Below are 111,476 nucleotides of genomic sequence, written 5' to 3'. Positions count from 1 at the left end.
GTGGCCAGCACAACCACGCCTTCGGCTTCTTCGCCGAAACCCAATTCGTCGCGCACCGCCGGGTTCAGCCGGGCAATTCTGAGGTCGGTCAACAGATCACGCGCGCCCAAAGTGACCTCGTCACGCGGCGGCAGGTCCGGCGGGGCGATCATGTCGACAGGGGCCGCCCTCACCTCGCCATTCTGGACAAAGCTGACCTCAGCCGTGGCGCCAATCCCGCGCACCGCCATGCGGAAAATCATTTCGGGTGGCGTATTCACCGGCTGGCCATCCACCGCAACGATCACATCCCCCACGCCCAGCCCGGCGGCGGCAAAGGGGCTGGCGTCATGCATATCCGCAATCACCACCCCACCGGGCAGATCCAGGCCCAGGCTCTCGGCCAGATCGGCGTCTACCCCCTGGCCGCTGAGCCCCGCCCAGGGGCGCTGAAACCGCGCATGTCCCTGACGCGCCTGTTCCACAAATTGCTGCACAAGCGAGGCCGGAATGGCAAAACCAATGCCGTTTGATCCCCCCGACCGGGTCAGAATCGAGGTATTGATACCAATCAACCGCCCCTGAACATCAATCAAGGCACCGCCGGAATTGCCGGGATTGATTGGCGCATCGGTCTGAATGAAATAGCCGCGCATGTTGCCGGTGGCCATGCCGGACCGCGCCAGACCCGAAACAATGCCGGACGACACCGTCTGGCCCACCCCAAAGGGATTGCCGATGGCCAGCACCAATTCGCCGACCTCGACCGTATCACTGTCGCGAAAATCCAGATGCGGCATCTCGTCCCCGCCATCCAGTTGCAGAATGGCCAGATCGCTTTGCTCATCCGACAGCAGAACCGAGGCGCTGAATTCCCGCCGGTCGTTCAGCACAACACGAATATCCGTCGCCTGCCCCACCACATGGTAGTTTGACACCACAATCCCATCCGCCGACAGGATCACCCCGGAGCCCAGCGAATTTTGCACGCGGGGCCGGGTATTGCCGAAGTCGCGGAAAAGCTGGCCAAAGAACGGATCATCGGCAAAGGGCCTGCGCTGGCTTTCGACCACGCGTCTGGCATAGATGTTGACGACGGCGGGCGCGGCCTCGCGGACCAGCGGCGCAAAGCTGAGCGAGATTTCAGATTGATTTTGCGGCACCCGCGTCTCGGCCTGCGCCGACATCGCGAGCGACACAAAAGACAGGCAAATCAGGAACAAACGGAACATCGAACCCCTCCGAGATTGGAGTTCAGATATGTCCCTATCGTCCCGCTATTGCAAGGGAGGCGGGCTGTTGGCCGGGCGGCCATACCCCGGACGCCCCGTTGCGCTTTGGGCGACATCAAAATTCCAGATCACTGCGAAATTGGTGATCAACGTTCCCAGGAACGAATATGCCAACTGGGACGGGCTGAGCACAAAGGCCGAAGCCAGAAAGACAAAGGCATCCACCGAAAGCTGGAACCAGCCGGCCTTGAACCCGGTTTTTTGTTCCAAAATGATCCCGAGGATCGTCATCCCCCCGGCTGACGCATTGTGGCGGAACACCGCGACCAGACCGATCCCGCTGCTCGCGCCGCCAAGAAGGGCCGCCAGCGGCGCATCCAGCCGCTCAAACAGGACAAACCGGCCAAACACATCGGACACGACCGACACCCCGACAACCACAATGATGGTGCGCAGGGCAAAAACAGGGCCGCGTTTCACCCAGGCAAGCACCAGAAACGGCACACCGATCAGGAAAAACAGCGGGCCAAAATCCAGCGGCAACAGATAGGACAGCAAAAGGGCAATTCCGGCGGTCTGGCCGGTGACCAAACCCGCGGATTTCAGGAACAGAACCCCGAGGCTGATCATCACGATCCCAAAGGCAAGCCCCTGAATATCAAAGGCAGACAAGCGAAATTTCATGACAATCTCCGGCGTGGGTGGGCCACCCCTAGAAACCAGCAACACACCAGAATGGCAAAGAAAAACCCCCGCTCGGATGAGCAGGGGTTTCGGATGGTCAAAACTTGGTCGGTTTTAGTCTTCGGCGGCCTCAAGCTCGGCAAGGCGGGCCTTGTCGGCGGCGCCTTTGGCGTCGACATCACGGTCGACCAGCTCGATGATGGCCATCGGCGCCATGTCACCATAACGGAAACCGGCTTTCAGTACGCGGGTGTAGCCGCCGTTACGTTCAGCGTAACGCGGGCCAAGCACGTCGAACAATTTTGCGACGTCTTTGTCTTCTTTCAGCTGGGCTGCGGCCTGACGACGGGCGTGCAGATCGCCACGTTTGCCAAGAGTGATCAGCTTTTCCACCGCGCGCTTCAGCTCTTTGGCTTTCGGCAGGGTGGTTTTGATTTGTTCATGCTCGATGAGCGATCCCGACATGTTCGAGATCAGCGCTTTGCGGTGCTCATGGGTGCGGTTGAGGCGGCGATAGCCTTTTGCGTGACGCATGTGGTCTTTCCTTCTTTATGCTTTGTCCGGCGACCCATGCGGCGGGCCACTCTCCTTGGGGCGGGATGCCCATTCTTGCGACCGGGCTTTGCCCGGAAATACGAAGGGGCCAAACGGCCCCAACTTTGCCAATTGAATCGTTGTCCAATCGGATGCCGGTCTTTAGCTGAAAGCGGGTGCCGCGACAAGCCCCGGAACGGGCCTCAGATCGCCTTTTGGTTCACCCTTTTCGACAGATCCGCCGCGCTTTCGACCCGTTCGCTGTAGCGGTCGGTCAAATGGTCCTTCAGATCGCGGGTCAGCAGGGTGAATTTCACCAATTCCTCCATCACATCCACGATTCGCCGGTAATAGGCCGATGGTTTCATCCGACCCGCATCGTCAAATTCCAGAAACGCCTTGGCCACAGAACTTTGATTCGGGATTGTTAGACAGCGCATCCAGCGCCCCAACACCCGCATCTGGTTCACCGCATTAAAGCTTTGCGAGCCGCCAGAGACCTGCATCACCGCCAGCGTCTTGCCCTGGGTTGGGCGGACCGCGCCGATGGACAGGGGAATCCAGTCGATCTGGGTTTTCATGATCCCGGACATCGACCCATGGCGTTCCGGCGAACACCAGACCATGCCCTCGGACCAGGCCACCAGATCGCGCAGTTCCTGCACCTTGGGGTGGCTGGCGTCGGCATCATCCGGCAGCGGCAGGCCAGAGGGGTCGAACACCCGCGTCTCACAGCCCAGTTTCTTCAGGATGCGGGCCGCTTCTTCGTTCACGAGACGTGAATAGGACCGGTCCCGCAGAGACCCATGCAGCAAAAGGATTCGCGCCGCATGGGACGACCGCAGCGGGTTGCCCAATTCATCGGCGTTTGGCTGTTGCACCTGGGTGTCATCCAGATTCGGGGTGGTGGGATCGTCAGACAACGCGCTCTCCTGCTTCATTCAAAATCATGTCACCGTCTTCCTTGAACAGCGGCCCGGCAGGCCAATCCGCGATCAGATCCAACACCGCTTCGGACGGGCGACAAAGCTTCACACCCAACGGCGTGCAGACAATCGGGCGGTTCACCAGAATCGGATGTTCGACCATGGCATCCAAAAGCGCATCATCTGACACCGCGGGATCGGTCAGACCAAGTTCCTCGGCCGGGGATCGTCTGACCCGCAGTGCTTCGCGCGGGGTGATGCCGGCAGCCGCGAACAGGCCCAGCAATTGAGGGCGTGTCCAGCCGGTTTCAAGATAGAGATTGACCACCGGATCAAGGCCCGCCTTGGTCAATATGGCCAGGACATTGCGCGATGTGCCGCAATCCGGGTTGTGGTGGATCAAAACGCTCATACCGTCATCCCTGTGTCCGATTGGTGCAGAACACCCTGCACTGACGGCGGATTAGCGGGATTCGACGGGCGCGGCAATCCTATTTCACGAAATCATGAAGTAACATCTTTGGAACGCGGTACGACAACGAAAAAGGGCAGCGCTTGCGCCCTGCCCTTTCCGTTCAATGTCAAAGACGATCAAAATGCGTCTTCGAATTTCTTCGCCAGATCTTCGATGTTGTCTGGCGGCCAATCCTCGACATCCATGCCAAGGTGCAGGCCCATGCCGGACAGCACTTCCTTGATCTCGTTCAACGACTTGCGGCCAAAGTTCGGCGTGCGCAGCATCTCTGCTTCGGTCTTCTGAATCAGATCGCCAATATACACGATATTGTCGTTCTTCAGGCAGTTTGCAGACCGGACAGAAAGCTCCAGCTCGTCCACTTTCTTCAGCAGCAGCGGGTTGAATTCCAGACCATCATCATCATCCTGACGCGATGCCGATTCCGGCTCGTCGAAGTTGACGAAGATCGACAGTTGATCCTGAAGAATACGCGCAGCATATGCCACGGCATCTTCTGGTGTGACCGAACCGTCGGTTTCGATTTTCAACGTCAGCTTGTCATAGTCGAGAACCTGACCTTCGCGGGTCGGTTGCACGTCATACGACACTTTCTTGACCGGCGAATAGATCGCATCAATCGGGATCAATCCGATGGGCGCATCTTCCGGCTTGTTCTTGTCAGCCGCAACATAGCCTTTGCCGGTGTTGACGGTCAGTTCCATGTAGACATCCGCGCCCTCGTCGAGGTGGCAGATCACATGATCCTTGTTCAGCACTTCGATGCCGGCGCTGTCGGAAATGTCACCGGCGGTGACAACACCCGGACCCTTGGCATTGATCGACAGGCGCTTCGGCCCTTCGACTTCCATGCGCAGGGCAACCCCCTTGAGGTTCAGCACAACATCTGTCACGTCTTCACGTACGCCAGCCACGCTGGAGAATTCATGCAGAACGTTGTCGATCTGTACGGATGTGATCGCGGCACCCTGAAGCGACGACATCAGCACACGGCGCAGCGCATTGCCGAGCGTGAGACCAAAGCCGCGTTCCAAGGGTTCGGCCACGGCGGTGGCCTGACGTGCAGGATCGTTGCCGGGTTTGACGTCCAACTGTGTTGGCTTGATCAATTCGGCCCAGTTCTTGTGGATCATGCGTCCCTCCATTCCTGCTCTTACCCCATGTCCAAAGGCAAAAGCGCCCGAGGTTACCATTTGACAGCATGAGGCCGCACCCGAAGGCCCGGCCCCAAACCAGTATTCTCAGATTAGACGCGGCGACGCTTCGGCGGGCGGCAGCCATTGTGGGCCATCGGGGTCACATCACGGATCGAAGTGATGTTGAAACCGATCGCAGCCAGGGCGCGCAGGGCCGACTCACGACCCGAACCGGGGCCTTGAACTTCGACTTCCAGCGTCTTCATGCCGTGATCTGCGGCTTTTTTGCCCGCATCTTCAGCAGCCATCTGTGCGGCATAAGGGGTCGATTTACGCGACCCTTTGAAACCCATGGTGCCGGCGGACGACCATGCGATTGCATTGCCTTGTACGTCGGAAATCAGGATTTTGGTGTTGTTGAAAGAAGAGTTCACATGCGCAACGCCAGTTGCGATGTTCTTGGAAACCTTCTTCTTCGTTGCGCGACGAGTATCACGTGCCATTGGATCAGGCCTCCCTTACTTCTTCTTGCCAGCGATTGCTTTCGCCGGGCCTTTGCGCGTGCGCGCATTGGTATGGGTCCGCTGACCGCGAACAGGGAGGTTGCGACGGTGGCGCAGGCCACGGTAGCAGCCAAGGTCCATCAGACGCTTGATGTTCATTTGCACTTCGCGGCGCAGGTCACCTTCGACGCTATAGTTGGCGTCGATGTGTTCGCGCACGGCAAGCACTTCGGCATCGGACAGCTCGTTCACACGACGCGATTCGTCGATGTTCACGGATTTGCAGATTTCGCGGGCCGAGGTGTGGCCAATTCCGGTAATATAAGTCAGGGCGATCGGGACCCGTTTGTGGGTCGGGATGTTAACGCCGGCGATACGTGCCAAGTGTCATCTTCCTTTTGCGTTGCGGTTCCGTGGTTCCAGAACCTTTTTTCACAACGTAAGCCCGAGGCAATATGCGCCCGGGCCGCCGCTGATTTCGAGGTGATAGCATTCCCAAATGGGAATCACTCGCCTAAGGCGAGATAGGGGTAACTATGAGCCTGCGGGCGCATCGTCAACCCCCTGTCAAGAGTTTTCTAAAACGCGGACCCATTGTCGGTAAATCAGGGCCGGTGCCGGTCCGGGAATCGGAGTCAAAAACGATCAACCCAGCTGAATTCCCATTTCGTGGCGGACCTCAGCCGGTGACCCCATGCCGTCGATCGGACGCAGTTTACCCTTGGCATAGTAATAGCCAATCAGCGGCGATGTTTGCTTGTAATATGCCATCAACCGCGTGCGCAGGCTCTCTTCGTTGTCATCGGCGCGGCGCTTCTGATCGGTGCTGCCGCAATTGCTGCATTTGCCATCGGCGGGCCAAGGTTTGGTCTGGTCATTATAGACCTCGCCACAGGCACCACAGGTCGAACGCGCAGTGATCCGCGCCACCAGCGCCTCGTCATCGACCCGCATTTCGATCACGGCATTCAGCGATTTGCCATGTTTGGCCAGCAAAGCCTCCAGCGCGTCGGCCTGGGCCAGCGTCCGGGGGAAACCGTCAAAGATGAAGCCGCAATTGGCATCTTTCTCCAGTTTCTCTTCAATCAGACCGATCACGATCTCATCGGTCACCAGTTCACCGCGCGCCATGACCTCTGCCACGCGTTTGCCCATAGTCGTGCCACTGTCCTTGGCTTCGCGCAGCATGTCGCCAGTCGAAAGCTGAACCATACCGCGTTCCTGAACAAGAATGCGCGCTTGTGTACCTTTGCCCGCGCCGGGGGGGCCAAGAAGAATGATGTTCATGGGGTGTTATCTCCGGACAGGGCTGCGCTTCTTGCGCGACTTGCTTTTACCACGCAGCTGCGACTTCTGAATCAGACCTTCGTATTGATGGGCCAGAAGATGGCTTTGCGCCTGCTGGATCGTGTCCATGGTGACCGACACCACAATCAGAACCGAGGTGCCGCCGAAATAGAACGGGATCGCAAACTGACCGCGCAGAATTTCGGGCAACAGACAGACCGCCGCCAGATAGGCCGACCCGAGCACAAGCACGCGATTGACAACATATTCCAGGTATTCCGCCGTTTTCGGACCGGGGCGAATGCCGGGCACAAATCCGTTCTGATTCTTCAGGTTGTCCGCCACGTCATCGGGTTTGAACGAGACGTTGAAGGTGTAGAAATAGGCAAAGAACACGATCATGAAGGCGAAGAACGCCAGATAGAGCGGCTGGCCAGGGCCGAAATAGGCTAGGATCGTCGACATGATCGGGCTGGTCTGATTGCCGCTGAATGTGGCGATTGTGGTCGGCAGCAACAGCAGCGACGAAGCAAAGATCGCCGGGATCACGCCGGCCGGGTTCACCTTGACCGGCAGGTGGCTCTGCTGGGCTTCGGAAATTTTCATGCCCTGCTGACGGCGCGGATACTGGATCGTGATCTTGCGCAGCGCGCGCTCCATAAAGACCACGAACATAATCACCACGATCACCATCACCATGACCCCGACAATCACCGCCGGGCTGATGGCCCCGCTGCGGCCAGAGGCAAAGAATTGTGCCAATGCGGCCGGAACTTCGGCGATGATGCCAACAAAGATGATCAACGAGATGCCGTTGCCAAGACCACGTGCCGTGATCTGTTCACCAATCCACATCAGGAACATGGTGCCACCGACCAGGGTGATCACTGTCGCGGCGCGGAAATACCAACCCGGATCAGTGACCAGATCCCCGGCCTCAAGCGAAACCGCAAGGCCATAGGCCTGGAATGTCGCGAGGAACACGGTGCCGTAGCGGGTCCATTGGTTGATTTTCTTGCGGCCCTGCTCGCCCTCTTTTTTCAATTGTTCCAGCGCAGGCACCATCGAGGTCAGCAGCTGTACAATGATCGAGGCCGAGATATAGGGCATGATACCCAGAGCAAAGATCCCCATCCGGCCCAAAGCGCCGCCGGTGAACATCGACACCATGCCGCCGATCCCCTGGCCCGCCTGTTCCATGAACTCGCGCAGCGCCGCACCATCAATTCCGGGCACCGGAATAAAGGTGCCAAGACGATAGACGATCAGAAGACCGAGGGTGAAGAGGATGCGGTTACGCAGGTCGGTCGCCTTGCCAAGCGCCGCCCAGCTGGTGTTGGCCGCCATCTGCTCTACTGCTGATACCATGGCTTTAGTGTCTCGCTCTATGAAAACGCCGCCCTGACCGTTTTCCGGCGGGCGGCGTTTGGAAAACTGTAAGCTATGTAAGGGGCGAACGCGCCCCCCACAACCCGCTTATTCGGCTGCTGCTGCAGCTGTGACCGTCAAAGAGCCGCCAGCCTTTGCAACCGCATCAATTGCGGCCTTCGAGGCACCGGTGACCGAAATGGTCGCTTTGGTGGTCAATTCACCTTTGGCCAGCACACGCACGCCGTCCAATTTGCGGCGCAGCGCGCCCGAAGCGACCAGGCTGTCTTCGGTGATCGATGCGGCGTCAAGCTTGCCTGCATCAACAAATTTCTGGATCAGGCCAAGGTTGATAACAGCGTATGCCTTGCGGTTCGGCTTGTTGAAGCCACGCTTTGGCAGACGTTGGTACAGCGGCATCTGACCGCCTTCGTAGCCCTTGATCGCCACACCCGAACGGGATTTCTGACCTTTGATACCACGACCGGCAGTTTTGCCCATCCCGGAACCCGGACCACGGCCAACACGCTTGCGGCGTTTTGTTGCACCGGGATTGTCGTGAAGTTCATTCAGTTTCATATCGCTTCTCCTTGCCGGATGCTGCCCCGAAGCGAATTTGGCAGACCACGGCGTTTTTTGTTTACATGAGTCGTGACCTCATTGGGTCACCGGGCGCGTATAACGGCGCAAGCGGCGCCACGCAAGTGGTGCCGCGCTATCGTCGCATTTATGCCAACCCAAGCATCGGCTTGGTCAGCAAGATATCAGGCTTTGCCGCCGGTTTGACGCAGATAGTCAGTCCAGCAAGGCACCGGCTCTGCACGCAGGGCACGGGCAACACGGGCGGCGATCGATTTCAGAAATGTCATTGTTTTCATTCCAAGAGTGAGTGTCTGTGGCTGTCGTATACCCAGCCAGCGCCAACCACTAACGACAGTTTGACATACCCGATCTGCACAAAATGCAATCACCTTGCTGAAAGCACTGGCAGTTTGCAAACGCCGCCCAGGGCGCAATCAACCCGGCCGCAAAAATGCAAAAAAAACGCGCCGTTCCCGGCGCGTTCTGAAATGCTCAATGTGTGTTCGGACTGATGTCAGCCCGTTCAACGATCACCGCGGCAGAGGCTTACAGACCTGCTTGGTCCAAGGCGATTGCCTTGATGTCGCTGCGGCCGATGCCGATATCGGCCAGCTCGCGATTGGTCAGCGACGACAGTTCTGCATAAGTGTCAGCATAGACCTTCTGCTTGCGGGCGGCCGTTTGGATGCCTGCGAAGAAGTCATAAACCTTGGATGCAAAGCCAAAGCCGTCGTTTGTTGTTGCTGTGTTTTGGACAAATGCCATTTTCGTGTTCCTTTGGATGTGCCGTTCCCGATGGACCGGCCGCGCGCGTGGCGCATCAATGATGTTCGTGGGAGTGGGCTGGCCCTTACTGGCCGCTGCGCCGGATGCTTATGCTCCGCTCTACAGCCCCGCCCTTCCCCGATGTTTGGCTCAGAGCGCGCTTTCTGCGTGCTTCTTGGCAATTGCGCGAATGTTGCTGCGTGCTACGCCGATGTCGGCCAGTTCGCGGTCATTCAGATTTGCCAGCTCTGAGTATGTCTGCGCAAAGATCGCCCGACGGGCGCGCGCAGTTTTGAATGCTGTAACCAGCTTGGAAACGCTGGAATTCGGGCCGAAGCCGATGGAAGTGTTTGACAGTGCATGTGCCATGTTGTGCGTCCTTTCGAAGGTTCAGGGCCTATTCCCTGATGTTTGTTTGGTTTCACGTCCTCCGTGCCAAACAGATAGGCCGAGACGGCAGCGCTAACAACGCACGTTACAGACAACCCGCCATGCATTTTCTGCAATGCAGCATAAGGGCGTGCAAATTGACGATAAGGTACTGAAAATACTATAAATTTCAAACAACCAAGGATGTTTTCGTCGGGTCAGGCGCCCTGAAAACACGCCCAAACCACAACATGCCGCGACGTCATTTCGGACAGAATGCAGTCCATAAACGCGAAAACGCCCCCCGAAATCTCGGAGGGCGTTGTATTTTCACCGGTGCAACCTTGTAAAAAGGCTTAGCCGCGTTCTTCGATGATTTCGACCAGATGCGAGATCTTGCTGACCATGCCGCGGATCGAGGGGGTATCCTCAAGCTCGCGGGTTTTGTGCATCTTGTTCAGGCCCAGGCCGATCAGCGTCTTGCGCTGGATTTCCGGGCGACGGATCGGCGAACCGATCTGTTTCACGACGATGGTTTTTGCCATGTGCTTCAGGCCTCCTCAGCGACTTGGGTCGATTCTGCCGGGGCGTCTTCACGCTTGGGCAGGATGTCGGCCACTTTCTTGCCGCGACGCTGGGCCACCATACGGGGGCTCGATTCGCGGGTCAGCGCGTTCAGCGTGGCACGGATCATGTTATAGGGGTTCTGCGAACCGGTCGATTTTGCGACCACGTCCTGAACACCCAACATTTCGAACACGGCCCGCATCGGACCACCGGCGATGATACCAGTACCCTGGGGGGCGGTCCGCATGACAACCTTGCCGGCGCCATGACGACCTTCGATGTCGTGGTGCAGCGTGCGACCTTCGCGCAGCGGCACGCGGATCATCTGGCGCTTGGCTTGTTCGGTGGCTTTGCGAATGGCCTCGGGGACCTCTTTCGCTTTACCTTTGCCGAAACCAACGCGGCCTTTTTGGTCACCAACAACCACAAGAGCGGCAAAGCCGAAGCGCTTACCACCTTTTACGGTTTTGGAAACCCGGTTGATCGCGACCAGACGGTCTGCGAATTCCGGTGTCTCATCGCGATCGCGACGGCCCCGGCCTCTGTTTTCACGTTCTGCCATGTGGCAAATCCTTTATGTCTGGCGCGGCAATCGCGCCGGGTCTTTTCAATCGCAGTGGCCCCGGATCTCTCCGAGGCCCCCGATCATCGAGGAGCGCGAGTGACGCGCCCCCACATCTTAGAACTTCAGGCCACCTTCACGCGCAGCATCGGCCAGAGCCTTGATGCCACCGTGAAACAGGAAACCACCACGGTCGAAGTAACATTCTTCGACACCGGCTGCCTTGGCGCGCTCTGCGATAACAGTGCCCACTTTCGACGCGGCTTCCGCGTTGTTCTTGCCCAGAACGCCCAGATCCTTTTCGAGCGAGGACGCGGAGGCAAGTGTCTTGCCCTGCACGTCGTCGATCAGCTGGACCGAGATGTTCTTGTTCGAGCGATGGACCGACAGACGCACGCGCCCACGGTTCATCTTGCGGAGTTTGTTCCGGACGCGCAGACGGCGTTTGAGGAACAGTTGTCTTTTGCTGTTTGCCATTGCCTTCGTCCTTACTTCTTCTTGCCTTCCTTCTGGAAGATATATTCGCCTTTGTAGCGGATGCCTTTGCCTTTATAGGGCTCGGGCTTGCGCCATGCGCGAATGTTCGCCGCGACCTGACCGACTTCTTGAATGTCGTGACCTTCGATCACGATTTCAGTCGGCTTCGGAACAGTCACGGTGATACCTTCCGGAATTTGGAAATCAACGTCGTGGGACAGACCAAGGTTCAGTTTCAGAACCTTGCCCTGCAGCTGTGCACGATAACCAACACCTTGGATTTCAAGTTCTTTCTTGAAAGTGTTGGACACACCATGCACCAGGTTCGCCACAACGGTGCGGCTCATGCCCCATTGTTGACGGGCACGTTTGGACTTGCCGCGCGGTTCGACCTTGACGGTGCCATCTGCGATGGTCAGCGTCACGTCGTCGGTTGCGGTAAAGCTTTTGGTGCCTTTTGGGCCTTTGACCTCAATGGTCTGACCCGACATGGATGCCGTTACGCCATCAGGAAGAGCGACAGGCTGTTTGCCGATACGAGACATATCTCAAACCTCCTTAGAATACGGTGCAAAGCACTTCGCCGCCAATATTGGCAGTGCGTGCATTTGCATCCGACATGACACCCTTTGAAGTGGAGACGATGGAAACACCAAGGCCCTGACGGACCGTGGGGATTTCGTCCACACCCATGTACACGCGACGGCCCGGCTTCGACACCCGCTGCAATTCGCGGATGACGGGGGTTCCGTCAAAGTACTTCAGGCTGATTTCGATCGCGGGGTGACCGCGTTCGTCAGTGGTTTTCTCGTAGCCACGAATGTAACCTTCATCCGCAAGCACATCGAGCACCCAGGCCCGCAGCTTCGACGCCGGGGTCGACACAGTCGACTTGCCGCGCATCTGGGCGTTGCGGATACGAGTGAGCATATCGCCGATAGGATCGTTCATCTATATACCCTCCCTTACCAGCTCGATTTCACGACGCCGGGAAGCAGGCCTTTGGAGCCCAGTTCACGCAGCGCGATACGGCTGATGCGCAACTTGCGGTAGTACGCGTGCGGACGACCGGTCAGCTGGCAGCGGTTGTGCAAACGGGTTGCCGACGAGTTGCGCGGCAATTTCGCCAGTTTCAGACGCGCTTTGAAGCGCTCTTCCATCGGCTTGGATTCGTCGTTTGCGATTTCTTTGAGTTCGGCGCGTTTGGTGGCGTATTGTGCCACCAGCTTCTGGCGCTTCTTCTCACGTTCGATCATTGCTTTCTTAGCCATGTCTTTATCCTCTCGCCCGCGTCACGAATTGAAGGGCATGTTGAATGCTTTCAACAGCGCCTTGGCTTCCGCATCAGTTGCCGCGGTGGTGGCGATCACGATGTCCAGGCCCCAGGCCTCGTCCACCTTGTCGAAGTCGATCTCGGGGAACACGATATGTTCCTTGATACCCAGGGCATAGTTGCCACGGCCATCAAACGACTTGCCCGAAATGCCGCGGAAGTCGCGGATACGGGGCATAGCGACAGTGATCAAACGGTCGAGGAAGTCATACATGCGCGCGCCGCGCAGGGTCGCCTTGGCGCCCATTGGCATGCCTTCGCGAACGCGGAAACCCGCGATCGAGTTCTTGGCAATGGTGACAACCGCGTGTTGACCGGCAATTGCTGTCAGATCGGCCTGGGCCGATTTGGCTTTCTTGCTGTCTTTCACGGCGGCGCGACCGCAGCCAATGTTCAGAACAATCTTGTCCAGACGCGGGATCTGCATCTCGTTCTTGTACGAGAATTCTTCTTTCAGAGCACCACGGATGGTGTCGTCATAAAGCGAACGCAGACGCGGGGTATAAGTTGCAGCATCAAGCATCAATCACGTCCCCCGTGGTCTTGGCAAAACGAACCTTCTTGTCACCTTCCATGCGGAAACCGACGCGGGTTGCTTTGCCATTGGCATCCAGAAGCGCCAGGTTCGACAGGTCGATCGGCATTGCCTGGGGGGTACGACCGCCCTGGCTTGTCTGGGATTGTTTCTGGTGGCGGATGGCGACATTGACGCCTTCCACAATTGCTTTGCCTGCGGCGGGATTGACCGAGGAAATCGAACCCTCTTTGCCTTTATCCTTGCCGGCCAGCACGACGACCTTGTCGCCCTTTTTCAACTTGGCAGCCATCTTACAGCACCTCCGGGGCGAGCGAGATGATTTTCATGAAGCTTTTGGCGCGCAGTTCACGAACAACCGGCCCGAAGATACGGGTGCCGACGGGTTCGTTGTTGTTATTCAGGATAACAGCTGCGTTGCGATCAAAGCGGATCGCTGTGCCGTCTTCACGACGGACTTCTTTGGCGGTGCGCACGACGACGGCCTTGCGGACGTCACCTTTCTTTACGCGACCACGCGGGATGGCTTCCTTTACCGAGACGACAATGATGTCGCCAACAGAAGCGTATTTACGCTTGGAACCACCCAGAACCTTGATGCACTGCACCCGGCGAGCGCCGGAGTTGTCAGCGACATCCAGATTGGTCTGCATCTGGATCATGGGGTTTCTCCTGACCTTTGGGGGGCTTTATTGCCTGTTCCCCAGGGTTTCGATCAAACCAAAAGGCCTGGGGGCGCTTACGCCTCCAGAACCTCCCAGCGTTTCGTCTTCGACTTCGGGGCACATTCGATGATTCGAACTGTGTCGCCGACCTTGAAGGCGTTCTTTTCATCGTGCGCCCGGTACTTCTTGGACTTACGAATGGTTTTCCGCAGAACCGGGTGCTTGAAACGGCGTTCCACCGACACGGTTACGGTTTGGGCGTTGGCATCGCTGGTCACGGTGCCAGAAAGGATACGTTTGGGCATTTTCTGGCTCCTTATTCAGCTGCTGCTGCGGCTTTTTGGTTCAAAATGGTCTTCACGCGCGCCACGTCACGCTTAACAGTGCGCATGCGGGCTGTGTTTTCCATCGACCCGGTCGCTTGCTGGAAGCGCAGGTTGAACGATTCTTTTTTCAGATTGGCCAGATCTTCACGAAGCTGATCCGGCGTCTTTTCACGCAATTCGTTGGCTTTCATCGCCTTTTTTCCTTCTTCAACATCAACGGAGGGCCCCGCGAGGGGTCACCCTTTGTCCGCTGGAGTGCTTGGATGAAGGGGCCGTATAGGCGTGAAACCACATCTTGGCAAGGTGTTTTCCCGTTCCACCGGGAATACTCGTGATTGCCCATTATCCAGCGCGGGTTTAAACCAGCCCCATGGCCAATATCCGCTCTCTCTTTGTGACCCGCCTTTACCGTGCTCCGCTGTCGGAGCATAGCCCGATCCTTAACGCCGCAGAGTTGGAGAACTCCTGCCTTGTGATTGCCGAAGATGACGAGGCCGGCCAGGATTGGTGTGAGGATAACGATTATCCCGGCTATACTTCTTATGCCTCGTTGACCGACCTGCCCTGGCGGTTTCCGATCTTTGCCGATCTGGTGAAATCGCTGGATGCCCATGTCGCGGCCTTTGCCGAGGATCTTGAATTTGACCTCGACGGGCGGGCGCTGAAGCTTGAAGATATCTGGATCAACATCCTGCCAGAGGGAGGATTTCATTCGTCACATATTCACCCGCATTCGGTGATCAGCGGCACCACCTATGTTGCGATGCCCGACGGGGCCTCGGCGTTGAAATTGGAAGATCCGCGATCGGAACGGATGATGGCCGCCCCGGCACGCCGCAAGGACGCGCGCGAAGATCTGCGCACCTTTATATACGAGGCCCCCAAAGTCGGCGATGTCCTGCTGTGGGAAAGCTTCCTGCGCCATGAGGTGCCGATGAACGCCTCGGAAGACAACCGGATCAGTGTCAGTTTTAACTACGGCTGGAGCTGACCTTCAAAATTTTGGCAAAATGTGCTATCTAAGGCGCCCCGAGTGAGTCCGAACCCAACGCGAGGAAACACCAATGGACGCCATCCAGACCAGTGACTATGCCAGCCGACTGATTGCCGCCCACGGCGACAGCGCGATTATCGAAGTCTCCGCCAAGATGCGGGAATGCGAGGCCGCGGGCAATGAGGCCGAGGCCGCCGATTGGGGGCGTGTGCGCGACACGATCCACCGCATGCGTGGCCCGCGCCAGAAGTGACCGCCGCCCACTGACCTGTTGCCCCCTGCCCCGCCGGACGCCAGACGACTTTGGCGGGCAGCTATGGGGGACGGCCTTGGGGGAATGCGCAACTTTGCAATTGGACCTCTTGCCAGCGCGGGGCCGCGCGGCTAGGCCTTCGCCATGCGCATCATACGAGACTTTCAATTCATCGAGCCACAGGATCGCGGCACCAGCGTCGCCATCGGCAATTTCGACGGTGTCCATCGCGGGCACCTGTCTGTCATTGATCTGGCGCGACGTGCCGACGCACCGCTGGGGATTTTGACGTTTGAACCGCATCCACGCGAATTCTTTGCCCCCGATGCCCCGCCCTTCCGCTTGATGTCACCCGAAGCACGGGTGGGCCGGTTGGAAAAGCTGGGCGTGGAAAAGCTTTATGAGTTGAATTTCAACCATGCTTTGGCCGGTCTGTCGCCGGAAGAATTCTGCGCCCGCGTGATCCGCGACGGTCTGGGCTTGACCCATGTGGTGGTGGGGGCCGATTTCTGTTTCGGCAAGGGCCGCGCCGGCAATGCCGCCGATCTGGTTCGATTTGGCGAACAGATGGGGTTTGATGTCACCATCGCCCCGCTGTTGCAGGAAGGCACGGATCAGATCTCCTCGACCGCCATTCGCCAGGCATTGGCCGAGGGCAAGCCAGAGGCGGCCGCCGAAATGCTGGGCCATTGGCATCGCATTGCCGGGCCGGTCGTCGGGGGCGAACAACGCGGCCGCACCTTGGGATTTCCGACGGCGAACATGGGGTTGGCCGGGCTGCATCTTCCGGCGTTTGGCGTTTACGCGGTCTTGGTGGACGTCAAGGACGGCCCCCACAAAGGCAGCTATCACGGCGCGGCCTCGCTTGGGGTGCGGCCACAATTCAACGGTCAGATGCCCAACCTCGAAACCTTCTTGTTCGACTTTTCCGGCGACCTTTATGGCGCGCATCTGTCGATTGGTCTGGTGGCCTATCTGCGCCCCGAAGCGACATTTGACAGCCTTGAGGCCTTTATTGCCCAGATGGAGGATGATTGCGCCCGCGCCCGTGACATCCTGACAGCCCTATGAGCGATCCAATCAACCGCAGCGGCCTGAGCCCGCGTTTCTGGGAAAAGAAACCGCTGAAAAAGATGACCCCCCAGGAATGGGAGGCGCTGTGCGACGGCTGTGGCAAATGCTGCCTGAACAAGCTTGAGGACGAGGACACCGGCGAAGTCGAGTTGACCAATGTCGCCTGCCGTCTGTTTGACGATGGCACATGCCGCTGTTCGCAATATGAGATCCGCCACCAATTTGTCCCCGAATGCATCGTGATGACGCCGGACAATATCGACACCCACGCCTATTGGATGCCGCGCACCTGCGCCTATCGCCTGTTGTGGCAGGGCAAATCCCTGCCCGAGTGGCACCCGCTGAACACCGGCACCGCCGACAGCGTTCATGATGCCGGCGTGTCGATGCGCGGCCGCACGGTGCCGGAATTCGAAATCGACGAAGACGATTGGGAAGATCACATCATCGAGGAACCGCTCTGATGTTCTTTGCCTCCGACAATTCCGGCCCGGCCCATCCGCGCGTGATGGCGGCATTGGCGCAGGCCAATCAGGGCCACGCCGCGCCCTATGGCAATGACGATCTTTCCGACCGGGCCGCTGACGCCGTGCGTACCCTATTCGAAGCGCCCGATGCCGCGGTCTATCTTGTGGCCACCGGCACCGCCGCCAATGCGCTGGCCCTGGCCTGCCTTGCGCGGCCCTGGGACACCATATTCTGTACCGCCGCCGCGCATGTGCAGGTCGACGAATGCAATGCGCCAGAGTTCTATTCCGGCGGGGCGAAGCTGTCTTTGGTCGGGACCGAGGACCGCATGTTGCCCGCCGCCCTGACCGAGGCCATGACCCGCCACAACAGCGGCGATCTTCACATGGCGCAATGTGGCCCGGTCACGCTGACCCAGGTCACCGAATGGGGCACGCTTTATGAATTGCAGGATCTGCATACCCTGTCCGACATTGCCCATGGGTTTGGCAGCGCCGTGCATCTGGACGGCGCAAGATTCGCCAATGCGGTTGCGGCGCTGGGATGCACACCTGCGGACATGAGTTGGAAGGCCGGTATTGATGTCGTCAGCTTTGGCGGCACCAAAAACGGCCTGCTGGGGGTCGAGGCCGTTGTGATCTTTGACCCGGCCCGCGCGCGGGAATTCGAATTGCGCCGCAAGCGCGGGGCGCATCTGGCATCCAAACATCGGTTCCTTGCCGCCCAGATCCTGGCCTATACCGAAGATGATCTCTGGCTGGATATGGCAAGGCAGGCGAACGCGAATTGCGCCAGATTGGCGGCGGGCCTGCGCAGCTGCGGCGCGGTGGAGTTCGCCTATGAGCCGCAGGCCAACATGATTTTCTGCGCCTTGCCCCGTGACCTGCACCGCCATCTTCAGGCATCCGGCGCGCAATATTCGCTGTTTGGGTCGCTGGAGGGTCAGGCGCAGGAAACACTGTCCTGCCGTCTGGTCTGCGATTGGTCGTTGACGTCAGAGCAGATTGATCAATTTCTGGATCTGCTGCCCAAATAACGGTGCGTGTTGACCACGCACCGTTCCGACACCCTCAATACGAATGCGCCGCATAGATCCGCGTCAGATCGCCCTGCCATTCACCGTCATATTGATCCAACAATTCATCGGCCGGCACTTTGCCACTGTCGAGGCTTTCGCGCAGTGCATTCAGGAAATGGGTTTCATCCGGCACCAATCCGCCGGACCCCGGCCGCGCCCGCGCCGTCAATCCGGCCTCGGAAATGGCAACAACTTCGCGTGCGAGATCATGCATGTTCACACCGGCCACCTTGGCCTGCAAACCGTCGACCGATGCCGCGACCCGCAATTCCTCGCGGGTTTCTGCATCCCAATCCTTGACCAGATCATAAGCCGCATCCAAAGCGCCCTGATCGTAGGTCAGCCCAACCCAGAACGCAGGCAAGGCACACAGCCGCCGCCAGGGGCCGCCGTCGGCACCGCGCATTTCGATGTATTTCTTAACCCGCGCCTCGGGGAACAGCGTTGTCAGGTGATCGGCCCAATCGCTCATTGTGGCCACTTCACCGGGCAAGGCCGGCAGTTCGCCCTTTAGAAAATCGCGGAACGACATGCCCAGCGCATCAATATATTTGCCATCGCGATAGACAAAATACATCGGCACATCGAGCGCATATTCCACCCAGCGCTCGAACCCGAAACCTTCTTCGAACACAAAGGGCACCATGCCGGTGCGCGCATCATCCAGATCCCGCCAGATCCGCGAGCGCCAGGATTTGTGACCGTTCTTCTTGCCCTCGAAAAACGGCGAATTGGCAAACAGCGCGGTGGCAACGGGCTGCAAAGCAATCGCCACCCGCATCTTTTGCACCATGTCGGCCTCGGACCCGAAATCAAGGTTCACCTGCACCGTGCAGGTCCGCCGCATCATTGACCGGCCCATGGTGCCGACCTTGCCCATATAGGCATCCATCAGCTTGTACCGCCCCTTGGGCATCAGCGGCATCTGATCATGGTTCCATTCCGGCGCCGCGCCCAACCCAATGAAGCGGACGCCAATTTCATCTGCTATGTCTTTGACTTCGCGCAGGTGCTGGTTCACCTCGTCACAGGTCTGGTGAATGGTCTCCATCGGTGCGCCGCTGAGTTCCAGCGCGCCGCCGGGTTCCAGGCTGACGTTGGCGCCGTCTTTTTCCAGCCCGATCAGCTTGCCACCCTCGGTCACCGGGGCCCAGCCATGCCGGTCCCGCAGCCCGTTCAGCACCGCTTCGATCGACCGCACCCCTTCATAGGGCAGCGGCTGCAGCGTATCTTTGCAATAGCCGAACTTTTCATGTTCGGTGCCGATACGCCAGTTTTCCTTTGGTTTACAACCGGATGCCAAATACTCGGCAAGTTGTTCCCGCCGTTCGATCGGGCCACCGCCGGATTGAGGGATGGACATGGGGGTGCTCCAATCTGGTGTTGTTGAGGGCTAAGGGATGGGCGGAAATGCGCCGCAAGTCAATGCAGGGCAACTGTGGTTTCGTACCGTTTCCAGATCACGGTTTCGTTGGATGTCTCGCGACCCAATTCGCGCAACATGTATTCGGTGCGCAACCCCGGCAATGTGGCAAAGGCATCAAACAACGCCTCGCCGCCCTTGGCCGACACCGGGATATGCAATGGATCGTTGCCGGGCTGCACCAAGATCCAGTGGGCCGGAAACAGACGCCGGTCGAGGCTGATCCGGGCGATTTCAGCCAGATCCACCGCGCCGCCGGTCAGCGGGCCGAAATAGGCGACCCGCCCTTCGACGACCTGCACAACCCCGGGGCCGTCGCTGTCCGCACGGAATCGCGCGCGTTGGTATCCCAGAAAGATCAGAGCCCCGGAAAGACCCAACAGCCCCAAACCGACGCCATTGATCATCCAGCCCTGAACGCCGAACAACCACCATGCGCCCAGCGCCGCCAGTCCGAGACCGCCAATCACCTCGCGCCAGCGCCAGATCGCGGCCTTGGCCTCTGTTCTGATGAAACTCATCGCCAATCCCCCAGCGCCATCTGCCACAGGGTCAGCGCCGCCACCGCCGCGGTTTCCGCCCGCAGGATACGCGGGCCCAGCGCCACCGGATGGGCAAAATCCAAAGCACGCAATCGCGCATGTTCCGACGCGGAAAACCCGCCTTCCGGCCCAATCAAAATCGCCCAGGGTCCGGGCCCCGCGGCGATGAGGTCCGCCAGGACCAAAGAGCCGCCGACACGGGTCTCATCGCAGAACATCAGCTTTCGCTCAGCGGGCCAATTGTCGAAAATGGTGGAAAGTTTCTGAATATCCGCCACATCCGGGACAAATGTCGCGCCACATTGTTCGGCCGCTTCAATCGCATGGGCACGCTGTTTGTCGGCGCGGATACGGTCAGAATTGGTGAACTCGCTCTGCACCGGAACGATCCGGCGCACCCCCATTTCCACCGCCTTTTCGACAATGAAATCCGTGCGCGCTTTTTTCACTGGCGCAAACAACAGCCAAAGATCCGGCGGCAGACCCTGTTCCTTTGTCTGCGCCTGACAGATCAGGATGCCGCCGCGTTTGCCCGCCTGCACCACTTCGGCCCGCCATTCGCCGTCCTGGCCATTGAACAACAACAGTTGCGCACCCGCCGTCAATCGCATCACCCCAAAAAGGTAATGCGCCTGTTCGCGGGTCAGAGGAATGGTTTGCCCCTGCCCCAATGCATGTTCTACATACAGTCTGATCGTGCCACTCATGGGAATACAGATATGTCAGAGCAACGCCCGTTACCAGAGGCCGATGGTCAGGTTTCGGATGCAGTGCAGGGCAATTGGGTAGATCGCCTGGCCCCCGCCCCGACACGCCCCTATCTGCGGCTCAGCCGCGCTGACCGTCCGATTGGCACTTGGCTGCTGCTTGCGCCCTGCTGGTGGGGATTACTCCTTGCAATGGTTCGAGATAGACAAGCCTCGCCGCAAGATCTGTGGATATTTATCGGTTGTGGGTTCGGTGCATTCCTGATGCGTGGCGCGGGCTGCACCTGGAACGACATCACGGACCGCCATATTGACGGCTCTGTCGCCCGCACTGCATCGCGGCCAATTCCGTCAGGTCAGGTCAGTGTCCGTCAGGCCGTGGCCTGGATGGCGGCGCAGGCGCTCATCGCCTTTGCCATTTTGCTCACATTCAATGTTGCCGCTATCCTCCTTGGAATCCTGTCGCTTTTGCCGGTGGCTGTGTATCCTTTTGCCAAGCGGTTCACCTGGTGGCCGCAGGTTTTCCTCGGCCTTGCATTCAACTGGGGCGCGCTTTTGGCCTGGACCGCGCATTCCGGGCGGCTGGAACTGCCCGCGCTGGTCCTCTACCTCGCCGGGATCGCCTGGACGTTGTTTTACGACACGATTTACGCCCTTCAGGACAAGGAAGATGACGCGTTGATCGGGGTGAAATCGACGGCGCGTCTGTTTGGTGAGGCCACACCGATCTGGCTGCGGCGGTTTCTGGTCGCAGCGGTCACGCTGATGGGGCTGGCGGTGTTGCTGGCTGCCCCCTCGGGCGAGATCCTGACACTTGTGGTGGCGCTGGCCGGGCCTTGGGCGCTAGGCTGGCACATGGTGTGGCAAATGCGGATGCTGGACGTCGACAATATGGACCGGCTGTTGATGTTGTTCCGCTCGAACCGCAATGCCGGTCTGCTGCCTGTGCTGTTTTTCGCCGGTGCGATGGCCCTGTGATTGAAGTTGTCGGGCACCCGGCGTATCTCAGGCCAGATTGAACAATATCCGGGACACCCGAATGCGTCTTTCGACCTATATTCTGCCAGCCTCAATCTTTGCCTTAGCCGGCGTCACAGCTGTCGTGGCCGCAGGATTTTCCGTCACACTGGTAGAAGACGCATCGCGCCGGGCCGTGGACGAACAGCTTCAGCAGGCCGGATTGACCTGGGCCTCGGTTGACACCACCGGGCTTCAGGTTTTTGTGATTGGCACCGCCCCGAACGAAGCCGACCGTTTTCGGGCCCTATCCAACGCCGGTCAGGTGGTGGATGCCGCGCGGTTGATTGACCAGATGGATGTGGTCGACACCCAGGATCTGGCGCCACCGCGATTCTCGATCGAAATTCTGCGCAATGATTCCGGCATCTCGCTGATCGGCCTGGTGCCCCAGGGTGCACGCCACAAGGACATGGTCGCCAAACTGGCCAAGCTGGTCGGTCAACAGAATGTCGCTGATCTGATGGAAACAGCGGATCATCAGACGCCCGAAGGTTGGGACAAAGCGATGGGGTTTGCGCTGGAGGCCTTGACGCGCCTGCCACGCTCCAAGATCTCGGTCGAGGCCACAAGGGTCGAGGTCACGGCAATGACCGACAGCGCCGAGGAGAAGCAACGCACCGAAACCGCCCTGCGCCGGGTCAAACCGGAAAATGTCGCCATTGAATTGGCGATTTCCGCACCGCGCCCGGTGATCACGCCCTTTACCCTGCGCTATGTCATGGAGGGCGGCGAAGGCCGATTTGACGCCTGTTCCGCCGACACCGAAGAAGCGCGCAATCGCATTCGTGCCGCCGCCGCTGGCCATGGGCTGACGCGCGATGCGGCCTGCACCATCGGTTTGGGCGTGCCAAGCGCGCGCTGGGCCGAAGCGGCAGAAATGTCGATGGCCGCGTTGAACACGCTGGGCGGCGGGACAGTCACGCTTTCGGATGCGGATATTTCCCTGATTGCCACCGAAGGCACCGATCAGGCCCTGTTCGATCAGACGGTGGGATTGTTGGAAAACACCCTGCCGCCGGTCTTTGCGTTGACTGCGGTGCTGCCGGAAACGCCAGAGGTCAACACAGATGGCCCGCCGGAATTCACCATCACCCTGTCACCAGAGGGTCAGGTCCAGATCCGCGGCCGCGTCACCAGCGAAATCGCCCGGTTGACCGCCGAAAGCTATGCCAAGGCCGCGTTCGGCAGCGACGTGGTGCGCATGACCGCGCGCGTTGACGAGACCCTGCCCAAAGGCTGGCCCGTTCGGGTGCTGGCCGGGATCGAGGCGCTGGCCCATCTGGCCCATGGTGGCGTGACGATGACGCCCGACGATCTGCGGGTCAACGGCAATACCGGCGACAAAGAGGCCAGCGCCGCCATCGCCAGCCTGCTGGCCGAAAAGCTGGGCGAAGGGGCGGAATACACCCTGAACGTCACCTATGTAGAGGCGCTTGACCCCGAAGCCGCACTTCCGACACCAGAGGAATGCCTGCGCCGGATCGGCGTTGTCCTGGGCGACCGCAAGCTGAATTTTGAACCGGGATCAAACACACTGGATATCACCGGCAAGGACATCATGGATGACATTGCCGAAGTGCTGAAAGGGTGTGGACCAATCAATCTGGAAGTCGCGGGTCATACCGACAGCCAGGGCCGCGAAAGCATGAACCAACAGCTGAGCCAGGACCGGGCGGATGCCATCCTGTCCGGCCTGCGCGACCGCCGGGTGCTCACATCGGGGTTCCGCGCGACGGGATATGGCGAAGAACAGCCCATCGCCGACAACCAAACCGAAGAAGGCCGCGAGGCCAACCGGCGCATCGAATTCCGCCTGTTCGAAGCAGAAGGCAGCGAAGAATCCGAAACGCCCCTTGAAAGCGAAGAGAATTCCGTGGAAGAAGGCGACGCTTCAGCCACGGAGGGCGCAGAGGATGAACAGAACTGAGTTTGTAATCGCAACCGCGATCATCCTCTTTGTAGCCTTCTGCCTTGGATGGTTTGCTAATTGGCTGATGCATCGGTTCACCGCCGTCTCAAAATCTGATGTTGGCGAGTTGGAGCGGATGAGCCAGGAGCTGCATGAAGCCGAGGAAACCCGCGATCAGGCGATTACCTATCTTCAACAGCGCGAAGCGGAATTGACCAACCAGCTGGCCCAAACCGAAGCCGAGCTTAACGCCGCCATGGAAGGCCTGCGCGATGCCCGCCAAGAAGCCGAGGAACTGCGCGCCTATGTCGAGCGGGTTCAGCAAAACGTGACCTAAGGCCGCCAGCCAATCCTGACCTGCGATTTGGATGTGTCAGGACCGGGCCATTGGATGGCCCGGCCAATTGGCCATTATCCGTCTTTGCGAATGGTTTCGTTTTTCGGGTCATAGGGGCTGTCACAGGTCACAACCGCATCCCAAAGCGTATCGAACATCCGCAGCTTCAGGTGCTGGCCTTCTACTGCCAGATCGGGCCGCACGTATCCCATGCCGATGCTTTTGCCAAAGGCCACCGAATAACCACCCGAGGTCAGCCGCCCGATCTTTTCGCCATTGAGGTAGAGCGCCTCGCGCCCCCAGGGGTCTGCATCCGCTGGTCCGTCGATCAACAAGGTCACACATTTCGATCTGACGCCCAGCGCCTGCATCTTTTCCTTGCCGCAGAATTCCTTGCCCAGATCGACAAAGCGCGGCAAATCAGCCTCAAGCGGCGTGGCGTCCCGGCCCAGTTCATTGCCAAAGGCGCGATAGCTTTTTTCTTGCCGCAGCCAGTTCTGCGCGCGGGCCCCAACCAATTTCAGCCCGTGTTTTTCGCCTGCCGCCTCCAAAAGATCGAAGAGGTAGTTCTGCATTTCGATCGGATGGTGCAATTCCCAGCCCAATTCACCGGTATAAGCAACGCGGATCGCCACGGTCGGACACATCCCCAGTTCAATCTCCCGCGCCGAAAGCCAGGGGAACCTCTTGTTCGACAAGGCCGTGGCCGGGTCAGCATCCTTGATCACATCCGCCAACAGTGCCCGCGATTTTGGCCCCGCGACCGCAAAGACGCCCCATTGCGTGGTGACATCCTGCACCAGCACCATCTTGCCAGTGCGGGCCATGAAATCTTCGGCAGATTTTTGCAGATAATCCGCGTCATAGGCGGTCCAGGCCCCGGCAGAAACGAGGTAAAATCCGTTCTCTTCACGGCGCACGATGGTATATTCGGTGTGTGTCGTGCCCGCGCCGGTCAGCGCATAGGTCAGGTTGATCCGGCCCACCTTTGGCAATTTGTTGGTGGTAAAGTGGTCGAGGAATTCCGTCGCGCCGGGCCCCGAAACCCAGTGTTTGGTAAAGGCGCTGGCGTCAATCAGGCCAACACCCTCGCGCACGGCCTGCGCCTCTTGTTTTGCATATTGCCACCATGCGCCCCGGCGAAAGGATCGCGAATCGTGGTCGAAATTGTCCGGCGCATCCAGCGGTCCGAAATAATTCGGCCTCTCAAATCCGTTCACACAGCCGAACTGTGCGCCGCGTGCCTTCATCCGGTCATAACACGGTGCTGTGCGCAGCGGGCGACAGGCCTCGCGTTCTTCATCGGGGTGATGCAGGACATAGACGTGTTCGTAACATTCCTCGTTCTTGCGGGCCGCATATTCGGTGGTCATCCAGCGGCCATAGCGTTTGGGGTCAAGCGACGCCATGTCGATTTCGGCCTCACCTTCCACCATCATCTGGGCAAGGTAATAGCCCGTGCCACCCGCCGCCGTGATGCCAAAACTGAAGCCCTCTGCCAGCCACATGTTGCGCAAGCCCGGCGCAGGCCCGACCAGCGGATTGCCATCCGGGGTATAGCAGATTGGCCCGTTGAAATCGTCCTTCAGCCCCACCGTTTCCGACGACGGAATCCGGTGGATCATGCTCATGTATTCCTCTTCGATCCGCTCCAGATCAAGCGGGAACAGATCGGCACGGAAACTGTCGGGCACACCATATTCAAACCGCGCAGGCGCGCCGCGTTCATAGGGACCAAGAATCCAGCCGCCCCTTTCCTCGCGCACGTACCATTTGGCATCTGCATCGCGCAGCACCGGATGCTCGGCTTGGGTCTTGCGATAGTCCACCAAGGCTGGATCTGGCTCTGTCACGATGAACTGATGCTCCACCGGAATGGCCGGGATCTTGATCCCCAGCAATTGCGCGGTGCGCTGCGCGTGGTTGCCGGTGGCGGTGACAACATGTTCGGCGGTGATCACGGTGGTTTCTTCCGAGGGCACCAGATTGCCCCCCTTTTCCACCATCTTCGTCAGCGTGACCCGCCACTCTGCCCCAGTCCATTCATAGCCATCGACCTGCCATCTGCGTTCGATGGTGACACCGCGTTGTCTGGCGCCCTTGGCCATAGCCATGGTGACATCAGCCGGGTTGATATAGCCATCGGTCGGGTGGAAAATCGCGCCTTCCAGATCCTCGGTCCGCACCAACGGCCACCGGTCGCGAATTTGACCGGCACTTAGCCATTCATATGGGATTCCAACCGATTCCGCGGTCGCGGCATATAGCATATATTCATCCATCCGCGCCCGGCTCTGGGCCATGCGCAGATTGCCAACGACGGAAAACCCGGCATTCAATCCGGTTTCTTCTTCCAGCGTTTTATAGAATTTCACCGAATAGTCGTGAATATGGCTGGTGGCATAGGACATATTGAACAGCGGCAGCAGACCGGCGGCATGCCATGTTGACCCAGAGGTCAGCTCGTCGCGTTCCAGCAAAACCACATCCGACCATCCGGCTCGCGCCACATGATAGGCGACCGAGGTGCCAACCGCACCGCCACCAACAACAATCGCTTTGACATGAGATTTCATCACGGGAGCACTCCAATGGGACGTCCCTTTGTGAATACCGCGATGAAACGCAGCAGGCGAAACCGACCCGACCAGTGAAGGAAGAAAAGCGACATTTCCCATTTGCCGGCCCCGCAATCGCGACGGGAAACCCGATGCTTTGACGATTTCATCGCCGGGTCAGGCGGCGGGATAACGCAACCGGTCGCTATGCCCGCTCCGAACTATTCCTTGTCGACACTGCAAAACGACGTTCCGCCGCAACTGCCCTTTTGGGCCGGGCGTTGCTTGGCACCGAACCGATTGACCTTGACCTCGGTTTCCGTGCCCGACTTCTGCGCGGCGGCCAATTGCCCCTCCAGCTCTGCGCGCTTTTCATCCCACGCCTTTCTGGTGTCCTCCAACCCGCTGACGTTGGCACCGCTCAGCTCCTTCAGGGTATCCAGCGTTTCCCAGGCCGCAGCCTCCAGATCCAGATCCGATTGCGCGCGGTCAATTTTTTCGGCTTGGTGCCTCTTTGCCAAAACCGCCTTGGCAAAGGTCACTTCCTCGGCCTTGGACAATGGCGGTGCGCTGCTGCCCACCGCCACAAGTGGCGTGTCCAGCAATCCGTTCATACCGTCATAGTCAATCGCACCAAGGAACTGTCGAATATCTGTTTCATTCGCCCCCAAAGCACGCAAGTAAATCTGAATTTCACCAACTTTGGCCGACAGATGCCAATCGACCTCCAATCCGGTTTGGGTGGAACTCGCCAGTATTTTGGCCCAGACAATCCCCCGCACCACGACAAACGGCGCTTCGGTCTCAAGCGCCCGCATATTGTTTCCGGCCATTTCCATGCTCGCCTGCTGGATCTCCAGGCCCTCGAATGACGCGGGTTTCAATGCGGTGATTTCGACCAGCTTGGCACCGTTTTCATAGAGCCAGGTGGTTGTGCCGCGCTGTTTGACCAGGGTTTCCTCCAGGCCGTTGGCATGCAACCCGATGGCATTGGTCCCGTAGAATTGGGAATAGCCCAGCAATTCCTCTTCGGCACCGGCAAGACCCGGCATGATCTTGCGATCCTCGGTGACCCAGGCGCGTCTGCTCCACCCTTCGGGCGCATCGGGCAGATAGGCGCGCGGCAGATTTGACTGCCCGTTCACCGATCCGCCGCTCATATTTGTCAGCCAGCTCGTGCGTTCCTGAAGATCGACGACATAGGTGTCAAAATCCGACACGCTGTCCTTGTTGGTGACCTGATCATAGAAATCTGCCGCAAAAAGCAGCAGCACCAGCGCCAAAATAACCGCACCCGTCGCCAAATACCGCATAAACCACTCCGATTACATCTTTCCGCCCTGTATCTTGGGAAAATCTGGCGCAATTGCGGTCATGACGGTGCGCAATGCCGACAAAATTTCGAAAACTTTCGGCGCTTCATGCGCCATGGCGCGCCCTGCGGCGGAATCGCGCTGATTTCCTCGGGGATAGCTCTTTCGCACCTTGCCCCACGTCCTTATAAGAACCCGTGGCCGGGCTCGGGTGCAGAGTCGCGGCCCCGTTTTCGTGGCACAGAAATCGCAGCACCAAAGGCAAGGGTATCCCCCGAAATGTTCTCATTGTCCGACCTGACAGGTTTGTTCTCGGCTGATATGGCCATCGACCTCGGCACTGCCAACACATTGGTTTATGTCAAAGGCAAAGGTGTGGTCCTGTCGGAACCCTCTGTTGTTGCCTATCACGTCAAGGACGGGGTGAAACGCGTGCTGGCCGTGGGCGAAGACGCCAAATTGATGTTGGGCCGGACCCCGGGCAGTATCGAGGCCATCCGCCCGATGCGCGAAGGGGTGATCGCCGATTTCGACACCGCCGAAGAGATGATCAAACATTTCATCCGCAAGGTGCACAAGCGGTCGACCTTTTCCAAACCGAAAATCATCGTCTGCGTCCCCCATGGCGCGACCCCGGTGGAAAAGCGCGCGATTCGCCAATCGGTTCTGTCGGCGGGTGCCCGCAAGGCCGGATTGATTGCCGAACCCATTGCCGCCGCCATTGGTGCCGGCATGCCAATTACAGACCCCACCGGCAACATGGTTGTCGACATCGGCGGCGGGACGACCGAGGTCGCGGTGCTGTCGCTGGGCGATATCGTTTATGCCCGCTCGGTACGTGTCGGCGGTGACCGGATGGATGAGGCGATCATCAACTATCTGCGTCGCCAACAGAATATTCTGGTCGGCGAAAGCACGGCAGAACGTATCAAGACCTCGATCGGCACCGCCCGCATGCCCGATGACGGCCGCGGCGCGACCATGCTGGTCCGGGGACGTGATCTTTTGAATGGTGTGCCGAAAGAGACCGAAGTCACCCAAGCCCAAATCGCCGAGGCGCTGGCCGAACCGGTTCAGGCCATCTGCGAGGCGGTGATGACCGCATTGGAAACCACGCCGCCCGATCTGGCCGCCGACATCGTTGATCGCGGTGTGATGCTGACCGGTGGTGGCGCGCTTCTGGGCGATCTCGATCTTGCGCTGCGCGAACAGACCGGGCTGGCGGTGTCAATCTCGGACGAATGTCTGAATTGTGTGGCGCTTGGCACCGGCAAGGCGCTGGAATACGAAAAGCAGCTGCGCCACGCTATCGACTACGACAGCTAAGTCGCAGCAAGCACCGGGGGCCTGCCTGCCCCCTGCGCCTGCCCTGCTTGCCAAATCAGCCTCGCCACGGCGCGACGCTATTTCGTGATCGCCACGCCGCTGGATTGCGCAGGCAAACCCGTGATATGACGATATGGCATTTGCCGGAGACCGGACGTGGCGAAAGACCGTACACATCAGGAAGATTTCTCAGGCCCGCTTCGGCGGTTGCTGACGTTTGTCATCCTGTTGTGCCTGATCGGGCTCTTTATCCTGTGGCGCATCGACAGCCCGCGCGTCGAACGATTTCGCGCCCAGGTAATCGACCGGGTGATGCCGGGGTTTTCATGGGCGATGGCGCCGGTCACCGCCTCGATCAATCTGTTTCGCGATTTCCGGTCTTATCAGTCGCTTTACGAACAGAATCAGGAATTGCGCCGCGAATTGCAGCAGATGAAAAGCTGGAAAGAGGCCGCGCTGCAACTGGAACAGGAAAACGCCCGTCTGCTGGACCTGAACAATGTGCGGCTTGATCCGCAATTGACCTATGTCACCGGCGTTGTGCTGGCGGATAGCGGGTCCCCGTTCCGACAATCGATGCTGCTGAATGTCGGCAATCGTGATGGCATTCGCGATGGCTGGGCCGCGATGGATGGTCTTGGTCTGGTGGGTCGGATTTCGGGGGTTGGCGAACGCACGGCGCGGGTGATCATGGTGACCGATACCTCGTCCAAGGTGCCGGTGCTGATCCAGCCTTCGGGCCAGCGGGCGCTGGTGGTCGGCGACAATTCCATGGCGCCGCCAATCGATTTTCTGGAAGATTCCGATCAGGTCCGCCCCGGCGACCGGGTCATCACCTCGGGCGATGCCGGGGTATTGCCCCCCGGATTGGTTGTTGGTCAGGTGGCCAAAGACCCCGGCGGGCGGCTGCGGGTGCGGCTTTCGGCGGACATCGAGCGTTTGGAATTCCTGCGCGTGCTGCGCGATCACGGCACGCCGGGCGTAGAGACCGCTGGCGATCTGGTGGTCGATCCCGCCCATGCCGAGGAAATCCTGAAAGGGGCTGAGGAGGCTGGCGATGGCTGACACCAATGCCGCGCCCCGGCTTTGGCTGATGCGGGCGACCTTTTTGGCGCTGGCCTTTGTCGCGGTGTTCCTGCGGCTGTTGCCGCTGGAAACCGGCCCGGCCCGCTGGCCAGCCCCGGATGTGCTTTTGGCGCTCAGCCTTGCCTGGTCCTTGCGCCGCCCGGAATATGTGCCGGCGCTTTCGGTTGCGGCAACGATCCTGCTGGCCGATTTCTTCTTTCAACGGCCACCGGGTCTGATGGCGGCGATTGTGGTGCTTGCCTGCGGGGCGATGCGCAAACGCGGGCCGGGTCTGCGGGATGCCGGTTTTCTGGCGGAACTGCTGTTGATTGCCCTGACCATCCTTGCGGTGATGCTGGCCTATCGCACGGCGTTGACGGTCTTTGTCTTGCCGCGCCCGCCGCTGGGCATGACGCTCTTGCAAGCGGTGTTCACCATGGCCATCTATCCGTTTGTGGCCTTGGCGTCGCAATTGTGCCTTGGCGTGCGTGCGCGCACCAATGCTGAACTTGCCGCCGGGAGGATGACATGAGACGCCCACCCAAGGATACGCTGGAAAGCTTTCGCAAGATAAGCCGCCGGGGATTGATTGTCGGCGGATTGCAGGCCGGTTTCGTCGGCCTTCTGGGCTGGCGCATGCGCCACATGCAGGTCGATCAGGCCGATCAATTCCGCTTTCTTGCCGAAGAAAACCGCATCAACATCCGGTTGATCCCCCCGGCGCGCGGCGAAATCTTTGATCGCAACGGTGTGGCCGTTGCCGCCAATGAACCCGCGTATCGCATCACGATGGTGCGCGAAGATGCCGGTGATGTTGACGCCGTGCTGGCGCAACTGGGCAAGTTGGTCACGCTCAACCCCGAAGAAATCGAACGCGCCCGGACCGAAATGAAACGCTCTGCGCCGTTTTTGCCGGTCACGGTGGCGGATCGGGTCAGCTGGGAAGATATTTCACGGGTGGCGGTGAATGCCCCCACCCTGCCCGGCGTCACGCCAGAGGTCGGCCTGTCACGCTCTTACCCGCAGGGGCATGATCTGGCGCATGTGGTCGGCTATGTCGGACCGGTCAGCGAACGCGATCTTTCGCGTTACGAAGACCCGCCGCCGCTTCTGCGCATCCCCCGATTTCAGATCGGCAAGGTCGGGGTGGAAACCAAGCTTGAGGAAACCCTGCGTGGCACCGCCGGGGCCAAACGGGTCGAGGTCAACGCCGTTGGTCGGGTGATGCGGGAATTGGACCGTCGCGAAGGCATTGGCGGCGCCACCGTTCAGCTGACCGTTGACAGCCAGCTGCAAAACTACATTCAGGCGCGTCTGGGGCAGGAAAGCGCCAGCGTGGTGGTCATGGACGTCCAGACCGGTGACATTCTGGCCACGGCTTCGTCGCCCTCTTATGATCCGAATAAATTCGTGCGCGGCATTTCCGTCGCCGATTACAGCCTGTTGCGCGACAACAATCACCGCCCGCTGGCCTCGAAAACCGTGCAGGATGCCTATCCGCCCGGCTCGACCTTTAAAATGGTCACCGCTCTGGCCGCGCTGGATGCCGGTGTCATGGCGCCCGACGATACCGTCTGGTGCCCCGGGTATCTTGAGGTGTCGGGCCGCCGGTTCCATTGCTGGAAAGGTGCGGGCCACGGCCATGTGAACCTGGAGCAGAGCCTGCGCGAAAGCTGTGATGTTTATTACTATGACCTCGCGCTCAAGGTCGGGATCGAGCGGGTCGCCGCCATGGCCCGGCGTCTGGGTCTGGGTGAGGCGCATGACATTCCGATGTCGGCCATCACCAGCGGTCTGGTGCCGGACAAGGCCTGGAAACAGGCCAATCGCGGTGCGGAATGGGTTGTCGGCGATTCTGCCAATGCCGCCATTGGTCAGGGGTTTGTGCTGACCTCGCCGCTGCAACTGGCGGTCATGACCGCACGTATCGCCACGGGCCATGCCGTTTCACCGCGGCTGATCAAACGGATCGACGGAGTCGAACAACCCTCGCGCACGGGCGAGTCGTTGGGGCTGAACGAAAACCACCTGCGTCAGGTGCGCCGGGCGATGTTTTCCGTGTCGAACAACCGACGCGGCACCGCCTATAGCGCACGTATTCAGGCCGAAGACATGCGCATGGCGGGCAAGACCGGCACCAGTCAGGTGCGCAATATTACCGCCGCTGAACGCGCCCGTGGTGTGACCCGCAACGAGGATCTGCCGTGGGAGCGGCGCGATCACGGGCTGTTTGTCAATTTCGCGCCATTCGATGCGCCACGCATTGCGGTGGCGACCGTGGTCGAACACGGCGGCGGCTCCAGCGCGGCATCGCCCATTGCCCGGGATGTGACATTGCAGGCGCTCTATGGCGAAGACCCGCCATTGGACGCCTACCCCAAGAAAGACAGAAGCAAGATCAAGGCATTGCAGGAACGTTTGGCCCGTGAACGTCCGTTGAATGGCGCATCGGGGCAAGAAGAAGCCTGATGTCCTATCTTGAATACAACGTCAAACATGTGCCGTCCGGGCCGCGCAAGGTCTTGTATCTGAACTGGCCCTTGGCGATCCTGCTGGCCTCGGTCGCGGCCATAGGGTTTCTGATGTTGTATTCGGTTGCGGGGGGGTCGTTTTCGCCCTGGGCCGAGCCACAGATCAAACGCTTTGCGCTTGGCTTTGCGCTGATGTTGATTGTTGCATTGGTGCCGATCTGGTTCTGGCGCAATATGGCTGTGGTCGGCTATGGCGTGTCGGTTGCCCTGCTGATCGCGGTGGAATTGTTTGGTGCCGTCGGCATGGGCGCGCAACGTTGGATCGATCTCGGGTTCATGCGCTTGCAACCGTCTGAATTGATGAAAATCACCTTGGTGATGCTTTTGGCCGCCTATTACGACTGGTTGCCGATAAAAAAGACGTCGCGGCCGTTCTGGGTCTTTCTGCCGGTGCTGTTCGTCCTGTTTCCGACCTTTTTGGTGTTGCGCCAACCGGATCTGGGCACCGCGATTCTCTTGATGACCGGCGGCGGATTGGTGATGTTCATGGCGGGCGTGCATTGGGCCTATTTCGCGGCGGTGTTGGCGGCGGCCGGTGGTTTGGTCACCGCAGTTTTTCAGAGCCGCGGCACCAGCTGGCAATTGCTGAAGGATTACCAATTTCGTCGGATCGACACCTTTCTTGATCCCGCATCTGATCCGTTGGGCGCCGGATATCACATCACACAATCAAAAATCGCCCTCGGCTCCGGAGGCTGGACCGGGCGCGGCTTTATGCAGGGCACACAGTCGCGGCTGAACTTCCTGCCGGAAAAACACACCGATTTCATCTTCACCACCCTGGCAGAGGAATTCGGCTTTATCGGCGCGTTTTCCTTGCTGACGCTTTATGCGTTGATCATCGCCTTTTGCGTCGCCTCGGCGCTGCAAAATCGCGACAGGTTTGCCTCGCTTCTGACGCTTGGGATCGCGACCACGTTCTTTTTGTTCTTTGCTGTCAATATGTCGATGGTCATGGGGCTGGCGCCGGTTGTCGGCGTGCCGCTGCCATTGGTCAGCTATGGCGGGTCGGCGATGCTGATCCTGATGATCGGATTCGGTCTGGTGCAATCGGCACATGTGCACCGGCCACGAGGGGCGATATGATCCATATTCTCTATTCTGCCGGACCAAGCGCACCACAGGACGAATGGGCACCGCCGCTTGGCGCGACGCTGGACCGGATGGGGTTGGCACATGTCATTGCACCGGATGTGGCGCCAGAGAGGGCGGATTACATCGTCTATGCGCCCGATTCCGGGTTGCAGGATTTCACGCCTTTCACCCGCGCCCGCGCCGTCCTCAGCCTTTGGGCCGGGGTTGAGGCGATTGTCGCCAACCCCACCCTGACAATGCCGCTGGCCCGTATGGTTGGTGGTGGTCTGACCGAAGGCATGGTCGAATGGGTCACCGGCCATGTGCTGCGCCATCATCTGGGGATGGACCGCCATATCGTGAATCCTGACAATGACTGGACCTTGCGACCACCGCCTTTGGCCGCGGAACGCCGGGTGACTGTCCTTGGGCTTGGCGCGCTGGGATCTGCCGTGGCGCAGGCACTGGCCCGGATCGGGTTCAATGTGTCGGGGTGGAGCCGTCGCCCAAAGCAGATGCCGGGCATATCCTGTTACAGCGGTGACACCGGATTGGCCGAGGCGCTGCGCGATGCGGAATTTGTCATCCTGCTGCTGCCCGGCACCCGCGCCACCGAGAATACCCTGAACCGCGATACATTGGCGCTGCTGGCGCGCGGGGCCTTTGTGCTTAATCCGGGGCGTGGACCGTTGATCGACGACGCTGCGCTGATCACCGCGCTGGACGAGGGTCAGGTCGCCCACGCCACTTTGGATGTGTTTCGCCGCGAACCCCTGCTGCAGGATCACCCCTTCTGGGGCCATCCGGGTGTGACGGTCACGCCGCATGTGGCGTCGCACACCCGCCCGCATTTGGGGGCAGAGGTGATTGCCGAAAACATCCGCCGCAGCGAAGCGGGCGCGCCGCTTTTGCATCTGGTCGATCGCAGCGCCGGCTACTAGGGCCAGGCCCCATTAACCCTACCCTGACATGAAGAGAGGCGACCTTTTCCAAGATCGCCTCATACACCAATTCATCAAAACCTTGGGTCAGCCGCGATTTGCGATCAACTCGAGACCTGTTCGCGCAGGATCGACGCGGTCAGCGACACCAGCAAGTAAATTCCGCCAAAGATCAGGAAGGCCAGAATGGTGTTTTCAAACTTGCGCGGATAGCTCGGATCTTGGGGGGGCACCGGTTCGACAGCGGTTTGCAGATACCGCACCTGCGAATTTGCCTCGCGCCGGGTCTGGCTGAGCGAGGCGAGCGCCTCTTGCAGCATCAGATCACGGGTCGCCAGATCGGCCTGCGCCATCTGAATTTCCGCCGTCAACTGCGCCAGGGAATTTTCACCCTCTGCGGCAGAGGTCATTTCGGATTGCAGCGCCTGCAAGGCACCGTTCATGCGGCGGATGTCGCCGCGCGCGCCCTCAACCTTGGCCCGGTTGGGCCGGGCATTGTCGAGCAGCGCCTGCAACTGCAACTCGCGTTCCTGAAGCTGCACTTCCAAATTGGTAATCTGTTGCCGCAAGGAGGCAATGCGCCCCTCAGGATCGAGAACCTTGGACACCTGTTGCAATTCCACCATGCGCAACTGGGCCTCGCGGCGCGCGACCTCGGCCTCGTCCAGCGCCTCTTTGGCGCCTTTCAACTGATCTTCACGCTTGCGCTGCGACAGACTGTCGACCCGTTCCTCGGCATAGTCGATCAGGGCGCTGGAATATTGCGCGCTGACCGCCGGATCGGCGGCGGCGATTTCCATGCGGATCACGCCCTCGGTCGGATCATACCCGATCTCGATGTTCTTTTTGTAAAGCTTGTATGCCTCTTCGTTGGACGGATCCTTGTCCAGCCGCTGGATCGGGTCGATCCAATCCTGGGTGAAATGGCTGCGAAAGCCGACGTCGCGGTCCAACCGCAACATCGCGTCCTTGGATTGCAGATAGCTTTGCACCGCAATCGCGTCCTGATTGGTGGCGAATTGCGTCCCTGACAGCAGACCACCGACACCGCCGCCGCCGCCATCGTTGGCAATAATCAGGAATTCCGACTTGGTGGCATACATCGGCGTCGCGACATTATAGTAATACCAACCACACAGCAGGGTCGGCAGCCCGACAAAGAAGGCCAACCGCGTCAGAAGCAAAAAGGATTTGCGCCGCCGACGTTTGGCAATATCCCGCTGAATTTCGCTGATTTCCCGCATCCGGCGGTCCATCGGGCTGGCGGTTTCGGTCGATGGCAGGTTCTTGGTCCCGCCCGGCACCGTTTGGGGCAATTGCACCTTGGGACCATCGGCGGCGTCCGTTTCCGGGACAACCAATTCCAACATGTTGGTGCGCTGGAACGGATCTATGCCACGTGTGCGCAGCTGGCGCACCGCGTCGAAATCCGAGGTGACGGCAAGGTTATGTTTCTGTGCCATACGCCGCGCCATGCGCAGCTGACGTCCGGTCAAACCTTCTTTGCGGATCGCCTCCATATCGGTTTCTCCGGCCACCTGTGCGGCCGAAGACACCTCGCCATCACGCGCGGTGGCGGCAGGATTTGGGGCGGCTTTCTTGCCCGCGGCATCAGGTTTGCCCGCAGCATCCGGCGCCGTGGTCTGATCCTGGGCCGATGCGCCGGTCCGTCCGCTGGCGATACGGGCAATGGTGGCGCCATTGCGAATCTGGCGCACCACACGCGGGCTGGTGCCCGGTTCTTTTGTCGGGGCCGATTTCGCCTGATCTTCTGCGTCCGCATCCGGGCCTTCACCACGCAAGGATCGGATTTGGTTCAACAAATCTTCTTTGCCGCCCGTTGCATCAACCGCGCCAGTATCCGCTGTGCCGGTATCTGCTGTGCCATCACCGCCCTCGGGGCCAACGGCATTGTCCAGTTGACTGGTGCGATCACGGCGGACTCTAAATTTCTTAGCCTTGGGTTTCATAGTCATAGAGCTGTTTCGCTTCCTCCAAGGTTTCAAACATATGCAACTGGCCATTCAACAGAACACCGGCCTTACGAGCGAATTTTTCCAGCACCTGCGGTTGGTGCGATACGATAATGATGGTCGTGGTACGCAGCCGCTCTGCGAGGATGGTCGCGGCCTTCTTGTTGAAATCGGCGTCGGTGGAATTGGGCATGCCTTCGTCAATCAAATACATGTCAAAATCCAACGCCAACATCAGCGAAAAAGTAAACCGCGCCTTCATACCGGACGAATAGGTGCCCAACGGCTGATCGAAATACTCCCCCAATCCACAAAGCCAACGACAATAGGCTTCCACATAATCAGGGTCGAGACCATAAAGCCGGGCGATATAACGCGCATTTTCATGCGCCGAATGCTTGCCGACAACCCCGCCCATGAACCCCAACGGGAACGACACCCGGCATGTGCGTCTTATTTCACCTTCATCGGGCTTTTCCAGGCCTGCCATCATCTTGATCAGGGTCGTTTTGCCGGTGCCATTGGGGGCCAGGATCCCCAGCGATTCGCCAAGCTCGACGCGAAACGACGCACGATCAAGGATCACCTTGCGCTGTTTGCCTGTCCAGAAGGACTTACTTACTTGGTCGAATTCCAGCATGTGTTCTGGCCTCGGGGTCTGTTCACCTCTTGTAGCCGAGGTTGGTTAACCCTGTGTTATGCAGCAAATTTGGTCATATTATGACGGGAAATTGCAATAAATTCCATCACATCCGCGATACCCGGCTTTTGACAGCGGATTTTATTGAATAATTTTAAATACCCAAATAAAAAGCCGACGCTTTTGCGCCGGCTTTTTATTAACTTTTAATTCAAATTCAGATGTCTTGCTTTTGCACCCGCAACAGTTTGCCCGCGACAATTGACACCACTGCCGCCGCGAAACTGAACAATGCGCCCATTTTGGCTGCATCCTGAACCGGGCCTGCATCAAAGGCCACCGAAGCGACAAACAACGACACGGTAAACCCGATGGCTGCGACAAAGCCAATCACCACCAGATCAATAATGCGCATTCCCTCCGGGATACCCAGTTTGAGCGGTTTGGCCGCAAACCAGCCGAACAAGAAGATCCCGATGGGTTTGCCAATCAACAGCCCGGCAAGAACCAACCAGGTGGCCGGACCCATCGACGAAAACTCAACCCCGGCATTCAACAATCCAAAGAAGAACAGGATGATCTCGACCGGATGTTTCAAAGCATGTTCGATCATGTTCAACAAATCGGTCAGATATTGTTCCGCTTCGGAGAAGATGCCAAAGGCCCGATCCGCATGGGGAATAGTTGGCACGATGGGCAAGAGCCCCAGGGCCGGGTGCAGACCCGACATCATGAAGCCATACCAGCTGAAGCAACCGGCCAGCAGATAAGGCCAGAAGGAAAAGATCCTGCGCATCTTGGTCGACACCGGGCGGTCCTGATTGCCCCGATCCAATTGGCGTGGCAGCCAGTTGGCCAGCACAAACACCCCAACCGCCGCCACAAGAGACAAGAGCAGCCATTCAGGAGCCAGCTCGCCAGAGGGGTAGAAGATCGCCAGAATGATCAGCCCCGCCGCATCATCGGCAATGGCCAACAGCAACAGGAACCGCACCGCCGGATGCCCGGCACCAAACACCATGCGCCCCACCAGATAGCTAAAGGCGATGTCGGTGGCGGTGGGAATGGCCCAACCATTGGCGACGGCAGAATAGGTTTCCGACCCCAGCACCGCTGCAAGGCCAAGATAGACCGCAATCGGACCAAACATGCCGCCCGCAGTGGCGAACAGTGGTGTGGCCGCTTTTTTGCCGCGCAGCGAGCCGTTTTTCAGAATCACCGCTTCCCAGACTTCCTTGGCCGCGATGGCAAAGAAGAAGGCCATCAACAGGTCATTGACCAGATAATGCAATGTCAGCGTGCGATGCCCATCATGCAAATGCCCGATCGGCGCATGATCCCAGATCACGAATTCAACAAAATTATGGTACGTGTTCGCCCAATAATGCGCATCCCCCGCAACAGGCGCGAACCTGTCGAGGTTGGCCCAGATCAGCGCGGTCACCGCCCCCATGATCAAAAGCAGCGAATAATTGGTCAGAAAATTCCAGACGCGATACATATCTCTCCCGGCCCCTATCCCTTGTGATTGTGGGCTGAACTATCGCAAATACCCATCGCCCGCAACGAAAGGTGCACCAAGCGCTGCAAAATTGCGCTCGGAACCGGGCGCCAAGATATTTTGCTCATCAACCCGATGTCGGCCTGCATATGGATTTCCAGAAAAAACCGCCGCACGCCATCATGACTTCCCTTGCCGCTGGCAGGCTGGCCCGGCTATTTGGCGGAATGAGCGATGTGTTGACCGAAATTTCCGCCTGTCGGCTGTGTGCCGATAGATTCGCCGCCACCGCCACGGCGCACCAGCCGCGCCCGGTGTTTCAATATGGACCACAGGCCCGCATTCTGATTGCGGGTCAGGCCCCCGGCGCGCGGGTGCATGAAAGCGGTCGGCCCTTTACCGATCCTTCTGGCGACCGGCTGCGGGATTGGATGGGGCTGGGGCAGGAGGATTTCTATGACACAAACAAGGTTGCGATCCTGCCAATGGCGTTCTGCTTTCCGGGCTATACCGACAAAGGCGCGGATTTACCGCCGCCACCGATCTGTGCCCGCAGCTGGCGCGCGCGATTGTTGGCGGATCTGCCGGAATTCCCGCTGACATTGCTGGTCGGCGGCTATGCCCAGAAGTGGCATTTGAAGACCAAGGCACCGGTCACCGAAACTGTGGCGCGCTGGCGCGACAACGCCCCGCAGGTCTTTGCCTTGCCTCATCCGTCCTGGCGCAATACCGGTTGGCTGAAGAAACATCCCTGGTTCGACGCCACGCTGTTGCCAGCGTTGCGGGCCCGGGTGCAGGAGGTTCTGAGATGAGCGAAGCCGAAGCGCCGAAAACGGGCCTGGATCTGGCCCATGCGGCGATGGATGCCGCCCCCGACGACGAAACCGCCCGGCTGAGGTTTTACGAACGTCTGGCCGACAGCGAAATGTTCCTGTTGCTGACGTCCGAGGCCGATGGCGATCAGGTGGAACCAGAGATTTTCGACGTTGCGGATGCGCGGTTTGTTCTGGTCTTTGACCGCGAGGACCGGCTGGCGCAGTTCACCGGGCGGATCTCGCCCTATGTTGCGTTGTCGGGCCGGGCCATCACCGCCATGTTGACCGGTCAGGGCATCGGTTTAGCAGTCAACCCCGAGGTTGCACCCTCGTCTATTCTGATCCCGCCTGAGGCCGTGGATTGGCTGGCCCAGACCCTGGCCGGAGGACCAACCGAGGCCGAGGCCCGACCGGAAGAAATCTTGCCGCCTGTGGGTTTGCCGGAGGTCCTGTTGGGGGCGCTGGATGCCAAATTGGCGACGGCCATGGGATTGGCGCGTTTTGCCTATCTGGCCGCTGTCAAATACGAGGGTGGCACGCAGAGCCATTTGCTGGGTTTCATCGACGCCATGCCCGGCGCAGAATCCGCGCTGGCCAGCGCAGTGAACGAGGCGCTGACCTTTTCCGGGATCGAAGCCGGGGCGCTGGACGTGGCATTTTTTGCCGCCTCTGACCCGTTGGCAGCGGCGCTGGCCCGTCATGGGCTTCGGTTTGATTTGCCGCAACCCGTCGAACCACCCCAACGCCCGGCCCCAGGAAGTGACCCTGACAGCCCGCCGATCCTGCGGTAATTGGTTCGGATTGACGAGCTGTGGTCGATGGCATCGTCGCGCCGTGGCGCGCCGACAGGCTGGGGGCCAGCCCCCAGACCCCCGGGATATTTCTGGTCAGATGAAAGACCCAGAGAGAAGCCGATGGAGCCGCGCGAAACAATGCCAAAATGGTGTCATCGTCGCAGATGGATCAGTCGACGTGACATCGCAGGCATTGACGCCTATAAGGCGCGGGAAATTCAAGCCCCCCAAGGATAACAGACATGACCATTCAGGTTTTTGGCCACAAATCCCCCGACACCGATTCCACCGGCGCGCCACTGACGTGGGCCTGGTATCTAACCGAGATCAAAGGCACCCCGGCCGAAGCAAAATTGCTGGGCGAGCCGAACACCGAGGCGGCCTTTGTTTTGGAGCGCTGGAACCTTGCCAAGCCGGAAATCATTTCCGACGTGGCAGCAGACACCCCGGTGGTGATTGTCGACACCAACAACCCGGCAGAATTGCCTGCGTCGATCAATGACGCCGACATTCAGGCGATCATCGACCATCACAAGCTGGTTGGTGGCCTTGAAACCAAGGGCCCGATCGACATCACCATCCGCCCGCTGGCCTGCACCGCCACCATCATGTACGATCTGATCGGCGACGACATTGCCAAAGCGCCAGAGGCGATCCGCGGCGCGATGCTGTCCTGTATCCTGTCCGACACGCTGGAATTCCGGTCGCCGACCACCACCGATCACGACAAGGCCGTCGCGGAAAAGCTGGCCGCCGATCTGGGCATCGACATTCCTGAATATGCGGCCGAAATGTTTGCTGCGAAATCGGATGTTTCGTCTTTTTCCGATGCTGAGTTGCTGCGGATGGATTCCAAGGAATATGCCGTTGAAGGCACCAAATTCCGTGTCTCCGTTCTTGAAACCACATCACCCAAGACCGTTCTGGACCGCAAGGACAGCCTGATGGCATCGATGACCGATGTGGCGAAAGAAGATGGCGTCGATCAGGTTTTGTTGTTTGTGGTCGACATCCTGAACGAAGAATCGACCCTGCTGGTGCCAAATGATCTGGTGAAAACCGTGGCATCGAAAAGCTTTGGCGCAGAGGCAACCAGCGACCTGCTTGTCCTGCCCGGCGTGGTGAGCCGCAAGAAACAGATCATTCCGAACCTGAAGCTCTGAGTGATCCACATATCTGACGAAATTGCCCCGGTGCGAGAGATTGCTCCGGGGTTTTTCATGCCTTTGGCAAACCGACCGCGATGCGGCCCGCAAGGGGCAAGGCGCCTCTGGCCAACCGCGCATTAGACGCCTAGACATACGCATGACCCGACCGCATGTGATATTCCATCTTGGCCAGGACAAGACCGGTTCAACAGCGATACAGCGCGCCTTGTTGCGCTGTGACGCGGACTTGCAGGCGGCGGGGGTCCTGTTTCCCGATCCAGGCAAACACGCCAATCACCAGATCCTGATGCCGATGCTCAGCGGGCGATTGCCGGATGATCCGGTGCAGATGCAGACACTTGCCCGCAGCCCAGAGGCCGCTTGGGCGGCGGCAAAGTCCAGTTGGCACAGGGTCACAACCGCCTTGGCCGGGGGCACGGTCCAGAGGGTGATCATCAGCAGCGAAATCGAATTTCGCGCCTGGTCGCCAGAGGACATCACACATGTGACGCAAACGCTGCGCCAGATTTCCGACAGGATCGAAATCGTCGCCTATTTGCGGTCACCGGCATCTTATTTGATGTCTGTGGTTCAGCAGGACCTGAAAAAACGGCCCAACTTTCGCCCGATCTCGGCCAGCCGATACCGCGACGCGTTGGAGCCTTTTCTAAACTCCGGGCTGGGGGAAATGCGCATCCAGGCCTTTGACCGCAAGACATTGATTGGCGGCGATGTGGTGATGGACTTCTGCACCCGCTTTGTCCCCGAGGTGGCAGCAGATCACATTACCGCCCAGGCAGAACACGACAATGAAACCCTGAGCGCCGAAGCGGTTTCGCTGTTGCAAGGATATTTCCGCAAGGAGGTCCAGGCGCCACATCGCTGGTATGATGCGCGCCCGCAGCGTTTCAAGAGATTGGTGATGGCTGCGGATGCCACTGTTGCCGGCTATTGCAAGCCGCAGTTGAAACCCGGCCTGGCGGAAATGGCCTGCGCACGTGCCAGCGACCTCGATTGGCTGGCCGAGACCTTTGGCGTGGATTTTCGTGGTGACAGCGGCGGCATGTCAAAATCCGACGCCGAGGCACGTTTCAACAGCCTGCGAGACATCGAAGACATCACATTGGTCGATGGCGATCGGCGCGCGGCCATGTTGGCGGAAATGCAACGGACGGCGCTGCGGGATCAATCCCCAAGAGCGCGGTTGCAGCGCCTGTTTGGCCGCAAATAGCCGCTTAGCGGCACACCGGCCCTGTGCCCCAACGGGCGCTGTCAAAATGGAAATGATCCCGATGAAACCCATCGGATCCCGGCCCCAGAACCGTGCCGAACGGGCCACAGGCGGCACGGCGTGCCTTTGCCAGCACCCGGCCCTTTTTGCCTTTGCCATAGTCGCGCAGCACATTCAGCGTGTCACCGTTGACCAGCCGCACTTCGGAAATATCAATTGCCTTGGCCTTGCCATGTTCGCTGATCGGGGCGCCGGGTTGGTTGTTGCGGGTGCGGCAGGAATAATGCGCCGCGACGCGCAACCCGGCAACGCCGCCCCCCATGCGGCCCACCGCCTTGCGCAGCCCGCCATCAACCCAGTTTTGCAATGCTGCAACCGTACCGCAGGTCAGAACCGCGCCCTGGCTGAGCGTCACCCCCGATACCGCCTGTACCCGCACAGCATTCTGTGCGCCACATCCGGCAATCTGGCCGGACAAATGGCCGATCTCTTCGCCCTCGACCCCAGGCAATCCACAGAGCATGCCACGGCGGCGATCGCGTTGACCGGCCATCGCATCATGCATCAAGGCATCCGGGTGGAATTCAGGGCGTATTTTCGGTCGCAAGGTCCGCTGCGGCGACATGGTAGAAAGCGCCAGAAAACTGTCTTGGCCCGCAGGGGGGCCGCTTGCCGGCATCGGATCACCACGCGACGCGAGGCTGGTTTCAGGCACCTCAGCAGCGGCCGCCACCGCAAAGAACAGTGCCAGCACAGCCGACATTTTCCGCATCACCAGACCCAAATCAACCCCATACGACCTTAGTCCTCGTGTTGTTTCGCACGCCCGAAATCTGGCGCATCCGTGTCTTGCCCGGCTTCGATGATACCACGGCGAATGGCCCTGGTGCGGGTGAAATAGTCAAATAATTCTTCGCCATCCCCGGTGCGAATTGCGCGCTGGAGGGCAAAAAGCTCTTCTGTGAAGCGGCCCAGCATTTCAAGCGTGGCTTGTTTGTTGGTCAGGAAAACATCACGCCACATGGTCGGGTCAGAGGCCGCAATCCGGGTAAAGTCACGAAAGCCGGCAGCCGAAAATTTGATCACCTCTTTTTCAGAGACCCGGCTGAGGTCATCCGCCACACCCACCATGGTATAGGCAATCAAGTGCGGAATATGGCTGACGACCGCACAAACCAGATCGTGGTGCTCGACTTCCATTCGTTCGCAATGCGCCCCCAGCGCCTGCCAGTAGTCTTCGACCTTTTCCACCGCCGCCGGGTCCGCGCCTTCGGGCGGCACGATCAACACCCAACGATTGTCATACAACGTCGCAAACCCGGCCTCTGGGCCTGAATGTTCGGTGCCCGCCATCGGGTGGGTGGGCACAAAATGCACGCCCTGCGGGATATGTGGGGCCACGACATCGACCACCGCACCTTTGACAGAGCCGACATCAATCACCGTGGCGCCGGGCTTCAGATGTGGTGCGATCTTTTGCATCACCGGGCCCATTGCCCCCACCGGCACCGCCAGCACAACAAGGTCAGCATCCACAACCGTATCTTCCGCGCTGTCACAGATGATATCGCAAAGCCCAATCCGACGGGCGGTGTCGCGGGTGGCCTCAGAGCGCGCAAATCCGCTGATTTCGCCCGCCACATTGCCACGGCGCATCGCATGCGCCATCGACCCGGCAATCAGCCCCAACCCGATCAGCGCGACCTTCTGATAGATCTGCGTCATTGCCCAGCCTCCCACCACTGGCGCAATGCGTCGATCACCCGCCCGGTTTGCCCCTCGTCCCCGACGGTGATGCGCAACCCCTCTGGAAACCCGTAACCCGCGACGCGCCGGACCAAAATGCCCTCGGCCTGAAGCGCAGCATCCGCAGCCGCCGCCGCGTCCTCATCCGCGAAACGCGCCAGCACAAAATTTGTCTGACTGTCATCACAAGCGATGCCCAATTGACGCAACGCCCCGGACAAACGCCCCCGTTGATCCCGGTTCAACGCCGCACAATCCTGGACCCATTTCTGATCGCGCACCGCAGCGGTCGCAGCCGCCATTTGCAGATCGGACAGATTGAACGGCTGTCGCAGCCGCCGAAGCACGTCGATGATATCACGCGGGCCATAGCCCCAGCCAATGCGCAGACCGCCGAGGCCGTAAATCTTTGAAAAGGTACGGGTCATCAATACGTTGGGTCGTTCACGGGCCAGTGCAGCGCCACCATCATACCCCCCGGCATATTCGGCGTAAGCCGCATCAATCACCAGGATTACATGTGCCGGAAGACCATCGGCCAGCCGCAACAGCTCCTCATCGCTCAACATCGTGCCGGTTGGATTTCCCGGATTGGTCAACAAGACAATGCGCGTGCAATCCGTAACAGCGTTCAGGATATTGTCGACATCCACCACCCTGTCCGCTTCGGCAACACAAACGGGCGTCGCCCCCGCCATATGGGTCAGAACCGGATACATCGAAAACCCGTGTTCGGTAAAAATGATTTCATCGCCGGGGCCGGAAAACGCCTGGGTCACAAACTGAAGAACCTCGTCCGACCCAACCCCGCAAAGGATACGTTCCGCGTCCAGCCCATGCACCGCCCCAATTGCCTCGCGCAGCTCCGCGTGATCGGTCGAAGGATACACATGCACCGCAGCCGCAGCCGCCACAATCGCTGCCTGCGCCGAAGGCGGCACACCCAGCGGGTTTTCATTCGACGACAGTTTCAACACGTCATCCCGCCCGGCAATACGCGACTTGCCGCCCTCATAAAGCGCAATTTCCATGATACCGGGCTGTGGTGTGAATAACGTCATTTGCGGCTCCTTTGCCGGAACGTCTTAATGCGCCCCGCCCGGCGGGGGAAGGGCCGGTTTGATGCCGCAAAACAGACAAGGGGGCCAGCCCCCTCGGCTTTCAGCCTCACCCCCGGGATATTTTTGAACAGAAGAAGCCCGAAACGCGCCCATGCCCTTCTTCTGTTTGAAAATATCCCGGGGGAGTCGCCACAGGCGACGGGGGCTGGCCCCCGTTTTGTCGGCGCGCGAAGGCGCGGCGACATCTGCGTAACAGATGGGCCTATGTGGCCAGGACGTTGCGAAACTGCCAGGGGTCGCTTTCGTCAATATCTTCGGGGAAATGTTCCCAGCGATCCTGTAGCGGCGTCCAATCCGTGTAATGTGCCTCAACCGGGCCAAGGTAGGGCCGCTGCACCTCCAGGCACCGGGCGTGGTCCATCTCGTCCGTCTCGACGATACCGGCATCGGGGTTTTCCAAGGCCCAGACCATTCCCGCGAGCACCGCGGATGTCACCTGGAGGCCCGTGGCGTTCTGATAGGGCGCCAGATCGCGGGTTTCTTCGTTCGACAGACGCGATCCAAACCAAAGCGCATTTTTCGCGTGGCCGTAAAGCAGCACGCCGAGTTCGTCGATGCCTTCGACGATCTCATCTTCGGTCAGGATATGGTGCACTTGCTGCTGCTTGCCAGCGCCGAACATTTCGTGCAGCGACAGCACGGCGTCATCACTGGGGTGATAGGCATAGTGACAGGTCGGACGGTATTCCGGGTCATGTCCCGCGCCCACTGTGTAGTAGTCGCTGATCGACACAGCTTCGTTATGGGTCACGAGAAAGCCGAATTGTGGTCCCGGCGTCGGGCACCATGTGTGCACGCGGGTGATGGCGCCCGGGCGTTCCAGCCAGATCGCGGATTTACAGCCCTTGTCCTGGCGGTGTGCGTTCTCGGGGAACCAGGTTTCATGCGTGCCCCAGCCCAGTTCGGCGGGTTGAAACCCTTCGGAAATGAAGCCTTCGACCGACCAGGTGTTGACGAAGACGTTGCGCGGGCGGGGCGTGCGCCGTGCCTGGGTGTCGCGTTCGGCGATATGCACACCTTTGACGCCAAGCGATTGCATCAAACGGGCCCAACTGTCGCGGTCCTGCGGTGTTTCAACTTCGCGGCCTGTATCCTTGGCCAGCGTCAACAGCGCCTCTTTCACGAACCAGCTGACCATGCCGGGGTTGGCCCCACAGCAGGACACCGCCGTTGTTCCACCGGGATTGGCGGCCTTTTCATCGCGCACCTTCTGACGCAGGGCGTAATTGGTGCGGTCGGCGTTATTTTCGGTGTCGAAATAGAACCCGGCCCATGGTTCCACCACGGTATCGATGTACAACACCCCGATTTCACGACAGAATTTCATGATATCCAGAGACGAGGTATCGACGCTGAGGTTGACACAGAAACCGCGGCCTTCGGGAAACAACCCGCTCAGCACCTCGCGGTAGTTTTCCGGGGTCAGCGCGGTGTCGACATAATTCAGCTTGTGCTGGCGCAAGAAATTGTGCTGCGCCTTGTCAGGTTCCACCACTACAAATTGATCCGCATCATATTCGAAATGCCGTTCGATCAATGGCCAGGTGCCTTTGCCGATCGAGCCAAAGCCGATCATCACGATGGGGCCTTCGATGCGGCCATAAATGGGATAATCTTGCGACATTGGGCTCTCCGATTGATGGGGTCGAGGGGGGAAAACACAAAAGGCCGCGCAAGCAGCGCGGCCTTTCGGAACATGTCGGGCAGAAAGTCTTAGTTCTGCGCGTAATATTCGATGACGAGGTTCGGTTCCATCACCACGGCGTATGGCACATCGCCAAGACCGGGAGTGCGGGTGAACGTCGCAGTCAGTTTGGAGTGATCGGCGTCGATATAATCAGGCACATCACGCTCGGACAGTTGGGTCGCTTCGAGGATCGCGGCCATCTGCTTGGACTTGTCACGCACTTCAATCACGTCACCCTCTTTCACACGGTAGGAGGGGATGTTGACGCGCTTGCCGTTCACGGTCACGTGGCCGTGGTTCACGAACTGACGTGCGGCAAAGATGGTCGCCACGAATTTGGCGCGATAAACGACCGCGTCCAAACGGCGTTCCAGCAGACCAATCAGGTTCTCACCGGTGTCGCCCTTGACCCGCTCAGCTTCTTTGTAGATGCGGCGGAATTGCTTTTCCGTCAGGTCGCCGTAGTAGCCTTTCAGCTTCTGCTTGGCGCGCAGCTGCAGACCAAAGTCCGACAGCTTGCCCTTGCGGCGCTGACCGTGCTGGCCGGGGCCGTATTCACGACGGTTCACCGGGGATTTCGGACGGCCCCAGATGTTTTCGCCCATACGACGGTCAATTTTGTACTTGGCAGACGTGCGTTTTGTCACGGCTGATCTCCTTTATTTCAGGCTCAACAACCTATCCGAAAACCGGTTCCCACTTTTCGGGTCATTGACGCAGGCGCCTGTTGACCGTTCTTGTGAGCGCCAGCCTTGGTCAGGCCGCTGCGATAAAGGGCGTTGTCCTCTAAGCCAAGGGTCTTGCCCCCGGGCCTCGACAGGCATTCCCTTGCGGGAGCCACCAACACCAACGAAGTGGCGCATATACGACCGGCTTTGCGCGCTGTCAACACGAAGCATCAGGATTCTGCCGCGATGCCAGTGCGGCACATGCGCCGTGGCGCGGACAATCCACCAGATGATCATTCACCAGACCGCAGGCCTCCATAAAAGCGTACACAATTGTCGGGCCGCAGAACCGGAACCCGGCTTTTTTGAGATCCCGCGACACCCGGGTCGAAAGCGGCGTCGAAGGTGGCACATCGGCCTGTGACACATATCTATTTTGCAGCGGCACACCATCGACATACCGCCACAGGAAACTGTCGAATCCTTCGTTCAACTCACAATAGGCGCGGGCATTGCCAATGGTTGCTTCCATCTTGCCCCGGTGGCGCACAATCCCCGGATTGGCCAGCAATCGGGTCACATCCGCCTCTCCCCAACTGGCAATCACCTCTGGGTCGAACCCGGCAAAGGCCTCGCGAAAGGCGTCGCGCTTTTTCAGGATGGTGATCCAGCTTAACCCGGCCTGAAATCCATCAAGGATCAGCTTTTCCCACAGCGCACGCGCGTCCCATTCCGGCACGCCCCATTCGGTGTCGTGATAGTCCAGATATATCGGCGCGGTCCCGACCCAATCACAGCGCTTGCCATCCATCGTCAGCCCGCCTTTCTATTTCACGAATTCCGCCAGATTTTAAACACATGTTTAGACCTTGTCGCGCACATTTGCCCCGGTCCGCAACGGAGGGTTGAAAGATGGCGCAAAGGCCGCCGCAGAATAAGGCGCAAAAGAAAAACGTTCTCGCCGAAGCTTTGATGCTGCGCGATCAGAATGTTCTCGACATGGTAGAAGCGGCTGTAAAGCACAAACAGGTCATGTTGGCCTTTCAACCGGTGGTTCAGGCCCGCCGCCCGGACCGGATGGCATTTTACGAGGGGTTGATCCGCGTTCTGGACGAAACCGGACGGGTGATCCCCGCACGGGAATTCATTTCCGCCATCGAGGAAACCGAAATTGGCCGGATGATTGATTGTCTGGCATTGGAAAAGGGGTTGCTGGAACTGTCGCGCACCCCGTCCCTGCGGCTGGCGATCAATATGTCGGCGCGGTCGATCGGGTATCGCCGCTGGATGCGCACGCTGGATCACGGGCTGCGGGCCGATCCCACGGTGGGCGAGCGGCTTATTCTGGAAATCACCGAAAGCTCGGCGATGATGGTGCCGGAAATCGTGATTGGCTTCATGTCGGACCTGCAGAAAAAGGGAATCGCCTTTGCCCTGGATGATTTTGGCGCCGGGTTCACCGCATTGCGTCACTTCAAACAATTTCAGTTCGACATTCTGAAGATCGACGGCCAGTTCATCCGCAATATTCATGCCGACCCCGACAATCAGGTCCTGGCAAAGGCCATCCTGTCCATTGCCCAGCAATTCGACATGTTCACCGTGGCCGAAAACGTCGAAAAGGCAGAGGATGTCGAGGTCCTGACCAGTATGGGGGTGGATTGCCTTCAGGGGTATTTCTTTGGCGCCCCCACTGTGACCCCACCCTGGCGGGAGGAACGCCAGCAAAAGGCCAGCGCCTGATGATCTGCGGCATTTACAGGCTTAGGTGTTCTGCGGGGCTGTTTCCTCGCAATCCTGGGCATCCGCCTGTTGCCGCAAATCAGCCTTTACGTTATGGAATCTATCCGAGCGGCGGGGGATGTCAGGGCTCTTTTCATATGCCCTGATATGATCCTGCGCCAAAACTGGTGAAGGAAGAAACCATGACCAATGTCGTTATCGCCTCGGCTGCGCGGACCCCTGTTGGGTCCTTTCTCGGCTCTTTTGCGAATACCCCCGCGCATGATCTTGGCGCAACTATGTTACAAGCATTGGTTGAACGTGCCGGTATCGACAAAGCCGATGTCAGTGAAACGATTCTGGGTCAGGTTCTGACCGCGGGCCAGGGCCAAAACCCCGCACGCCAGGCACATATCAATGCCGGCCTGCCAATCGAATCGGCGGCCTGGAGCATTAACCAGGTTTGTGGTTCGGGACTGCGCGCCATTGCGCTGGCCGCTCAGCACATTCAGCTTGGCGATGCTGCAATTGTTGCCGCTGGCGGACAGGAAAACATGTCGATGTCGCCCCATGTCGCAAATTTGCGTCAGGGCCAGAAAATGGGCGACATGCAGTATATCGATTCCATGATTCGCGATGGTCTCTGGGATGCTTTCAAAGGCTACCACATGGGCCAAACAGCTGAAAACGTTGCTGAAAAATGGCAGATCAGCCGTGAGCAGCAGGATGAATTCGCCGTTGCGTCGCAAAACAAGGCCGAAGCGGCACAAAAAGCTGGCAAATTCGCCGACGAAATCGTGCCCTTCACCGTCAAGACACGCAAGGGCGACATTGTGGTCGAAAATGACGAATACATCCGTCACGGTGCCACTATCGAAGCCATGCAGAAACTGCGCCCGGCCTTCACCCGCGATGGTTCGGTTACAGCGGCCAATGCCTCCGGTCTCAACGACGGTGCCGCCGGCGCCCTGTTGATGAGCGCGGATGAAGCCGAAAAACGCGGTATCGAGCCTTTGGCGCGCATCGCCTCTTATGCCACTGCCGGTCTGGACCCGTCGATCATGGGTGTCGGCCCGATCTATGCCTCGCGCAAAGCTTTGGACAAAGCCGGCTGGTCGGTTGACGATCTTGATCTGGTCGAAGCCAACGAAGCCTTTGCCGCACAGGCCTGTGCCGTGAACAAGGACATGGGCTGGGATCCGGCCATCGTCAACGTCAACGGCGGCGCAATCGCGATCGGCCACCCGATCGGGGCCTCCGGGGCGCGGGTTTTGAACACCCTGCTGTTCGAAATGCAGCGGCGCGGCGCGAAAAAAGGTCTGGCCACGCTGTGCATCGGCGGCGGCATGGGCGTGGCGCTCTGTGTGGAGCGGCCATAAGCGTCGGCAAAAGCCATACCAGGGGCGCATAATTGCGCCCCTTTTTTTTGAACATTTTGGCGGCCAGCGACAGAATTTGACGAATGGCCCGCAATTAAGCGCAATAAAGTTGCGCAATCACGATCAAACCGGTAACAGGATTACCGAATACATTGCTAGACTGGAGGAAGATCATGGCAAGAGTTGCACTCGTCACTGGGGGATCGCGCGGCATTGGCGCATCAATTTCAAAGGCGTTGAAGGCCGAGGGCTACGAAGTTGCCGCCACCTATGCCGGCAATGATGAGGCCGCTGCGGCCTTTACTGCGGAAACTGGCATCAAGACCTACAAATGGAACGTCGCCAGCTATGAAGACAGCAAGGCCGGCATCGCCCAGGTCGAATCCGACATTGGCCCGATCGACACCGTGGTCGCCAACGCCGGCATCACCCGCGATGCACCGTTCCACAAAATGACGCCGGAACAATGGCAACAGGTGATCGACACCAACCTGACCGGGGTGTTCAACACCGTTCACCCGATCTGGCCCGGCATGCGCGAGCGTAAATTTGGCCGCGTGATCGTGATCTCTTCGATCAATGGTCAAAAGGGTCAATTCGCCCAGGTCAATTATGCCGCAACCAAAGCTGGCGACATCGGCATTGTCCGGTCTCTGGCCCAGGAAGGCGCCCGCGCCGGCATCACCGCCAACGCCATCTGCCCCGGCTATATTGCCACCGAAATGGTCATGGCGGTGCCAGAAAAAGTGCGCGAAGCGATTATCGGCCAGATCCCGGCCGGTCGTCTGGGCGAGCCCGAAGAAATTGCCCGCTGCGTGGCTTTCCTTGCCTCCGAAGATTCGGGTTTCATCAACGGCTCGACCATTTCCGCCAATGGCGCGCAATTCTTTGGCTGACGCCGCAGGGTGCTGATGCTTCGGCCACGGCACGACGACACAATCAAGGGCTGGCCATCTTGGCTGGCCCTTTTTTTACGGCATTTTTTACTGATTTTTCTTGCTGGGCTTTCCGCAACTGGAAACCGCGTCGCGTGAACCTGCGGTCCGGTTGCCCTACCGCATCACTGGGTCAAGGCCGCAAAAAGGGGCGGAAAACCGCCCCAGGATTGATATTCAATGATAGGGCGCGACGTCGAAAGATCCGAATTGAAGCATCCGTTTCGCCATATCGCGCCGAGGACCCAAAATTGGCGGCACGTCATCCCGCGCCGCCGGGACAGAAGGGCTAGACCGTTTCTTCCGAGAGTCGCACAATCTCTTCTTTCAGTCGCATCTTCTGTTTTTTCAGGTCCGCGATATGCAGGTCATCCGTGCCCGGTGCGCGCTGCACCTGTTCCACTTGTTCCGAAAGTACTTGGTGTTTCTTCTTCAGTTCCTGCAGGTGCGAACTCAGGCTCATGAGGCTCTCCTTTTGGTACATGTGCAAATGCAGTGCACCACACTTTTACAATTCTGTCACGCTGCAAGCGCGAAAAACGGTAAATCCCCGCTTACGGCCCTGAGCCTGAGCCGCCAAAGGGCAAAGCCGCCCCATTTCGCAGCACATCCGAGATCAGTTCACAGTAATCATCGCCGTCCCGGATATGTGCGGCGCCCTGATGCAAAACCAGCGGCGCATGAAGACGAAAGGCCGCGCGCCCGGACTTCCGCCCCCGCAACAGCACAAGCCGCGCGGCACGCCCCGCACGCGGCGCAAGCGGCAGCACTTCCAGCGAACCCAGCCGCCCCTCGCAGGCGCTCATCAGATCTGGCAGACGTTCGGCCCGCTGAATGAAGGTCGCGCAACCACCGGGCGCCAGACGTTTTGCCGCAACTTCGACCCATCGCGACAGCGCCAGCCCCTCCCCCCGTCCGGTCTCACGCCCGGTTTCCTGGGCAGGATCGCCGCCGCCGGTCGCAGGCCCGCGCAGAAAAAATGGTGGATTGGCAATGACATGGTCGAAAGATTGCCCCTTGACCGGCGCCGGAAGGTCATCCAGATCCGCACAGGTCACCGCCATCGCAATCTGATTGCGCGCCGCGTTTTCCCGCGCCAAAGCGGCATATTCCGGCTGTAGCTCCACCGCCGTCAACGACAGATCCGGCACGCGCGCCGCCAGACACAGCAGCGCCGTGCCGACCCCACAGCCAAGTTCCAGCACCGATTGCCCGGCTTTTGCCGGAACCGACGCCGCCAGCAGAACAGGATCGATTCCCGCACGATAGCCGGAACGGGGTTGCAGAATTTGCAGCCGACCGCCCAAAAAGGCATTGTCGCTGGTTTTATCCATCCAGCCGAATGTCGTGTTCATGCATCAACACCCGGGCCCGCGCCAATGCGTCGCGCCGCACCATAAGCCGCCGGGGCAGGATGCCGATTGACCCTTCCAGCACGCTCATATTTACGTCTAATTCAAACCATTCTATACCCTCGTCCTGCAACAGGGCGGTGGCATAGGCGATGACGGTGATATCGTTGGTACGCAGCAGCTCTTCCATGCTGGGGATGTAAGGCCAAGGTGACGGTAAAGTCGAGCCTTGTGACAGGAGTGTGATGAGCTTGGACAACGCGATGCAAAAACCCCATGAACGGATGGCCGAAGCGCTGGCCGAGGATCTGGCGGCTGTTGGCGATCTGATCCGTCTGCGGATGGCGTCAAAACATGCGCCGCGCATCCCGGAAGTGACCGCGCATCTGGTCGATGCAGGCGGCAAGCGGCTGCGTCCGATGCTGACCTTGGCCTGCGCCCGGATGTGCGGCTATGACGGCGAGGATCATGTGAAGCTGGCCGCAACGGTGGAATTCATTCACACCGCGACGCTGCTGCATGATGACGTGGTCGACGAAAGCGCCCAACGACGGGGGCGGCCGACCGCCAATCTGCTGTGGGACAATAAATCCAGCGTCCTGGTTGGCGATTATTTGTTCGCACGGGCATTTCAGATGATGGTGGAACCCGGCAATCTGCGCGTGCTCGACATCCTGTCCAACGCTGCGGCAACGATTGCCGAGGGCGAGGTCCTGCAACTGTCTGCGGCCCAGAATCTGGCGACTGACGAAGACCTGTATCTTCAGGTGATCCGCGGCAAGACGGCGGCGCTGTTTTCAGCCGCGACCGAGGTTGGCGGTGTCATCGCCGAGCGGCCCGAAGAAGAAGTGCAGGCGCTGTTTGACTATGGCGATGCGCTGGGGATCGCATTTCAGATGGTGGATGACCTGTTGGATTACTGGGGGTCAGAGGCGACGGGCAAGAACATCGGCGACGATTTCCGCGAACGCAAGCTGACCCTGCCGGTGATCAAGGCGGTGGCCTGTGCCGACGCAGAGGAACGGGCCTTCTGGAAGCGCACAATTGAAAAAGGCCAACAAGGCGACGGTGATCTGGAACAGGCTTTGGCGCTGCTGAACAAACATGGCACGCTGGACGCGGCCCGGCAGGATGCCCTGGCCTGGGCAGACAAGGCACGCACGGCCTTGACCCGCCTGCCGGATCACCCGATCCGCGGCATGCTGGACGATTTGGCAAATTATGTGGTGGCACGGGTGACCTGAGGCTGCCTGCCAGTTCCGTCAGCGGAATTGGCAGACGTGTTCCCGAACCCTTTGGCGCATCACGCCAGTTTCGTCGCGGCCACCCACCAGCCGGGGTGTAATGCCGCCAGCCGCTGTGCCGCGGTTTCGGCCTCTGCCCGTGTTTCGAACACCCCGAAACAGGTTGCGCCAGACCCGGACATCCGCGCCAATCCCGCGCCGACATCACGCAATGCTACCAGAACCTCGCCAATCACTGGTTGCAAGGCCTGCGCAGGTGGTTGCAAGTCGTTGCGCTGTTGTTTCAACCACGGCAAATCCATGGTCGCGAGCTCTGGCTCCATCGGCGGGTTGTCTCTGGTTGTCAGACGGCGAAAGATCTCTGGCGTCGATACCGCAACGCGCGGGTTGACCAACACCGTCTGCACCGCATCGCAGCGGACAGGTTGAACAATTTCGCCAATGCCGGACATCCGCGCCGCCCGCGCCAAAAGACACACCGGCACATCCGCGCCCAGCGCCAAGGGATCGCCGTGGAAAGCCCGACCAAACAGCCGCTCCATCGCACGCAACACCGCTGCCGCGTCGGATGACCCACCGCCGATCCCGGCGGCAGCTGGCAGGTGCTTTTCCAACTCGATTGCGACCGGTTCGCCAAAGGCCTCTGCCGCGCGCCAGCAAAGATTGCCCGAATTCTCTGGCACACCCGTTGCCATCGGCCCGGTCACCCGCAGCGACATTTCAGCGGCCGGGGCAACCCGTACCACATCGCCCACCTCTGCGAACATCACCAGCGAATCCAGCAGATGATAACCATCCGACCGCCGCCCCGTGACATGCAGGGTCAGATTGATCTTGGCCGGGGCAAAAACCTCAGTCTGCGCCATTCTCCACCACCCGCAGGGGCGGCGCGCCCTCTTCCGTCAGGACGGCATCAAGGCCGACTTCCAGCTTGCGGCGAATACGCTCTGGGTCGGCCTCGTTGTTTGGATCTTCCAGATCCACAAAACTCAGCGCGCGATGCCATTGGAACCGCGCCTCAAGCGCGCGACCCACCGCCCAATACACATCCCCCAAATGGTCATTGACCACGGGATCAACCGGCATCAACTCTGCCGCGCGTTCCATATGCATCACCGCTTCGTCGTAACGCCCCAGCCGATACAGCACCCAGCCCAGGCTATCGACGATATAGCCGGAATTGGGCCGCGCATCGACGGCCCGTTCGATCATTTCCAGCGCTTCGTCCAGTTTCTGGCGTTGTTCAACCAACGAATACCCGAGGTAATTCAACACCTGCGGCTGATCCGGGCTCAGCTCCAGCGCTTTGCGGAAATCGGCCTCGGCAGCGGACCATTGATCCAGCCGCTCATTGGTGATGCCACGGGCAAAGAACACGAACCACTGGGCCTTTTCCGGGGTGTCATACAGCGCCACGGCGCGATCATATGCGGTCACGGCAGAGGCATAATCCCCCTCCCCCCGGTAAAGATCGCCCAGCGACACATGCACAATTGGCAATTCGCCATGGGTTTCGGCCAGAGCCTCGAGCGCGGCAATCGCCGCACCGATCTGTCCCGAAGCGCGATGGGCATCCGCCTGCCCCAGAACCGAGGCATGATATGCCGGGTCGTCTGCGGGCACCATGGCATAGGTTTCGACCGCCAGTTCGTAACGCTGCATATCTTCCAGCAACTGCGCCGCCAGCAGGATCGAATCAACGTGATCGGGGCGCAAATATTGCGCGATCCTTGCGTAAAGCAGGGTGTAATCATCGCCCGCCTCGCCATCCAGCGCGCCGGCAATGGTGTAAAACACCTCTGCCATACCATCGCGCGGGCCAGCCACAGTGGTAAAGGGCACAACCGTATCCGAAGCAAGCATGTCGCGCAGCGCGCGCAGGCCGGGATCAAGCCGCGCGTTGAAGCTGCTGTCCAGCAACGCCGCCGCCTCCTGGTTCATGCCAAGCTGGCTCATGACCTGCACGCGTGCGACGATGCCGCGCCGGGTCATCAGGGCCGCGCCGCCACCATCGGCGGTCATCAGACCATAGGCCCCTTCGAAATCACCGACCGAGGCCAATGCAAGCGCCTTGTGATAAAGCGCAAATCCCTTCAGGCCCTTTTGCCCGGACACCCGGTCGAATTCGACCAGGGCCGAGGTCATGTCACCATCACCCAATTTCGCCCAGGCCACCAACAGCCCGTCGATCAGCGGCCCAATGCCGCGATCAGCGTCCACCATCGCAACAATATCGCCATAACGGCCTTCTTTTGCGTGGCCCCCGATCAGCGCCATATGCGCAAGCTGCGATCTCTGGCCCATCTGTTCAAGTTTCAGCGCCAGATCACGCGCGCGTCCGATCTCACCCAGCGAGAGACGCGATGCGGCGGCGGCCTCGATCAAACCGGGGTTTTCGCCATCGTGTTGCAATGCAAGTTCGTAATACTTCGCCGCTGCCCGGAAATCGGTATGATACCCTGCCTGCCGCGCCGCCAAATATGATCCGGACAAAGTGGCCGCCGAAGCCGAAACACCCCCCGCCAGGGCAAGTCCCACTGCGATAATCCATGAAATTCTAGATTTGGGCACACGCCACTCCCTTGCTGCTCAGGAACGAAGCCTAGTGCTGTGATGATGAACAGGCAATGCAAACACGCCTATTCCCCCCAGATTGGCGGTTTCACGTTATCGTCACCGCCGAATTATCGGCAAAATCGCTTCAAAGCCGGATTGCAGAGATCAAGCGGCCGTAATCGGCCTCGCCCGCATGCACCGACCGGCGATAGGAATAGAACCGATCCGGGTCATGATAGGTGCAATGATTGATCCATGCGGCCTGTCCCACGCCCGCGCGACGCAACCGCGACAGACCAAAGGACGGCAGGTCAAACATATACCGATCCCCGTTGCCCTGCGCAAAGAACCGGGTGTTGTCAGGATCGTCGGCAATGAAATCTTCGATGAATTCGGGCCCAACCTCATAGGCGCGCTGCGAGATGGACGGACCAATGACGGCACATGTCTTGGCGCGGTTTGCGCCCAGCGCCGTCATCGCGTCAAGCGTCGCCTCCAGCACGCCATCAATGGCGCCACGCCATCCCGCATGGGCGGCCCCGATCACCCCGGCGTCGGCATCGGCAAACAGCACCGGTTGGCAATCGGCGCTCAGCACCGCGAGGGCAATGCCCGGTTGATCCGTGACCAGGGCATCGGCCTTGGGCGGCGCGCCACTGATCGGCGCGGTCACCGTGATCGCCGTTGCAGAATGCACCTGATGCAGCGTGTTCAACTCTGATGGATCAACCTGCAACGCCGCGGCCACACGCGACCGGTTGATCGCCACGATTTCCGATTGATCTGACGACCCCAACCCACAGTTCAGCCCGCGAAATATCCCCGAAGACGCGCCCCCCCGACGAGTAAAAAACCCGTGCTGCAAAGGTCCCAAAAGGTCCGACGTCAGAATTTCGAGGGTCATATGTCCAATCCGGGTATCGGCGGGGCCCCATCCTGCATCAGCCCCAGCACTTTGAAGAGCGTCCCCATTTCTTCGGGATGCGTCAACCGCCGATGTGCGGCAATGTGGGTTTCCAGATCGGCCCCGGCCAGATGATGCGCCAATTGTTGTGCACGTTGGGTGATCCCCAGCCGTTCCAGAAACACACCCTGGGTGGTCAGCCGACTGTGGGCACAGCGGACAGCGCCGGCAATCGCCTCGAAATCGACATGCGCCGTCAGATCGGCCTGACCGGGCCGGTCGAGCAGATCAACACGCGCGTGTTTCTCCAACGCCTGCACCGTATCCCCCAGCGAACGCCAATCACCGTAATCGACAATCAGCGCCGCGCCGCCATGATCGGCAATGCGCTGGCCGATGGCGGACATCACCCCCGGCAGCGCCGGCGCAATTTCCACGATGTCCCCGTCGCGGGTATCCTCAAGCCGATGCGCCAGGGCGGGCACCGGGGCCGCCCCGGCCAGGCCGAGGATCAAATCATCGCCTTTCGCCCCGACACGTCGCTCGCACCAGGCGGTACCGCTGCGCTGAAACTGACGCACTGGCAGGGCATCGAAAAACTCATTCGCCACCAGCCAGAGCGGGGCCTGCGGCAGATCTTCGGCGTAATCGGCCCAAGTGACCTCATACCCCGACAGCGCCTCTTTCTGGCGCGCGCGCAGGGTGGGTGAGGCTTCGACCAGAACAACCTCTGCCGCATCCAGAAACCCCGGCACCCGGCGCACAGCCCGCAGAATATCAGACATCAACGTCCCGCGCCCCGGCCCCAGTTCGGCCAGCGTGAAACGCCCAGGAGCGCCCTGGTCCATCCAGCTTTGCGCCAGGGACAGGCCGATCAATTCGCCAAACATCTGGCTGATTTCCGGCGCAGTGGTGAAATCCCCCGCCGCCCCCAGCGGATCACGTGCCGTATAAACCCCATATTCGGGATGCAGCAGGCAGGTGCCCATGTAATCGGCCAGCGAAATTGGCCCCTCGGCGGCAATCCGTTCCCGCAGAATATGTTTTAACGCCGTCATGCCGGATCGGGTGTCCCGGGCCGTTTGCGCAGCACCAGCCACAGGCCGATCACGATCATCGGCAAAGACAGAATCTGCCCCATGGTCAGGCCATATCCGTTAAGATGCCAGGCCAGCCCCAGCGGGTTTCCCGGCCCTTGAAACTGGGCATCCGGTTGGCGAAAGAATTCGACGAAAAACCGCGCCGCGCCATATCCGGCAAAGAACATCGCCGCAATCCGCCCCGGTGATTTCAACCAGCCGCGCAGGAAGGCCAGCCACAACAGCACCCCGCCAAGGATCAGCCCCTCCAGCCCGGCTTCATAAAGCTGACTGGGGTGGCGGGCACAAAGCTGGCCTGCGGGTTGACCACAGGATTGCGCCAGTTCCCCGGGAAACGCCACGCCCCAGGGCATTTCTGTCGCACGGCCCCACAGCTCTGCGTTGACGAAATTTGCCAACCGCCCGAACAACAGCCCCGGCGGGGTGGCCAGCGCCATCACATCCGCCAGCGGAAGTTTGGCCACGCCATTGCGTGCGCTCCAGATCCAAGCCGCCAGCACAACCCCCAGCAACCCGCCATGAAACGCCATACCACCCTGCCAGATCATCAGAATCTCGATCGGATGCGTCAGATAATATCCGGGTTGATAGAACAGAACGAATCCCATCCGCCCGCCCAGAATCACCCCAAGGATCACCCAGGTCAGCAGATCCTCGATTTGATCGGGGCGCATTGGCGCGGTGTTGTCGGCCCAAAGCTGCGGCCGTTTGACCGCGCGCAGGGCAATCCACCAGGCCAGCAAAATTCCGGCGATATAGGCCAGCGCATACCAGCGCAGCGCAAAGGTCATGCCGAACAAGGTGAATGAAATCAGCTCTGGCGATAGCGGGGGAAAGGGGATCATAGCCTGCATAAGCGCTCTGTGCCTCTGGTTTTCGACAAGGTCAACCTTGGCTCTGCCCTTGTCGCTTCACATTTCGATTGCCATATAGAGAGCGAATGTAACGGAGTGACCCCATGCAAAGCCGAAACAAGGTATTCGACGATATTTCGCAGTTGATGACCAATGCCATGGGCGTGGCCCAAGGTGCCAAAACCGAAGCCGAAACCGCGATGAAGGGCATGATGGACCGCTGGTTGGCGGACCGTGATTTCGTCACGCGGGACGAGTTCGATGCGGTGCGTGCCATGGCACAAAAAGCCCGCGAAGAGAACGAGGCTTTGAAGGCGCGCATTTCCGCGCTGGAAGCCAAAAACGACTGATACCGCTATCATTGCGCCGGTTAATTGACCCAAGGTCAAAATCGGCGCAATTGGCGCGCGCATTTCCCTGAGATGCCCGCAAATCGTTGAAAAGCTGCGTCTTTTCACGCCCTCCCCCAATCGTCAAAGCACTTGCAAACCCCCGCCGCCCTGCCCGGTTTGCGGGTTTTCGGCCCGCGCTTGAGGTACGAACCTCAAAAATATCTGGACCTGAGGGGCGTACCTCAAATACGCTGGGTGTACACCGCGATTCGCCTGTAAATGATCGTGGGAACATTTAATCAGGGAGGATTGGATGACTTATTCGAAACTGGCGACGGTCAGCGCACTTGCCCTTGCGGTCACTGGCGCGGCCACAACGTCTCAGGCCGAAGACCTTACACTTTGTTGGGCCGCCTGGGATCCGGCGAACGCGCTTGTAGAACTTTCCAAAGAGTTCGAAACCGAATCCGGCCACACAATGAATTTTGAATTTGTGCCCTGGCCAAATTTCGCAGACCGGATGCTGAACGAACTGAACTCCGGCGGCAAATTATGTGATCTGCTGATCGGCGACAGCCAATGGATCGGCGGCGGGGCTGAAAACGGTCATTACGTCAAATTGAACGACTTTTTCGCGGATGAAGGCATTTCGATGGACGATTTCGCGCCCGCGACCGTCTATGCCTATTCCACATGGCCCAAGGGGACCGAAAACTATTATGCCCTGCCCGCGATGGGCGATGCCAATGCATGGTTCTATCGCAAGGATTGGTTCGCCCGCGAAGACATTCGCGCCGCGTTCCTTGAGGCGACGGGCCGCGAATTGGCGGAACCCAAGAACCAGCTCGAGCTGCTGGAAATCGCCCAGTTTTTCCAGGGCCGCGAAATTGACGGCAAAACCGTTTACGGCGCTGCGATCTTTACCGAACGTGGCTCTGAAGGCATCACCATGGGCGTGACCGGCGCGCTCTATACCTGGGGGTTCAAATATGAAAACACCCCCGGATCCTATGACATGCCGGGGGCTGTAAACTCCCCAGAAGCGGTAGAGGCGCTTGAATTCTATAAGGAATTCTACGAAACCGCGACACCGCCGGGCTATACCAATTCCTACATGGGCGAGAGCCTCGACGCCTTTAAATCCGGTCAGGTGGCCATGGCGATGAACTGGTTCGCCTTCTTCCCCGGCCTTTATGCCGATCCCAACACCGGCGGCGACAAGATCGACTTTTTCGTCAACCCGCCGCAAAACGTCCCGGCCTCGACATTGGGCGGTCAAGGTATTTCGGTGATCAGCTATTCTGACAAACAGGATGCGGCGCTGGAATATGTCAAATGGTTCGCCCAGCCCACGGTTCAGGCAAAATGGTGGGAATTGGGCGGCTATTCCGCGCATAATTCCGTGCTGAACGATCCGGGCTTTGCCGACAGCCAGCCCTTTGCCGGTGACTTCCTTGAGGCGATGGCGAATGTTCAGGACTTCTGGCAGGAACCGACCTATGCCGAGCTGCTGCTGGCGATGCAAAAACGCGTCCACGATTACGTGGTGGCCGATCAGGGCACGGCGCAGGAAGCATTGGACAAGCTGATCGAAGATTGGACCGAAACCTTCGAAGACGAAGGCAAGCTCTGACCTTTTGACATTGCCGGGGCGCGCCCATCGTGCCCCGGCTCTTAACGGACATACCACGTCCAACAGACAGGTTTTCCCATGTCAGACCGTACGATAGATCGCGTTGCTGCGGCAACGCCCGCCCCAGTTGCGCGCAAAATCAAAGGCTTGTCGGATCGCGCCATCGCGTGGATCTTTGTCGGCCCGACGATTTTCCTGCTGCTGGCGGTCAATATTTTTCCGCTGATCTGGACCATTCGGCTTAGCTTTACCAACTTTCGGGCCAACCGCATCAACCGCGAGACAGAGTGGATTGGCCTGCGCAATTACGAGCGCATCCTGACCGATTCAGACATCTGGCTGAACATGCAGGCAACGGCGCATTTCCTGATCTGGACCATAGTTCTGCAGGTGCTGATCGGTTTCACGCTGGCCTATCTGATCAACAAGAATTTTCGCGGCTCGCCCTTCTGGACCACAGTGATCGTGCTGCCGATGATGCTGTCGCCCGCGGTGGTCGGGAATTTCTGGAAATTCCTCTACCAGCCACAAATCGGGCTGTTCAATTACATCGTGTCGTTTTTCACCGGCAAGGATCCGTCGAGCTTTGAAATGCTGGGACAGGTCAATCTGGCGCCTTGGTCGATCGTGATTGTCGACACCTGGATGTGGACACCCTTTGTCATGCTGATCTGTCTGGCCGGCCTGCGGTCGATCCCGGATTACATCTACGAGGCCGCTGAAATCGACCGGGCCTCAAAACTACGGCAGTTCTTTACCATCACCATTCCGATGGTGCTGCCCTTCCTGATGCTGGCGGTGCTGTTCCGTGGGATCGAGAATTTCAAAATGTTCGATCTGGTGGTGCAGCTGACCGGCGGCGGGCCGGGGTCCACCACCGAACTGACCTCGATAAACCTCAAACGCGAAGCATTCGAAAAGTGGCGCACCGGCTATGCCTCGGCCTATGCGATCATCCTGTTTGTCACGGTGTTTGGGTTGGCCTCGATCTACGTCAAGGCGCTGAACAAGGTGAAAGAACGATGACCTTCCAGAGCCGCGTCGCCGTCCCGGACCTGATCCGGGACCTCATATCAAACGATACATCACGCTTTGCAGGGAGGTCCCGGAACACGTCCGGGACCGGGCCAGGCATGAGGACACCGACATGAGCAGCTACACCGTCACCGCCCCCTCTTCGCGGCAGAAATGGTTCGCCGGCACAATGGTTGTGATCTATGCGCTGGTCACGATGATCCCGCTGGTCTGGATCATGATCACCGGTTTCAAATCCCCGGCTGATGCGATTTCCTATCCGCCGAAAGTGGTGTTCGAACCCACGCTGGAGGGCTACGTCAACCTTTTCACCACCCGCACCCGTCAAACCGAGGAATTTCTGAACGCCAATCCGCCCCAGAACTGGGCGGATGAGATTGTCCGCAAATATGACATGGTCATTGTCGGCCAGTCGAAGTTTGGCGAGCGGTTCATGAATTCGGTGATCATCGGCTTTGGCTCGACATTCCTGTCGATTTTCCTCGGCACATTGGCGGCCTATGCCTTTAGCCGGTTCAAGATCCCGCTGGCCGATGACCTTTTGTTCTTTATCCTGTCGACCCGGATGATGCCGCCGATTGCGGTCGCGATCCCGATCTTTCTGATGTATCGCAATCTGGGGCTGTCGGACACGCATCTGGGCATGATCCTGCTCTATACGGCGGTCAATATCTCGCTCGCGGTTTGGCTGCTCAAAGGGTTCATCGACGAAATCCCGCGCGAATACGAAGAAGCGGCGCTGATCGACGGCTACACAAGGTTTCAGGCGTTCTACAAGGTTGTGCTGCCGCAGGCCGCCACCGGCATCGCCTCGACCGCGATCTTCTGTCTGATCTTTGCCTGGAACGAATATGCCTTTGCGGTGCTTCTCACCTCGGCCACGGCCCAGACCGCGCCGCCGTTCATTCCGACCATTATCGGCGTTGGCGGTCTCGATTGGCCTGCTGTTGCGGCCGGGGCGACAATCTTTCTTCTGCCAGTGATGATTTTCACCATCCTGCTGCGCAAACATCTGTTGCGCGGGATCACATTCGGAGCGGTGCGCAAATGAGCGATTTTTTCCAAGGTCTGCTACAGCTGCGGCGTGGTCCGTGGGAAATGGTGGCAACAATCCTGATCGCGCTGGGGGTGTTCATGCTGATGCAACCCTTTGTTCTCTGGGGATATACCTATTCCTTCCTTGTCACGCTGATTGGCACGGTGATGTTCATCGTCGTCAGCCATTTCCCGGAATAGGCAGGCTATCCCATGGCGCAGATTGTCATCAAAAACCTCAAGAAAACCTTCGGCGACTTCAACGCCGTTCGGGAAAGTTCCTTCACCATCGAGGATGGCGAATTTTTCATGCTGCTCGGCCCCTCGGGCTGTGGCAAGACCACGACGCTGCGGATGATCGCCGGGCTGGAATTGCCGACAAGTGGCGAAATTTTCCTTGATGGCGAAGAGATCAGCCAAAGGCCGCCATCGCAACGCGACATCGCCTTTGTGTTCCAGATGTTCGCGCTTTACCCGCATATGAATGTGCGGCGCAACATGTCCTATCCGCTGGTGTCCCAGGGCATGCCGCGCGCCCAGGTCAAAGCCAAGATCGCCGAAGTTGCGCATATTCTGGGGATCGAAGATATTCTTGATCGCCCGGTGGGGGGGCTGTCCGGTGGTGACCGCCAGCGCGTTGCATTGGGCCGCGCCATCGTGCGCGAACCCAAGGCCTTCATGATGGACGAACCATTGGGCGCGCTGGATGCCGAATTCCGCGAACACATGGCCGAGGAATTGCGCGCCCTGCATGACCGGATGGGCGCCACCACGGTCTATGTCACCCATGATCAGCTGGAGGCGATGCAGATGGGCGACAAGATTGTGGTGATGAACAATGCGGTGGTTGAACAATTCGGCACGCCGCAGGAAATCTACGACAAACCCGCCACCATGTTTGTTGCCGATTTCATCGGCTCGCCGCCCATGAACTTCTTGCCCTTCGAGGCCAGCCTGGCCCCCGGCGCATCGCAGGTCGATCTGAACGGCACCCAGACCGCAATCCCCGCATTGCGGCAGGGCGGTGCCGGGCAATTGGTCTTTGGTGTGCGCCCCGAACATATCCAATTGGACGACGCGGCGGCCTATCGGGGGCGCATTCTGGCGACGGAATACCTTGGCACCACCCAGATCATCACGCTCGACACCGCCAACGGTCAGGTCAAGGCACGGGTCAGCGCCGCGCACCCGGCCAAGGTGGATGAAACCGTTGGGCTAAGTTTCAAATCCGAAACCGTCACCATCTTTGATCAAACATCCGGCCACGCGCTGCGTTCGGCCCTGAACGACGGGAGCCAGATCCATGGCTGAGGTCATCCTAGATGCAATCACCAAGAGTTTCGGCCAGACCCGCGCGGTCGACAATATCTCGATGCATATCCCCGACGGGGCCTTTGTCGTCATGCTGGGGCCAACCGGTGCCGGCAAAACCACCACGCTGCGGCTGATTTCCGGGTTGGAAACGCTGGACAGGGGATCAATCCAGATCGCCGGGCGCAATGTCAAAAACGATCCCCCCGCCCAGCGCGACGTGGCAATGGTGTTCCAGCAATATTCGCTTTACCCGCATCTCAGCGTGCGCGACAACCTCGCCTTTCCACTGCGCTCGCCGATCCTGAACACACCAGAAGACGAGATCACCCGCAAGGTCGCCAAAATCGCCGAAGTGCTGCAAATTCCGCACAAGCTGGACAACAAGGCCACCGAATTGTCAGGCGGGGAAATGCAGCGGGTGTCGATTGGGCGCGCCTTGGTGCGGTCGCCGTCGATTTACCTGATGGATGAACCGCTGTCGTCGCTGGATGCGAAATTGCGCTCTGACCTGCGGATCGAACTCAAACGCATTCATGCCGAACTGCGCTCGACCCTGCTTTATGTCACCCATGACCAGATCGAAGCCATGACCATGGCCAGCCATATCGGCGTGCTGGAGGCGGGGCGCTTGGTGCAATACGGCACCCCGCGTGAGATCTATTCCAACCCGACAAGCGTCTATGTCGCCAGCCGCCTTGGCCTGCCGCGGATCAATATTCTGCCCTCCACGCTGTTTGCAGGCAACCACAAGGGGCCGCAAATCGGCTTGCGCCCGGAAAACATCCAACAGGGCGACGGCGCCGAGGCACGGGTGATCCGCGCCGAACACTTGGGCGATCAAACCCGCCTGCATCTGGAACTTCAGGGGCATGCGGTCACCACCCTGGCCGATCCCCATGCCAGCTACACCCCGGACGACACCATCAAAATCAGCCCGGTCAATCCGCTTTATTTCGATGCATCCGGCGCCCGCGCCCTATAGGGAGGACGATTATGGCACAATTCATCAACGCCAAGGAAAACCTCGTGACCGAGGCGATAGACGGCCTGCTGGCAGCGTCCGGCGGGACGTTGTCGCGCCTTGACGGCTATCCGCATATCAAGGTGGTCTATCGCACCGATTGGGATAAATCGCGCGTCGCGCTGATTTCCGGCGGCGGGTCGGGACACGAACCGGCCCATGCCGGATTTGTCGGACCTTCGATGCTGACCGCCGCCGTCTGCGGCGAGGTTTTTGCCTCACCCTCGGTCGAGGCAGTGCTGGCCGGCATTCTGGCCGTCACGGGCGAGGCCGGCTGCCTGTTGATCGTCAAGAATTACACCGGCGACCGATTGAACTTCGGGCTCGCGGCGGAACGTGCCCGTGCCCTTGGCCGCAAGGTGGCCATGGTGGTGGTGGATGATGACATCGCCCTGCCCGACCTGCCACAACCGCGCGGCGTGGCCGGAACCCTGTTCGTGCACAAAATCGCCGGCGCGCTGGCCGAACAAGGCGCCGATCTCGACGCGGTCGAAGCCGCAGCGCGCGGCGTGATCGCCCGCGTCGCCAGCATCGGGATGAGCCTCGACACCTGCACCGTGCCGGGATCGCCCAAGGAAAACCGCATTGGCGCGGGCAAGGCCGAATTGGGGTTGGGGATTCACGGCGAACCCGGCGTTGAACAGGTGGATTTCACCTCTGCCAAGGTTGCGATGGACACCGTGGTGGCCAAGTTACAGAGCGGCACAGATCCCAACACCGGCTCTGCAAACAATGTTGCACTGATCAACAACCTCGGCGCGACCACGCCGCTGGAAATGTCGGTGCTGACCCATGCGCTGGCGCAATCCGGTCTTGCCAGCCATGTGATTGGCCCTGCCCCGATGATGACCTCGCTCGACATGCATGGCTTTTCCGTCTCTGTGCTGGCCGCTTCGGACGATGAATTGGCGGCACTTGCTGTGCCGGTCAATCTGGCCGCCTGGCCCGGGATGCAACCGATGCAACCGGTGGCGATCACCCCCCTGCCTGACGGCCTGACCCCGATCGAGCCGATCCCATCTGCCAACGCCACCACGCGCCGCACCATCGAAAGCGTCGCCGATCTGTTGATTTCTGCCGAAAGCGCGCTGAACGCATTGGACGCCAAATCCGGCGATGGTGACACCGGCAGCACCCTGGCCACCGCGGCCCACGCCCTGAAATCGCGGCTGGATCGCCTGCCGCTGGCCGATCTGACCCAGCTTTTCCCCGCACTGGGAAATGAGCTGAGCCAAACCATGGGCGGCTCTTCCGGTGTGATCCTCGCGATCTATTTCAATGCGGCGGGGGACGCCTGTGCCAATGGCGCCCCGGTGCCACGCGCCCTGATCGAGGGGCTGGACCGTGTCAGCCAGGTCGGCGGTGCGCAGGTCGGCGACCGCACCATGGTCGATGCGCTGCATCCCGCGCTCGCCGCTCTGCCAAATGGCATCGCCGCCGCCGCGGCCGCCGCCCGTCAAGGCGCAGACAGCACCGCAGCCATCCACCGCGCCAAGGCCGGCCGCGCCGCCTATGTCCCCGAGGAAAACCTCAAAGGTCACAATGACCCCGGCGCCGAAGCCGTGGCCCTGTTGTTCGAAGGCCTGGCCCGCGAGATGGAGAGTTAAACTGACCAAGCCGGGACTGAAACTGGTCGGAAAACCGACGGTCAACGACATTGCCCGTGTCGCCGGCGTCAGCCTGGCGACCGTCGACCGCGTGCTCAATGAACGCCCCGGCGTGCGCGCCATCACCATCAAGAAGGTCCGCGCCGCCATCGCGGAATTGGGCTATGTGCGCGACACCGCAGCCGCCAATCTGGCGCGTCAGCGGGTCTACAACATCCTGTTCATCCTGCCCGACACGTCAAATGAATTTGTGCAGGCCCTGCACAACCAAATCGCTGACCAGGCGGACAAACTGGCAAATGAGCGGACCCGGCTTTCCACCATTTCCGCCAAACCCTTTGATCCACTGGACATTGTCGCCATCCTTGACGGGCTGGACCCGGGCACCATTGACGGTGTCGCGCTGTTCAGCCCGGAAACGCCTTCGGTCCGCGATGCGGTCAACCGCGCCCGCGACAAGGGGATCGCCGTGGTTGCGCTGGTCTCTGACCTGCCATCCTCGCGACGCGACCATTTTGTCGGCATCGACAATATCTCGGCCGGGCGCACCGCCGCTCAGCTTCTGGGCCGGTTCCTGCGCCGCCCGGGCAAGGTTCTCGTGATCACCGGATCCCGCCTCGCCCGCGACCACCTCGAACGCCGCCAGGGGTTCGACATGGTCGCTGCCGCACAATTCCCCGAACTTCAGGTCCTCGCCTCGGTCGAAGGCCGCGACGACCCGGATCTGATCTACAAACTCCTGCCGGAAGTGTTCAACGCCTATCCCGACCTGCGCGGCATCTATTCCTCTGCCGCGGGCAACGCCGGGCTGATCCAGTTTCTGTCCGAAACCGCCGCGCCAAAGGATCTGGTGGTCATCGCACATGAGCTGACCCCACTCACACGACAAGCCTTGAACCAGGGCACCTTCGACGCGCTGATCTCTCAGGATTGCGGCCATCTGGTGCGGTCCTGCGTCCGCGTCCTGCGCGCTAAGGTCGACAACGTCCCACATAACCCGGCGCAGGAACGCATTCGGATCGACATCTACATGAAAGAAAACATGCCCCCCGAGCCAAACGCAACCTGAGCCACAGGCAACCTGAACCAAACGCAACCTGACGCACAAGAAATCTGATCGACCACCCCGAACGATCAAATCTCTCTCGGTCGCGCCCTTCATCTGACCGGAAATATCCCGGGGGGTTTGGGGGGCTGGCCCCCCAACCTGTCGACACGCAAAGGCGTGGCGAAACCGGCTAGGTCACAAGATCCAAAGGCAAGTCGGAAATATCACGCAGCCGCTTGCCAGCGATCATCGTGTCCAACAGCTCCAGCGTATCATCGCGCCCCTGATCCACCAGGGCCGCGCGCAATTCATACAAGGCAAAATGATAGACACAGTCGATATCGCCCGTGCCCAGCGCCAGCGAGGCGATGCGCCCCGGCGTCGGCTCACCGGTGATCACCGCAATATGCGGCAGCCGCCCCTTGCGATTGCGCACAAGGTTCAGCCCCTCTGACCGGGCATTCTGGGCGCGGTCGCTGCGCAGGGTCCATTTACACGACAAAGACGCATGCAGGATCGGCATCGGCTGATTGACCGCGCGCAGGGCGCTCAACCGGGCCGCATCCGCATCAACCAGACATTCGCGGGCATTGATCCGCGCATCACTTTCCGGCTGACGGGCCACCACTATGTCCGGTTTGATCAGGTAATCCGACCCCAGCGCCGTCGCAATTTCACGATTGGATTTCGAAATCGCCTCCAGCTCATCAAGATGCGCATATTGATCGAACTGGGCAATCGCGCCGCCCTTGGTCACCGAAAACCGCCCGGGCCGCAAATGGCCCAGCCGGTCCAGGCACAGGCCGATAAACCCGGCGCATATCTCTTCGAAATCCGCACCCGATGTCTGACCGGGCAGTTTCGGCGCAGTGCGGGCAACGCCCATTTTCGCCACAATGGCGCTGGCTATCTCGACACTTGGGCGGCTGCCCTTGTCGGCATTGCTGGGCACACCCTTGTCACTCAGGGTCAGAATTGAATTCAAAATGCTGGCATGGAATTCGCGCCGGGCCTTTGTCAGCCACGCCACCGCAGACGTGTCAGGCAACAACCTGCACCGATTTGCGGGTGGTGATCGCCTCGGAAATCCGGGCCGATACAGCGGCGGCCACCGGCGGCGGAAAGGCATTGCCAATCTGACGGTAGGCCGGGGTCTTTTTGCCCGAAAACGCCCATTCATCCGGGAATCCCTGCAACCGCGCCACCATGCGAACGGTCAGCCGCGGCATTCCGACAAAATCCCGGTCCGGTGCTTCATTGGCAATCCCCATGCCATCCACACCCAGCGTCGCCCAGGCCCGTTTCGCGCGTGTCGGCCCAAGATCGGGACCGCCATGTTTCTTCGATCCGCCAACAACTGTCGGCGCAATCTCATCCGCGCCGTCGCGCCATTTGGCCGCGCCGCGCCAGCCGCGTTCGCCCATCAGATCAAACAGCGTTTGCCCAACCGTCCTGGGCGAGGTTTCAAGCGACACCGGCCAGGTGAAATTCTCGGCCAGATCCTTGCGAATGGCGACAATCACCACCCGCGGCCGCAATTGCGGCACGCCAAAATCCGACGCGTTGAACAGATGCCAATCGGTTTCATAGCCCAGTTTCGACAATTGCCGTTTCAGATGCTGGCGATAATCGGCAAACACCGCATCCAGAAAACCGCGCACATTCTCGATCATGATCGCCTTGGGGCGGATTTCATCCACAACCCGCAGCGCATGCGGGAACAGGTTGCGTTCATCCGCATCGCCCAGCTGTTTTCCTGCAACGGAAAACGGCGGACAGGGCAGACCGCCAGCCAAAAGATCAATCCCCGCATAGGGACGGCCATCAAAATGGTTCAGATCGGCCTGATCACCTTCCACCACATTCCACTGTGGACGGTTGAGCCGCAGCGTATTGCGGCAATGGTTTTCAATCTCGACCAGCGCCTCATGCGAAAAGCCGCTTTTCTCCAGCCCAAGCGCCTGGCCGCCGGCCCCGGCACATAGCTCTACAGAAGTCAGTTTTGCCCGCATGATCGCCCCGTGTTCGTCTTTTCCCGCGTTCTGACAAACTACCCGTGGGGACCGTCAGAAGATAGACCCAATATCTGGGGTTTTGCAAATTTTGTTCGCACATTGTTCTTGACGCATGGCGGTGCAACAGGTCTATAGCGGCGAAATGGCAATGGGCTTCTGGATCGCTGCCTGTCTGTTGTGCCTGAATTCAATTCATCCACAACTTATTGGCGGGGTCACACAAATATTGCTTTACATGCTTAGCACGACACCTCACCATATCAGGTAGGGGTCGGGGAACTGTCCACAGCCCCTAGAGCAGGCACCTAGCGCTTGGGGCGCTGCCACCCCCGTTCGCTATACAAAAAAGAGGTGGCGCATGGCACTTTCCGAGCAGTTCCTGGAGGACGACCTCCACCCGATCGACATCGTCGAACATATCGCCGAGCATCATGATTGGGATTTTGACCGTATCCACGATGACCAGATCGCCATGGCGGTCGAAGGTCAGTGGCGCACATATTCCATTACCCTGGCCTGGTCGGCCTATGACGAAACGCTGCGCCTGATTTGCAGCTTCGAGATGGAACCGCCAGAGGAAAAGACGCCGCAATTGTGCGAAGCGTTGAACGCGATCAACGATCAATGCTGGGCCGGGGCCTTTACCTGGTGGGGCGAAAGCCAATTGATGATCTATCGCTACGGCCTCGTGCTGGCCGGCGGTCAGGTTGCCAGCCCCGATCAGATCGACACAATGATCAATGCCGCCGTGATGAGCGCCGAACGCTACTACCCGGCGCTGCAACTGGTTGTCTGGGGCGATCGCAGCCCGAAAGAGGCGCTTCAGGTTGCCATTGCAGAGGCCTACGGCCGCGCGTAACACTCACCCCCGAATGTGAAAACAGGAGGGGGCGATGATGTCCAATGATCTGGCCGAACGCGGTCTTGTGCTGCTTGGCTGTGGCAAGATGGGATCAGCAATGTTGCAGGGCTGGCTGGCCGATGGCCTGCCGCCCACGTCGGTTCATGTGATCGACCCCTTCCCGTCGGAATGGCTGCAAGCGCAGGGCGTGAACATCAACGCCGACCTGCCCGCCGCCCCCGCCATTGCCCTGATCGCCGTGAAACCCCAGATGATGGGTGATGCCCTGCCTGCGCTGCGCGCTATGGCCGGGGGCGAAACCCTGTTTGTCTCGGTGGCCGCCGGTGTCACTCTTGCAAGTTACGAGGCCGTTCTGGGCGACAGCTGTCCGATCATCCGCGCCATGCCCAACACACCCGCTGCGGTCGGTCGCGGCATCACCGCCTTGATTGGCAACACACGGGTCAACCCGGATCAGATGGCCTTGGCCGAAGGGCTGTTACAGGCGGTCGGCCAGACCGTGCGCCTGGACAACGAAGACCAGATGGATGCGGTCACCGGGGTCTCGGGTTCCGGCCCGGCCTATGTCTTTCACCTGATCGAAACCCTCGCAGCGGCGGGCGCGGCACAGGGCCTGCCGGCGGATTTGGCGCTAAAGCTGGCGCGCGCCACCGTGGGCGGCGCCGGCGTGCTGGCGGAAGAGGCCGACGACAGCCCGACACAATTGCGCGTCAACGTCACCTCGCCCAATGGCACAACCCAGGCCGCGCTAGAAGTGCTGATGGACGAGGAAACCGGGTTCCCGGCCCTTTTGAAACGTGCGGTCAAGGCCGCAACTGACAGATCAAAGGAACTGAGCAATGGCTGAGATCAGCTTTGACGACTTCCTCAAAGTCGACATTCGCGCGGGCACAATCCTGCGCGCGGAACCGTTTCCCGAGGCCCACAAACCGGCCATCAAACTCTGGATCGACTTCGGCCCCGAGATTGGCGAGAAAAAGACCTCGGCCCAGATCACTGCGCATTACACCCCGGACACGCTGGTCGGGCGGCAGGTCATGGCTGTGGTCAATTTCCCACCGCGCCAGATTGGGCCCTTCATGTCCGAAGTGCTGACGCTGGGTGTGTCGGATGACGCGGGCGGCATCGTCCTGCTGGCCCCGGATCAGACGATCGCCAACGGTCAGCGGATGCACTGAACAATTGCGCTGAGGGTTTCAAGGACCGCCGCCGCGCCCCGGACCTGATCCGGGGCCTCCACCGCCAAATGGGCGCGCCAACTGGCGTCGTCAGGCGCCCATCGCCTCGCGCCAATGACGGCGGCACAGGCTGACATAGGTTTCATTGCCGCCGATCTGGACCTGGGCGCCTTCGGTCAGCACCCGGCCCGCGCCATCCTGGCGCACCACCATCGTGGCCTTCTTGCCGCAGTGGCAGATCGTGCGCACCTCGCGCAGCTCATCCGACAGTGCCAGCAATTCCGCCGACCCCGGAAACAATTTGCCGAGAAAATCCACCCGCAAACCATAACACATCACCGGCACGCCAAGGTCATCCACCACCCGGGCCAATTGCCAAACCTGTTCCGGCTCCAGAAACTGCGCCTCATCGACAAAGACACAGGCCACCGGCCCAATCGCCAGCCGCGTCTTGATCGCGGCATAAAGATCCTGACCGGGGGCATAGGTGTCAGCCTCGCTGCCAATGCCGATCCGCGACCCGATCCGCCCCTTGCCAGCGCGATTGTCATGCCGCGCAGTCATGAGATGCACATCCATGCCCCGTTCGCCATAGTTATGCGCCGCCTGCAACAACAGCGTCGATTTGCCGGCATTCATGGTGGAATAATGAAAATAAAGCTTGGCCATGCGCGGTGATATGCCCCGACTGTCCCAGCGTGACAAGGCCCGCAACAATGTCAGGGTGAGGAAAACCGGAGTGGTGGAACGACAGAGGGAACCGTCATGACATTGCCCAAATGGGCCGTAACGTGGGTGCCTTGCGGCTCTGCCCCCCAAAAGACAGACACGTTACGTCCCCACCCTGAAACCGGCCTTGGGCAACCGGATACTCGTCAACAACCCAAATCGAAACCGATCTGGGTCTTTCCTAAATGACAAATGGTGTTAAACCGATTAATGGGAAAAAAGTTTTGATTTCCCCAAAAGACGATTTTGGGGGCGTAATCTAACCAGGAGTCAGGATGGCCAGCGTCGGAAGTTATCTGAAAAAACACACAGAAGCGCTTGTAAAAGACGTGGGGATTGAACCGGCCTGTGATGTCACCGGGAAATCCAAGGCGACTCTGGGACGGTATTATTCCGAACACGACGAACATGCCGATCGCTTCATGCCGATCGACGCGGTTGCCGCATTGGAAGGGGCTGCGTCCTATCCGCATGTCACCGCGGCGCTCAGCGAATTGCGGGGCATCACCCTGTCGTTTGACAGCCGCCGGGCCAATGCGGAATCCACCGGCAGCATCAACGCCGATGTGGTCGCGCTCAGCCAGCGGTTTGCCATGTTGATGTCGGAATATTCCCAGTCGATCGAAGACGGGATCATCACCGTCAACGAAGCCAAGCGGATGTTGAAGGAAACCCTTGCCCTGCAACAGGTGTTGATCGACATGAAACTGCATCTTGAAGACGGCCAGATATAGACATCTGCGTCTGACAGGACCGCGCGATTGCCGACAACCGCCTGAAATCGCTTGGCAACCTAGCTTGCGATCAGCCGGCCCCAGAGATCGTATTCACCCGCTTCATCGACTTCGACCGTGACAATGTCACCGGGGCTCAACGCTTCGGTGCCTTCGTCGATGAACAGGTTGCCGTCGATCTCTGGCGCATCGGCCTTGGTGCGACAGGTGGCGATGGCCTCGTCGTCGATCTCATCCACGATCACCTCGATCCGCTGGCCGACCTTGGCGGCAAGGCGGGCTTCGGAAATCTCCTGCGCCTTGGCCATGAACCGATCCCAGCGTTCTTGTTTGACCTCGGCGGGCACATGATCCGGCAGGCTGTTTGACCGTGCGCCATCGACGTTTTCATATTGAAAACAGCCCACACGATCCAATTGCGCCTCGTCCATCCAATCGAGAAGATAGTCGAATTCCGCTTCGGTTTCGCCCGGATAACCGACGATAAAGGTCGACCGCAGGGTGATGTCGGGACATGTGGCACGCCATGCGGCGATCTCGTCCAGCGTGCGCGCCGATGCGGCGGGGCGCGCCATACGCTTCAACACATCCGGGTGGGCATGCTGAAACGGAATATCCAGATAGGGCAGAATGCCGCTGGCCGGATCGGCCATCAGGGGAATCAATTCGCGCACATGTGGATAGGGATAGACATAATGCATCCGCACCCAGGCGCCCAATTTGCCCAATTCCTGAGCAAGTGACAGGATCGGCGCTTTTTCCGCGCGATCTTTCCAGTCGGTGCCATAGGCCGAGGTGTCCTGCGAAATAACCAGCAATTCGCGCACGCCATTCTGCACCAGCTTCTCGGCCTCGCGCAGCACGGCCCGCGCCGGGCGGCTCTGCAGACGGCCACGCATATCGGGAATGATGCAGAATTTGCACTTGTGGTTACAGCCTTCAGAGATCTTGAGATAGCTGAAGTGGCGCGGCGTCAGGGAGACGCCGCTGGCGGGCAAAAGGTCGACAAAGGGATCAGGATCGGGCGGCACCGCCGCATGTACCGCGTCCAGCACCTGTTCATATTGATGCGGGCCGGTCACCGCCAGCACCTTGGGGTGCGCGCCGGTGATATATTCGGGCTCTGCCCCCAAACATCCGGTTACGATCACCCGACCGTTTTCTTTCAACGCCTCGCCAATCGCCTCCAGGCTTTCGGCCTTGGCACTGTCGAGAAATCCACAGGTGTTGACCACCACCGCATCCGCCCCGGCATAATCGGGCGAAATGCCGTATCCTTCGGCGCGCAGCCGGGTCAGAATGCGTTCGCTGTCGACCAGGGCTTTGGGACAACCAAGCGAGACCATGCCAATCGTTGGCTGGCCACGGCGGGCATCGGCCCCCGTCACGTTGGCATTGGCAAGATCAGGGCGGAGGTTGGGCGGATTTGTTGTCATGGCTGGGCTATAGCCGAGCGCAGCCATTGGGGAAAGTCCCCTATTCCACCTCCCACAACAGATGCAGCACCCTGACGTATTCTGGATCATGCTGCCATTTCGGCATCAGATCACGCGCCATTTCAAAGGTGATCGTCGGATAGGCCTCGCGCCACTTGCGCGCCGCGTCGATTGCGGCCTCCTGATTTCCGGCCAACCAATAGGTGCCAAACAACATGCGATAGGCCCAGGTCACGCCGGTGCCCTCGCGCAGCCCCTGTTCACACAACGCAATGCTTTCCTCATAGCGCCCGATCGCGCGATAGCCGGCGGAGCGGCCAAAAAGCCCATTGAAATGAAACGGATCTAGCGGGCTAAGCTGATCATAGCGGTCAAACGCGGCCATGCCGACATCGACGTCCCCCAGATAAACCGCGGTCCAGCCCAACCGCAGCCAGCCCCAGGCGTTGTTGGGGTCCAGCATCAGCGCCCGGTCCACCAGGCTGCGGGCCTTGGGGAAATCATTCAGCGCCAGACTGCTGGTCGCGGACAGGGCGGTCAGCGCCGCCGGATGATCCTGCACCAATGGCGTGGCACGGGCCAGCAGATCAGCCGCCGCAGCCCGGTCCGGGCGGCCATCGGTGGTCCAAGTGTAACAACAGCGATGCGCATGGCACCAGGCCTTGTACGCCATGGCCGGGGCGAAATCCGGTTGATGCGCCAGAGCCTGATCCAAAAGCTCGATCGCCCGCTGATTCTCATCCGCGCGATGGGCCCAAAAATGCGGCAACGCCGTCAGCATCAATTCATACGCCGTGCGATCCTGTGGCGGACGCGTGCGGGCGCGGGCAATTTCGGCAGCGCGCAAATTGGGAATGATCTGCCCCGCAACCTGGGCGGCAATCCGGTCCAACAGGTCAAACAGATCATCCAGCCGGTCATCAAACCGCTCTGACCACAGGGTATGGCCATCGCAGCCCTGCACCAATTGCACCGAAATACGCACCCGTTCGCCGGACCGGCGCACCGCACCTTCGATGACATATTCCGCCCCCAGTTTTGCCGCCATATCCGGCACCGATTGCCCGGATCCGCGCAGGGCAAAAACCGACTGCCGGGCGATAACGCGGAAATCATGGCTTCGGCTCAACGCACCGGTGATCTCTTCGACCACGCCATCGGCGAACATATCCGTATCTGCCACCGCGAATTCGGCAAATGGCAGAACGGCCAATGTCGGAATATCGTCACGTGTCGGAATGGCGGCGGCCAGCGGGGCCGGGGCCGCGGCGTGGCTGTCCCCCTCTTGCGCCCGGCGCTGGTCGCGCAACCAGTCCTCGAACCCTTCGGACGCCAGATCGAACCCTTGCAGGAACTCACCCTGCCCGCCCGTGAAAACCGACACCCGGCTGCTCTCCAGCCAAACGGCCTGACGGTCCGCAAACAGAACATCCCCCGGCAAGACCCGGCGCAGCACCGACAGCTCCTGCCGAAGCGAAGCACGCGCCTGATCCTCGGACCGGTCCGACCACAACAAATCGGCCAGAAACCCACGTTCCGCCCGCATCCCCGGCTGCACCGCCAGACAGGCCAGCATCGCCTGCCCCCGACGCGGGACACCGGCCAAGGGCCGATCGGCGTGATCGGTGATCCGCATGGGGCCAGTCAGATGCAGGATGAGATCAGGCATGCGAAAAAACTCTCTTGTCGGGCGGTTTTTACGATTGGACACCCAGATTTTACGCAAGTTTTGCACGCGCGCCCCGCCATTGCACCCCGCATTTTGCGCAGCGCTTGCGGGCGTCGTGCAAATTGGGGGCATCAGATATCACCCCTGACCCAAAGGACGCCACAATGCAGATCCAGACCACACAATCCGCCAAAGCTTCGACCACATCCGCCGCACGCTTTCCCGGCATCGCCCGCCTGTTCAAAATGGCGCTCGATCGGGTCATCGCCGCCGACAAGGCCTTTCATGAACGCCAGAACATCCGACGCCTGAGCGATCATTTGCTGAACGATGTCGGCATGACCCGACAGCAGGCAGATAACGGCGGGCGCTGATCCCTGCCCCGCCGTTGCACCTGACCGGCCCGAAACATGGTTTCCGGGTCGGTTTTTTGCCGTTTGCCCCCTGACACGCAATGGCCGCTTGACCTCACTCAAACCGGCGTCACATTCCCATGGTAAATGAAGGCGGCCCAACAGGGGGCGTGGAGAGGTGACAAAATGAAGTGGCTGTTGCGTTTGATTGGTCTGGTGGTCCTGATCGCGGGGGTGGCGGTGGCGTCGCTGCTTCTGTTGCCACGTGACCGGCTGGCGCGGATCGCTTCGGATCAAATGAGCACGCAACTGGGCCGGGACGTCAGCATTTCCGGCGATGTGTCACTGACGCTCTACCCGATCCTTGGGATCAGCACCGGGGCGATTTCCATCGCCAACGCCGATTGGGCGGGGGACACGCCGATGTTTCAGGCGGATGCGGCCACGATTGCATTGGAAACCCTGCCGCTGCTGCAACGCAACGTGCGGATCAAGGGGCTTCACGCCGAATCGCCGCAGGTTCTTTTGCAACGTGATGGGTCCGGCCGGGCGAATTGGATGTTCTCAGAGGGTGACAGCACGGATGGCGGCGGCGGCAGCACGCTTGCCAGTCTCAGCATCGAGGATCTGACCCTCACCAACGGTGCCATTCGGTTCGAAGATGCCGGCAGTGCGCCGCTCGACCTGCGCGGCGTTGACATTGCGTTGAAATGGCCCGACCCCACCGGGCCAGCTGGCCTCGACCTTGTGCTGCGTCCCGCAGGACAGGCGGTTTCGGTGGTGGCCGAACTGGCCTCGCCGCTCAACTTCATGGCGGGCGGGGCGCACCCGGTGACCGCCAAAATCACCACAGAGGGCGGCACCGCCAATTTCACCGGCAAAGCCAGCCTTGTGCCGGAAGTCCAAGGCAAACTATCCGCCGATCTGTCCTCCACCGCTCAATTCCTGGCCTCCCTGGGTCTTGGCGCCACCGAGCTGCCAGAGGGTCTGGGCCGCGCCATCGACGCCAGCACCGACCTGACCTTCAACCGGGAACAGCGCCTGGCCCTGCGCGGGTTGCAGGCCAAGCTGGATCAGAACACACTGACAGGCGACATCGACGTGTTTCTGGCGGGCAAGCCACGCGTAAACGGCCAGCTCAGCGCCGGTGACCTCGACCTCTCGTCCCTGACTGCCAGTGGCTCTGGCGGGAATGAAGCGAATACAACCGGCTGGTCCAAAACCCCGATAGATGCCTCGGCCCTGTCCTTGTTTGACGGCGAAGTCTTGATTGATGCCAATTCGCTTGACCTCGGCACCGTGTCGTTTGGCCGCGCGCGTATCCTGGCCACCAATGACAACGCCCGTGCGGTGTTTTCGATCCGCGAATTGGTGGGGTACGACGGCACCTTCAATGGCCAGTTCGTGATCAACAACCGCAACGGCCTGTCGGTGGGCGGCGACCTGCGCGGCAGCAATGTCGAAGCGAAATCGCTGATGCGGGATCTGACCGGGGTGGATCGGCTGTCGGGCAAAGCCAATGCCGAGCTCGAATTTCTCGCTGTTGGTCAATCAATGGATGCCATCGTCGCCTCTTTGCGCGGCAAAGGCGCGATGAAGTTCGGCCGCGGGGTGATTTCCGGCATCGACCTCGACAAGCTGATGCGTTCGGGCGATGGCAGCGGCGGCACCACAATCTTTGATTCACTTGCCGCCACCTGGGATATTTCCTCAGGAAAACTGCAAAACGATGATCTGGCGATGATCCTGTCGCTGCTGAACGCCGATGGCGACGGTTGGGTGAACTTCTATGAACAAACGATCGATTACACCTTCACACCGCGGTTGTTGAAAGCCCGCGAAGGCAAAGGCCTGGCCATTCCTGTGCGCATTCAGGGCCCCTGGTCCGCCCCCAAAATCAGCGCCGACATCGCCAAAGCAATCGACATGAATTTTGCCGACGAAAAGAAGCTGGTCGAAGACGAGGTCAAAAAGCGCATCAGCGAAGAAATCGGCCTTGATCTGCAAGAGTCCGAAAGCGTCGAAGATGCAGTGAAGAAAAAGGTCGAAGACGAAATCCTCAAGGGTCTGGGCGGACTATTGGGCAACAATTGACCCAAAGCGCCCTGGGCTGAAGTCGATGAATGCAAACCGCGCCGCGTGTTTCAGATCTTTCATCTGACCAGAAATATCCCGGGGGGTTTGGGGGGCTGGCCCCCCATCTATCCTGTGGTTTGGGGGGCTGGCCCCCCATTTGCCCTGTGGTTTGGGAGCCCCCCATCTATCCTGTAGTTTGGGGAGCTGGCTCTCAATCTATCCGCTGGCTTGACCGGCGGAGCGGCGCAATCGGGTCACCGCCAGCGATACCGCCGCGATGACATATGCCGCCAGGACCAACACCGCCGCCCCGACAAAGTACAATGCCATAACCACGCCCATGCTCGGCACCTCGGGCACGTGATCGCGCACCATCGTCGGCAGGGCTGCAACCAATGCCCCCGGCAGCGCGCCGGTGGTCACAAAGGCCCCAAGCGTCGCCACCAGCCACCCAAGCACCGCCAGCGTCGCCACAACAACCAGCCCCCGCATCCGTCCGGCCCGGAAATACCAGCCACGGCGCAGCGTCGCCGCCATGCGGCCAAGATCCTGCTGGATCGCCACCAGAGCGGGCACCACCAAAAGCACCAGAACCATGCCAAAGCCCAAACCATAGACCAGCGTGATCACCGTCGGCTTCAGGAACTGCGCCTGACTGGACCGTTCGAACAACAGCGGCGCAAGGCCCAGAACCGTGGTCGCGGTGGTCAGGAACACCGGTCGCAACCGGTCCGCCGCCCCGTCGATGATCGCCGGAATGATACCGCGATCCTCGGCGTATTCGTCGATTGTGCTGACCAGAACAATTGAATCGTTGATGATGATCCCGGTCATGCCCAGCATCCCGACCACGGTAAACATCGACAAAGGCACATCCCAGTAATGGTGGCCATAAATCGTGCCCACCAACCCAAAGGGAATGATCGACATCACCACCAGCGGCCGGGTCCAGCTGGCAAAGACCCAGGCCAGCACCAGATAGATCCCCAGAAGCACAAGGATCAGCCCGGTGCGCGCATCGTTGAGAAATTCGTTTTCCTGCTCGCTGAGGCCGGAAATCCGATAGTCGATCTGACGTTCTTCGGCAATTTTCGGCAGGATCTCGGCTTCAAGGATCTGTTGGATTTCCTCGGCCCGCGCCGGGTCATCCTCTGATATGTCGCCGGTGACCGTGATCAGCCGGATGCCGTTTTCACGCCGGACCGTGGAAAACCCGGTGCGCCGCTCGACCGAAACAATATCGGCCAGGGGCACATAGCTGCCGCTGGCCGCACGCAATTGGGTGCGTTCCAGAAAATCGGCGGTCAATTCGCCTTCGGGCAATTCAACCCGGATTGTGGCGCTGCGTGGCCCGTCGGGATAGGTCGCCGCCTCGATCCCGTTCAACCGGTGCCGCAACACCTGTCCCAGACCGTCGATGGTAAACCCAAGCGCCTGCCCCTGCGGGGTCAGCTCCAGGATCAGCTCTTCCTTGTCATAGGCCAGATTGTCCTCGACCGCAGACACTTCGGGAAACCGCTCCAATGCGGATTTCAGATCTTCTGATGCCGCCTTGAGCACCTCGGAGGATGCGCCATGAAACTGTACATCCAGCGCATCGCCGCCGGGACCGGAACGCCAGCCACGAAAGCTCACGGTTTCCAGCATCGGATGTCGGCCTACCGCATCCTGCAAATCACCGACGAACTGAAAACTGGAATAGGGCCGCAGATCCGGGTCGATCAGCTCTATCGAAATCGCGCCCAGCTGATAGCTTTCCTTGGTGTCGGTCCCGGCAAGGCCACGACCGGCATTGCCGCCAATTTCGGCGATGACATAGTCGATGGGGTTCAGCCCGTGCTCGGCCTCGTACGTCTTGCCCAGATCATTGGTGGCGCGTTGCATTTCGCGCATCATTTCAAGCGTGTCTTCGCGGGTCGCGCCCGGGGCCATGGCAAAATTGCCGGTCACCGAGGCCTGTTCCGGCGAGTTGAAGAACCGCCACTGCACATCGCCGCGAATGAACAAGGCCACCTGACTGGCCAAAAGCACCACCGCCCCCGCCACCACGGCATACCGCGCCCAGACGATCAGCATCATGATGCGGCGGAAAATCACCTCTCGCACCCAGCGGAACCCCCGGTTCACCATGCGCGACGGCCAATCATACCAGTGATCTTTGCTCTGATGGCTCAGGGCGTGGGACATGTGGTTCGGCAGGATCAGAAAACATTCCACCAGCGAGGCCAAGAGCACCACAATCACCGTGAATGGAATATCCGAGATCAGATCACCAAACCGCCCGCCAATGGCCGTCAGGCCGAAAAAGGCAATCACGGTTGTCAGCGTAGAGGCAAAGACGGGCAAGGCCATGCGCCGGGCAGCGTTTTCTGCTGCCTGCACAGGGTTTTCGCCCAATCGCCGATACCGGAAATCAGCATGTTCGCCGACCACGATGGCATCATCCACCACGATCCCCAAGGTGATGATCAGAGCAAACAGTGACATCATGTTCAGCGTCAGGCCAAACAGGAACATCATCGACACCGTGGCCGCCATCGCCACCGGAATACCCGCCGCAACCCAGAACGCGGTGCGCGCATTCAGGAACAGAAACAACAGCCCCAGCACCAGAAGCAGCCCCATAGAGCCGTTGTCCAACAGAATATTCAGCCGCCCCGTGATCGCCTCTGCCCTTGTGCGGATCAGGTCGACCGTGGTGCCTGCGGGCAGGATATCCTGCAATTCGGCGGCCACCTTTTCCACGGTGCGTTGAATGTCGATGGCATCGCCCTGATCCGACCGGTCGACCCGCACCGAAATCGCCGAATTCGCCCCGACAAAATAACTGCGGTCGCGGTCGATGCCTTCGACCCGAACAACCGCCACATCACCAATGGTCAGCTTGGATCCATCATCATCTGAGCGCAGGACAATGGCCTCGATCTGATCGGCGCTGCGTTTTTCGACGCCGGTGCGCACGCGGGTATTGGCCCCGGTCACATCCCCGGCGGGATCGGCATCCACCTCTTCGGCGATGGCAGCAGCGATCTGCTGCATGGTCACATCATATTTCATCAAGGCAACCGACGGCACCTCGACAATGGTTTGCGGCGCGGCAAGGCCGCGGATGGTGGTGCGGGTCACGCCCTCGGCGAACAGCCGCACGATAAGCTCATCGGCAAACCGCCCCAGCTGATCCACCGCCACCGGGCCGGATATCACCACATCCGTCACCCGATCGCGCCAGCCGCTGCGGCGGATTTCCGGGTCGTCGGCCTCTTCCGGCAGGCTGGAAATCGTGTCCACCGCCGCCTGCACATCATCGCCGGCACGCGACATGTCCCAACCGGGTTCGAATTCCAGCTCAAGCGTGGCGCGGCCCTCGCGGCTGTTGGATGTGGCGCTTTCCACGCCCTCGACCGCCAGAAGCACAGGCTCCAGGATCTGCACGATGGCCGCATCCACATCTTCCGCCCCGGCACCGTCCCAGCTGACCGACACCCGAACCTCGTCGATAATGACATCGGGAAAGAATTGCGCCCGCATCCGGGGCGCGGCCATAAGACCGGCGGCCACCAGGATCACCAGCAACAGGTTGGCCAGGGTCCGGTGGCGGGTGAAATAGCTGAGAATGCCACCGGGGCCGGGCTTGGCGGCGGGATCGGAACCAGGGTCAATGTCACGGGTCATATCAGATCTCCGAGAGACGAAGGGTCAGTTTTTATAAGGTTCCGGCGGGTCGCGGCACGCGGGCGAACAGGGTGTGCTTCATGGCCCTACCCCCCCATCCGGGCCTCGATGCGGCGCACCACATTGGCGGGCATTCTGGGTTGATCAAGCTGCGCCAGAAGCCGTTCCTTGGCCTCTTTCGGCATCCGGTCATTGGTTTCGACAAAGGCGCGAATTCTGGCTTTGCGTTCTTCGGTCAGTTCCAGCAGCTCTGGTTCTTCGGGCCGCGCTGACGCCTGCGAAGCCGGTTCTGCGCCTGTGGTCTGGTCGGTGTTCCGGTCAGTGTTCTGGTCAGTGGTCTGGCCTGTGCCGGGGCGCAGCGCGCGCACCTTGATGCCTGCGCCCAGCAACGGCGTGCGCTCGGCCACAACATCGCGCCCGCCAAGTCCGTCCGCGCGCACCAGCACATCATCGCCCTGTCGCCGCAACAAGGTCACGGCCATTTCCTCCAACCGGTCTTCGTCGCCGAGAACCAGAACCCCACCCGCAGCATCCAGCGCCGAAGACGGCAACCGCACCACCTGTTCCAGCGGCGGTTCCTCTATTTCGACGGTGACAAAATCGCCGGGCTTCATGCCCTTGGCCACATCCAGCCGCGCAAACAGCAATCGTCCGGTCTGGCCCTCGCCCACCGCTGCGGAATCGCGCACCAGCGTGCCTTCGCCCACCAACCCGGTGCCCAGCACATCCAACGTGGCCCGTACCGGCGCATTGGTCAGCCGCCCGCCATCGCCGATCAACCGCGCATATTGCGAGGTCGACACCCGGAACGACACCTCAAGCGCATCGGGATCGACCAGCCGTGCCAATTGTTCATTGTTCGACACCAACCGCCCCTCGATGGCATTCACCTCGCTCAGGGTGCCGCTGAACCGCGCCGTAATGCGGGTGTCGGCCAATCTGCGCTGGGCCTCGGCCTGGGCAATCCCGGCGCGTTCGCGCGCTGTCGCGGCCTGGCTGACGCGGCTTTCTGCCTGCGCCACGGCCTGACGCCGTGTCAGAACGGCCTGACGTGCCGAGGATGCCGCCAATTCCGCAGTTTCAACACTGGCGGCGGTGCCAACCCCACGGTCCAGCAAATCCTTTTGCCGTGCATATGCGGTTTCGCGCAGCGCGGCCTGTTCTCTTGCGGCAGACAATTCGTCCCGTGCAAGGACCAGCGCGGCATCCGCTTCGCGTGTTTCCGCCTCGGCATCCAGAATATCGGAATTCACCCGGTCCAGGGCCAATTGCGCATCACCGGGGTCAATCTGGACCAGAAACTGGCCCTCCTCGACATGACCGCCCTCTTCGAAACCTTCGGCCAATTCGACGATCTGACCGGCGGTGGCGGCGCGCACTTCCAGCTCGCGGCGGCTTTGCACCGCGCCAAATGCGGTCAGAACCGGTGTCAGCGTCTGGGGATCGACCCGCACCACATTGACGGCAAAGATACGCTCTCTCACCCGCGGGACACGCGGCTCCTGGCTCAGCCGGGCTTCAACGGCCTCGCGCACCAAGGTGCCCGCATAGACCAACAAGCCCAGGGTAACGGACAACAGGAACAACCCAGAAAGGCTCTGACGAAGGAACCGCATCCGCGACATCCTTATGTGGTTCAAACAAATTTGTCCCGCATCCCGCCATCAACAAAAGCGCGACACCGCAACAGTGATACGGAACCTTCGACTATTTCCGTCGCAGTTTCTCGCTCAATCGTGGAAATATCTCGACAAAGTTACAAGGCAAATGCCGATAGTCCAATTGTGCGCCCAGAATTTCATCCCAGGCATCCTTGCAGGCCCCCGGTGATCCCGGCAGCGCAAAAAGATATGTGCCGTTGGCCACGCCGCCGGTGGCCCGGCTCTGGACCGCAGAGGTGCCGATTTTCTTCATCGACACAATTGTGAACACAGTGGCAAAAGCCTCGATCTCTTTTTCATAGACATCGCGATGGGCCTCGACCGTGACATCCCGCCCGGTCAACCCGGTCCCCCCGGTCGAGATCACAACATCGATTTCAGGATCCTGACACCAGACGCGCAGCTGCGCGGCGATCTGATCACGTTCATCCGGCAGGATATGCCGCGCCGCCAGCACATGCCCGGCCGCGTCGATCCGGCCCGCCAATACATCGCCTGACCGGTCTTCGGCCAGACCGCGGCTGTCGGACACGGTCAGCACCGCAATCCGCACCGGGATGAAGTCGCGCGGGGCATCGTTGCGGCTCATGTCATGTTCCTTGGTCCAGGCGCGCTTTCAGCGACAAAAGATCGGCCCAGGCCTCGCGCTTCAGCCGTGGCTGTTTCAACAAATCCTCTGGCGCATACATCGGAAAGGCAGGTTTGCCATAAGCCTCGCTCCATGTGCCGCGCTGACGGGAAAGACCGCCCCGCCCCAGACCGATCTCGCAGGCGACACTGCCCATCAAGATCACGACATCCGGCTGGGCCAGCGCAACATGCCGCGCCACAAAGGGGCGCAGCATCGCCACCTCGGCCGGGGTTGCGCCGCTGCTCCGGGGGCGCCACGGCAGGGTCATGGCCAAATAGGCGCTATCGCGCCCCAATCCGATCGCCGCCAGCATCAGATCCAGCAAATGCCCGGCGCGTCCAACAAATGGCTGACCTGCCCGGTCTTCCTCGCGGCTCGGCGCGCCGCCGATCAACATCACAGACGCCCCGGCTGTGCCATTGGCAAATACCAGATTGCGAGCACCCCGTTTCAGATCGCAGCGCTCGAACGCCGCCAGTGCCGCCGCCAGCCCCGCCAGATCTGGCGCAGATTTTGCAATCCGCTGGGCTTCTGCCACCGGATCATCGGCTTTTGGCGCCACCGCAACCGGTCCTGCTCGACCAGCCGCCGCATCCGCCTTTGCAGGCGTCTTTGGCGTTTGCGCCGGCACGACAGCGTAACGATCCACCGGGTCGTCCCCGATAGCATCCAGCACACCGGCCTCGATTTGCCAGTCAAGCGCCGCGCGCAGGGCGATATGTTCGTGATATTCCATCATCCGATACCCTAGCGCCCCCCGCATCAAAGGGAAATGTCCCTCCGCTTCTTCTCTTTAAAAATACGCAAATCCGACCGCCAGCCGCATGCGCCCCCATTGAACGCACCCGCGACGCCCCATATAACCAATCCCGACACTCAGGCAGGAGCAGGCATGACCTTTACCCAACGCCATCTTCTAGGCATCGAGCCGCTCCATCCAACCGAGATCACAACCCTGCTGGATCTCGCGGATGATTACGTGCGTCTGAACCGGGAAAAGCGCCATGGCGACGCGCTGGCCGGACGCACCCAGATCAACATGTTCTTTGAAAATTCGACTCGCACCCAGGCCAGTTTCGAACTGGCCGGCAAACGCCTTGGCGCGGATGTGATGAACATGGCGATGCAGGCCTCGTCGATCAAAAAGGGCGAGACCCTGATTGACACCGCATTGACGCTGAACGCCATGCACCCTGACCTGCTGGTCGTGCGCCATCCCCAGTCGGGCGCGGTGGACCTTCTGGCGCAAAAGGTCAATTGCGCGGTGCTGAATGCGGGCGACGGGCGACACGAACATCCGACCCAGGCGCTTCTGGATGCGCTGACCATTCGCCGCGCCAAGGGGCGGCTGCATCGTTTGAACATCGCAATATGTGGCGACATTGCCCATTCCCGCGTGGCACGGTCCAATATCTTGCTGCTGGGCAAGATGGAAAACCGCGTCCGCCTTGTCGGGCCGCCAACATTGGTGCCTGCGGGCTTTGCCGATTTCGGGGTCGAGGTTTATGACAACATGCGCGAAGGTCTTCAGGACGTGGATGTCGTCATGATGCTGCGGTTACAGCGTGAACGCATGGACGGCGGGTTCATCCCGTCGGAACGGGAATATTACCACCGCTATGGCCTCGACGCGGACAAGCTGAGCCACGCCAAACCCGATGCAATCGTGATGCACCCGGGGCCTATGAATCGTGGCGTCGAAATTGACGGCGATATCGCAGATGACATCAACCGGTCGGTGATTCAGGAACAGGTCGAAATGGGCGTTGCGGTGCGCATGGCGGCAATGGACCTTCTGGTGCGCAACCATAGTGGTGCGCAACAGGATGCCTTGGCCGGAAGCACGGCACCGGGAACCCTCGCATGAGCGATCGGCTCGATATTCCCTTGGGCGAACATGGGTTGGTGCGTGTCTTCACGCTCGACCTGCCGCTTGAGGAGGCAGAGCCGCTTTTGGACGACAATGCCCTTGGCATGACCAAAATGACCGGGGCCACCACACTGGACCCCGACCATATCGACCTGTTTGACATGAATGATCTCTCAGGCCTGCCATTGGCCGAATATCTGGCTGATGGCCACGGTATCGCAGAAGAAGAACTGGCCCCGCACCGCGCCCAACTGGACCGCGTCAAAGGCCGGGTTGTTGTCATGCGTTCGGCTGCGTTCGAAGGTCTGGGGCAATCGCTGCGGGTGGCAAACCCGCTGCGCTGGATCGCGACTTTTGGGGAAGCCACGGACAAGGTGCCGTTGGAAAAACCGCGCGCCGCGGCCGCCGACACGACAGTGATCGCCGCCCCGGTATCCGCCCCCATAGCCCCCAATCGTCTGAATGCGGGGGTGATTGTCGCTTTGGCCGTTGCGGTCATCATCCTGGCGTTCCTGGTCGGAGTCGCCTGATGACCGACGCGCCGGGATGGGAAAATATACTGAACGACAGTGAAACCATTCTTTGGCAGGGCCGCCCCGACCCGGCTTTTACCATCACTGGCGGCCAAATTGCGCAGGCGTTGTTCGGTGTCGCCTTTGCCGGGTTTGCGCTTTTCTGGATGCTGATGGCGTCACGTGGCCCAAGCGGGTTCTGGATGTTCGGGTTGATCCATTTTTCGGTCGGGATTGCGATCACGCTGCATGCGTTGGCCTGGCCGACCTATCGCCGCCGCCACACGTGGTACACACTGACAAACGAACGGGCTTTTGTTGCCACGGCCCTGCCCTTCAAAGGCAAATCGCTGAACAGCTATCCGATATTGCCCGACACGCCCTTGCGATTGGCCGATGGCCAACCAGGGTCCGTGTGGTTCGCCCAGGAACACCGCCGCACCAAGAACGGCAGTCGCCGCGTCGATATCGGATTTGAACGTCTTCACGATGCCCGCGACGTTTTGAAAATGATGACTGAAATCCAAAGGGACCAGGATGCAAGAGCCTAAAGATCCGAAAATGTCAGGCCGCGTCGCAATGGTGGCGCTGCTGGTGATGTTCGCGCTGGTTGCTGTCATGGTCTGGATCGCGGGATGAAGAACGATCACACATCCTGCCCTTGTGACATGAGGCCACGCCAATGACGACTCTGCTTCTGCAAAATGCACGTTTGATCGACCCGGAGGCGGGCACGGAAACCCACGGCTGGGTGCATCTTTCCGATGGTGTGATCACCGCCGTCGGTTTCACCGAAGAAGCCCCGCAAGGGGCCGATAAGGTGGTGGATTGCCGGGGCAAATGTCTGGCGCCCGGTATCGTCGACATCGGCGTCAAGGTTTGCGAACCGGGTGAGCGGCACAAGGAAAGCTATGCCTCGGCCGGGCGTGCCGCCGCAGCCGGAGGGGTGACCACCATCGTGACCCGGCCCGATACGGATCCGGTGATCGACAGCCCCGAAACGCTGGAATTTGTGGCCCGCCGGGCGGCATCCGACGCCGCGATCAATGTGTTGCACATGGCGGCCTTGACCAAGGGGCGACAGGGCCGTGAAATGGCGGAAATCGGCTTTCTGCTGGATGCCGGCGCGGTGGCCTTTTCCGATTGCGACGCCGTGGTCACCAACACCAAGGTGCTGACCCGCGCCTTGACCTATGCAAGGTCACTGGATGCGCTGGTGATGCTGCACCCGCAGGAACCCGTTCTGTCGGCGGGCGCGGTTGCAACTTCGGGCAAATTCGCCTCGCTGCGGGGTCTGCCTGCGGTGTCGTCCATGGCGGAACGCATGGGGCTGGATCGCGATATTGCGCTGGTCGAGATGACCGGCGCCCGCGTCCATTTCGACCAGATCACAACCGCCCGCGCCCTGCCCGCGCTGGAACGCGCCAAGCGCAATGGGCTGGATGTCACGGCTGGGGTCTCGCTCCACCACCTGACCCTGAATGAACTGGACATCGCCGATTACCGCACCTTCTTCAAACTGAAGCCGCCACTGCGCAGCGAAGATGACCGACAGGCGGTAATCGCGGCGCTGCGCGATGGGCTGATCGACATCATTTCCTCGATGCACACACCGCAGGACGAAGAGAGCAAGCGCCTGCCGTTTGAAGAAGCGGCCTCGGGTGCGGTGGCGCTGGAAACGCTGCTGCCTGCGGCGCTGCGTCTGGTGCATTCCGGCGACCTGTCCCTGCCGCAGCTGTTTCGCGCGCTCAGCCTGAACCCGGCCCGACGTCTGGGGCTGGACTCCGGGCGCCTCGCCGTCGGTGCGCCCGGCGATCTGGTGCTGTTTGATCCTGATGTGCCTTTTGTGCTTGATCGTGCCAAGCTGCTGTCAAAATCGAAAAACACCCCCTTTGATGGTGCGCGGATGCAGGGGCGGGTTTTGTCCACCTTGGTCGGCGGCACCTGCATTTTCGGAGAGCTTTGATGCCCCTGCTCGAAACCGCCCTGGGCGGGCTTATCCTCTGGGCCGTGCTCGGCTATCTTCTTGGGTCGATCCCGTTTGGCATTGTGATTGCCCGCGCGCTGGGATTGGGCGATCTGCGTCAGATCGGATCGGGCAATATCGGCGCGACCAATGTGCTGCGCACCGGCAACAAACCGGCTGCTTTGGCGACCCTGATCCTCGATTCCTTCAAGGGGGCGGCGGCGGTCCTGATCGCCCGTGCCCTGGCCGCAGAAGATGCCGCGCAGCTTGCCGGTCTCTGCGCCTTCTTGGGCCATTGTTTCCCGATCTGGTTACGGTTCAAGGGCGGCAAGGGCGTGGCGACCTTTCTGGGTTTGCTGCTGGGTCTGGCCTTTCCCGTCGGGCTTGCGGCCTGTGCCACATGGGCCTTGGGCGCGGCATTGACCCGCATTTCCTCGGCCTCGGCGCTTTTGGCGGCGGCATTGGCCCCGGTCTGGGCATTGATGTTGGGGTATTCAACGATCTGGGTGCTTTGCGCTGTGCTGGCGGTGATCGTGTTCATCCGCCACCACGCAAATATCAGCCGGATTCTGCAGGGTCAGGAACCCAGGATCGGCAAGAAAGGCTAGATCAGCCCCCAACCGACGCGGCTGCGTTCCGTGCCTAACGCTGCTGGGTGCCAATCACAAATCCGCCGCCGGTCGCCGCGCCGCCATCGGCGAACACCGCAAGGACCACACCCGATTGCGACTTGGTACGCGACAGGGTCTTGCGCCCGATTGCCGCCGTGGTCGCCGCCGCATCCTTGCCCGGCGCGAAATCATCACCGGGGAAAAAGTCATCGCCGGGAAAGAAATCATCGCCGGGAAATTTGGCCTTGCCCGCAGGCACCTCAAAGGGGCGCGATGTGAATTTGCCCGCAACACGCCCGTCGACGATGCGCGCCGCATAAAGCCGCGCCACCATGGGTTTGCCGGTACCATTGGTCACCACCAGCCCCGACATCACCCCCTCGCGCAGCGCCGCGCCAGAAGCCCCGGACAATTTGCCGATACCTCCCGCAGCAAGCCCAAGACCGTTTGGCGCCGCAAAACCGACCTTCGGCAAAGCGAAGCTCGCGACCAGCGCCGCGCTACCAATTGTGAAATGTCGCCGGGTGATATCCATGATATTTCCTCTCGCATTGGCCTGGGCGGGTTGCAAAACCAGCGCCCGATCATGCCCCAAACGATAGGTGGCCCGTCGCATTTGGGTCAAGGCAGGGTATTCATGACCCTGATTTGCGTGAATTTCGGCCGCGCAATCGACGCGTCTGCCGATTGCCAATCTGCCCCGTCTAAGCGGCCTAGACGGTCTTGCGCGCCGTCAGTGCCGCGCTGATGGTGCCATCGTCGAGGTAATCCAGCTCGCCGCCAATCGGCACGCCCTGCGCCAGCGAGGTCAGCACCACCCGGCCCTCGAGTTGATCCGCAATGTAATGCGCCGTGGTCTGACCGTCGATTGTCGCATTCAGCGCCAGAATGACCTCGGTCACATCTTCGCTGGAAATCCGGTCCACAAGGCGCGGGATCGACAGATCCTCGGGCCCGACACCATCCAACGCCGACAACGTGCCGCCCAGAACGTGATAACGCCCCTTGAACACGCCAGAGCGTTCCAACGCCCAAAGATCGGCCACGTCTTCGACCACACAGATCTGGCCATTGGCGCGTTTGTTGGCGTTGCAAATGTCACAGATGTCGGCGGTGCCGATATTGCCACAGTTCAGGCATTCGCGTGCGCCGGCCGCGACCTCGGTCATCAGATCAGCCAGCGGCGTCATCAAAAGCCCGCGTTTGCGGATCAGATGCAGCACGGCACGACGTGCCGAGCGCGGGCCAAGGCCCGGTAATTTCGCCATCAATTCGATCAGCGCATCAATATCCTTGGTTGCGCTCATGGCTGCGCCTCATCGGGGTCTGCTGGTCCAAGATCAAGCTGATCAAGGCTTATATCATTGCGGCGCGCATCAAGAGTGCGCACTTCGCCCGGCACCGGGATGCGGGTCACGGTGAACCCCTGACGCCGCAAAAGCGCAATCAGCCCCTGATCGCCGGGCAAGTGAAACCCGCCCACCGCCATCAGCATGCCACCGTCCTGCAAGCCGTCCTGCGCCGCCGCAAGGAAGGCATGGTTGCGCTCGTCCAGCAGATACCGGTTCACCCGTGCCAGCGTCGCGCCGTTGTCGCCCAGCGCGTCACTGACATAGACCTGATCCCAGGCCAGCATGTCCCCCAGACGCCCCGACAGGTAAAGCGCGATCTGAGTCGCACGTTCCTGCCAGATGGTGTTCGGATTGAGATAGCTGCCATAGACCGACAGGAAATCCACCGCAAAATCGGTACTGTCGGGGTCGTCCATCTTGCGGCGAATGCGATCGCGATCTTCAAGCGCCAGTATGTCCGCGCCACCGATCATCGCCAGCATCTGAATGCGACTGTCCTGAACGGGCAGGACACCGGCGGCAAAGTCATGACAGGGATCGGAAAGCAGCAATTCCGCCAGCCCGCCGGGGGTCAGAAATTCAGGCGCATCCTCGCCCCATCCGAGACCGGCGCTGCGCAGACGAATCCACTGCAACACCTTTGGGTCGAGGCCCAGATCCGTCAGCGACGTGGAGTCATCGTCATCGCGAAACCAATCGGAGCGTTGCTGCTGGTCCGCAACCGCCGCGCGGGTTGGCAGGATCGGGTCGATTTCCAGCGCAACCACCTCTGCCTCGGCAATCCGTGCCTCGACCAGATCCGGAAGATCCAGAACCCGTGGGTCCGACGAATGCATCGTGCCCCAAAGATGGGACACCGCCCCATTGGGGGACACCACCCGCCAGAACCGCCCCAGCGGATTGGCGATTTCGGCACCGGCGGCTTCAACCTCGGCCCGGGTGGCGGGGGCGAATACCCGGTCGAAGACGCCGATTTCGGGCATGTCACAAACCGCGCGCGTGGCCCAGTCCTGGGCCGCGACGGTTCGGGCGGCCACGCCGGAAAACAGCGCCGCGCAGACCGCAATTATGACCCGCCCACCGCGCCACATGTCCTTAGAACGGCAGTTTCATGTCTTTGGGCAGACCCATTTCTTCGGTCAGCTTGGTCATTTCTTCTTCGGCCCGTTGTGTGGCCCGTGATTGCGCGTCCTTGATGGCGGCAAGGATCAGATCCTCGACCACTTCCTTGTCGTCGCCATTGAAGATCGAAGGATCAATATCCAGCGCCTTCAGCTCGCCTTTGGCGCTGGCCGTGGCCTTGACCAATCCGGCGCCGCTTTCGCCGATGACCACCAGATTGTGCAGATTGTCCTGCAACCCCGCCATTTTGCTTTGCATTTCCTGGGCTTTTTTCATCATCCCGGCCATATCGCCGAGGTTTCCGAGACCTTTGAACATTGCATTCTCCTGTGTGACGCTTTGGGGTCTAGATACGTATGGCGCGGCGCGGCGGCAAGGGGGTGGAGACTTGGGGGTCGAGACCTGCGCCCAAGGCCGCCACCGATGTCAACCGGCAGAAGGGGGCCAGCCCCCTCGGGCGTTGCCCTCACCCCCGGGATATTTCTGGTCAGATGAAAGCGGGGCGGGTCAATCGGAAGGTATCAGTCTTCCTCAAAGGGATCCCATTCATCTTCGACTTCTTGCAAGGCTTCGACCTGGGCCTCGGCAGCGGCATCTTTTGCGGTGTGAATTGCGGTGATCCGGGCCTTGGGGAAACTGGCCAATGCGGCCTGCACCAGTGGATGTTCGGCGGCCTCCGCTTCGAGTGCCAGGCGGGCGGCATCGCGGGTTTCCACGATGGTGGGCGCGGTGGCGTCATTGACCAGGGTAATGGCCCAGCGATTGCCGGTCCAGCGTTGCAAGGCGGTGCCGAGGCGCGCGGCAAGGTCGGCAGGGGCGCTGTCGGTCGGGGTGAATTCGATGCGCCCGGGTTGATAAGCTCCGAGACGCAACCCGCCTTCGATTTCCACCAGCAATTTCACGTCGCGATTGGCGCGGATCAAGTCGATCACATGTTCAAAGCTGGGATAATGCGCCAGGGCCTGGTCCGTTGCCAGTGCCACAGCGGCACCGCCGCCCTGGGCGCTGGTCCCGGACGGGCCAGAGTGGGTTGGCGCCGGCGTCTGTGACACCCCGCCGCCGCGCACATCGGTGTTTGAAGGCGCGCCGGAGAAGGTGCCCCCACCGCCGCCGGTCGGCGGCGTAGGCACCGGGGCGTCGCCCAGTTTGCGGATCAACTCTTCGGGGCTGGGAAGTTCGGCCACATGGGTCAGGCGGATCAGCGCCATTTCGGCCGCCATCATGGCATTCGGGGCCAGCGCGACCTCTTCAATCGCCTTGAGCAGCATTTGCCACATCCGCGACAAGGCCCGCATTGGCAGATCCCCCGCCATCTGTTGGCCGCGATTGCGTTCGTCGGGGGAAATGGTCGGGTCTTCGGCGGCATCCGGGGTGATTTTCACCACTGAAATCCAATGCGTCACCTCAGCCAGATCGCGCAACACCGCCATCGGATCCGCGCCATCGGCATATTGCGCCGACAATTCAACCAAGGCACCCGCCGCATCGCCGCGCATCACCAGATCGAACAGGTCCATCACCCGGCCACGATCGGCCAATCCAAGCATGGCGCGCACCTGATCGGCGGTGGTTTCGCCGGCGCCGTGGCTGATCGCCTGATCCAGCAGCGAAGTTGCATCGCGCGCCGACCCTTCTGCGGCGCGGGTGATCAGCGCCAGCGCGTCTTCGGCAATCTCTGCGCCTTCGGAGGTGGCAATCTTGCGCATCAACGCGATCATGTCTTCGGGTTCGATCCGGCGCAGGTCAAACCGCTGGCAACGCGACAGCACCGTGACCGGCACTTTGCGAATCTCGGTGGTGGCGAAGATGAATTTGACGTGCGCGGGGGGTTCTTCGAGCGTTTTCAGCAGCGCGTTGAAGGCCGACTTTGACAACATGTGCACTTCGTCGATGATATAGACCTTGTAGCGCGCGGCCGAGGGCGCATAGGCCACCGAGTCGATGACCGTGCTGCGGATATCGTCGACACCGGTGTTTGAGGCCGCATCCATTTCCAGCACATCGACATGACGGCCTTCGGAAATCGCGACGCAGTGTTCACACACGCCACAGGGGTCTGTCGTCGGCTGGCCCGCGCCATCCGGCCCGATGCAATTCATGCCTTTGGCAATGATTCGGGCGGTGGTGGTCTTGCCGGTGCCCCGGATGCCCGTCATCATGAAGGCTTGGGCAATGCGGCCGGTGTCAAAGGCGTTTTTCAACGTGCGCACCATCGCGCCCTGCCCCACCAGATCGGCAAAGGTTTCGGGCCGGTATTTCCGGGCCAGAACCTGATAGGCGGGGTGTTGTTGATCGCTCATGGAAGGGCCTTTCGCTGTCCCCGGCAACCTAGGCGCTTGGGCGGTCAAGGTCCAGCGGCACGCGGGGTTTCACGCGGGATCTTGCGGTGGACAGGGCAGAGAGGGGGCCAGCCCCCTCACCCCCGGGATATTTTTGAACAGAAGAAGGAGCGGCGGCGTTTCTTTGTTTGAAGGCGGGGCAGATTGCGGTAGATTTCTCCACAAGGCCCGGCGGGAGGGCCACCTGATCCGCGGAAAGCCGGTATCGGCATCCCCTGAAATTGACGGCCTGACATCTTGTCGGTCTTCTCTGGCCCATTTGGCGGATCATGGGCGTGTTTGATGGAGGAGCCGATCATGCTTTCCCTTGAGACCCTGCGCCGTGACGCCAAACGTCTGCGCCGTGCGCATCTGGCCGAAGATCCCGGCGCGCAACAACGTCTGGCGCAACATCCGCCGCAAAAGCCTGCGCCTTATTCGCATGCGGATTACCTGCATGTGGTGGCGCAGGAAAACGGGTTTGGATCCTGGCCGCGGCTGAAACTGGCAGCGGATACAATCGGGCTGGACCGTGCGGCACGCCAGCAGCGGCTGAAGATTGCCCTGGCTCAGGGGCAGAATTGGGTGGTCGAACATTTGCTGGCGGCGACGCCGGATTTGGCGGCGGGTGTTCTTGGGCTGGAAATCGCATTGTACGATGTGGCCGCAGTCGAGGCCGCGTTGCAGGCGGACCCAGCAGCGGCGACAAGGATGCTGGGACCAAAAAGCCCGATGTGCCATCTGGCCTTTTCAAAATGGTGCCATGCGCGACCGGATTTGCAGGGGAATATGCTGGCGATTGCCGACATGTTGCTGGCGCATGGTGCGGATGTGAACGACAGCATGGCACTGGCCGGCAGTGATCATCGATTGTCGGCCTTGTACGGTGCGATTGGCCATGCCAACAACATGGCCCTTGGCAAATGGTTGCTGGAACAGGGGGCCAATCCTGACGATGGTGAGTCGCTGTATCATGCCACTGAATTGGGACATCATGACGGGTTGAAGATGCTGTTGGAGCATGGCGCCAATCCACGGGGCACCAATGCGCTGTATCGTGCGATGGATTTCCACGATGTGGCGGCTGTGCGGATGTTGCTGGAGCATGGCGCCAAGGTCGAGGACTATAATGGTGGCGATGTCGGTGGCGAGGCGCCCTGGGTGATTCCGGCGCTGTTTCAGGCGGCGCGGCGCAACAATGGGGCGGCGATGATCACCCTGTTGCTGGATCACGGCGCCAACCGGGAAGGCCGGTATCACGGTGCCAGCGCCTATGCCTGTGCGCGGATCTATGGCAATTCGGCGCTGGCGGCGGCGTTGGCGGCACGCGGGGCCGACACCACTTTGAGCGAGATCGAGGCGCATCTGGCCCGTGCCGCCGAAAACGAGGCGGTACCGGGGGCGCTGCGGGGGGTGGAGATCCCAAGACCCTTTGACAATCTGATCCGCGAAATCCTGCATCTGCCCGGTCGGATGGAGCATGTGCAGGCGTTGGTTGACCTTGGGATCGACCCGGACAAGCCGGACCGGGAGGGCCTGACCCCGGTGCAGATTTCCGGCTGGGAAGGTCTGCCGGAGATGATGACCTATTTGCTGAGCCTGGACCCCGACCTGCACCATATCAACAAATATGGCGGCACGTTGGTGTCGACGATCCTGCATGGGGCGGAAAATTGCCCGGAGCGCGATCATCGCGACCATGGGGCCTGTTTGACAATGGCCTTGGCCGCCGGGGCACTGTTGACCCGCAACGAGATGGGCTTTTCCGGGCGGGCCGATCTGGTGGAAATCATGGCCGATTGGGCCGGGTCACACCCCGATCAAGTCGCCTGATCGGATCTGCGTCAGGATAACGGCGCGGCGGCATTCCCCCTTGCGTCGGGGGGAGGCCCAAGCGCAATCTGATCCCGACAAGAAGGAGAGTTTCATGCGCCTCAGAGGGACCCGCCGCAGCCGCAATATCGAAGACCGCCGTCGCAAACGGGGCGGCGGAGCCAAGGCCAGTGGTCTGGGGGGTGTTGGGCTGTTGATTGTGTTGGCGGTTGGATATTTCGCCGGAATTGATGTGTCCCCATTGCTGCAACAGGCGACGGGCGGCAATCCGGCCAACAGCGCCCCAAGGGAACTTAGCGCACAGGAAGAGCGGGCCGCAGAATTTTCCGCCCGCGTTCTGGCGACCACCGAAGATGTCTGGGCCCGCGAATTCCCGGCCCAGATCGGACGCGACTACAGGCCACCGGTTTTGGTTCTGTTTGCCGACACGACCCAATCGCCCTGTGGCGGGGCCAGCGGCGCAACGGGGCCGTTTTATTGCCCGGCTGACAACAAGGCATATCTCGACACGGCCTTTTTCGCCACATTGTCCCAGCAGCTGGGCGCCAAAGGCGATTTCGCCGCGGCCTATGTCATCGCGCATGAGGTCGCACATCATGTGCAAAACGAATTGGGCATTCTGAGCCAGGTCAACAATGCCCGGCAACGCGCCAGCCAGACCGAGGCCAACGCCCTGACCGTGCGGTTGGAATTGCAGGCCGATTGCCTGTCCGGGGTTTGGGCCCGCGCGGTCGAAGGGATGCTGGAGCCCGGCGATCTGGAAGAGGCGCTGAACGCCGCCCGCCGCATTGGCGACGACCATTTGCAGAAACGCGCCGGGCGGGTGCCGCAGCCGCATACATTCACCCATGGCACGTCAGCGCAACGATCCAGCTGGTTCGCACGCGGGTATAACAGTGGGCAAATGGCGGATTGCGATACTTTTTCCGCACGACGCTTGTAAAAACATGGGGTGGCGGTGACAGAGCCGTCGCAGAACCGCCGACCGCCCTGCCAGAAGGTCCGTGATATGCGAAAATCTGCGGTTTGCCCCCAATTGGGGATATGCACCGCATTCATCTGACAGGGAGGTTTGGTCTTTCGCCGGGCGAAAGAAAGTGGGTGAGAGGCTGGACAACGACCCAAGCGGGGCTCGTTACGGCTGCTTCCTTCCGGACCTGACCGGGTTGGCGAGGTGCCTGCCCGCGCCAACCTCTCAATTGGGGATGTAATCAAACTGCGCGCATCTTGCAAGAGGCCCCTGCCCGTGCCATCCCGATGAAAAACCGGGAGCAGCCAGATGAAACTTGCAGAAACAGTGACCTTTGGCGGATCGGCGCTGGACCGGATGGCGGAAATCCGCGGGGATCAGGCCGCTTTGACCGCCGCGCGGCAGGATGCCAACGCCCGCGCGATCCTGCTTTGGCGTGGCAAGGTGCTGGTCAACGGTGAAAGCCAGTTGGTCCGGCTGCCGCTGGATCACCCGATTCTGACCGAGGCATCGCCGGAAACCATCCTGTTGGGACGTGACACTGGCGCAGCGGTCTTTGCCTATGACCTGTCACATTGGGAACCGGATCAGCTGGACGCAGGCCAGTTGGGGCAATTCCTCGATCAAAGCATCCAGACACACCCGGCCCTGCCCGATGGTGAGGGTTTTGCAGAACTGCGCGCCATCATGGCAATGATGACCCCGCGCGACGCCGAATTGGCCGCCACGGCCAAGGCGGTGTTTGGGTGGCATGAAAGCCACCGGTTCTGTTCGCGCTGCGGCGCACAATCCGACATGTCCCAGGCCGGCTGGCAACGGTCCTGCCCCGCCTGCGGAGGTCAGCATTTTCCACGCACCGACCCGGTGGTTATCATGTTGATCACGCATGGAAATTCCGTCCTGATGGGACGGTCCCCGGCCTGGCCCGAAGGCATGTATTCGCTTTTGGCGGGTTTCGTCGAACCGGGTGAAACGCTGGAGGCGGCGGTGCGGCGCGAAGTGATGGAAGAATCCAATGTGCCGGTCGGGGCTGTCGAATACCTCGCCTCACAGCCCTGGCCCTTTCCGGCCTCACTGATGTTTGGCTGTCGCGGCGAAGCTCTGGCAACCGAAATCACCATCGACCCGGTCGAATTGGAACATGCCTGCTGGGTCAGCCGGGAAGAAATGGCCGAGGTTTTTGCAGGTCAGCATCCGGTGATGAAACCGGCACGCAAAGGCGCCATTGCACATTTTCTTCTCCTGAACTGGCTTGCGGACCGGTTGGATTGACGCGAAACTCTGGCCTAACAATCGACAGGCCGTCACCGGCAAAGCATAGGCAAGGCAAAACACATGGATCTTACCGGCACCGAAGATATCGAAGCCCCAATCGATCAGGTTTTTACAGCCCTGTCCGATGTAGAAGGCATGGAACGGCAGGCGATGCGCCGCAGCATCGAAGTGCGCCGCATGACGCCCCACACCACCCCAGAGGCTGGAATGCGCTGGAATGCCGGGTTCAAGTTTCGCGGACGCGAAATGCAGGCAGATGTGCTGCTGGCCGATTACACCCCGCCTGAAACCTTGAAATTCGAGGGAACTGCTGGCGGATTGAACTCTGCCGTGGTGGTGAAACTGACCGCCCTGTCCCCTTCTCGCACGCGGATGAATGTCGTCGCAGAGCTGCAACCACAGACCCTGTCCGCCCGGCTTATCGTGCAATCGCTGAAATTGGCCAAAGGGCGGGTGACGCGCAAATTCTCGGTTCGGTTGTCACAATTCGCCAAGACCTTGGAAGAACGGGCGCGCAAGCTAGGTTAAATCCAATCTGCTGTGCGGCCTGTCTTGGCGGGTGCGCGCATCGGGCCCGTTTGGATACAAAGGATGCCGCCATGTTGTTGCGCAGTGCGATTGCCAGTCTCTCTTTCTTGCTCCCGCTTGGGGCAAGCGCCCATGAATTCTGGATAGATGCGGCCGATTGGCAAATCGCAGCCGGGGGCAAGATGGTGGCGGATATCCGTGTCGGTCAGGATTTTGCCGGCCCGTCCTTCGCCTATCTTTCGACCCGGTTCCGCCGATTCGAGGTGCAGATCGCCGGACAGACATTGCCGGTGACGGGGCGTGCAGGCGACAAACCCGCGCTGAACCTCACCCCCACGGAAACCGGGCTGGCGGTGGTCACCCATGTCACAACAGACAACCAGCTGACCTATCGCGAATGGGAAAAGTTCCAGACATTCCTTGCACATAAGGATTGGGAAAATCTGGCAGAGGTCCACACAGAACGCGGCCTGCCCGAAACCGGATTTCGCGAACGCTATTCGCGCTATGGCAAGGCCCTGATCGCGGTGGGCGATGGGGCAGGCGCGGATCTGGACACCGGTATGCTGACCGAGATTGTCGCCCTGGCCAACCCTTACGTCGACGACCTTGCAGCCGGGTTGCCGGTCTTGGTGACCTATGAGGGCGCTCCGCGCGCCAATGCCCAAGTCGAAGTTTTTCAGCGTGCCCCCGACAAAAGCGTCACCGTAGATCGCTATCGCACCGACGGTGCCGGCCGCGCACTTCTTCCGGTCAAATCCGGGCATGACTATCTGGTCGATGCGGTGGTCATTCGCGCCCTCGACGCAAAAGACGAAAACGATCCGGTCTGGGAATCCCTTTGGGCCTCTTTGACCTTTTCGGTGCCCTGACGCATTTCGCCGGCTGTCGGCCGCGTTTTCATCTGAGCAGATATATCCCGGGCCGCCGCCCGGTGTTTAACCTGCGGGGCTGAACCCAAATGGCCGACCGTGCTTAACGATTGGCGCCCGGCACCCAAAGAACATCATCCTGACCGTCATTGTTGGCAATACGACCCGCAACAAAAAACCAATCCGACAGACGGTTCAGATAAGTCACCGCATGGCGGTTGATCACCTCGGCACCGGCAAGTTCCACGGTCAAACGTTCGGCCCGCCGGGCCACCGTGCGGCACAGATGCAGATGCGCCGCCAACGGTGATCCCCCCGGCAGAATGAAACTGCGCAGGGGCGTCAGGCGGGCGTTCATCTCGTCGATTTCTTCTTCCAGCCGGGTGGTCATTTCCGCCACCATCCGCAGCGGCGGATATTCGGCGGTGGCATCTTTTTCCAGGTCGGGATTGCACAGATCCGCGCCCAGATCGAACAGGTCGTTCTGAATCCGCGCCAATGCATTGTCCATTTCCGGGGCATCGGTGGTGTGCAACCGCGCCATGCCCACGGTCGAATTCAACTCATCCGACGTGCCATAGGCATTGACCCGCAGCGCATGTTTTGCCACCCGGCTGCCATTGCCCAGCGCGGTATCGCCCTTGTCACCGGTACGTGTGTAAATCTTGTTCAGAACAACCATGATCTCTGCCCTCAGCCGCGCAACCAGACAAACAACAGGATCAGGACCACCGCCGCGAATTGCGCCATGATCCGCCACCGCATCGCTTTGTTGGCGTATTTCTTGTTGAAGTCACCGCCCTTGGCAAAACTGCCGATGCCGAACATCAAGATGCCGACAACACAGGCCAATGCAATTGCGATGACAATGAAAAGCGGGTCCTGGGCCATGGTGCCTCCGATCTGGGTTCCACCTTGTCACATAGTTCCGGCACGGCGAAAAGCGATGGTACAGATCGCCTCACCCGCCGCCGCGCCGGGAACGGACTAGCCTTTGGAAAGGATCCAATCCTGAACGGCTGTTGGCAGGATGCGCCGCATGGCTTTGGCCATATAGGTCGGCGTTGTCACCGCATACCGCGCGCTTGGCGCCGGATCTTCCAGCGCGCGCCACAGTTTCTCGGCCACGGCCGAGGGCGGCAATTCGAACCGGTCGGGGCCACGGTCTTCGTACAGCCGCTTTTTCAACTGGTTGTCATATTGCGCCGCACGGGGCGAGTTTTCGCAATCAATCCAACGCTCAAAATGCGGAATGGATTTCTTGCGCAGCATGGATGTGACCGGGCCGGGTTCGAGCAGGATGATATTGATATCGGTGTCCCGCATTTCCAGCCGCAGCGTGTCTGTCAGCCCCTCAAGCGCGAATTTGCTGGCGTTATACGCCCCGCGCCAGGGGGCGGCGACCAGGCCAAGCACCGACGAGCAATTGACAATGCTGCCATGCCCCTGCGCCCGCATCACCGGAAGCACCTGACAGGTCAGGTCATGCACGCCAAAGACATTGGTTTGGAAGATGTCGACCAATGCCTCACGCGGCAGATCTTCGACCGCGCCGGGGATGGCAAAGGCGCCATTGTTGTACAGCGCGTCCAGGGTACCACCGGTCGCCGCCAGAACCTCTGCCAAACCGCTGCGGATGCTGTCGGGATCTGCATAATCAATGCGTGGGCTTTCAAAGCCTTCGCTGCGCATTTCCGCGCAATCGGCCTCTTGGCGACAAGAGGCAAACACCCGCCAGCCCCGTTTCTGCATTGCCAGCGCGCTGGCACGGCCGATGCCCGAAGAACACCCGGTGATCAAAATGGATTTACGCATAACTGACTTCCCTTGCACGCTTTTGCCGGGAATGTGGCCCGCGACGGGCCAGGGTGCAAGGGGTCAGCCGTTCTTGTCGAGCAGGTAATCTGCGGTCCATCCCACAACGCCCTGCGGCACGACCTGTAGCTGCACCCACCCCTGACCGGGATCAGAAAGGATTTGCACCTTTGTCCCTTTTGACAGCTTGTCCAATACCGCATGGTTTTGACCGGGGCCCTGGCGCAGGTTCACGCGGCTGCCGTTGACCAATCGCATATCAAGCTCAACAACCGGCGCCTCTTGGGGTGCGGCGTCTTGCGCATCGGCCACAGCGTTTACCAGATCGGCATTTTCCAACTCGGCAACCGGCAATACCATGGACACCCGCATTTCCGCAGCAGGCACCGCAATCGCGTTTTCCTCACTGCGCAGCGCGGTCAGAACGGCCGCCTCCAGCGCGACCTGTTCCTGACTTGCCGGGGTGTCGTCACTGTTGGGTGCCAATCCCGCGTCTTCCACCAGGGAAAGACGTGTCACGCGCTGGGTGTCGGGCAGGAATTCGGTCGGTGCCGGTGTGACCTTGGCAAACACAGAAACACCGTTGTCCCCCGGGGTGAATGACTCTCCGCCGGACAATTCGTAATAGCCAAGCCCCAAGGCCGCAAACGTCAACCAAACATAAACTTTCATACCCACATTCCTCGAACCAACACTCGTAAACAATGGCTGAAACCCGCTATTCCGCCAAATTCCGCCCGGCACCCACGCCGATAGTTGACCAGTAAACGATTCGCGCGCACAGGCTAAGGGAAAACCGACATGACATTCCCCGAAACGTTGCGTGACTTTCATCCTGCGCTTGCCGAGTCCTGACGTGCCGGTTACACCACATGCATGAGCGACGCTAAAGACAACAACAACATCGGCCCATCCGAGCTTGCAGAACCGCTACGTCGGGCACTGGGCGAGCGGTATTTGACCTATGCGCTTTCGACGATCATGCATCGGGCGCTTCCGGACGCACGTGACGGGCTGAAACCGGTGCACCGCCGGATTCTTTATGCCATGCACCGGCTGCGGCTGGCCTCGAACGGCAAATTTCTGAAATCTGCCAAGATTTCCGGCGACACCATGGGCGATTTCCACCCGCATGGCGACGCAGCAATCTATGACGCGATGGCGCGGCTTGCCCAGGATTTCAACGTCCGCTATCCGCTGGTGGATGGTCAGGGCAATTTCGGCAATATCGACGGCGACAACCCCGCCGCCAGCCGATACACCGAGGCGCGGATGACCTTTGTCGCCGAGGCGATGTTGAACGGTCTTGACGAAAACGCCGTCGATTTCCGCGACAATTACGATGGCCGTCTAACCGAACCGGTGGTGATGCCGGCCGAATTCCCACATCTTCTGGCCAATGGTTCCAGCGGGATTGCTGTCGGCATGGCGACCAATATTCCGCCGCACAACATCCCCGAACTTATCGACGCCTGCCTGCATCTGATCAAAACCCCGGATGCCCGCGACGAAACACTGCTCAATTACGTGCCCGGCCCGGATTTCCCGACCGGCGGCGTGATTGTCGAACCCCCCGAGAATATCGCAGAGGCCTATCGCACCGGGCGCGGGTCTTTCCGCCTGCGCAGTCGCTACGAGGTCGAGGATCTGGGCCGTGGCCAATGGCAGATCGTCGTCACCGAGATCCCCTATCAGGTGCAGAAATCCAAGCTGATCGAAAAGATCGCCGAGCTGATCCAAACCAAGAAGGTGCCGATCCTCGCCGATATTCGTGATGAAAGCGCCGATGACATTCGCGTGGTGCTGGAACCCCGGTCGAAAAATGTCGACCCGGATGTCTTGATGGGCATGATGTTCCGCAGCTCTGATCTGGAGGTGCGATTCAGCCTGAACATGAACGTGCTGATCGACGGCGTCACGCCCAAGGTCTGTTCGATGAAAGAGGTGCTGCGCGCCTTTCTCGACTTCCGGCGCGAGGTGCTGCACCGCCGCTCCAAACACCGGATGGAAAAGATCGACCACCGGCTGGAGGTATTGGAAGGGCTGATTGTTGCCTTTTTGAACCTCGACCGGGTGATCGACATTATCCGCTATGATGACGACCCCAAGGCGGCGCTGATGCGCGAAGATTGGGGTCGCGATTTCGTGCGTGCCACGGATGAAAGCGACTATGTCTCGCCTGCCCCGGCCGATGATCCCGATCTGGGCCTGACCGAGGTTCAGGCCGAAGCGGTGCTGAACATGCGGCTGCGCGCCTTGCGCCGGCTTGAGGAAATGGCGCTGGTGAACGAGCGCAATGCTCTTATGGAAGAACGCGCCGGGCTGGTTGACCTTTTGGACAGCGAAGACCTGCAATGGGCGCGGATCGCCGAGCAATTGCGCGAAGCCCGCAAGACATTTGGCAAGGAATACGAATTCGGCAAGCGCCGCACCACTTTTGCCGAGGCGGGTGTCGTCGAAGATGTGCCGATCGAAGCGATGATCGACCGCGAACCAATCACCGTTGTCTGTTCCCAGATGGGGTGGATTCGCGCGATGACCGGCCACATCGACCTGAAACGCGAATTGAAGTTCAAGGACGGCGACGGGCCGCGATTCATCTTTCATGCCGAAACCACCGACCGATTGCTGGTATTTGGCACAAACGGCCGGTTCTACACCGTTTCCGCCGCCAACCTGCCCGGCGGGCGCGGCATGGGCGAGCCATTGCGGTTGATCGTCGATCTGCCAAATGAGGCTGAGATCGTCGATCTGTTCATCCACCGCCCCGAAGGAAAGCTGTTGGTGGCCTCCAGCGCCGGTGACGGTTTCGTTGTGCCAGAGTCCGAGGTCGTTGCCCAAACCCGCGCCGGCAAACAGGTGCTGAACGTGCGCACACCCTCTCGTGCCAGCGTCTGTCGACCGGTCACCGGCAACGCGGTCGCGGTGGTCGGTGAAAACCGCAAGGTGCTGGTCTTTGATCTGGACGAGCTGCCGGAAATGGGCCGGGGCAAGGGCGTGCGCCTGCAGAAGTACAAGGACGGCGGCATGTCGGATGTCACCACCTTTACGCTTGAAAATGGCTTGTCATGGCTCGACCCGGCGGGGCGCACCCGCACCGAAACCAACCTGGCCGAATGGCAGGGCAAACGGGCCGGCACCGGGCGGATGGCACCGCGCGGCTTCCCGCGTGACAATCGGTTCACCTGAAAACAGCGTCAATACAGCGTCGGGCCGGGCACCTCGACCGGGCCGCTCTGAAACACGGGCCTGAGCGGCCTTCTGGTTGACATCCGGCACCGGCCACAGTCCTCTTGCGGCAAGAGTTTTCCCAGACGATTGCCGCCGGAGCCCGCCACATGCCTCAGACCTCAGCCTGGGAACGGGCCTCGCCAGAAACCGGCGCCCCTGCACCGGTCTCTTCGCCGACACCGTCGATGGAGATTGGCACATCTTCCAAGAATGGGGGTGTCTGGCCGCCGCGTGGATCCTATGCCAGCCCGACGCCACCCGCAAAACTGGACACCACGTTTGTTGGCAAACATCGGTCCGTGTTCTGGCTGGCGCTCAAGACCGGGTTCCTGACGGTCCTCACGCTTGGGCTTTATCGATTCTGGATGAAAACCCGGTTGCGGCGTTGGTATTGGTCGTCGACGCGGCCGGGCGGCACACCTTTGGAATATGTCGGCGACCCTTGGGAAAAACTGCTGGGATTCCTGATCGCGGTGGTGATCCTGGCCTTTTACATCGGTGTCGTGAACCTTGCGCTGATGTTTGCCAGCTTCTCGTTGTTTCAACAAAATTATGCGGCCTATCTGGTCAGTTTCGCGGGGGTGATCCCCTTGTGGTTTTATGCGCAATATCGCGGGCGGCGCTATGTGCTGGCGCGCACCCGATGGCGCGGGGTGCGGTTTGGCGTAGCCCCGGGGGCCTGGGGCTATGTCTGGCGGGCGCTGATGCATTGGGCCATCACCCTGCTGACCCTTGGCCTGCTCTGGCCGCGCATGACGTTTTATCTAGAGAAATACCGCATCGACCGGACCTATTTCGGCAATGCGCGCTTTACCCAAGGGGGCCGGTGGACCCAACTTTATCACGCGACGATCCCGATGTTCATTGCTCTGGCCCTCGCAGGGGGCGCGGCGGGATTGATTGCGGCGGGGCAAACCGCAACAGGTTCGCCGATTGCGGTGCTGGCCTGGATGATGGCCGCCTATGGCTATGTGCATTATCGGGTCGTCACGTTTCGCATTCTGGCCAACCACAAAACGGTTAGCGATGTCACGTTTACCGCCAATCCCCGCCCGTTCCGCATATTGATGATCACGGTGTTGGGCTATCTGGCGACCGGGCTGGTGCTGGCGTTGCCGCTGGGGGCGCTGGGTATCGGCGTCATGCTGGTGCAGTTTTCGCAAACCGAATTCATGCAGGATTTCGGCGAGTTGGGCACCATGTTGGCGCTGGTGCCGCAACCCGCCCTGATCGCCATTGGCATTGCGCTTTATTTCGCCATCTTCCTGCTTTGGGCGACCTTTACCCATGCCTGGGTCACCATGCCGGTCTGGCGGCATTATGCCACCACATTGACGGTGCAAAACCCCGCCGCCCTGCGGCAGATTTCGCAACGTGCCCGCGATGAATTTGAAGAGGCCGAAGGCTTTGCCGAGGCATTGGATGTGGGGGCGTCGATATGACCGTGATCCGGGTGGGCGCCGCGCCAGAACCATTTGAAGCGACCGGCCTGTATTTCGACGGTGACACCGCCGTTGGCGATCTGGCGCAATTGTCCGTGGATGAAGCTGCGCGGGCGCTGGTGATCGCGCGCATCGGCTTTGCCCCCCTGCACTGGCCGCTGGACGATTTGCGGCTGCTGCCGGATCTGGGCGGCAAGGATCTGAGCATTCTGCGCCTGCGCGACGATCCGGTGGCGCGGCTGATCCTGAACGACGATCTGTTGCTCGAACGATTGCCCGATGTCCGCCGGGCCGCGCCGGTCACGCGCCGGGGGCGGCTGGTGGCCTGGGCGGTGGCGGCGGTGGCCTCGGTTGCGTTGATCATCTCCGTACTTGTGCCGACGATGGCAGACCAATTGGCGGTTTATATCCCGCCGGAAGGTGAGCGCGCGTTGGGCGAAACAACCCTGAACCAGATCCGCTCTGCTTTGGATGACACCGGCATGGGGCAACCTGTGGCGTTCTGCGAAGACCCGGACGGCGTCGCGGCACTGGTCAGGATGCAGGCGCATCTGGCCCCGGGTCTGCCCGAGGGCCAGCAGGTGTCGGTGCATGTGCTGGATCACCCGATGGTCAACGCCTTTGCCCTGCCCGGTGGCTATATTGTGTTCTTTCGCGGCATGATCAAGGCCGCCGAAACCCCAGAGGAGGTCGCAGCGGTCTTTGCCCATGAAATCGGCCATGTGATCAGCCGCGACCCGACCCGCCATGCGCTGCGCTCTGCGGGGTCGATCGGGGTTCTGGGGCTGTTGTTCGGTGATTTCGCCGGCGGGGCGATGGTGCTGTTCCTGACCGAACAATTGATTCAGGCCACTTATTCACGCGAGGCCGAGGCCGGAGCCGATGATTTCGCCCGCGCCCTGTTGCTTGAGACCGGGATAGACCCCGCCGCATTGGGACGTTTCTTTGACCTGTTGCGCGCCAAATATGGCGAGCGTGACGGCTTTTTCGCCCATTTCGCCAGCCACCCGGCCCTGTCAGATCGGATATTGGCCGCAAATGTCGATTTGCCAGCGGGATTTGAGGCCGTGCCGGTTCTAAACAACGACGAATGGCAGGCACTGCGCAACATTTGCCAGTAGCGCGGCCTGCTGCCGTTTCAAAGCGGCTCTGCCGTCAACCAGACCCCACCCTCGGGGCGCAGGGTGATGATCATCACCGGTTCCGGCGCCCGCTCCGGCACGGGATGAAACCGGAAACGCGACAGCAAAGTTGCAAGGATGATCACCGCCTCCTGAATAGCAAAACTGGCACCGATACAGATACGCGGTCCATCGCCAAACGGCAGATAGGCATAGCGCGGCACCGCCTTGCGATCCGCAAACCGTTCGGGGCGGAAGGCATCGGGGTCGTCCCACAACAGCCCGTTGCGATGCAGCGCATAGATCGGCACCATCACCGTATCACCGGGCCGGATTTCGCGCCCACAGAGCGTATCTGCGACCTGCGCCGTGCGCGAGATGATCCCCGCAGGCGGGTAAAGCCGCATCGCCTCGTCCACGATCTGACGAACATAGGGCAGGTTCGCCACATCCGCGCCCGTCGCAACGCCATCCTGCACTACCGATTGCACCTCGGCGCGGGCGCGATCCTGGACAGCGGGATCAAAGGCACAGAGATAAAGCGACCAGGACAGCGCCAACGCCGTGGTTTCATGCCCAGCCACGATAAAGGTCAACAGATTGTCGCGCAGCTCTGCCACGCTCATCTTGCGTTTGGTTTCCGGGTCTTCGCCCGCCATCAACAGATCAAGCAGATCCGGCACGTCATCCTGTGCCCGCCCCGCGCGGGCGTCGATGGCCGTGTCGGCCACCTGCTTCATCTGGCGCAGCGCCTTGCCCGACACCAACCGCCCCGGGCGCGGCACCCAATCGGGAAAACCCAACATATCAAACAGCGACACCTTGCCCGCTGCGGCAATATAATTGTCGATGGCGCTGTGCACGCCCTGACGGTCAAACACGCTGTCGCCGGAAAAGGTCACATCGGAAATCACATCAAAGGTGGTTGTGACCATTTCATCATGCAGGTTCACCGCCCCCGCCCCACCGTTGGCAATCCGCTCACAGGCCCGCACCGCGGCCGCTGACATGATCGGCGCAAGGTTCATCACGTTGCGATGCGAAAACACCGGCGCGGCTGCCTGCCGCTGCCACCGCCAATGCGCGCCCTCGGCGATGAACATCGACTCGCCAATGGCGGGGCGCAACAGGTTCTTGGTGACCAGCGACTTTGGATAATCCTCCAGCCGCTCCTGCAAAATCCGGCGAATCGCGCCCGGGTCCATGACCATATGCCAGCGGACGCCGGTGCGCCCCGACACCATCGGCTGGGTCGTGGCGATCTGCGGAATAATGGACAGAAGATTGCGCCGCGCCGCCGAAAGACTGGCCAAAAGCCCAAGTGGCCGGGTGCCCAACGGCACATGCACCGGCACTTGCGCAGGCTCTTGTACCGGCTCTTGTACGGTCACATCAGAGGCAGCGGATGTCAGAACACTGGCAGGCATGGGCAGGCTCCTTTTGACTCAGCATATAGGGCGATAATGGCCCCGTGCAATTGCGCCGCACAGCCGCATGGGCTAGTCAGGGGGACGCACGACCTTGAGAAGGACCATTGCCTGATGCGCGCCCTGCTTGCCCTAGTTGCTTTCCTAACACTTGTTGCCTGTTCCGACGGACGTGATCTTGATCAGGCGCCAGAGCCGCTGGGGGACTTCAAACTGGGCCATTCGATCGTGATTGCGCCGAACCTGACCAAAGGTCCGCTGTCACGTGACGCCACCGAGGAACGATGGATCGCCGCCGTGGACAAGGCGGTCGAAGACCGCTTTCGCCGCTACGAAGACGAAGGCGAAAAACTCTATCATTTCGGAATCTCGGTCGAAGGATATGTGCTGGCCCAGGTCGGTGTGCCGTTGGTCCTGCAACCAAAATCCGTGCTTATTTTCCGCGTGACGGTCTGGGATGATGTCAAAGGCATCAAATTGAACGAAGAACCGCATGAAATCACCGTGCTGGAGGCCGTCTCGGCCGAAACCGTGGCCGGATCGGGGCTGACCCAAACGGCCGAGGAACAATTGGAAAATCTGGCGATCAAAGGGGCCAAACAGCTTGAAACATGGCTGGCCGTGCAGAAAACCCGGCACGATTGGTTCACCCCGGACGCCCGTGTCGTCAAGGCCAAGACAGACCCAAAGAAAAAGAAGGCGACCCCAACCGCCAACTGACGCTTGATTTTCCCTGCCAAAGCCAATATCTCGCGCGCGATGAGAAACGGGCCAATTCCGGTCCCCCAACCACGAGGCGCCTGAGTACCATGGCAAAGGAAAAGTTTGAGCGTTCCAAACCGCATTGCAACATCGGCACGATTGGCCATGTTGACCACGGCA

Annotated in this window: 116 protein-coding genes, 1 other RNA gene and 1 pseudogene (1 of these 118 running past the window's edge); 52 read left to right on the top strand and 66 right to left on the bottom strand. The window is 60.2% G+C overall.

Going from position 1 to position 111,476, the window contains the following annotated elements; translation table 11 throughout:
• The 24 genes from Q4577_RS00590 to rpmC all read right to left on the bottom strand — a co-directional run.
• Positions 1-1,211: the 5' portion of a trypsin-like peptidase domain-containing protein gene (locus Q4577_RS00590; protein ID WP_303467249.1), read on the bottom strand. It extends 175 nt beyond the left edge of the window; 1,211 of the gene's 1,386 nt are visible here — the first part of the coding sequence; its start codon is at positions 1,209-1,211; the stop codon falls past the left edge of the window.
• A gap of 45 nt (positions 1,212-1,256) precedes the next feature.
• Complete coding sequence (locus Q4577_RS00585) at positions 1,257-1,895, bottom strand: YitT family protein (RefSeq protein WP_303467251.1); 639 nt, start codon at positions 1,893-1,895, stop codon at positions 1,257-1,259.
• A 114-nt stretch (positions 1,896-2,009) separates the two neighbouring features.
• Positions 2,010-2,429, bottom strand: coding sequence for a 50S ribosomal protein L17 (gene rplQ / locus Q4577_RS00580; RefSeq protein WP_244685719.1), 420 nt, complete (start codon positions 2,427-2,429; stop codon positions 2,010-2,012).
• Positions 2,430-2,632: 203 nt separating this feature from the next.
• Positions 2,633-3,352 carry an arsenical resistance protein ArsH gene (gene arsH, locus Q4577_RS00575; protein ID WP_303467253.1) on the bottom strand — a complete coding sequence of 240 codons (720 nt, stop codon included), beginning with the start codon at positions 3,350-3,352 and terminating at the stop codon, positions 2,633-2,635.
• Entirely contained in the window at positions 3,345-3,767 is a 423-nt protein-coding gene (gene arsC / locus Q4577_RS00570; protein WP_303467255.1) for an arsenate reductase (glutaredoxin), read from the bottom strand. Before arsC ends, arsH begins: the two co-directional genes overlap by 8 nt.
• A 179-nt stretch (positions 3,768-3,946) precedes the next feature.
• Complete coding sequence (locus Q4577_RS00565; RefSeq protein WP_244685715.1) at positions 3,947-4,963, bottom strand: DNA-directed RNA polymerase subunit alpha; 1,017 nt, start codon at positions 4,961-4,963, stop codon at positions 3,947-3,949.
• A 113-nt stretch (positions 4,964-5,076) separates the two neighbouring features.
• Positions 5,077-5,469, bottom strand: coding sequence for a 30S ribosomal protein S11 (gene rpsK, locus Q4577_RS00560; protein WP_303467258.1), 393 nt, complete (start codon positions 5,467-5,469; stop codon positions 5,077-5,079).
• Between the two features lie 15 nt (positions 5,470-5,484).
• A complete protein-coding gene (gene rpsM / locus Q4577_RS00555; RefSeq protein WP_303467260.1) occupies positions 5,485-5,853 on the bottom strand; it encodes a 30S ribosomal protein S13 in 369 nt (122 codons plus the stop codon).
• Between the two features lie 261 nt (positions 5,854-6,114).
• A complete protein-coding gene (locus tag Q4577_RS00550; RefSeq protein ID WP_303467262.1) occupies positions 6,115-6,756 on the bottom strand; it encodes an adenylate kinase in 642 nt (213 codons plus the stop codon).
• Positions 6,757-6,762: 6 nt separating this feature from the next.
• Positions 6,763-8,124 carry a preprotein translocase subunit SecY gene (gene secY / locus Q4577_RS00545; protein ID WP_244685711.1) on the bottom strand — a complete coding sequence of 454 codons (1,362 nt, stop codon included), beginning with the start codon at positions 8,122-8,124 and terminating at the stop codon, positions 6,763-6,765.
• Positions 8,125-8,232: 108 nt separating this feature from the next.
• On the bottom strand, positions 8,233-8,703 hold the full coding sequence (gene rplO / locus Q4577_RS00540; RefSeq protein ID WP_244685708.1) for a 50S ribosomal protein L15: 471 nt from the start codon (positions 8,701-8,703) through the stop codon (positions 8,233-8,235).
• A gap of 549 nt (positions 8,704-9,252) precedes the next feature.
• The gene (locus Q4577_RS00535) at positions 9,253-9,471 is read right to left on the bottom strand and encodes a DUF1127 domain-containing protein (protein WP_303467267.1); all 219 of its coding nucleotides are present in this window, start codon (positions 9,469-9,471) and stop codon (positions 9,253-9,255) included.
• Positions 9,472-9,621: 150 nt separating this feature from the next.
• Positions 9,622-9,840, bottom strand: a complete 219-nt coding sequence (locus tag Q4577_RS00530) for a DUF1127 domain-containing protein (RefSeq protein WP_303467269.1) — start codon at positions 9,838-9,840, stop codon at positions 9,622-9,624.
• Positions 9,841-10,196: 356 nt separating this feature from the next.
• Complete coding sequence (rpmD, locus tag Q4577_RS00525) at positions 10,197-10,385, bottom strand: 50S ribosomal protein L30 (protein WP_244685702.1); 189 nt, start codon at positions 10,383-10,385, stop codon at positions 10,197-10,199.
• A 5-nt stretch (positions 10,386-10,390) separates the two neighbouring features.
• A complete protein-coding gene (rpsE, locus tag Q4577_RS00520; protein ID WP_244685700.1) occupies positions 10,391-10,969 on the bottom strand; it encodes a 30S ribosomal protein S5 in 579 nt (192 codons plus the stop codon).
• Between the two features lie 117 nt (positions 10,970-11,086).
• On the bottom strand, positions 11,087-11,446 hold the full coding sequence (gene rplR, locus Q4577_RS00515; protein ID WP_244685698.1) for a 50S ribosomal protein L18: 360 nt from the start codon (positions 11,444-11,446) through the stop codon (positions 11,087-11,089).
• 11 nt (positions 11,447-11,457) lie between these two features.
• Positions 11,458-11,991, bottom strand: coding sequence for a 50S ribosomal protein L6 (rplF, locus tag Q4577_RS00510; protein ID WP_244685696.1), 534 nt, complete (start codon positions 11,989-11,991; stop codon positions 11,458-11,460).
• 13 nt (positions 11,992-12,004) lie between these two features.
• Entirely contained in the window at positions 12,005-12,397 is a 393-nt protein-coding gene (gene rpsH, locus Q4577_RS00505; RefSeq protein ID WP_244685694.1) for a 30S ribosomal protein S8, read from the bottom strand.
• A gap of 14 nt (positions 12,398-12,411) precedes the next feature.
• Positions 12,412-12,717: a 30S ribosomal protein S14 gene (rpsN, locus tag Q4577_RS00500; protein ID WP_244685692.1), complete on the bottom strand. Its 306-nt coding sequence runs from the start codon at positions 12,715-12,717 to the stop codon at positions 12,412-12,414.
• Between the two features lie 21 nt (positions 12,718-12,738).
• Complete coding sequence (rplE, locus tag Q4577_RS00495; RefSeq protein ID WP_244685689.1) at positions 12,739-13,302, bottom strand: 50S ribosomal protein L5; 564 nt, start codon at positions 13,300-13,302, stop codon at positions 12,739-12,741.
• Positions 13,295-13,606, bottom strand: coding sequence for a 50S ribosomal protein L24 (rplX, locus tag Q4577_RS00490; RefSeq protein ID WP_244685687.1), 312 nt, complete (start codon positions 13,604-13,606; stop codon positions 13,295-13,297). Before rplX ends, rplE begins: the two co-directional genes overlap by 8 nt.
• 1 nt (position 13,607) lies before the next feature.
• Complete coding sequence (gene rplN / locus Q4577_RS00485) at positions 13,608-13,976, bottom strand: 50S ribosomal protein L14 (protein WP_042456818.1); 369 nt, start codon at positions 13,974-13,976, stop codon at positions 13,608-13,610.
• Positions 13,977-14,053: 77 nt separating this feature from the next.
• Positions 14,054-14,284, bottom strand: coding sequence for a 30S ribosomal protein S17 (rpsQ, locus tag Q4577_RS00480; RefSeq protein WP_244685685.1), 231 nt, complete (start codon positions 14,282-14,284; stop codon positions 14,054-14,056).
• A gap of 11 nt (positions 14,285-14,295) precedes the next feature.
• Entirely contained in the window at positions 14,296-14,496 is a 201-nt protein-coding gene (rpmC, locus tag Q4577_RS00475; RefSeq protein ID WP_303467282.1) for a 50S ribosomal protein L29, read from the bottom strand.
• A gap of 179 nt (positions 14,497-14,675) precedes the next feature.
• Here rpmC and Q4577_RS00470 point away from each other — a divergent pair, with 179 nt between their 5' ends.
• The 5 genes from Q4577_RS00470 to Q4577_RS00450 all read left to right on the top strand — a co-directional run bounded on the left by Q4577_RS00470 (position 14,676) and on the right by Q4577_RS00450 (position 18,130).
• On the top strand, positions 14,676-15,296 hold the full coding sequence (locus Q4577_RS00470; protein ID WP_303467284.1) for a TIGR02466 family protein: 621 nt from the start codon (positions 14,676-14,678) through the stop codon (positions 15,294-15,296).
• 73 nt (positions 15,297-15,369) lie between these two features.
• Positions 15,370-15,552 carry a hypothetical protein gene (locus Q4577_RS00465; RefSeq protein WP_244685683.1) on the top strand — a complete coding sequence of 61 codons (183 nt, stop codon included), beginning with the start codon at positions 15,370-15,372 and terminating at the stop codon, positions 15,550-15,552.
• Between the two features lie 144 nt (positions 15,553-15,696).
• Positions 15,697-16,623, top strand: a complete 927-nt coding sequence (locus Q4577_RS00460; protein ID WP_244685681.1) for a bifunctional riboflavin kinase/FAD synthetase — start codon at positions 15,697-15,699, stop codon at positions 16,621-16,623.
• Positions 16,620-17,090: a YcgN family cysteine cluster protein gene (locus Q4577_RS00455; RefSeq protein ID WP_244685679.1), complete on the top strand. Its 471-nt coding sequence runs from the start codon at positions 16,620-16,622 to the stop codon at positions 17,088-17,090. The genes Q4577_RS00460 and Q4577_RS00455 overlap by 4 nt, the downstream gene beginning before the upstream one ends.
• Complete coding sequence (locus Q4577_RS00450) at positions 17,090-18,130, top strand: low specificity L-threonine aldolase (RefSeq protein WP_303467290.1); 1,041 nt, start codon at positions 17,090-17,092, stop codon at positions 18,128-18,130. The genes Q4577_RS00455 and Q4577_RS00450 overlap by 1 nt, the downstream gene beginning before the upstream one ends.
• Positions 18,131-18,164: 34 nt before the next feature.
• On the opposite strand, the gene Q4577_RS00445 is transcribed toward Q4577_RS00450, so the two are convergent.
• The 3 genes from Q4577_RS00445 to Q4577_RS00435 are packed head-to-tail and all read right to left on the bottom strand — an operon-like array spanning position 18,165 to position 20,844.
• Positions 18,165-19,535 carry a glutamate--cysteine ligase gene (locus tag Q4577_RS00445; protein WP_303467291.1) on the bottom strand — a complete coding sequence of 457 codons (1,371 nt, stop codon included), beginning with the start codon at positions 19,533-19,535 and terminating at the stop codon, positions 18,165-18,167.
• Positions 19,536-19,594: 59 nt separating this feature from the next.
• Complete coding sequence (locus Q4577_RS00440; RefSeq protein WP_303467294.1) at positions 19,595-20,116, bottom strand: hypothetical protein; 522 nt, start codon at positions 20,114-20,116, stop codon at positions 19,595-19,597.
• On the bottom strand, positions 20,113-20,844 hold the full coding sequence (locus Q4577_RS00435; RefSeq protein WP_244685671.1) for a 16S rRNA (uracil(1498)-N(3))-methyltransferase: 732 nt from the start codon (positions 20,842-20,844) through the stop codon (positions 20,113-20,115). The genes Q4577_RS00440 and Q4577_RS00435 overlap by 4 nt, the downstream gene beginning before the upstream one ends.
• A gap of 12 nt (positions 20,845-20,856) precedes the next feature.
• Here Q4577_RS00435 and ubiA point away from each other — a divergent pair, with 12 nt between their 5' ends.
• The 3 genes from ubiA (at position 20,857) to Q4577_RS00420 (ending at position 24,110) form a co-directional block, all read left to right on the top strand.
• The gene (gene ubiA, locus Q4577_RS00430; protein WP_303467297.1) at positions 20,857-21,822 is read left to right on the top strand and encodes a 4-hydroxybenzoate octaprenyltransferase; all 966 of its coding nucleotides are present in this window, start codon (positions 20,857-20,859) and stop codon (positions 21,820-21,822) included.
• A gap of 61 nt (positions 21,823-21,883) precedes the next feature.
• Positions 21,884-23,791 (top strand): OmpA family protein, encoded by a 1,908-nt coding sequence (locus Q4577_RS00425; RefSeq protein ID WP_303467299.1) that lies wholly within the window; start codon positions 21,884-21,886, stop codon positions 23,789-23,791.
• Positions 23,778-24,110, top strand: coding sequence for a hypothetical protein (locus Q4577_RS00420; RefSeq protein ID WP_244685665.1), 333 nt, complete (start codon positions 23,778-23,780; stop codon positions 24,108-24,110). The genes Q4577_RS00425 and Q4577_RS00420 overlap by 14 nt, the downstream gene beginning before the upstream one ends.
• A gap of 74 nt (positions 24,111-24,184) precedes the next feature.
• On the opposite strand, the gene Q4577_RS00415 is transcribed toward Q4577_RS00420, so the two are convergent.
• On the bottom strand, positions 24,185-26,686 hold the full coding sequence (locus Q4577_RS00415; protein WP_303467486.1) for an FAD-dependent oxidoreductase: 2,502 nt from the start codon (positions 26,684-26,686) through the stop codon (positions 24,185-24,187).
• Between the two features lie 203 nt (positions 26,687-26,889).
• Positions 26,890-27,981: a hypothetical protein gene (locus tag Q4577_RS00410; protein WP_303467301.1), complete on the bottom strand. Its 1,092-nt coding sequence runs from the start codon at positions 27,979-27,981 to the stop codon at positions 26,890-26,892.
• Positions 27,982-28,260: 279 nt separating this feature from the next.
• Between Q4577_RS00410 and Q4577_RS00405 the strand changes: the two genes are divergently transcribed.
• The 6 genes from Q4577_RS00405 (at position 28,261) to Q4577_RS00380 (ending at position 34,918) form a co-directional block, all read left to right on the top strand.
• On the top strand, positions 28,261-29,307 hold the full coding sequence (locus tag Q4577_RS00405) for a rod shape-determining protein (protein ID WP_303467303.1): 1,047 nt from the start codon (positions 28,261-28,263) through the stop codon (positions 29,305-29,307).
• Positions 29,308-29,463: 156 nt separating this feature from the next.
• Positions 29,464-30,372: a rod shape-determining protein MreC gene (gene mreC, locus Q4577_RS00400; RefSeq protein ID WP_244685658.1), complete on the top strand. Its 909-nt coding sequence runs from the start codon at positions 29,464-29,466 to the stop codon at positions 30,370-30,372.
• Positions 30,365-30,904: a rod shape-determining protein MreD gene (locus Q4577_RS00395; protein WP_244685656.1), complete on the top strand. Its 540-nt coding sequence runs from the start codon at positions 30,365-30,367 to the stop codon at positions 30,902-30,904. Before mreC ends, Q4577_RS00395 begins: the two co-directional genes overlap by 8 nt.
• Positions 30,901-32,841, top strand: coding sequence for a penicillin-binding protein 2 (mrdA, locus tag Q4577_RS00390; protein WP_303467304.1), 1,941 nt, complete (start codon positions 30,901-30,903; stop codon positions 32,839-32,841). The genes Q4577_RS00395 and mrdA overlap by 4 nt, the downstream gene beginning before the upstream one ends.
• Positions 32,841-33,989 (top strand): rod shape-determining protein RodA, encoded by a 1,149-nt coding sequence (rodA, locus tag Q4577_RS00385; protein ID WP_244685651.1) that lies wholly within the window; start codon positions 32,841-32,843, stop codon positions 33,987-33,989. Before mrdA ends, rodA begins: the two co-directional genes overlap by 1 nt.
• Entirely contained in the window at positions 33,986-34,918 is a 933-nt protein-coding gene (locus tag Q4577_RS00380; protein WP_303467307.1) for a glyoxylate/hydroxypyruvate reductase A, read from the top strand. Before rodA ends, Q4577_RS00380 begins: the two co-directional genes overlap by 4 nt.
• Before the next feature lie 104 nt (positions 34,919-35,022).
• Here the strand turns inward: Q4577_RS00380 and Q4577_RS00375 are convergent, their stop codons facing one another.
• From Q4577_RS00375 to Q4577_RS00365, 3 genes are all read right to left on the bottom strand, one after another.
• Positions 35,023-36,894 (bottom strand): capsule biosynthesis protein, encoded by a 1,872-nt coding sequence (locus tag Q4577_RS00375; protein ID WP_303467309.1) that lies wholly within the window; start codon positions 36,892-36,894, stop codon positions 35,023-35,025.
• The gene (locus Q4577_RS00370; RefSeq protein ID WP_244685647.1) at positions 36,872-37,531 is read right to left on the bottom strand and encodes an ABC transporter ATP-binding protein; all 660 of its coding nucleotides are present in this window, start codon (positions 37,529-37,531) and stop codon (positions 36,872-36,874) included. Before Q4577_RS00370 ends, Q4577_RS00375 begins: the two co-directional genes overlap by 23 nt.
• Before the next feature lie 217 nt (positions 37,532-37,748).
• Positions 37,749-39,032, bottom strand: coding sequence for a Na+/H+ antiporter NhaA (locus Q4577_RS00365; RefSeq protein WP_303467312.1), 1,284 nt, complete (start codon positions 39,030-39,032; stop codon positions 37,749-37,751).
• A gap of 227 nt (positions 39,033-39,259) precedes the next feature.
• Between Q4577_RS00365 and Q4577_RS00360 the strand changes: the two genes are divergently transcribed.
• The 4 genes from Q4577_RS00360 (at position 39,260) to Q4577_RS00345 (ending at position 43,020) form a co-directional block, all read left to right on the top strand.
• Positions 39,260-39,844 (top strand): uracil-DNA glycosylase family protein, encoded by a 585-nt coding sequence (locus tag Q4577_RS00360; RefSeq protein ID WP_303467487.1) that lies wholly within the window; start codon positions 39,260-39,262, stop codon positions 39,842-39,844.
• A complete protein-coding gene (locus Q4577_RS00355; RefSeq protein WP_303467313.1) occupies positions 39,841-40,638 on the top strand; it encodes an SseB family protein in 798 nt (265 codons plus the stop codon). Before Q4577_RS00360 ends, Q4577_RS00355 begins: the two co-directional genes overlap by 4 nt.
• A gap of 245 nt (positions 40,639-40,883) precedes the next feature.
• On the top strand, positions 40,884-41,804 hold the full coding sequence (locus Q4577_RS00350) for a manganese-dependent inorganic pyrophosphatase (RefSeq protein WP_244685640.1): 921 nt from the start codon (positions 40,884-40,886) through the stop codon (positions 41,802-41,804).
• Positions 41,805-41,946: 142 nt separating this feature from the next.
• Positions 41,947-43,020, top strand: a complete 1,074-nt coding sequence (locus Q4577_RS00345) for a hypothetical protein (RefSeq protein ID WP_303467316.1) — start codon at positions 41,947-41,949, stop codon at positions 43,018-43,020.
• Between the two features lie 4 nt (positions 43,021-43,024).
• Here the strand turns inward: Q4577_RS00345 and Q4577_RS00340 are convergent, their stop codons facing one another.
• The 6 genes from Q4577_RS00340 to Q4577_RS00315 all read right to left on the bottom strand — a co-directional run bounded on the left by Q4577_RS00340 (position 43,025) and on the right by Q4577_RS00315 (position 49,053).
• On the bottom strand, positions 43,025-43,792 hold the full coding sequence (locus Q4577_RS00340; protein WP_303467318.1) for an extensin family protein: 768 nt from the start codon (positions 43,790-43,792) through the stop codon (positions 43,025-43,027).
• Between the two features lie 29 nt (positions 43,793-43,821).
• Complete coding sequence (locus Q4577_RS00335) at positions 43,822-44,745, bottom strand: prephenate/arogenate dehydrogenase family protein (protein ID WP_303467319.1); 924 nt, start codon at positions 44,743-44,745, stop codon at positions 43,822-43,824.
• The gene (gene hisC / locus Q4577_RS00330) at positions 44,742-45,827 is read right to left on the bottom strand and encodes a histidinol-phosphate transaminase (RefSeq protein WP_303467321.1); all 1,086 of its coding nucleotides are present in this window, start codon (positions 45,825-45,827) and stop codon (positions 44,742-44,744) included. The genes Q4577_RS00335 and hisC overlap by 4 nt, the downstream gene beginning before the upstream one ends.
• Before the next feature lie 262 nt (positions 45,828-46,089).
• Complete coding sequence (locus Q4577_RS00325) at positions 46,090-47,511, bottom strand: homospermidine synthase (RefSeq protein ID WP_303467323.1); 1,422 nt, start codon at positions 47,509-47,511, stop codon at positions 46,090-46,092.
• 89 nt (positions 47,512-47,600) lie between these two features.
• Positions 47,601-48,221, bottom strand: coding sequence for a 30S ribosomal protein S4 (rpsD, locus tag Q4577_RS00320; RefSeq protein ID WP_244685630.1), 621 nt, complete (start codon positions 48,219-48,221; stop codon positions 47,601-47,603).
• A gap of 238 nt (positions 48,222-48,459) precedes the next feature.
• On the bottom strand, positions 48,460-49,053 hold the full coding sequence (locus tag Q4577_RS00315; RefSeq protein WP_303467325.1) for a DNA-3-methyladenine glycosylase I: 594 nt from the start codon (positions 49,051-49,053) through the stop codon (positions 48,460-48,462).
• A gap of 101 nt (positions 49,054-49,154) precedes the next feature.
• Between Q4577_RS00315 and Q4577_RS00310 the strand changes: the two genes are divergently transcribed.
• The 3 genes from Q4577_RS00310 to phbB all read left to right on the top strand — a co-directional run bounded on the left by Q4577_RS00310 (position 49,155) and on the right by phbB (position 52,239).
• On the top strand, positions 49,155-49,985 hold the full coding sequence (locus tag Q4577_RS00310; protein WP_244685625.1) for an EAL domain-containing protein: 831 nt from the start codon (positions 49,155-49,157) through the stop codon (positions 49,983-49,985).
• A gap of 182 nt (positions 49,986-50,167) precedes the next feature.
• Positions 50,168-51,343 (top strand): acetyl-CoA C-acetyltransferase, encoded by a 1,176-nt coding sequence (locus Q4577_RS00305; protein WP_303467328.1) that lies wholly within the window; start codon positions 50,168-50,170, stop codon positions 51,341-51,343.
• 173 nt (positions 51,344-51,516) lie between these two features.
• Positions 51,517-52,239, top strand: coding sequence for an acetoacetyl-CoA reductase (gene phbB / locus Q4577_RS00300; protein ID WP_244685623.1), 723 nt, complete (start codon positions 51,517-51,519; stop codon positions 52,237-52,239).
• A gap of 328 nt (positions 52,240-52,567) precedes the next feature.
• Here phbB and Q4577_RS00295 read toward each other — a convergent pair whose 3' ends face one another.
• From Q4577_RS00295 to Q4577_RS00285, 3 genes are all read right to left on the bottom strand, one after another.
• Positions 52,568-52,741 carry a YdcH family protein gene (locus Q4577_RS00295; protein WP_244685621.1) on the bottom strand — a complete coding sequence of 58 codons (174 nt, stop codon included), beginning with the start codon at positions 52,739-52,741 and terminating at the stop codon, positions 52,568-52,570.
• Between the two features lie 91 nt (positions 52,742-52,832).
• A complete protein-coding gene (locus tag Q4577_RS00290) occupies positions 52,833-53,633 on the bottom strand; it encodes a tRNA1(Val) (adenine(37)-N6)-methyltransferase (protein WP_303467330.1) in 801 nt (266 codons plus the stop codon).
• A complete protein-coding gene (locus Q4577_RS00285) occupies positions 53,605-53,820 on the bottom strand; it encodes a DUF2007 domain-containing protein (protein WP_244685618.1) in 216 nt (71 codons plus the stop codon). The genes Q4577_RS00290 and Q4577_RS00285 overlap by 29 nt, the downstream gene beginning before the upstream one ends.
• Positions 53,821-53,875: 55 nt before the next feature.
• Here Q4577_RS00285 and Q4577_RS00280 point away from each other — a divergent pair, with 55 nt between their 5' ends.
• Complete coding sequence (locus tag Q4577_RS00280; protein WP_303467332.1) at positions 53,876-54,874, top strand: polyprenyl synthetase family protein; 999 nt, start codon at positions 53,876-53,878, stop codon at positions 54,872-54,874.
• A gap of 59 nt (positions 54,875-54,933) precedes the next feature.
• On the opposite strand, the gene Q4577_RS00275 is transcribed toward Q4577_RS00280, so the two are convergent.
• The 5 genes from Q4577_RS00275 to lgt form a co-directional block, all read right to left on the bottom strand.
• Positions 54,934-55,740 carry a 4-(cytidine 5'-diphospho)-2-C-methyl-D-erythritol kinase gene (locus tag Q4577_RS00275; protein WP_303467334.1) on the bottom strand — a complete coding sequence of 269 codons (807 nt, stop codon included), beginning with the start codon at positions 55,738-55,740 and terminating at the stop codon, positions 54,934-54,936.
• On the bottom strand, positions 55,727-57,412 hold the full coding sequence (locus Q4577_RS00270) for a tetratricopeptide repeat protein (RefSeq protein ID WP_303467336.1): 1,686 nt from the start codon (positions 57,410-57,412) through the stop codon (positions 55,727-55,729). Before Q4577_RS00270 ends, Q4577_RS00275 begins: the two co-directional genes overlap by 14 nt.
• A 163-nt stretch (positions 57,413-57,575) precedes the next feature.
• On the bottom strand, positions 57,576-58,334 hold the full coding sequence (pgeF, locus tag Q4577_RS00265; RefSeq protein ID WP_303467337.1) for a peptidoglycan editing factor PgeF: 759 nt from the start codon (positions 58,332-58,334) through the stop codon (positions 57,576-57,578).
• Complete coding sequence (locus Q4577_RS00260; RefSeq protein WP_303467339.1) at positions 58,331-59,392, bottom strand: class I SAM-dependent methyltransferase; 1,062 nt, start codon at positions 59,390-59,392, stop codon at positions 58,331-58,333. The genes pgeF and Q4577_RS00260 overlap by 4 nt, the downstream gene beginning before the upstream one ends.
• Positions 59,389-60,288 (bottom strand): prolipoprotein diacylglyceryl transferase, encoded by a 900-nt coding sequence (gene lgt / locus Q4577_RS00255; protein WP_303467341.1) that lies wholly within the window; start codon positions 60,286-60,288, stop codon positions 59,389-59,391. Before lgt ends, Q4577_RS00260 begins: the two co-directional genes overlap by 4 nt.
• 104 nt (positions 60,289-60,392) lie before the next feature.
• On the opposite strand from lgt, the gene Q4577_RS00250 reads away from it, so the two are divergent.
• The 9 genes from Q4577_RS00250 (at position 60,393) to Q4577_RS00210 (ending at position 69,334) form a co-directional block, all read left to right on the top strand.
• Positions 60,393-60,638, top strand: a complete 246-nt coding sequence (locus Q4577_RS00250) for an accessory factor UbiK family protein (protein ID WP_244685607.1) — start codon at positions 60,393-60,395, stop codon at positions 60,636-60,638.
• 295 nt (positions 60,639-60,933) lie between these two features.
• Positions 60,934-62,253 carry an ABC transporter substrate-binding protein gene (locus Q4577_RS00245; protein WP_244685605.1) on the top strand — a complete coding sequence of 440 codons (1,320 nt, stop codon included), beginning with the start codon at positions 60,934-60,936 and terminating at the stop codon, positions 62,251-62,253.
• A gap of 78 nt (positions 62,254-62,331) precedes the next feature.
• A complete protein-coding gene (locus Q4577_RS00240; protein ID WP_303467344.1) occupies positions 62,332-63,279 on the top strand; it encodes a carbohydrate ABC transporter permease in 948 nt (315 codons plus the stop codon).
• A gap of 121 nt (positions 63,280-63,400) precedes the next feature.
• The gene (locus tag Q4577_RS00235) at positions 63,401-64,339 is read left to right on the top strand and encodes a carbohydrate ABC transporter permease (protein WP_244685601.1); all 939 of its coding nucleotides are present in this window, start codon (positions 63,401-63,403) and stop codon (positions 64,337-64,339) included.
• Complete coding sequence (locus Q4577_RS00230) at positions 64,336-64,524, top strand: hypothetical protein (RefSeq protein ID WP_244685598.1); 189 nt, start codon at positions 64,336-64,338, stop codon at positions 64,522-64,524. Before Q4577_RS00235 ends, Q4577_RS00230 begins: the two co-directional genes overlap by 4 nt.
• A 12-nt stretch (positions 64,525-64,536) precedes the next feature.
• A complete protein-coding gene (locus Q4577_RS00225) occupies positions 64,537-65,634 on the top strand; it encodes an ABC transporter ATP-binding protein (RefSeq protein WP_303467350.1) in 1,098 nt (365 codons plus the stop codon).
• Entirely contained in the window at positions 65,627-66,619 is a 993-nt protein-coding gene (locus Q4577_RS00220; RefSeq protein WP_303467352.1) for an ABC transporter ATP-binding protein, read from the top strand. The genes Q4577_RS00225 and Q4577_RS00220 overlap by 8 nt, the downstream gene beginning before the upstream one ends.
• An 11-nt stretch (positions 66,620-66,630) precedes the next feature.
• Positions 66,631-68,265, top strand: coding sequence for a dihydroxyacetone kinase subunit DhaK (locus Q4577_RS00215; RefSeq protein WP_303467355.1), 1,635 nt, complete (start codon positions 66,631-66,633; stop codon positions 68,263-68,265).
• Positions 68,201-69,334, top strand: coding sequence for a substrate-binding domain-containing protein (locus Q4577_RS00210; RefSeq protein WP_303467357.1), 1,134 nt, complete (start codon positions 68,201-68,203; stop codon positions 69,332-69,334). Before Q4577_RS00215 ends, Q4577_RS00210 begins: the two co-directional genes overlap by 65 nt.
• A gap of 169 nt (positions 69,335-69,503) precedes the next feature.
• On the opposite strand, the gene Q4577_RS00205 is transcribed toward Q4577_RS00210, so the two are convergent.
• A complete protein-coding gene (locus Q4577_RS00205; protein ID WP_303467358.1) occupies positions 69,504-70,361 on the bottom strand; it encodes an NgoMIV family type II restriction endonuclease in 858 nt (285 codons plus the stop codon).
• Positions 70,354-71,325, bottom strand: coding sequence for a DNA cytosine methyltransferase (locus Q4577_RS00200; RefSeq protein WP_303467361.1), 972 nt, complete (start codon positions 71,323-71,325; stop codon positions 70,354-70,356). Before Q4577_RS00200 ends, Q4577_RS00205 begins: the two co-directional genes overlap by 8 nt.
• Positions 71,326-71,686: 361 nt before the next feature.
• Here Q4577_RS00200 and Q4577_RS00195 point away from each other — a divergent pair, with 361 nt between their 5' ends.
• From Q4577_RS00195 to Q4577_RS00185, 3 genes are read left to right on the top strand one after another with little or no spacing between them, the layout of a single operon-like run.
• The gene (locus Q4577_RS00195; protein ID WP_244685584.1) at positions 71,687-72,187 is read left to right on the top strand and encodes a YbjN domain-containing protein; all 501 of its coding nucleotides are present in this window, start codon (positions 71,687-71,689) and stop codon (positions 72,185-72,187) included.
• Positions 72,188-72,221: 34 nt separating this feature from the next.
• On the top strand, positions 72,222-73,037 hold the full coding sequence (proC, locus tag Q4577_RS00190) for a pyrroline-5-carboxylate reductase (RefSeq protein ID WP_303467364.1): 816 nt from the start codon (positions 72,222-72,224) through the stop codon (positions 73,035-73,037).
• Positions 73,030-73,368: a tRNA-binding protein gene (locus Q4577_RS00185; RefSeq protein WP_303467366.1), complete on the top strand. Its 339-nt coding sequence runs from the start codon at positions 73,030-73,032 to the stop codon at positions 73,366-73,368. Before proC ends, Q4577_RS00185 begins: the two co-directional genes overlap by 8 nt.
• 90 nt (positions 73,369-73,458) lie before the next feature.
• On the opposite strand, the gene Q4577_RS00180 is transcribed toward Q4577_RS00185, so the two are convergent.
• Entirely contained in the window at positions 73,459-74,037 is a 579-nt protein-coding gene (locus Q4577_RS00180) for a thymidine kinase (RefSeq protein ID WP_244685577.1), read from the bottom strand.
• A gap of 335 nt (positions 74,038-74,372) precedes the next feature.
• Between Q4577_RS00180 and Q4577_RS00175 the strand changes: the two genes are divergently transcribed.
• Complete coding sequence (locus tag Q4577_RS00175; protein ID WP_244685575.1) at positions 74,373-74,831, top strand: hypothetical protein; 459 nt, start codon at positions 74,373-74,375, stop codon at positions 74,829-74,831.
• Between the two features lie 59 nt (positions 74,832-74,890).
• On the opposite strand, the gene rimO is transcribed toward Q4577_RS00175, so the two are convergent.
• On the bottom strand, positions 74,891-76,267 hold the full coding sequence (gene rimO, locus Q4577_RS00170; protein WP_303467371.1) for a 30S ribosomal protein S12 methylthiotransferase RimO: 1,377 nt from the start codon (positions 76,265-76,267) through the stop codon (positions 74,891-74,893).
• Positions 76,268-76,307: 40 nt separating this feature from the next.
• Positions 76,308-77,936: a hypothetical protein gene (locus tag Q4577_RS00165; protein WP_303467374.1), complete on the bottom strand. Its 1,629-nt coding sequence runs from the start codon at positions 77,934-77,936 to the stop codon at positions 76,308-76,310.
• Between the two features lie 164 nt (positions 77,937-78,100).
• On the opposite strand from Q4577_RS00165, the gene Q4577_RS00160 reads away from it, so the two are divergent.
• A complete protein-coding gene (locus Q4577_RS00160; protein ID WP_303467376.1) occupies positions 78,101-78,310 on the top strand; it encodes a DUF1127 domain-containing protein in 210 nt (69 codons plus the stop codon).
• 165 nt (positions 78,311-78,475) lie between these two features.
• The gene (locus tag Q4577_RS00155) at positions 78,476-80,383 is read left to right on the top strand and encodes an AsmA family protein (RefSeq protein ID WP_303467379.1); all 1,908 of its coding nucleotides are present in this window, start codon (positions 78,476-78,478) and stop codon (positions 80,381-80,383) included.
• A 198-nt stretch (positions 80,384-80,581) separates the two neighbouring features.
• On the opposite strand, the gene Q4577_RS00150 is transcribed toward Q4577_RS00155, so the two are convergent.
• The 4 genes from Q4577_RS00150 to Q4577_RS00135 form a co-directional block, all read right to left on the bottom strand.
• Positions 80,582-84,037 carry an efflux RND transporter permease subunit gene (locus tag Q4577_RS00150; RefSeq protein WP_303467381.1) on the bottom strand — a complete coding sequence of 1,152 codons (3,456 nt, stop codon included), beginning with the start codon at positions 84,035-84,037 and terminating at the stop codon, positions 80,582-80,584.
• A gap of 86 nt (positions 84,038-84,123) precedes the next feature.
• Positions 84,124-85,653 (bottom strand): efflux RND transporter periplasmic adaptor subunit, encoded by a 1,530-nt coding sequence (locus Q4577_RS00145; RefSeq protein ID WP_303467384.1) that lies wholly within the window; start codon positions 85,651-85,653, stop codon positions 84,124-84,126.
• 91 nt (positions 85,654-85,744) lie between these two features.
• The gene (moaB, locus tag Q4577_RS00140) at positions 85,745-86,287 is read right to left on the bottom strand and encodes a molybdenum cofactor biosynthesis protein B (RefSeq protein WP_244685561.1); all 543 of its coding nucleotides are present in this window, start codon (positions 86,285-86,287) and stop codon (positions 85,745-85,747) included.
• A 1-nt stretch (position 86,288) separates the two neighbouring features.
• Positions 86,289-87,068 carry a uracil-DNA glycosylase gene (locus Q4577_RS00135; protein WP_303467389.1) on the bottom strand — a complete coding sequence of 260 codons (780 nt, stop codon included), beginning with the start codon at positions 87,066-87,068 and terminating at the stop codon, positions 86,289-86,291.
• Between the two features lie 153 nt (positions 87,069-87,221).
• On the opposite strand from Q4577_RS00135, the gene Q4577_RS00130 reads away from it, so the two are divergent.
• The 5 genes from Q4577_RS00130 (at position 87,222) to plsY (ending at position 91,285) form a co-directional block, all read left to right on the top strand.
• Positions 87,222-88,196, top strand: a complete 975-nt coding sequence (locus tag Q4577_RS00130) for an aspartate carbamoyltransferase catalytic subunit (RefSeq protein ID WP_303467392.1) — start codon at positions 87,222-87,224, stop codon at positions 88,194-88,196.
• Entirely contained in the window at positions 88,193-88,729 is a 537-nt protein-coding gene (locus Q4577_RS00125) for a hypothetical protein (RefSeq protein WP_244685556.1), read from the top strand. The genes Q4577_RS00130 and Q4577_RS00125 overlap by 4 nt, the downstream gene beginning before the upstream one ends.
• On the top strand, positions 88,729-89,262 hold the full coding sequence (locus tag Q4577_RS00120) for an aspartate carbamoyltransferase catalytic subunit (RefSeq protein WP_303467395.1): 534 nt from the start codon (positions 88,729-88,731) through the stop codon (positions 89,260-89,262). Before Q4577_RS00125 ends, Q4577_RS00120 begins: the two co-directional genes overlap by 1 nt.
• 131 nt (positions 89,263-89,393) lie before the next feature.
• On the top strand, positions 89,394-90,677 hold the full coding sequence (gene pyrC / locus Q4577_RS00115) for a dihydroorotase (protein ID WP_303467397.1): 1,284 nt from the start codon (positions 89,394-89,396) through the stop codon (positions 90,675-90,677).
• On the top strand, positions 90,677-91,285 hold the full coding sequence (plsY, locus tag Q4577_RS00110) for a glycerol-3-phosphate 1-O-acyltransferase PlsY (protein WP_303467400.1): 609 nt from the start codon (positions 90,677-90,679) through the stop codon (positions 91,283-91,285). The genes pyrC and plsY overlap by 1 nt, the downstream gene beginning before the upstream one ends.
• Positions 91,286-91,319: 34 nt before the next feature.
• Here plsY and Q4577_RS00105 read toward each other — a convergent pair whose 3' ends face one another.
• The 5 genes from Q4577_RS00105 to Q4577_RS00085 all read right to left on the bottom strand — a co-directional run bounded on the left by Q4577_RS00105 (position 91,320) and on the right by Q4577_RS00085 (position 96,062).
• Entirely contained in the window at positions 91,320-91,823 is a 504-nt protein-coding gene (locus Q4577_RS00105; protein WP_303467401.1) for a hypothetical protein, read from the bottom strand.
• A gap of 178 nt (positions 91,824-92,001) precedes the next feature.
• A complete protein-coding gene (gene recR, locus Q4577_RS00100; RefSeq protein WP_244685545.1) occupies positions 92,002-92,595 on the bottom strand; it encodes a recombination mediator RecR in 594 nt (197 codons plus the stop codon).
• Positions 92,592-93,677, bottom strand: a complete 1,086-nt coding sequence (locus Q4577_RS00095) for a TraB/GumN family protein (protein WP_303567581.1) — start codon at positions 93,675-93,677, stop codon at positions 92,592-92,594. Before Q4577_RS00095 ends, recR begins: the two co-directional genes overlap by 4 nt.
• Before the next feature lie 58 nt (positions 93,678-93,735).
• The gene (locus Q4577_RS00090; protein ID WP_244685540.1) at positions 93,736-94,080 is read right to left on the bottom strand and encodes a YbaB/EbfC family nucleoid-associated protein; all 345 of its coding nucleotides are present in this window, start codon (positions 94,078-94,080) and stop codon (positions 93,736-93,738) included.
• 203 nt (positions 94,081-94,283) lie between these two features.
• Positions 94,284-96,062, bottom strand: coding sequence for a DNA polymerase III subunit gamma/tau (locus Q4577_RS00085; protein WP_303467407.1), 1,779 nt, complete (start codon positions 96,060-96,062; stop codon positions 94,284-94,286).
• Positions 96,063-96,398: 336 nt separating this feature from the next.
• Between Q4577_RS00085 and Q4577_RS00080 the strand changes: the two genes are divergently transcribed.
• Positions 96,399-97,913 carry an ankyrin repeat domain-containing protein gene (locus Q4577_RS00080; RefSeq protein WP_303467409.1) on the top strand — a complete coding sequence of 505 codons (1,515 nt, stop codon included), beginning with the start codon at positions 96,399-96,401 and terminating at the stop codon, positions 97,911-97,913.
• A gap of 94 nt (positions 97,914-98,007) precedes the next feature.
• On the top strand, positions 98,008-98,856 hold the full coding sequence (locus Q4577_RS00075; protein ID WP_303467412.1) for a neutral zinc metallopeptidase: 849 nt from the start codon (positions 98,008-98,010) through the stop codon (positions 98,854-98,856).
• Between the two features lie 156 nt (positions 98,857-99,012).
• Here the strand turns inward: Q4577_RS00075 and ffs are convergent.
• Positions 99,013-99,111, bottom strand: an RNA gene (gene ffs, locus Q4577_RS00070) — signal recognition particle sRNA small type.
• Positions 99,112-99,192: 81 nt separating this feature from the next.
• On the opposite strand from ffs, the gene nudC reads away from it, so the two are divergent.
• The 3 genes from nudC (at position 99,193) to Q4577_RS00055 (ending at position 101,558) form a co-directional block, all read left to right on the top strand.
• Positions 99,193-100,155: an NAD(+) diphosphatase gene (gene nudC / locus Q4577_RS00065; protein ID WP_303467414.1), complete on the top strand. Its 963-nt coding sequence runs from the start codon at positions 99,193-99,195 to the stop codon at positions 100,153-100,155.
• Between the two features lie 63 nt (positions 100,156-100,218).
• On the top strand, positions 100,219-100,686 hold the full coding sequence (locus Q4577_RS00060; protein ID WP_303467415.1) for an SRPBCC family protein: 468 nt from the start codon (positions 100,219-100,221) through the stop codon (positions 100,684-100,686).
• A 71-nt stretch (positions 100,687-100,757) separates the two neighbouring features.
• Positions 100,758-101,558 carry a DUF4198 domain-containing protein gene (locus tag Q4577_RS00055; RefSeq protein WP_303467417.1) on the top strand — a complete coding sequence of 267 codons (801 nt, stop codon included), beginning with the start codon at positions 100,758-100,760 and terminating at the stop codon, positions 101,556-101,558.
• A gap of 103 nt (positions 101,559-101,661) precedes the next feature.
• Here the strand turns inward: Q4577_RS00055 and Q4577_RS00050 are convergent, their stop codons facing one another.
• From Q4577_RS00050 to Q4577_RS00035, 4 genes are all read right to left on the bottom strand, one after another.
• Positions 101,662-102,240 (bottom strand): cob(I)yrinic acid a,c-diamide adenosyltransferase, encoded by a 579-nt coding sequence (locus Q4577_RS00050; RefSeq protein WP_303467419.1) that lies wholly within the window; start codon positions 102,238-102,240, stop codon positions 101,662-101,664.
• A gap of 11 nt (positions 102,241-102,251) precedes the next feature.
• Positions 102,252-102,449, bottom strand: a complete 198-nt coding sequence (locus tag Q4577_RS00045) for a twin transmembrane helix small protein (protein WP_244685525.1) — start codon at positions 102,447-102,449, stop codon at positions 102,252-102,254.
• Positions 102,450-102,545: 96 nt separating this feature from the next.
• Positions 102,546-103,373, bottom strand: a complete 828-nt coding sequence (locus Q4577_RS00040; RefSeq protein ID WP_244685522.1) for an SDR family NAD(P)-dependent oxidoreductase — start codon at positions 103,371-103,373, stop codon at positions 102,546-102,548.
• Between the two features lie 63 nt (positions 103,374-103,436).
• Positions 103,437-104,045, bottom strand: coding sequence for an SH3 domain-containing protein (locus Q4577_RS00035; RefSeq protein ID WP_303467424.1), 609 nt, complete (start codon positions 104,043-104,045; stop codon positions 103,437-103,439).
• 204 nt (positions 104,046-104,249) lie between these two features.
• On the opposite strand from Q4577_RS00035, the gene Q4577_RS00030 reads away from it, so the two are divergent.
• The 3 genes from Q4577_RS00030 to Q4577_RS00020 all read left to right on the top strand — a co-directional run bounded on the left by Q4577_RS00030 (position 104,250) and on the right by Q4577_RS00020 (position 109,167).
• Positions 104,250-106,562: a DNA topoisomerase IV subunit A gene (locus Q4577_RS00030; protein ID WP_303467426.1), complete on the top strand. Its 2,313-nt coding sequence runs from the start codon at positions 104,250-104,252 to the stop codon at positions 106,560-106,562.
• Between the two features lie 149 nt (positions 106,563-106,711).
• Positions 106,712-108,046 (top strand): YjgN family protein, encoded by a 1,335-nt coding sequence (locus tag Q4577_RS00025; RefSeq protein ID WP_303467427.1) that lies wholly within the window; start codon positions 106,712-106,714, stop codon positions 108,044-108,046.
• The gene (locus tag Q4577_RS00020; protein WP_303467430.1) at positions 108,043-109,167 is read left to right on the top strand and encodes a M48 family metallopeptidase; all 1,125 of its coding nucleotides are present in this window, start codon (positions 108,043-108,045) and stop codon (positions 109,165-109,167) included. The genes Q4577_RS00025 and Q4577_RS00020 overlap by 4 nt, the downstream gene beginning before the upstream one ends.
• A 17-nt stretch (positions 109,168-109,184) precedes the next feature.
• Here the strand turns inward: Q4577_RS00020 and Q4577_RS00015 are convergent, their stop codons facing one another.
• The gene (locus Q4577_RS00015) at positions 109,185-110,594 is read right to left on the bottom strand and encodes a cytochrome P450 (RefSeq protein ID WP_303467434.1); all 1,410 of its coding nucleotides are present in this window, start codon (positions 110,592-110,594) and stop codon (positions 109,185-109,187) included.
• A gap of 114 nt (positions 110,595-110,708) precedes the next feature.
• Here Q4577_RS00015 and Q4577_RS00010 point away from each other — a divergent pair, with 114 nt between their 5' ends.
• Positions 110,709-111,314, top strand: a complete 606-nt coding sequence (locus Q4577_RS00010; RefSeq protein ID WP_303467436.1) for a hypothetical protein — start codon at positions 110,709-110,711, stop codon at positions 111,312-111,314.
• An 89-nt stretch (positions 111,315-111,403) separates the two neighbouring features.
• A pseudogene (locus Q4577_RS00005) lies at positions 111,404-111,476 on the top strand (elongation factor Tu); the annotation flags it as partial.

It is taken from the genome of Marinovum sp. 2_MG-2023 (genome assembly GCF_030548265.1).
GTDB lineage: Bacteria > Pseudomonadota > Alphaproteobacteria > Rhodobacterales > Rhodobacteraceae > Marinovum.
The sequence above is the reverse complement of the archived record's forward strand: the minus strand, read 5'-3'. Positions and strand labels throughout refer to the sequence as shown.

Bases quoted from the DNA above. Each gene is read 5' to 3' on its own strand.
- Q4577_RS00135 (WP_303467389.1), bottom strand. From the start codon at position 87,068: ATGATGGAATATCACGAACATATCGCCCTGCGCGCGGCGCTTGACTGG.
- Q4577_RS00010 (WP_303467436.1), top strand. From the start codon at position 110,709: ATGCGCGCCCTGCTTGCCCTAGTTGCTTTCCTAACACTTGTTGCCTGT.
- hisC (WP_303467321.1), bottom strand. From the start codon at position 45,827: ATGACGTTATTCACACCACAGCCCGGTATCATGGAAATTGCGCTTTAT.
- Q4577_RS00585 (WP_303467251.1), bottom strand. From the start codon at position 1,895: ATGAAATTTCGCTTGTCTGCCTTTGATATTCAGGGGCTTGCCTTTGGG.
- rimO (WP_303467371.1), bottom strand. From the start codon at position 76,267: ATGACAACAAATCCGCCCAACCTCCGCCCTGATCTTGCCAATGCCAAC.
- Q4577_RS00325 (WP_303467323.1), bottom strand. From the start codon at position 47,511: ATGTCGCAAGATTATCCCATTTATGGCCGCATCGAAGGCCCCATCGTG.
- Q4577_RS00435 (WP_244685671.1), bottom strand. From the start codon at position 20,844: ATGAGTGGCACGATCAGACTGTATGTAGAACATGCATTGGGGCAGGGG.
- plsY (WP_303467400.1), top strand. From the start codon at position 90,677: ATGCCCCTGCTCGAAACCGCCCTGGGCGGGCTTATCCTCTGGGCCGTG.
- Q4577_RS00470 (WP_303467284.1), top strand. From the start codon at position 14,676: ATGGCCAATATCCGCTCTCTCTTTGTGACCCGCCTTTACCGTGCTCCG.
- Q4577_RS00285 (WP_244685618.1), bottom strand. From the start codon at position 53,820: ATGGAAGAGCTGCTGCGTACCAACGATATCACCGTCATCGCCTATGCC.
- Q4577_RS00030 (WP_303467426.1), top strand. From the start codon at position 104,250: ATGAGCGACGCTAAAGACAACAACAACATCGGCCCATCCGAGCTTGCA.
- rpsH (WP_244685694.1), bottom strand. From the start codon at position 12,397: ATGAACGATCCTATCGGCGATATGCTCACTCGTATCCGCAACGCCCAG.
- rplX (WP_244685687.1), bottom strand. From the start codon at position 13,606: ATGGCTGCCAAGTTGAAAAAGGGCGACAAGGTCGTCGTGCTGGCCGGC.
- rpmD (WP_244685702.1), bottom strand. From the start codon at position 10,385: ATGGCAAAAACCATCGTCGTGAAACAGATCGGTTCGCCGATCCGTCGC.
- Q4577_RS00080 (WP_303467409.1), top strand. From the start codon at position 96,399: ATGCTTTCCCTTGAGACCCTGCGCCGTGACGCCAAACGTCTGCGCCGT.
- ubiA (WP_303467297.1), top strand. From the start codon at position 20,857: ATGTCAGAGCAACGCCCGTTACCAGAGGCCGATGGTCAGGTTTCGGAT.
- rplN (WP_042456818.1), bottom strand. From the start codon at position 13,976: ATGATCCAGATGCAGACCAATCTGGATGTCGCTGACAACTCCGGCGCT.
- Q4577_RS00195 (WP_244685584.1), top strand. From the start codon at position 71,687: ATGGCACTTTCCGAGCAGTTCCTGGAGGACGACCTCCACCCGATCGAC.
- Q4577_RS00370 (WP_244685647.1), bottom strand. From the start codon at position 37,531: ATGCTGGAATTCGACCAAGTAAGTAAGTCCTTCTGGACAGGCAAACAG.
- Q4577_RS00415 (WP_303467486.1), bottom strand. From the start codon at position 26,686: ATGAAATCTCATGTCAAAGCGATTGTTGTTGGTGGCGGTGCGGTTGGC.
- rplO (WP_244685708.1), bottom strand. From the start codon at position 8,703: ATGAAACTGAATGAACTTCACGACAATCCCGGTGCAACAAAACGCCGC.
- Q4577_RS00120 (WP_303467395.1), top strand. From the start codon at position 88,729: ATGACCGACGCGCCGGGATGGGAAAATATACTGAACGACAGTGAAACC.
- Q4577_RS00105 (WP_303467401.1), bottom strand. From the start codon at position 91,823: ATGGATATCACCCGGCGACATTTCACAATTGGTAGCGCGGCGCTGGTC.
- Q4577_RS00240 (WP_303467344.1), top strand. From the start codon at position 62,332: ATGTCAGACCGTACGATAGATCGCGTTGCTGCGGCAACGCCCGCCCCA.
- moaB (WP_244685561.1), bottom strand. From the start codon at position 86,287: ATGAGCCGCAACGATGCCCCGCGCGACTTCATCCCGGTGCGGATTGCG.
- Q4577_RS00535 (WP_303467267.1), bottom strand. From the start codon at position 9,471: ATGGCATTTGTCCAAAACACAGCAACAACAAACGACGGCTTTGGCTTT.
- Q4577_RS00405 (WP_303467303.1), top strand. From the start codon at position 28,261: ATGTTCTCATTGTCCGACCTGACAGGTTTGTTCTCGGCTGATATGGCC.
- Q4577_RS00345 (WP_303467316.1), top strand. From the start codon at position 41,947: ATGACCCGACCGCATGTGATATTCCATCTTGGCCAGGACAAGACCGGT.
- Q4577_RS00075 (WP_303467412.1), top strand. From the start codon at position 98,008: ATGCGCCTCAGAGGGACCCGCCGCAGCCGCAATATCGAAGACCGCCGT.
- Q4577_RS00085 (WP_303467407.1), bottom strand. From the start codon at position 96,062: ATGAGCGATCAACAACACCCCGCCTATCAGGTTCTGGCCCGGAAATAC.
- Q4577_RS00015 (WP_303467434.1), bottom strand. From the start codon at position 110,594: ATGCCTGCCAGTGTTCTGACATCCGCTGCCTCTGATGTGACCGTACAA.
- Q4577_RS00410 (WP_303467301.1), bottom strand. From the start codon at position 27,981: ATGCGGTATTTGGCGACGGGTGCGGTTATTTTGGCGCTGGTGCTGCTG.
- Q4577_RS00395 (WP_244685656.1), top strand. From the start codon at position 30,365: ATGGCTGACACCAATGCCGCGCCCCGGCTTTGGCTGATGCGGGCGACC.
- Q4577_RS00090 (WP_244685540.1), bottom strand. From the start codon at position 94,080: ATGTTCAAAGGTCTCGGAAACCTCGGCGATATGGCCGGGATGATGAAA.
- Q4577_RS00125 (WP_244685556.1), top strand. From the start codon at position 88,193: ATGAGCGATCGGCTCGATATTCCCTTGGGCGAACATGGGTTGGTGCGT.
- Q4577_RS00025 (WP_303467427.1), top strand. From the start codon at position 106,712: ATGCCTCAGACCTCAGCCTGGGAACGGGCCTCGCCAGAAACCGGCGCC.
- Q4577_RS00145 (WP_303467384.1), bottom strand. From the start codon at position 85,653: ATGCGGTTCCTTCGTCAGAGCCTTTCTGGGTTGTTCCTGTTGTCCGTT.
- Q4577_RS00440 (WP_303467294.1), bottom strand. From the start codon at position 20,116: ATGAGTTTCATCAGAACAGAGGCCAAGGCCGCGATCTGGCGCTGGCGC.
- Q4577_RS00305 (WP_303467328.1), top strand. From the start codon at position 50,168: ATGACCAATGTCGTTATCGCCTCGGCTGCGCGGACCCCTGTTGGGTCC.
- Q4577_RS00290 (WP_303467330.1), bottom strand. From the start codon at position 53,633: ATGAACACGACATTCGGCTGGATGGATAAAACCAGCGACAATGCCTTT.
- rplQ (WP_244685719.1), bottom strand. From the start codon at position 2,429: ATGCGTCACGCAAAAGGCTATCGCCGCCTCAACCGCACCCATGAGCAC.
- Q4577_RS00275 (WP_303467334.1), bottom strand. From the start codon at position 55,740: ATGGCGCAGACTGAGGTTTTTGCCCCGGCCAAGATCAATCTGACCCTG.
- Q4577_RS00225 (WP_303467350.1), top strand. From the start codon at position 64,537: ATGGCGCAGATTGTCATCAAAAACCTCAAGAAAACCTTCGGCGACTTC.
- rpsQ (WP_244685685.1), bottom strand. From the start codon at position 14,284: ATGCCCAAACGTATCCTTTCTGGCACCGTGACCAGCGATGCCAACGCC.
- rodA (WP_244685651.1), top strand. From the start codon at position 32,841: ATGTCCTATCTTGAATACAACGTCAAACATGTGCCGTCCGGGCCGCGC.
- Q4577_RS00060 (WP_303467415.1), top strand. From the start codon at position 100,219: ATGGATCTTACCGGCACCGAAGATATCGAAGCCCCAATCGATCAGGTT.
- Q4577_RS00380 (WP_303467307.1), top strand. From the start codon at position 33,986: ATGATCCATATTCTCTATTCTGCCGGACCAAGCGCACCACAGGACGAA.
- rpmC (WP_303467282.1), bottom strand. From the start codon at position 14,496: ATGAAAGCCAACGAATTGCGTGAAAAGACGCCGGATCAGCTTCGTGAA.
- recR (WP_244685545.1), bottom strand. From the start codon at position 92,595: ATGAGCGCAACCAAGGATATTGATGCGCTGATCGAATTGATGGCGAAA.
- Q4577_RS00455 (WP_244685679.1), top strand. From the start codon at position 16,620: ATGAGCGATCCAATCAACCGCAGCGGCCTGAGCCCGCGTTTCTGGGAA.
- Q4577_RS00235 (WP_244685601.1), top strand. From the start codon at position 63,401: ATGAGCAGCTACACCGTCACCGCCCCCTCTTCGCGGCAGAAATGGTTC.
- Q4577_RS00250 (WP_244685607.1), top strand. From the start codon at position 60,393: ATGCAAAGCCGAAACAAGGTATTCGACGATATTTCGCAGTTGATGACC.
- phbB (WP_244685623.1), top strand. From the start codon at position 51,517: ATGGCAAGAGTTGCACTCGTCACTGGGGGATCGCGCGGCATTGGCGCA.
- pyrC (WP_303467397.1), top strand. From the start codon at position 89,394: ATGACGACTCTGCTTCTGCAAAATGCACGTTTGATCGACCCGGAGGCG.
- Q4577_RS00460 (WP_244685681.1), top strand. From the start codon at position 15,697: ATGCGCATCATACGAGACTTTCAATTCATCGAGCCACAGGATCGCGGC.
- Q4577_RS00260 (WP_303467339.1), bottom strand. From the start codon at position 59,392: ATGACGGCGTTAAAACATATTCTGCGGGAACGGATTGCCGCCGAGGGG.
- Q4577_RS00200 (WP_303467361.1), bottom strand. From the start codon at position 71,325: ATGCGGGCAAAACTGACTTCTGTAGAGCTATGTGCCGGGGCCGGCGGC.
- Q4577_RS00420 (WP_244685665.1), top strand. From the start codon at position 23,778: ATGAACAGAACTGAGTTTGTAATCGCAACCGCGATCATCCTCTTTGTA.
- Q4577_RS00280 (WP_303467332.1), top strand. From the start codon at position 53,876: ATGAGCTTGGACAACGCGATGCAAAAACCCCATGAACGGATGGCCGAA.
- rplR (WP_244685698.1), bottom strand. From the start codon at position 11,446: ATGGCAAACAGCAAAAGACAACTGTTCCTCAAACGCCGTCTGCGCGTC.
- Q4577_RS00245 (WP_244685605.1), top strand. From the start codon at position 60,934: ATGACTTATTCGAAACTGGCGACGGTCAGCGCACTTGCCCTTGCGGTC.
- Q4577_RS00230 (WP_244685598.1), top strand. From the start codon at position 64,336: ATGAGCGATTTTTTCCAAGGTCTGCTACAGCTGCGGCGTGGTCCGTGG.
- rplE (WP_244685689.1), bottom strand. From the start codon at position 13,302: ATGCTTGATGCTGCAACTTATACCCCGCGTCTGCGTTCGCTTTATGAC.
- Q4577_RS00155 (WP_303467379.1), top strand. From the start codon at position 78,476: ATGAAGTGGCTGTTGCGTTTGATTGGTCTGGTGGTCCTGATCGCGGGG.
- mrdA (WP_303467304.1), top strand. From the start codon at position 30,901: ATGAGACGCCCACCCAAGGATACGCTGGAAAGCTTTCGCAAGATAAGC.
- rpsN (WP_244685692.1), bottom strand. From the start codon at position 12,717: ATGGCTAAGAAAGCAATGATCGAACGTGAGAAGAAGCGCCAGAAGCTG.
- nudC (WP_303467414.1), top strand. From the start codon at position 99,193: ATGAAACTTGCAGAAACAGTGACCTTTGGCGGATCGGCGCTGGACCGG.
- Q4577_RS00295 (WP_244685621.1), bottom strand. From the start codon at position 52,741: ATGAGCCTGAGTTCGCACCTGCAGGAACTGAAGAAGAAACACCAAGTA.
- Q4577_RS00425 (WP_303467299.1), top strand. From the start codon at position 21,884: ATGCGTCTTTCGACCTATATTCTGCCAGCCTCAATCTTTGCCTTAGCC.
- Q4577_RS00160 (WP_303467376.1), top strand. From the start codon at position 78,101: ATGCAGATCCAGACCACACAATCCGCCAAAGCTTCGACCACATCCGCC.
- Q4577_RS00465 (WP_244685683.1), top strand. From the start codon at position 15,370: ATGGACGCCATCCAGACCAGTGACTATGCCAGCCGACTGATTGCCGCC.
- pgeF (WP_303467337.1), bottom strand. From the start codon at position 58,334: ATGACCCTCGAAATTCTGACGTCGGACCTTTTGGGACCTTTGCAGCAC.
- rpsK (WP_303467258.1), bottom strand. From the start codon at position 5,469: ATGGCACGTGATACTCGTCGCGCAACGAAGAAGAAGGTTTCCAAGAAC.
- Q4577_RS00315 (WP_303467325.1), bottom strand. From the start codon at position 49,053: ATGGATGGCAAGCGCTGTGATTGGGTCGGGACCGCGCCGATATATCTG.
- Q4577_RS00055 (WP_303467417.1), top strand. From the start codon at position 100,758: ATGTTGTTGCGCAGTGCGATTGCCAGTCTCTCTTTCTTGCTCCCGCTT.
- Q4577_RS00450 (WP_303467290.1), top strand. From the start codon at position 17,090: ATGTTCTTTGCCTCCGACAATTCCGGCCCGGCCCATCCGCGCGTGATG.
- Q4577_RS00210 (WP_303467357.1), top strand. From the start codon at position 68,201: ATGACCCCGGCGCCGAAGCCGTGGCCCTGTTGTTCGAAGGCCTGGCCC.
- Q4577_RS00375 (WP_303467309.1), bottom strand. From the start codon at position 36,894: ATGACTATGAAACCCAAGGCTAAGAAATTTAGAGTCCGCCGTGATCGC.
- proC (WP_303467364.1), top strand. From the start codon at position 72,222: ATGATGTCCAATGATCTGGCCGAACGCGGTCTTGTGCTGCTTGGCTGT.
- Q4577_RS00180 (WP_244685577.1), bottom strand. From the start codon at position 74,037: ATGGCCAAGCTTTATTTTCATTATTCCACCATGAATGCCGGCAAATCG.
- Q4577_RS00175 (WP_244685575.1), top strand. From the start codon at position 74,373: ATGGCCAGCGTCGGAAGTTATCTGAAAAAACACACAGAAGCGCTTGTA.
- Q4577_RS00550 (WP_303467262.1), bottom strand. From the start codon at position 6,756: ATGAACATCATTCTTCTTGGCCCCCCCGGCGCGGGCAAAGGTACACAA.
- rplF (WP_244685696.1), bottom strand. From the start codon at position 11,991: ATGTCTCGTATCGGCAAACAGCCTGTCGCTCTTCCTGATGGCGTAACG.
- Q4577_RS00360 (WP_303467487.1), top strand. From the start codon at position 39,260: ATGAGCGATGTGTTGACCGAAATTTCCGCCTGTCGGCTGTGTGCCGAT.
- Q4577_RS00165 (WP_303467374.1), bottom strand. From the start codon at position 77,936: ATGCCTGATCTCATCCTGCATCTGACTGGCCCCATGCGGATCACCGAT.
- Q4577_RS00130 (WP_303467392.1), top strand. From the start codon at position 87,222: ATGACCTTTACCCAACGCCATCTTCTAGGCATCGAGCCGCTCCATCCA.
- Q4577_RS00040 (WP_244685522.1), bottom strand. From the start codon at position 103,373: ATGCGTAAATCCATTTTGATCACCGGGTGTTCTTCGGGCATCGGCCGT.
- Q4577_RS00035 (WP_303467424.1), bottom strand. From the start codon at position 104,045: ATGAAAGTTTATGTTTGGTTGACGTTTGCGGCCTTGGGGCTTGGCTAT.
- Q4577_RS00215 (WP_303467355.1), top strand. From the start codon at position 66,631: ATGGCACAATTCATCAACGCCAAGGAAAACCTCGTGACCGAGGCGATA.
- Q4577_RS00355 (WP_303467313.1), top strand. From the start codon at position 39,841: ATGAGCGAAGCCGAAGCGCCGAAAACGGGCCTGGATCTGGCCCATGCG.
- Q4577_RS00445 (WP_303467291.1), bottom strand. From the start codon at position 19,535: ATGTCCATCCCTCAATCCGGCGGTGGCCCGATCGAACGGCGGGAACAA.
- Q4577_RS00365 (WP_303467312.1), bottom strand. From the start codon at position 39,032: ATGTATCGCGTCTGGAATTTTCTGACCAATTATTCGCTGCTTTTGATC.
- secY (WP_244685711.1), bottom strand. From the start codon at position 8,124: ATGGTATCAGCAGTAGAGCAGATGGCGGCCAACACCAGCTGGGCGGCG.
- Q4577_RS00050 (WP_303467419.1), bottom strand. From the start codon at position 102,240: ATGGTTGTTCTGAACAAGATTTACACACGTACCGGTGACAAGGGCGAT.
- Q4577_RS00350 (WP_244685640.1), top strand. From the start codon at position 40,884: ATGACCATTCAGGTTTTTGGCCACAAATCCCCCGACACCGATTCCACC.
- Q4577_RS00565 (WP_244685715.1), bottom strand. From the start codon at position 4,963: ATGATCCACAAGAACTGGGCCGAATTGATCAAGCCAACACAGTTGGAC.
- Q4577_RS00045 (WP_244685525.1), bottom strand. From the start codon at position 102,449: ATGGCCCAGGACCCGCTTTTCATTGTCATCGCAATTGCATTGGCCTGT.
- arsC (WP_303467255.1), bottom strand. From the start codon at position 3,767: ATGAGCGTTTTGATCCACCACAACCCGGATTGCGGCACATCGCGCAAT.
- Q4577_RS00530 (WP_303467269.1), bottom strand. From the start codon at position 9,840: ATGGCACATGCACTGTCAAACACTTCCATCGGCTTCGGCCCGAATTCC.
- lgt (WP_303467341.1), bottom strand. From the start codon at position 60,288: ATGCAGGCTATGATCCCCTTTCCCCCGCTATCGCCAGAGCTGATTTCA.
- Q4577_RS00310 (WP_244685625.1), top strand. From the start codon at position 49,155: ATGGCGCAAAGGCCGCCGCAGAATAAGGCGCAAAAGAAAAACGTTCTC.
- Q4577_RS00185 (WP_303467366.1), top strand. From the start codon at position 73,030: ATGGCTGAGATCAGCTTTGACGACTTCCTCAAAGTCGACATTCGCGCG.
- rpsE (WP_244685700.1), bottom strand. From the start codon at position 10,969: ATGGCAGAACGTGAAAACAGAGGCCGGGGCCGTCGCGATCGCGATGAG.
- Q4577_RS00220 (WP_303467352.1), top strand. From the start codon at position 65,627: ATGGCTGAGGTCATCCTAGATGCAATCACCAAGAGTTTCGGCCAGACC.
- Q4577_RS00340 (WP_303467318.1), bottom strand. From the start codon at position 43,792: ATGCGGAAAATGTCGGCTGTGCTGGCACTGTTCTTTGCGGTGGCGGCC.
- Q4577_RS00020 (WP_303467430.1), top strand. From the start codon at position 108,043: ATGACCGTGATCCGGGTGGGCGCCGCGCCAGAACCATTTGAAGCGACC.
- Q4577_RS00335 (WP_303467319.1), bottom strand. From the start codon at position 44,745: ATGACGCAGATCTATCAGAAGGTCGCGCTGATCGGGTTGGGGCTGATT.
- Q4577_RS00150 (WP_303467381.1), bottom strand. From the start codon at position 84,037: ATGACCCGTGACATTGACCCTGGTTCCGATCCCGCCGCCAAGCCCGGC.